The sequence below is a fragment of the Curtobacterium sp. VKM Ac-2865 genome (assembly GCF_015350905.1).
Lineage (GTDB): Bacteria > Actinomycetota > Actinomycetes > Actinomycetales > Microbacteriaceae > Curtobacterium.
This window is the reverse complement of record NZ_JADKRZ010000002.1, coordinates 1-111,498: the sequence shown is the minus strand read 5'-3', so window position 1 is coordinate 111,498 and position 111,498 is coordinate 1. Positions and strand designations below refer to the sequence as shown.

General features: G+C 70.5%; 115 protein-coding genes and 1 pseudogene (1 of these 116 only partly in view). 90 read left to right on the top strand and 26 right to left on the bottom strand.

Annotation, left to right across the window (positions count from 1 at the left end; genetic code table 11):
- From pilM to map, 35 genes are all read left to right on the top strand, one after another.
- On the top strand, nt 1-481 hold the 3' end of the coding sequence (pilM, locus tag ITJ54_RS05570) for a type IV pilus assembly protein PilM (protein WP_194626408.1). 572 nt of this gene lie to the left of the window's left edge; only the last 481 of its 1,053 coding nucleotides appear in the window; its start codon lies beyond the left edge, outside the window; the stop codon is at nt 479-481.
- Nucleotides 478-1,257, top strand: a complete 780-nt coding sequence (locus ITJ54_RS05565) for a hypothetical protein (RefSeq protein WP_194626406.1) — start codon at nt 478-480, stop codon at nt 1,255-1,257. The genes pilM and ITJ54_RS05565 overlap by 4 nt, the downstream gene beginning before the upstream one ends.
- A gap of 3 nt (nt 1,258-1,260) precedes the next feature.
- A complete protein-coding gene (locus ITJ54_RS05560) occupies nt 1,261-1,977 on the top strand; it encodes a hypothetical protein (protein ID WP_194626404.1) in 717 nt (238 codons plus the stop codon).
- Between the two features lie 187 nt (nt 1,978-2,164).
- Complete coding sequence (locus ITJ54_RS05555) at nt 2,165-2,713, top strand: CBU_0592 family membrane protein (RefSeq protein ID WP_194626402.1); 549 nt, start codon at nt 2,165-2,167, stop codon at nt 2,711-2,713.
- A gap of 23 nt (nt 2,714-2,736) precedes the next feature.
- Nucleotides 2,737-3,159 carry a DUF6121 family protein gene (locus ITJ54_RS05550; RefSeq protein WP_194626400.1) on the top strand — a complete coding sequence of 141 codons (423 nt, stop codon included), beginning with the start codon at nt 2,737-2,739 and terminating at the stop codon, nt 3,157-3,159.
- Between the two features lie 63 nt (nt 3,160-3,222).
- Nucleotides 3,223-4,494 carry a hypothetical protein gene (locus ITJ54_RS05545; RefSeq protein WP_194626398.1) on the top strand — a complete coding sequence of 424 codons (1,272 nt, stop codon included), beginning with the start codon at nt 3,223-3,225 and terminating at the stop codon, nt 4,492-4,494.
- Between the two features lie 412 nt (nt 4,495-4,906).
- Nucleotides 4,907-5,275, top strand: coding sequence for a 30S ribosomal protein S12 (gene rpsL, locus ITJ54_RS05540; RefSeq protein ID WP_058728453.1), 369 nt, complete (start codon nt 4,907-4,909; stop codon nt 5,273-5,275).
- Nucleotides 5,276-5,279: 4 nt separating this feature from the next.
- Nucleotides 5,280-5,750 carry a 30S ribosomal protein S7 gene (gene rpsG / locus ITJ54_RS05535; protein ID WP_071276774.1) on the top strand — a complete coding sequence of 157 codons (471 nt, stop codon included), beginning with the start codon at nt 5,280-5,282 and terminating at the stop codon, nt 5,748-5,750.
- 87 nt (nt 5,751-5,837) lie between these two features.
- Nucleotides 5,838-7,955, top strand: coding sequence for an elongation factor G (gene fusA, locus ITJ54_RS05530; protein ID WP_194626396.1), 2,118 nt, complete (start codon nt 5,838-5,840; stop codon nt 7,953-7,955).
- Between the two features lie 157 nt (nt 7,956-8,112).
- Nucleotides 8,113-9,300, top strand: coding sequence for an elongation factor Tu (gene tuf, locus ITJ54_RS05525; RefSeq protein WP_071276770.1), 1,188 nt, complete (start codon nt 8,113-8,115; stop codon nt 9,298-9,300).
- A gap of 120 nt (nt 9,301-9,420) precedes the next feature.
- Nucleotides 9,421-10,398 (top strand): DNA topoisomerase IB, encoded by a 978-nt coding sequence (locus ITJ54_RS05520; RefSeq protein WP_194626394.1) that lies wholly within the window; start codon nt 9,421-9,423, stop codon nt 10,396-10,398.
- A 202-nt stretch (nt 10,399-10,600) separates the two neighbouring features.
- The gene (locus tag ITJ54_RS05515; protein WP_194626392.1) at nt 10,601-11,317 is read left to right on the top strand and encodes a DarT ssDNA thymidine ADP-ribosyltransferase family protein; all 717 of its coding nucleotides are present in this window, start codon (nt 10,601-10,603) and stop codon (nt 11,315-11,317) included.
- A gap of 554 nt (nt 11,318-11,871) precedes the next feature.
- A complete protein-coding gene (gene rpsJ / locus ITJ54_RS05510) occupies nt 11,872-12,180 on the top strand; it encodes a 30S ribosomal protein S10 (protein ID WP_017885534.1) in 309 nt (102 codons plus the stop codon).
- Nucleotides 12,181-12,193: 13 nt separating this feature from the next.
- Nucleotides 12,194-12,850, top strand: coding sequence for a 50S ribosomal protein L3 (rplC, locus tag ITJ54_RS05505; protein WP_194626390.1), 657 nt, complete (start codon nt 12,194-12,196; stop codon nt 12,848-12,850).
- Between the two features lie 2 nt (nt 12,851-12,852).
- The gene (gene rplD / locus ITJ54_RS05500) at nt 12,853-13,500 is read left to right on the top strand and encodes a 50S ribosomal protein L4 (protein WP_194626388.1); all 648 of its coding nucleotides are present in this window, start codon (nt 12,853-12,855) and stop codon (nt 13,498-13,500) included.
- Nucleotides 13,497-13,796: a 50S ribosomal protein L23 gene (gene rplW / locus ITJ54_RS05495; protein WP_056121415.1), complete on the top strand. Its 300-nt coding sequence runs from the start codon at nt 13,497-13,499 to the stop codon at nt 13,794-13,796. Before rplD ends, rplW begins: the two co-directional genes overlap by 4 nt.
- Nucleotides 13,797-13,814: 18 nt before the next feature.
- Nucleotides 13,815-14,654, top strand: coding sequence for a 50S ribosomal protein L2 (gene rplB, locus ITJ54_RS05490; RefSeq protein ID WP_071276763.1), 840 nt, complete (start codon nt 13,815-13,817; stop codon nt 14,652-14,654).
- Nucleotides 14,655-14,665: 11 nt separating this feature from the next.
- The gene (rpsS, locus tag ITJ54_RS05485) at nt 14,666-14,947 is read left to right on the top strand and encodes a 30S ribosomal protein S19 (protein WP_071276761.1); all 282 of its coding nucleotides are present in this window, start codon (nt 14,666-14,668) and stop codon (nt 14,945-14,947) included.
- Between the two features lie 25 nt (nt 14,948-14,972).
- Nucleotides 14,973-15,368, top strand: coding sequence for a 50S ribosomal protein L22 (gene rplV, locus ITJ54_RS05480; protein ID WP_071276759.1), 396 nt, complete (start codon nt 14,973-14,975; stop codon nt 15,366-15,368).
- On the top strand, nt 15,368-16,183 hold the full coding sequence (gene rpsC, locus ITJ54_RS05475; RefSeq protein WP_194626386.1) for a 30S ribosomal protein S3: 816 nt from the start codon (nt 15,368-15,370) through the stop codon (nt 16,181-16,183). The genes rplV and rpsC overlap by 1 nt, the downstream gene beginning before the upstream one ends.
- A 2-nt stretch (nt 16,184-16,185) precedes the next feature.
- Nucleotides 16,186-16,605 (top strand): 50S ribosomal protein L16, encoded by a 420-nt coding sequence (gene rplP / locus ITJ54_RS05470; protein ID WP_071276757.1) that lies wholly within the window; start codon nt 16,186-16,188, stop codon nt 16,603-16,605.
- Nucleotides 16,605-16,925, top strand: coding sequence for a 50S ribosomal protein L29 (rpmC, locus tag ITJ54_RS05465; protein WP_071276756.1), 321 nt, complete (start codon nt 16,605-16,607; stop codon nt 16,923-16,925). The genes rplP and rpmC overlap by 1 nt, the downstream gene beginning before the upstream one ends.
- Nucleotides 16,925-17,209, top strand: a complete 285-nt coding sequence (gene rpsQ / locus ITJ54_RS05460) for a 30S ribosomal protein S17 (protein ID WP_071276754.1) — start codon at nt 16,925-16,927, stop codon at nt 17,207-17,209. Before rpmC ends, rpsQ begins: the two co-directional genes overlap by 1 nt.
- A gap of 35 nt (nt 17,210-17,244) precedes the next feature.
- Nucleotides 17,245-17,613, top strand: a complete 369-nt coding sequence (gene rplN, locus ITJ54_RS05455; protein WP_017885523.1) for a 50S ribosomal protein L14 — start codon at nt 17,245-17,247, stop codon at nt 17,611-17,613.
- A 3-nt stretch (nt 17,614-17,616) separates the two neighbouring features.
- A complete protein-coding gene (rplX, locus tag ITJ54_RS05450) occupies nt 17,617-17,976 on the top strand; it encodes a 50S ribosomal protein L24 (protein ID WP_194626384.1) in 360 nt (119 codons plus the stop codon).
- Nucleotides 17,976-18,566, top strand: a complete 591-nt coding sequence (gene rplE / locus ITJ54_RS05445; protein WP_194626382.1) for a 50S ribosomal protein L5 — start codon at nt 17,976-17,978, stop codon at nt 18,564-18,566. Before rplX ends, rplE begins: the two co-directional genes overlap by 1 nt.
- A gap of 153 nt (nt 18,567-18,719) precedes the next feature.
- Complete coding sequence (gene rpsH, locus ITJ54_RS05440; RefSeq protein WP_071276748.1) at nt 18,720-19,118, top strand: 30S ribosomal protein S8; 399 nt, start codon at nt 18,720-18,722, stop codon at nt 19,116-19,118.
- A gap of 6 nt (nt 19,119-19,124) precedes the next feature.
- Nucleotides 19,125-19,661, top strand: coding sequence for a 50S ribosomal protein L6 (rplF, locus tag ITJ54_RS05435; protein ID WP_071276743.1), 537 nt, complete (start codon nt 19,125-19,127; stop codon nt 19,659-19,661).
- 2 nt (nt 19,662-19,663) lie between these two features.
- Complete coding sequence (gene rplR / locus ITJ54_RS05430; RefSeq protein WP_071276741.1) at nt 19,664-20,041, top strand: 50S ribosomal protein L18; 378 nt, start codon at nt 19,664-19,666, stop codon at nt 20,039-20,041.
- Nucleotides 20,042-20,121: 80 nt separating this feature from the next.
- Nucleotides 20,122-20,949, top strand: coding sequence for a 30S ribosomal protein S5 (gene rpsE, locus ITJ54_RS18235; protein WP_323741647.1), 828 nt, complete (start codon nt 20,122-20,124; stop codon nt 20,947-20,949).
- Complete coding sequence (gene rpmD / locus ITJ54_RS05420; protein WP_083393236.1) at nt 20,949-21,134, top strand: 50S ribosomal protein L30; 186 nt, start codon at nt 20,949-20,951, stop codon at nt 21,132-21,134. Before rpsE ends, rpmD begins: the two co-directional genes overlap by 1 nt.
- Entirely contained in the window at nt 21,131-21,595 is a 465-nt protein-coding gene (gene rplO, locus ITJ54_RS05415) for a 50S ribosomal protein L15 (protein WP_228508692.1), read from the top strand. The genes rpmD and rplO overlap by 4 nt, the downstream gene beginning before the upstream one ends.
- Nucleotides 21,596-21,776: 181 nt before the next feature.
- The gene (gene secY / locus ITJ54_RS05410; protein ID WP_194626380.1) at nt 21,777-23,099 is read left to right on the top strand and encodes a preprotein translocase subunit SecY; all 1,323 of its coding nucleotides are present in this window, start codon (nt 21,777-21,779) and stop codon (nt 23,097-23,099) included.
- Nucleotides 23,096-23,686, top strand: coding sequence for an adenylate kinase (locus tag ITJ54_RS05405; protein WP_194626379.1), 591 nt, complete (start codon nt 23,096-23,098; stop codon nt 23,684-23,686). The genes secY and ITJ54_RS05405 overlap by 4 nt, the downstream gene beginning before the upstream one ends.
- A 5-nt stretch (nt 23,687-23,691) precedes the next feature.
- Complete coding sequence (map, locus tag ITJ54_RS05400) at nt 23,692-24,525, top strand: type I methionyl aminopeptidase (protein WP_194626377.1); 834 nt, start codon at nt 23,692-23,694, stop codon at nt 24,523-24,525.
- Nucleotides 24,526-24,623: 98 nt separating this feature from the next.
- On the opposite strand, the gene ITJ54_RS05395 is transcribed toward map, so the two are convergent.
- Entirely contained in the window at nt 24,624-25,892 is a 1,269-nt protein-coding gene (locus tag ITJ54_RS05395) for an LCP family protein (RefSeq protein WP_194626375.1), read from the bottom strand.
- Nucleotides 25,893-26,158: 266 nt separating this feature from the next.
- On the opposite strand from ITJ54_RS05395, the gene infA reads away from it, so the two are divergent.
- The 7 genes from infA (at nt 26,159) to ITJ54_RS05360 (ending at nt 30,639) form a co-directional block, all read left to right on the top strand.
- Entirely contained in the window at nt 26,159-26,380 is a 222-nt protein-coding gene (gene infA, locus ITJ54_RS05390) for a translation initiation factor IF-1 (protein WP_017885509.1), read from the top strand.
- Nucleotides 26,381-26,450: 70 nt separating this feature from the next.
- Nucleotides 26,451-26,567, top strand: coding sequence for a 50S ribosomal protein L36 (gene rpmJ / locus ITJ54_RS05385; protein ID WP_071276701.1), 117 nt, complete (start codon nt 26,451-26,453; stop codon nt 26,565-26,567).
- Between the two features lie 162 nt (nt 26,568-26,729).
- The gene (rpsM, locus tag ITJ54_RS05380; protein ID WP_071276699.1) at nt 26,730-27,104 is read left to right on the top strand and encodes a 30S ribosomal protein S13; all 375 of its coding nucleotides are present in this window, start codon (nt 26,730-26,732) and stop codon (nt 27,102-27,104) included.
- A 9-nt stretch (nt 27,105-27,113) separates the two neighbouring features.
- Nucleotides 27,114-27,512 (top strand): 30S ribosomal protein S11, encoded by a 399-nt coding sequence (gene rpsK / locus ITJ54_RS05375; RefSeq protein WP_017885507.1) that lies wholly within the window; start codon nt 27,114-27,116, stop codon nt 27,510-27,512.
- Between the two features lie 187 nt (nt 27,513-27,699).
- Nucleotides 27,700-28,695 carry a DNA-directed RNA polymerase subunit alpha gene (locus tag ITJ54_RS05370; protein WP_071276697.1) on the top strand — a complete coding sequence of 332 codons (996 nt, stop codon included), beginning with the start codon at nt 27,700-27,702 and terminating at the stop codon, nt 28,693-28,695.
- A gap of 65 nt (nt 28,696-28,760) precedes the next feature.
- Nucleotides 28,761-29,366, top strand: coding sequence for a 50S ribosomal protein L17 (rplQ, locus tag ITJ54_RS05365; protein WP_194626373.1), 606 nt, complete (start codon nt 28,761-28,763; stop codon nt 29,364-29,366).
- A gap of 148 nt (nt 29,367-29,514) precedes the next feature.
- Complete coding sequence (locus tag ITJ54_RS05360; protein ID WP_194626371.1) at nt 29,515-30,639, top strand: FUSC family protein; 1,125 nt, start codon at nt 29,515-29,517, stop codon at nt 30,637-30,639.
- Here the strand turns inward: ITJ54_RS05360 and ITJ54_RS05355 are convergent.
- Nucleotides 30,620-31,774 (bottom strand): hypothetical protein, encoded by a 1,155-nt coding sequence (locus ITJ54_RS05355; protein ID WP_194626369.1) that lies wholly within the window; start codon nt 31,772-31,774, stop codon nt 30,620-30,622. The two genes, ITJ54_RS05360 and ITJ54_RS05355, sit on opposite strands and share 20 nt — an antisense overlap.
- Nucleotides 31,775-31,854: 80 nt before the next feature.
- Between ITJ54_RS05355 and ITJ54_RS05350 the strand changes: the two genes are divergently transcribed.
- Nucleotides 31,855-35,064, top strand: a complete 3,210-nt coding sequence (locus ITJ54_RS05350) for a BTAD domain-containing putative transcriptional regulator (protein ID WP_194626367.1) — start codon at nt 31,855-31,857, stop codon at nt 35,062-35,064.
- Between the two features lie 11 nt (nt 35,065-35,075).
- Here the strand turns inward: ITJ54_RS05350 and ITJ54_RS05345 are convergent, their stop codons facing one another.
- Together ITJ54_RS05345 and ITJ54_RS05340 are read right to left on the bottom strand one after the other, a co-directional pair.
- Nucleotides 35,076-35,921, bottom strand: a complete 846-nt coding sequence (locus ITJ54_RS05345; RefSeq protein WP_194626365.1) for an ABC transporter permease — start codon at nt 35,919-35,921, stop codon at nt 35,076-35,078.
- Entirely contained in the window at nt 35,918-36,919 is a 1,002-nt protein-coding gene (locus ITJ54_RS05340) for an ATP-binding cassette domain-containing protein (protein WP_194626364.1), read from the bottom strand. The genes ITJ54_RS05345 and ITJ54_RS05340 overlap by 4 nt, the downstream gene beginning before the upstream one ends.
- Nucleotides 36,920-37,033: 114 nt before the next feature.
- Between ITJ54_RS05340 and ITJ54_RS05335 the strand changes: the two genes are divergently transcribed.
- The 7 genes from ITJ54_RS05335 (at nt 37,034) to glmM (ending at nt 45,005) form a co-directional block, all read left to right on the top strand.
- Entirely contained in the window at nt 37,034-38,065 is a 1,032-nt protein-coding gene (locus ITJ54_RS05335) for a tRNA pseudouridine synthase A (protein WP_416354894.1), read from the top strand.
- Nucleotides 38,062-38,808: an MBL fold metallo-hydrolase gene (locus tag ITJ54_RS05330; protein ID WP_194626362.1), complete on the top strand. Its 747-nt coding sequence runs from the start codon at nt 38,062-38,064 to the stop codon at nt 38,806-38,808. Before ITJ54_RS05335 ends, ITJ54_RS05330 begins: the two co-directional genes overlap by 4 nt.
- A gap of 37 nt (nt 38,809-38,845) precedes the next feature.
- On the top strand, nt 38,846-39,103 hold the full coding sequence (locus tag ITJ54_RS05325) for a hypothetical protein (RefSeq protein WP_194626360.1): 258 nt from the start codon (nt 38,846-38,848) through the stop codon (nt 39,101-39,103).
- 95 nt (nt 39,104-39,198) lie between these two features.
- Nucleotides 39,199-42,237 (top strand): ExeM/NucH family extracellular endonuclease, encoded by a 3,039-nt coding sequence (locus ITJ54_RS05320; protein WP_228508690.1) that lies wholly within the window; start codon nt 39,199-39,201, stop codon nt 42,235-42,237.
- A 400-nt stretch (nt 42,238-42,637) separates the two neighbouring features.
- Nucleotides 42,638-43,084 (top strand): 50S ribosomal protein L13, encoded by a 447-nt coding sequence (gene rplM / locus ITJ54_RS05315; protein ID WP_056121470.1) that lies wholly within the window; start codon nt 42,638-42,640, stop codon nt 43,082-43,084.
- A 39-nt stretch (nt 43,085-43,123) separates the two neighbouring features.
- Complete coding sequence (rpsI, locus tag ITJ54_RS05310) at nt 43,124-43,609, top strand: 30S ribosomal protein S9 (protein ID WP_071276677.1); 486 nt, start codon at nt 43,124-43,126, stop codon at nt 43,607-43,609.
- Nucleotides 43,610-43,631: 22 nt separating this feature from the next.
- Nucleotides 43,632-45,005 (top strand): phosphoglucosamine mutase, encoded by a 1,374-nt coding sequence (gene glmM, locus ITJ54_RS05305; protein ID WP_194626358.1) that lies wholly within the window; start codon nt 43,632-43,634, stop codon nt 45,003-45,005.
- A gap of 110 nt (nt 45,006-45,115) precedes the next feature.
- On the opposite strand, the gene coaA is transcribed toward glmM, so the two are convergent.
- From coaA to ITJ54_RS05290, 3 genes are all read right to left on the bottom strand, one after another.
- Complete coding sequence (coaA, locus tag ITJ54_RS05300; protein ID WP_194626356.1) at nt 45,116-46,060, bottom strand: type I pantothenate kinase; 945 nt, start codon at nt 46,058-46,060, stop codon at nt 45,116-45,118.
- 102 nt (nt 46,061-46,162) lie between these two features.
- Nucleotides 46,163-46,648, bottom strand: a complete 486-nt coding sequence (locus tag ITJ54_RS05295; RefSeq protein ID WP_194626353.1) for a glutathione peroxidase — start codon at nt 46,646-46,648, stop codon at nt 46,163-46,165.
- Nucleotides 46,649-46,658: 10 nt separating this feature from the next.
- On the bottom strand, nt 46,659-47,846 hold the full coding sequence (locus tag ITJ54_RS05290; RefSeq protein WP_194626351.1) for an ATP-binding protein: 1,188 nt from the start codon (nt 47,844-47,846) through the stop codon (nt 46,659-46,661).
- A 125-nt stretch (nt 47,847-47,971) separates the two neighbouring features.
- Here ITJ54_RS05290 and glmS point away from each other — a divergent pair, with 125 nt between their 5' ends.
- The 5 genes from glmS (at nt 47,972) to tsaE (ending at nt 53,037) form a co-directional block, all read left to right on the top strand.
- On the top strand, nt 47,972-49,819 hold the full coding sequence (glmS, locus tag ITJ54_RS05285) for a glutamine--fructose-6-phosphate transaminase (isomerizing) (RefSeq protein ID WP_194626349.1): 1,848 nt from the start codon (nt 47,972-47,974) through the stop codon (nt 49,817-49,819).
- Nucleotides 49,820-49,825: 6 nt separating this feature from the next.
- Nucleotides 49,826-50,206 (top strand): holo-ACP synthase, encoded by a 381-nt coding sequence (locus ITJ54_RS05280; protein WP_194626347.1) that lies wholly within the window; start codon nt 49,826-49,828, stop codon nt 50,204-50,206.
- A gap of 70 nt (nt 50,207-50,276) precedes the next feature.
- Nucleotides 50,277-51,380 (top strand): alanine racemase, encoded by a 1,104-nt coding sequence (gene alr / locus ITJ54_RS05275; RefSeq protein ID WP_194626346.1) that lies wholly within the window; start codon nt 50,277-50,279, stop codon nt 51,378-51,380.
- Nucleotides 51,377-52,540: an alanine racemase gene (gene alr / locus ITJ54_RS05270; RefSeq protein ID WP_194626344.1), complete on the top strand. Its 1,164-nt coding sequence runs from the start codon at nt 51,377-51,379 to the stop codon at nt 52,538-52,540. Before alr (ITJ54_RS05275) ends, alr (ITJ54_RS05270) begins: the two co-directional genes overlap by 4 nt.
- On the top strand, nt 52,537-53,037 hold the full coding sequence (gene tsaE, locus ITJ54_RS05265; RefSeq protein WP_416354893.1) for a tRNA (adenosine(37)-N6)-threonylcarbamoyltransferase complex ATPase subunit type 1 TsaE: 501 nt from the start codon (nt 52,537-52,539) through the stop codon (nt 53,035-53,037). The genes alr (ITJ54_RS05270) and tsaE overlap by 4 nt, the downstream gene beginning before the upstream one ends.
- Here tsaE and ITJ54_RS05260 read toward each other — a convergent pair.
- From ITJ54_RS05260 to ITJ54_RS05250, 3 genes are read right to left on the bottom strand one after another with little or no spacing between them, the layout of a single operon-like run.
- Nucleotides 53,034-53,702 carry a response regulator gene (locus ITJ54_RS05260; RefSeq protein ID WP_194626342.1) on the bottom strand — a complete coding sequence of 223 codons (669 nt, stop codon included), beginning with the start codon at nt 53,700-53,702 and terminating at the stop codon, nt 53,034-53,036. The two genes, tsaE and ITJ54_RS05260, sit on opposite strands and share 4 nt — an antisense overlap.
- Nucleotides 53,699-54,973 carry a sensor histidine kinase gene (locus tag ITJ54_RS05255; RefSeq protein WP_194626340.1) on the bottom strand — a complete coding sequence of 425 codons (1,275 nt, stop codon included), beginning with the start codon at nt 54,971-54,973 and terminating at the stop codon, nt 53,699-53,701. The genes ITJ54_RS05260 and ITJ54_RS05255 overlap by 4 nt, the downstream gene beginning before the upstream one ends.
- On the bottom strand, nt 54,960-55,910 hold the full coding sequence (locus ITJ54_RS05250) for a CPBP family intramembrane glutamic endopeptidase (RefSeq protein WP_194626338.1): 951 nt from the start codon (nt 55,908-55,910) through the stop codon (nt 54,960-54,962). The genes ITJ54_RS05255 and ITJ54_RS05250 overlap by 14 nt, the downstream gene beginning before the upstream one ends.
- 139 nt (nt 55,911-56,049) lie before the next feature.
- Between ITJ54_RS05250 and ITJ54_RS05245 the strand changes: the two genes are divergently transcribed.
- The 5 genes from ITJ54_RS05245 (at nt 56,050) to ITJ54_RS05225 (ending at nt 59,466) form a co-directional block, all read left to right on the top strand.
- Nucleotides 56,050-56,355, top strand: a complete 306-nt coding sequence (locus ITJ54_RS05245; protein WP_323741605.1) for a hypothetical protein — start codon at nt 56,050-56,052, stop codon at nt 56,353-56,355.
- A gap of 37 nt (nt 56,356-56,392) precedes the next feature.
- A complete protein-coding gene (gene tsaB / locus ITJ54_RS05240; protein ID WP_194626336.1) occupies nt 56,393-57,022 on the top strand; it encodes a tRNA (adenosine(37)-N6)-threonylcarbamoyltransferase complex dimerization subunit type 1 TsaB in 630 nt (209 codons plus the stop codon).
- Entirely contained in the window at nt 57,019-57,558 is a 540-nt protein-coding gene (rimI, locus tag ITJ54_RS05235; RefSeq protein ID WP_194626334.1) for a ribosomal protein S18-alanine N-acetyltransferase, read from the top strand. Before tsaB ends, rimI begins: the two co-directional genes overlap by 4 nt.
- Entirely contained in the window at nt 57,551-58,600 is a 1,050-nt protein-coding gene (gene tsaD, locus ITJ54_RS05230) for a tRNA (adenosine(37)-N6)-threonylcarbamoyltransferase complex transferase subunit TsaD (RefSeq protein WP_194626332.1), read from the top strand. The genes rimI and tsaD overlap by 8 nt, the downstream gene beginning before the upstream one ends.
- Before the next feature lie 119 nt (nt 58,601-58,719).
- The gene (locus ITJ54_RS05225; RefSeq protein WP_194626330.1) at nt 58,720-59,466 is read left to right on the top strand and encodes a DUF4190 domain-containing protein; all 747 of its coding nucleotides are present in this window, start codon (nt 58,720-58,722) and stop codon (nt 59,464-59,466) included.
- Nucleotides 59,467-59,489: 23 nt separating this feature from the next.
- On the opposite strand, the gene ITJ54_RS05220 is transcribed toward ITJ54_RS05225, so the two are convergent.
- On the bottom strand, nt 59,490-60,680 hold the full coding sequence (locus ITJ54_RS05220; RefSeq protein WP_194626328.1) for a THUMP-like domain-containing protein: 1,191 nt from the start codon (nt 60,678-60,680) through the stop codon (nt 59,490-59,492).
- A 146-nt stretch (nt 60,681-60,826) separates the two neighbouring features.
- On the opposite strand from ITJ54_RS05220, the gene groES reads away from it, so the two are divergent.
- Nucleotides 60,827-61,123 carry a co-chaperone GroES gene (gene groES / locus ITJ54_RS05215; RefSeq protein ID WP_056121496.1) on the top strand — a complete coding sequence of 99 codons (297 nt, stop codon included), beginning with the start codon at nt 60,827-60,829 and terminating at the stop codon, nt 61,121-61,123.
- A 132-nt stretch (nt 61,124-61,255) separates the two neighbouring features.
- Nucleotides 61,256-62,197, top strand: a complete 942-nt coding sequence (rarD, locus tag ITJ54_RS05210) for an EamA family transporter RarD (protein WP_194626326.1) — start codon at nt 61,256-61,258, stop codon at nt 62,195-62,197.
- Nucleotides 62,198-62,321: 124 nt separating this feature from the next.
- Here rarD and ITJ54_RS05205 read toward each other — a convergent pair whose 3' ends face one another.
- Entirely contained in the window at nt 62,322-63,650 is a 1,329-nt protein-coding gene (locus ITJ54_RS05205) for an ABC transporter substrate-binding protein (RefSeq protein ID WP_194626324.1), read from the bottom strand.
- A 255-nt stretch (nt 63,651-63,905) separates the two neighbouring features.
- On the opposite strand from ITJ54_RS05205, the gene ITJ54_RS05200 reads away from it, so the two are divergent.
- On the top strand, nt 63,906-64,706 hold the full coding sequence (locus tag ITJ54_RS05200; protein ID WP_194626322.1) for an SDR family oxidoreductase: 801 nt from the start codon (nt 63,906-63,908) through the stop codon (nt 64,704-64,706).
- A gap of 167 nt (nt 64,707-64,873) precedes the next feature.
- Here ITJ54_RS05200 and guaB read toward each other — a convergent pair whose 3' ends face one another.
- Entirely contained in the window at nt 64,874-66,376 is a 1,503-nt protein-coding gene (gene guaB / locus ITJ54_RS05195) for an IMP dehydrogenase (protein WP_071276618.1), read from the bottom strand.
- A 230-nt stretch (nt 66,377-66,606) separates the two neighbouring features.
- Between guaB and ITJ54_RS05190 the strand changes: the two genes are divergently transcribed.
- The 7 genes from ITJ54_RS05190 to ITJ54_RS05160 all read left to right on the top strand — a co-directional run bounded on the left by ITJ54_RS05190 (nt 66,607) and on the right by ITJ54_RS05160 (nt 74,680).
- Nucleotides 66,607-68,028 (top strand): branched-chain amino acid ABC transporter permease, encoded by a 1,422-nt coding sequence (locus ITJ54_RS05190; RefSeq protein ID WP_323741603.1) that lies wholly within the window; start codon nt 66,607-66,609, stop codon nt 68,026-68,028.
- Nucleotides 68,029-68,040: 12 nt separating this feature from the next.
- Nucleotides 68,041-69,027, top strand: a complete 987-nt coding sequence (locus ITJ54_RS05185) for a branched-chain amino acid ABC transporter permease (protein ID WP_194626320.1) — start codon at nt 68,041-68,043, stop codon at nt 69,025-69,027.
- Entirely contained in the window at nt 69,020-70,012 is a 993-nt protein-coding gene (locus tag ITJ54_RS05180; protein ID WP_323741602.1) for an ABC transporter ATP-binding protein, read from the top strand. The genes ITJ54_RS05185 and ITJ54_RS05180 overlap by 8 nt, the downstream gene beginning before the upstream one ends.
- Complete coding sequence (locus ITJ54_RS05175) at nt 70,009-70,836, top strand: ABC transporter ATP-binding protein (RefSeq protein WP_194626318.1); 828 nt, start codon at nt 70,009-70,011, stop codon at nt 70,834-70,836. The genes ITJ54_RS05180 and ITJ54_RS05175 overlap by 4 nt, the downstream gene beginning before the upstream one ends.
- Before the next feature lie 361 nt (nt 70,837-71,197).
- Complete coding sequence (locus ITJ54_RS05170; protein WP_194626316.1) at nt 71,198-71,380, top strand: hypothetical protein; 183 nt, start codon at nt 71,198-71,200, stop codon at nt 71,378-71,380.
- Between the two features lie 194 nt (nt 71,381-71,574).
- Entirely contained in the window at nt 71,575-72,693 is a 1,119-nt protein-coding gene (locus ITJ54_RS05165; RefSeq protein WP_071276610.1) for a GuaB3 family IMP dehydrogenase-related protein, read from the top strand.
- A 115-nt stretch (nt 72,694-72,808) separates the two neighbouring features.
- Nucleotides 72,809-74,680, top strand: a complete 1,872-nt coding sequence (locus ITJ54_RS05160; protein WP_194626314.1) for a glycerol-3-phosphate dehydrogenase/oxidase — start codon at nt 72,809-72,811, stop codon at nt 74,678-74,680.
- 90 nt (nt 74,681-74,770) lie between these two features.
- On the opposite strand, the gene ITJ54_RS05155 is transcribed toward ITJ54_RS05160, so the two are convergent.
- On the bottom strand, nt 74,771-75,274 hold the full coding sequence (locus tag ITJ54_RS05155) for a hypothetical protein (RefSeq protein WP_194626312.1): 504 nt from the start codon (nt 75,272-75,274) through the stop codon (nt 74,771-74,773).
- Nucleotides 75,275-75,370: 96 nt separating this feature from the next.
- Here ITJ54_RS05155 and ITJ54_RS05150 point away from each other — a divergent pair, with 96 nt between their 5' ends.
- From ITJ54_RS05150 to guaA, 5 genes are read left to right on the top strand one after another with little or no spacing between them, the layout of a single operon-like run.
- On the top strand, nt 75,371-75,904 hold the full coding sequence (locus tag ITJ54_RS05150) for a cation:proton antiporter regulatory subunit (RefSeq protein WP_071276606.1): 534 nt from the start codon (nt 75,371-75,373) through the stop codon (nt 75,902-75,904).
- A 5-nt stretch (nt 75,905-75,909) separates the two neighbouring features.
- Nucleotides 75,910-77,319 (top strand): cation:proton antiporter, encoded by a 1,410-nt coding sequence (locus ITJ54_RS05145; RefSeq protein ID WP_194626310.1) that lies wholly within the window; start codon nt 75,910-75,912, stop codon nt 77,317-77,319.
- A gap of 47 nt (nt 77,320-77,366) precedes the next feature.
- Nucleotides 77,367-78,104 carry an SURF1 family cytochrome oxidase biogenesis protein gene (locus ITJ54_RS05140; protein ID WP_194626308.1) on the top strand — a complete coding sequence of 246 codons (738 nt, stop codon included), beginning with the start codon at nt 77,367-77,369 and terminating at the stop codon, nt 78,102-78,104.
- 9 nt (nt 78,105-78,113) lie between these two features.
- The gene (locus ITJ54_RS05135; RefSeq protein WP_194626306.1) at nt 78,114-78,560 is read left to right on the top strand and encodes a DUF3817 domain-containing protein; all 447 of its coding nucleotides are present in this window, start codon (nt 78,114-78,116) and stop codon (nt 78,558-78,560) included.
- Complete coding sequence (gene guaA / locus ITJ54_RS05130; RefSeq protein WP_194626304.1) at nt 78,557-80,146, top strand: glutamine-hydrolyzing GMP synthase; 1,590 nt, start codon at nt 78,557-78,559, stop codon at nt 80,144-80,146. The genes ITJ54_RS05135 and guaA overlap by 4 nt, the downstream gene beginning before the upstream one ends.
- Before the next feature lie 253 nt (nt 80,147-80,399).
- Here the strand turns inward: guaA and ITJ54_RS05125 are convergent, their stop codons facing one another.
- Nucleotides 80,400-81,260: a Bax inhibitor-1/YccA family membrane protein gene (locus ITJ54_RS05125; protein ID WP_194626302.1), complete on the bottom strand. Its 861-nt coding sequence runs from the start codon at nt 81,258-81,260 to the stop codon at nt 80,400-80,402.
- A 296-nt stretch (nt 81,261-81,556) separates the two neighbouring features.
- Between ITJ54_RS05125 and ITJ54_RS05120 the strand changes: the two genes are divergently transcribed.
- From ITJ54_RS05120 to ITJ54_RS05095, 6 genes are all read left to right on the top strand, one after another.
- The gene (locus ITJ54_RS05120; RefSeq protein WP_194626300.1) at nt 81,557-82,801 is read left to right on the top strand and encodes a Gfo/Idh/MocA family protein; all 1,245 of its coding nucleotides are present in this window, start codon (nt 81,557-81,559) and stop codon (nt 82,799-82,801) included.
- A gap of 7 nt (nt 82,802-82,808) precedes the next feature.
- Complete coding sequence (locus ITJ54_RS05115; protein ID WP_194626298.1) at nt 82,809-83,819, top strand: LacI family DNA-binding transcriptional regulator; 1,011 nt, start codon at nt 82,809-82,811, stop codon at nt 83,817-83,819.
- Between the two features lie 257 nt (nt 83,820-84,076).
- Nucleotides 84,077-84,427 carry a hypothetical protein gene (locus ITJ54_RS05110; protein ID WP_194626297.1) on the top strand — a complete coding sequence of 117 codons (351 nt, stop codon included), beginning with the start codon at nt 84,077-84,079 and terminating at the stop codon, nt 84,425-84,427.
- Nucleotides 84,428-84,478: 51 nt separating this feature from the next.
- Entirely contained in the window at nt 84,479-84,799 is a 321-nt protein-coding gene (locus tag ITJ54_RS05105) for a hypothetical protein (protein ID WP_194626295.1), read from the top strand.
- Nucleotides 84,800-84,907: 108 nt separating this feature from the next.
- Nucleotides 84,908-85,921 (top strand): glycerophosphodiester phosphodiesterase family protein, encoded by a 1,014-nt coding sequence (locus tag ITJ54_RS05100; RefSeq protein WP_194626293.1) that lies wholly within the window; start codon nt 84,908-84,910, stop codon nt 85,919-85,921.
- A 12-nt stretch (nt 85,922-85,933) separates the two neighbouring features.
- Nucleotides 85,934-88,387: an ATP-dependent helicase gene (locus ITJ54_RS05095; RefSeq protein ID WP_194626292.1), complete on the top strand. Its 2,454-nt coding sequence runs from the start codon at nt 85,934-85,936 to the stop codon at nt 88,385-88,387.
- Here ITJ54_RS05095 and ITJ54_RS05090 read toward each other — a convergent pair.
- From ITJ54_RS05090 to ITJ54_RS05045, 10 genes are all read right to left on the bottom strand, one after another.
- Nucleotides 88,384-88,881 carry a GNAT family N-acetyltransferase gene (locus tag ITJ54_RS05090; RefSeq protein WP_194626290.1) on the bottom strand — a complete coding sequence of 166 codons (498 nt, stop codon included), beginning with the start codon at nt 88,879-88,881 and terminating at the stop codon, nt 88,384-88,386. The two genes, ITJ54_RS05095 and ITJ54_RS05090, sit on opposite strands and share 4 nt — an antisense overlap.
- A 165-nt stretch (nt 88,882-89,046) precedes the next feature.
- A complete protein-coding gene (gene aqpZ / locus ITJ54_RS05085; protein WP_194626288.1) occupies nt 89,047-89,832 on the bottom strand; it encodes an aquaporin Z in 786 nt (261 codons plus the stop codon).
- Nucleotides 89,833-89,966: 134 nt separating this feature from the next.
- Complete coding sequence (locus tag ITJ54_RS05080; RefSeq protein ID WP_194626286.1) at nt 89,967-90,599, bottom strand: pyridoxal 5'-phosphate synthase; 633 nt, start codon at nt 90,597-90,599, stop codon at nt 89,967-89,969.
- Between the two features lie 18 nt (nt 90,600-90,617).
- Nucleotides 90,618-91,289 (bottom strand): NUDIX domain-containing protein, encoded by a 672-nt coding sequence (locus ITJ54_RS05075; protein WP_194626283.1) that lies wholly within the window; start codon nt 91,287-91,289, stop codon nt 90,618-90,620.
- On the bottom strand, nt 91,286-92,869 hold the full coding sequence (locus tag ITJ54_RS05070; RefSeq protein ID WP_194626281.1) for a nicotinate phosphoribosyltransferase: 1,584 nt from the start codon (nt 92,867-92,869) through the stop codon (nt 91,286-91,288). Before ITJ54_RS05070 ends, ITJ54_RS05075 begins: the two co-directional genes overlap by 4 nt.
- Nucleotides 92,866-93,711 carry a ribose-phosphate pyrophosphokinase-like domain-containing protein gene (locus ITJ54_RS05065; RefSeq protein WP_194626279.1) on the bottom strand — a complete coding sequence of 282 codons (846 nt, stop codon included), beginning with the start codon at nt 93,709-93,711 and terminating at the stop codon, nt 92,866-92,868. Before ITJ54_RS05065 ends, ITJ54_RS05070 begins: the two co-directional genes overlap by 4 nt.
- 44 nt (nt 93,712-93,755) lie before the next feature.
- A complete protein-coding gene (locus ITJ54_RS05060; protein WP_194626277.1) occupies nt 93,756-94,577 on the bottom strand; it encodes an oxygenase MpaB family protein in 822 nt (273 codons plus the stop codon).
- 37 nt (nt 94,578-94,614) lie between these two features.
- Complete coding sequence (locus tag ITJ54_RS05055; protein ID WP_194626274.1) at nt 94,615-94,908, bottom strand: hypothetical protein; 294 nt, start codon at nt 94,906-94,908, stop codon at nt 94,615-94,617.
- 37 nt (nt 94,909-94,945) lie between these two features.
- Nucleotides 94,946-95,362, bottom strand: a complete 417-nt coding sequence (locus tag ITJ54_RS05050; RefSeq protein ID WP_194626271.1) for an ester cyclase — start codon at nt 95,360-95,362, stop codon at nt 94,946-94,948.
- Between the two features lie 184 nt (nt 95,363-95,546).
- Nucleotides 95,547-97,172: a RecQ family ATP-dependent DNA helicase gene (locus ITJ54_RS05045; RefSeq protein WP_194626269.1), complete on the bottom strand. Its 1,626-nt coding sequence runs from the start codon at nt 97,170-97,172 to the stop codon at nt 95,547-95,549.
- A 272-nt stretch (nt 97,173-97,444) separates the two neighbouring features.
- Between ITJ54_RS05045 and sucC the strand changes: the two genes are divergently transcribed.
- The 9 genes from sucC (at nt 97,445) to ITJ54_RS05000 (ending at nt 110,775) form a co-directional block, all read left to right on the top strand.
- Nucleotides 97,445-98,614: an ADP-forming succinate--CoA ligase subunit beta gene (gene sucC, locus ITJ54_RS05040; protein WP_194626267.1), complete on the top strand. Its 1,170-nt coding sequence runs from the start codon at nt 97,445-97,447 to the stop codon at nt 98,612-98,614.
- Nucleotides 98,615-98,625: 11 nt separating this feature from the next.
- Nucleotides 98,626-99,513, top strand: coding sequence for a succinate--CoA ligase subunit alpha (gene sucD, locus ITJ54_RS05035; RefSeq protein ID WP_194626265.1), 888 nt, complete (start codon nt 98,626-98,628; stop codon nt 99,511-99,513).
- Between the two features lie 119 nt (nt 99,514-99,632).
- The gene (locus tag ITJ54_RS05030; protein ID WP_194626263.1) at nt 99,633-101,657 is read left to right on the top strand and encodes a CshA/CshB family fibrillar adhesin-related protein; all 2,025 of its coding nucleotides are present in this window, start codon (nt 99,633-99,635) and stop codon (nt 101,655-101,657) included.
- 113 nt (nt 101,658-101,770) lie between these two features.
- Nucleotides 101,771-103,732, top strand: a complete 1,962-nt coding sequence (locus ITJ54_RS05025) for a DUF6350 family protein (protein ID WP_194626261.1) — start codon at nt 101,771-101,773, stop codon at nt 103,730-103,732.
- Between the two features lie 39 nt (nt 103,733-103,771).
- A complete protein-coding gene (purN, locus tag ITJ54_RS05020) occupies nt 103,772-104,365 on the top strand; it encodes a phosphoribosylglycinamide formyltransferase (protein ID WP_194626259.1) in 594 nt (197 codons plus the stop codon).
- The gene (gene purH / locus ITJ54_RS05015) at nt 104,362-105,987 is read left to right on the top strand and encodes a bifunctional phosphoribosylaminoimidazolecarboxamide formyltransferase/IMP cyclohydrolase (RefSeq protein WP_194626257.1); all 1,626 of its coding nucleotides are present in this window, start codon (nt 104,362-104,364) and stop codon (nt 105,985-105,987) included. The genes purN and purH overlap by 4 nt, the downstream gene beginning before the upstream one ends.
- Nucleotides 105,988-106,520: 533 nt before the next feature.
- Nucleotides 106,521-108,329 (top strand): ABC transporter ATP-binding protein, encoded by a 1,809-nt coding sequence (locus tag ITJ54_RS05010; protein ID WP_194626255.1) that lies wholly within the window; start codon nt 106,521-106,523, stop codon nt 108,327-108,329.
- Nucleotides 108,330-108,421: 92 nt separating this feature from the next.
- On the top strand, nt 108,422-110,230 hold the full coding sequence (locus ITJ54_RS05005; RefSeq protein WP_194627332.1) for an ABC transporter ATP-binding protein: 1,809 nt from the start codon (nt 108,422-108,424) through the stop codon (nt 110,228-110,230).
- A gap of 119 nt (nt 110,231-110,349) precedes the next feature.
- Complete coding sequence (locus ITJ54_RS05000) at nt 110,350-110,775, top strand: DUF805 domain-containing protein (protein ID WP_194626253.1); 426 nt, start codon at nt 110,350-110,352, stop codon at nt 110,773-110,775.
- Between the two features lie 426 nt (nt 110,776-111,201).
- Here the strand turns inward: ITJ54_RS05000 and ITJ54_RS04995 are convergent.
- Nucleotides 111,202-111,498, bottom strand: a pseudogene (locus ITJ54_RS04995) (hypothetical protein); the annotation flags it as partial.

Sequence of the window (111,498 nt, the reverse complement as noted above, 5' to 3'; positions counted from 1 at the left end):
CACCACCTCCGTCGTCATCGCGACCGACGGCATCCCCAAGTTCGTCCGCATCATCCCGACCGGTGGCGCCGACGTGACCAGGTCCATCGCCGCCCGTCTGGAGATCGGCGTGCCCGAGGCCGAAGCGGTCAAGCGACACTTCGGCCTGTCCGGCGTGACCCGCACCACGGACGACGTCCGTGCGGTCGCCGTCACGCGAGAGGCCGTCGGCGAACTCCTCCAGAGCATCCGCAACACGGTGAACTACTTCGCGAACACCCGCCCGGAGGAACCCGTCCGCGGGATCCTGCTGGTCGGTGGCGGTGCGGCGCTGCCGGGGCTCCGCGAGGGCCTCGGCGACTCCTCTGGGCTCCCGGTCGCGCTCGGTGACCCGTTCATCTCCGCGCGAGCCGCCCGGGGCATCGGGCAGGACGTGCTCCGAGAGCGCGGTGGCGCCATCGCCGTCGCGTGGAGCCTCGCCGTCGGGAGCCGAGCAGCATGACCGAGATCATCGACGCACCGTCGACCGAGAACCAGAAGCCGGCCCGATGGGGTCGTCCGGCCAAGGGCGCGGCACCCGCCGTCGCCCAGCCCGGCGCGGGTTCAGGCCGGCGCCGTGACCGGCAGCAGGTCGTCATCGGCGGGGCTCCTCGCGCAGACCTGCTCCCGGGCGAGGTCCACGTCCACCGACGCCAGCGCGCGAACGTCCGGCGGGCATGGGCCGGTGTCGTGATCGTGGCGCTCGCCGTGGGGCTCGCCGCCGCCGGAGCGAGCGTGACGAAGAGCGCCGCCGACAGCCAGCTCGCGGCCGCGCAGAACGAGACGGTGAGCCTGCTCCAGCAGCAGCGACAGTTCACCGACGTTCGGTCGACGGAGCGCGCCACGGGTCTCCTCGAGGCTGCTCAGCAGGTCGGCGGTTCGACCGAGATCGACTGGTCTCCCGTGCTCGGCTCGGTGCAGGCCAAGCTGCCCGCCGGAGTCCGGATCAGTGGCGTGACGGTGGACTCCGCCTCGGCCACCGAGGCCTACGCACAGTCGGTCGACCCGCTGCAGGGGCAGCGTGTGGCGACGCTGACGATCGACGCGAAGACCTCGACGCTGCCGTCGGTGCCGGAGTGGCTCGACTCAGTGGCGACGGTGACCGGGTACGTGGACGCCACGGCCAACTCGGTGACCCGTGACGACGCCTCCGGGGAGTACACGGTGAACCTCACCATCCACCTCGACGAGAAGACGTTCGACGGCCGGTTCGCCGCGGACTCCGCGAAGAAGGGCTGACCGATGTCACGCAACCGTCTCAGCCTGCTGCTCGCGTTCGTCGCCATGGCGGTGGTCGCCGTGGGTGGCTTCTTCCTCGCCGTCCAGCCGCAGCTCGCCCAGGCGTCGGCGGCGCAGACGCAGGAGACGAACGTCGAGAAGACGAACCACGCGAGTCGGCTGGAGCTGACCCGACTGCGTGAGCAGGCGGCCAAGCTGCCGGCGATGCGTCAGGAGCTGGCGCAGCTGTCGGCGTCCGTCCCCGACGGTGCCGACCTGTCCTCGTTCATCGCGGACCTCGACGGGATCGCCTCGGCGTCCGGCATGGAGGTGTCGTCGTACACCACGAGCGACGCCGTCGCGTACGCCCCGGTCGCTCCCGCTGCGCCCGCGGCCGCGGCTCCGAGCGCGTCCCCGTCGGCTGCCTCGACCGCCGCTCCCGCTGCCGCGGTGCCGACCGCGCCGGCCGCACCGGCCGTCGTGACCAACGGGGCGATCACCGGGGAGAACTTCTCGGTGATCCCCGTCACGATCGCGGTCGACGGGACCTTCGAACAGGCGCTCGCGTTCCTCAACGGGGTCCAGCACGGCAAGCGGCTGTTCCTCGTCACGAGCATCTCCTCAGCGGAGAAGGGCGGTGAGGACGGAACGGCGTCCGACCAGTCGACCTGGACGTTCGGCGGCTCCATCTACGTCCTCGACGGCTCGTCCCGGACCGCCGCCGCGCCCGCCAACGGCTGACCCACCCCTCCACAGGACGCCCTCCAACTGGGGCCCTCCACACCACGCGAGGCCTCTTCCGCGACGGTCGTCGTTCTGCCTACGATGATCCGGTCGCCGTGTCCTCGGCGCATCCCACCCTCTCGAACGGCCGGCACGGATCGGTCGTTCCTCGTCGTGCCCGGAGTCGCGCGTGTTGTCTGCTGTCGTGGAGTTCCTCGGATGGTTCGGAGCCATCACCGTCCTGTCCGGCTACGTCCTGTTCTCGACCGGCAAGCTGCCGAACGGCCCGGTCTACCAGCTGTTCAACCTGGTCGGCGGCCTCGCCGTGGCGGTCAACGTCGCCGCGCACCACGCCGTGCCCTCGACCATCGTCAACGGCATCTGGGCGATCGTCGCCGTCGTCGTCCTGGTCCGGATGGGGCGGGCACGACGTACTGCCCGCCGTTCCGGGTCGCAGCCGCCCCGAGCACTGACGGCGGAACCGCCGGCCACCACGGCCGTGCTGCCCGTGATCGGGCCAGCGGTCCGTGACCACGAGGCGGCAGTGACCGAGGACGAGCACGCGGCCCCGAGCCTCCAGGCCGTGACGATGACAGCGGCGGCGACGCCCACCACCTCGGCCCGACCGAACGCACCGATGACCGAGAGCGTCCCCGTCATCACCGCGACCATCGCGCTCGCCCTCGTGAGCGCTGCGCAGCAGCAACGAGCCGCGCAGGACGGACGCGCCCGCACCGAGCAGCACACCTCCTGAGCGCTCGACGCTACGATCGCTGCATGTCCCGATGGCTCGTGGCGACGATGACGTCCGTCCTGTTCGTCGCCCTCGTGATCGCCGTGACCGGTTTCGAGTCCCTGCTCGCGAACGTCGAGGTGATCGCCCAGTCCGACGCGACCCCGTACCTCGGCCCGGCCATGGTCGTCGGGGGAGCTGTCGTCGTCCTGTTCGCGACCGCGCTCGGCATCCGCGACGGCAACCCGGGTGTCACCGGACTCGTCGCCGCCGCCACCGCCTACCTGGTGATGCTCGGCATCGGGGCGGTCGGCTACGCGCTGATCCGGCACGACGTCACGCAGCTCCTCGTGTTCCCCGCGGGGTACGCGCTCGGCCCGTTCGTCGTGAGCTCGGTCGTCGTCGCACTCCTCTGTGTCGTCGGTGGCATCACCCTCGCGCGGCACCAGGCCAAGCAGTCGCAGTGACGTGGGTCGCCGGTAGGCTCGTTGCTGCCGGAGGACCGAACCGGCAGTGACGACGGGGGATCCATGACCGACCAGCCGACCGCGCCCGGCCAGCCTGAGGACGGCCAGCTCACCACACCAGGCCAGCGCGACGCCGGCCAGCCTGAGGCCGCCCAGCACGACGCGGGCCAGCCCGACGCGGGCCAGCCCGACGCGGGCCAGCACGACACCAGCTGGACCTCCGTCCCCCGGATCGCCGACATCAGCGGCACGCACGACGCCCCCCTCGTGGCATCCGGCCCCAGCGGCCCGCACGGCTCCAGCCGCCCACGCCGCCGCCTCCGCCGCGGCCAGCTCGTCGGGATCATCGCCGGGTCCACCGCCGTCGTGCTGCTCGCGATCGCCGGCCTGGTCGGGTACTCGGTCGGCAGCACCTCCCACGCTCCCGAGCGCCAGGTCGAGGCCTTCCTCGACGACCTCAGCGCCGGCCACGTCGACGACGCCCTCGCGGCCGCCGGCGTCCGCCACACGAAGTCCGACGTGCTGCTCACCGACGCCGCCTACGCGAAGGCGACGGACCGCGTGACCGGCTACCGCATCGCGGGCGTCGAGCGCAGTGGCGACACCGCGACGGTCGGCGCCTACCTGACGCAGTCCGGCCGCCGGGTCCCCGCGACGTTCACGCTCGAGCAGGTCGGAACCGACTGGGGCGTCTTCCCACGCTGGGAGCTCCGTGCCCCGACCCTCGGCTCCGTCGCCGTCGCCGTCAAGGGACCGCCGAGGACGACAGTCGCGATCGCCGGGCAGCGGACCCGCACGGACTCCTCGGGGTCGGTCACGATGCGCGCGCTCCCCGGCACGTACGACGTCGCGGTGGACGGCGGCAAGTGGTTCTCCGCCACGGCCACGACGTCCCGGGTGCTCGGGTTCGGCGCCACGGCCTCGAGCCCGGTCTCGATGACCGCCACGCTCACGGCCGCCGGCGAGCAGGCCGCCACCGCAGCGGTCGACGCGTGGGTGGACGGCTGCATCGCCTCGACCGAGACGGCTCCGAGCGGCTGCAGCTTCTACGCCTACGGCGAGAACCCGGCGAACACGTACACGAACCAGAAGTGGACGCTCGACACCCGTCCCACCGTGCAGGTGGACGGCTGGCTGTCCAAGGGGTGGATGGTCACGACGTCGTCCTTCGGGTCCGCGACCTTCACCGCCGCCTTCACCGGCCCGGCGGGCACGGGCACCGCGACCGCCGGTCCGATCAACGTGAACGCCAGCGGCTACGTCACCGGCTTCACGGACGCCGGCGCGACGTTCGTCTCGGCGATCGGCAACGGCGCCTCGGACACCGGTTCCTGACGCCGGCCCGCCTCGTCGGCACCCCGGTCACCTGCGGCCGGGAGGCCGTGGTCCGGTCACCTGCGGCCGGGAGGCCGTGGTCACCACACCGGGTCGTGCCCGCTCGTCGACGTGGCCGGCTCCGGGGAGCGCCCCGCGCCCAGCGGGAGTGCCCGGCGATCGCGGCGTTCGCCGACGGCCGACACCACGGGCCTCCAGGGCGACGTGCCCGGATTGATTTCGCCCGGTGACGCAGGTAGTCTCATCTGGGTGTGCGCCCTCGGGCGCGCCCTGAAAGTCCGGCTGGTCCATGACCACGACCGGACAGTCCGCCCCCGGACCACGATCTGCCACTTCGGCGGTCGTCTGCGTGGGCGAGGATGCCGACGGACCGCGTCGGCCAGAGAACCACGAGCGAGAACCAGGAGAACAGTTGCCTACTATTCAGCAGCTGGTTCGCAAGGGTCGTACGCCCAAGGTCGTCAAGACCAAGGCGCCGGCACTCAAGGCGAACCCCCAGCAGCGTGGTGTGTGCACCCGCGTCTACACCACCACCCCCAAGAAGCCCAACTCGGCACTGCGCAAGGTCGCTCGTGTGAAGCTCTCGAACGGCACCGAGGTCACGGCCTACATCCCGGGTGAGGGCCACAACCTGCAGGAGCACTCGATGGTGCTCGTCCGCGGCGGTCGTGTGAAGGACCTCCCCGGCGTGCGCTACAAGATCATCCGAGGCGCCCTCGACACGCAGGCCGTCAAGAACCGTAAGCAGGCTCGTAGCCGCTACGGCGCGAAGAAGGGTTAGTCCGATGCCTCGTAAGGGTCCAGCCCCCAAGCGCCCCGTCGTCGCAGACCCCGTCTACGGCGCACCGATCGTCAGCCAGCTCGTCAACAAGATCCTCCTCGACGGCAAGAAGGGCCTCGCCGAGCGCATCGTCTACGACGCGCTCGAAGGTGTCTCGTCGAAGAACAGCCAGGACGCCGTCGTCACGCTGAAGAAGGCGCTCGACAACGTCCGACCGACCCTCGAGGTCCGCAGCCGCCGCGTCGGTGGCTCGACCTACCAGGTCCCGGTCGAGGTCAAGCCGCACCGTGCGAACACGCTGGCGCTCCGCTGGCTGACCTCGTACGCCAAGGCTCGCCGCGAGAAGACGATGACCGAGCGTCTCATGAACGAGATCCTCGACGCCTCCAACGGCCTCGGCGCCGCTGTCAAGCGTCGCGAGGACACCCACAAGATGGCCGAGTCGAACAAGGCCTTCGCGCACTACCGCTGGTAGTCACCGGCATCGTCAGGGTGCCGGTGGTCAAGAACCCCGGCGCCCTGACGGACGCCATCTCTCCTACAACTCTTCCGGAGGAACCCTGTGGCACAGGACGTGCTCACCGACCTGAACAAGGTCCGCAACATCGGCATCATGGCGCACATCGATGCCGGCAAGACCACGACCACCGAGCGCATCCTGTTCTACACGGGCATCACGCACAAGATCGGTGAAGTCCACGACGGCGCTGCCACGATGGACTGGATGGCGCAGGAGCAGGAACGCGGCATCACGATCACGTCGGCCGCGACGACCTGCTTCTGGGACAACAACCAGATCAACATCATCGACACCCCCGGTCACGTCGACTTCACGGTCGAGGTGGAGCGCTCGCTCCGCGTCCTCGACGGGGCCGTCGCGGTGTTCGACGGGAAAGAGGGCGTCGAGCCCCAGTCGGAGACCGTCTGGCGTCAGGCCGACAAGTACAACGTCCCGCGCATCTGCTTCGTCAACAAGATGGACAAGCTCGGCGCGGACTTCTACTTCACCGTCGACACCATCGTGAACCGCCTCGGCGCAGAGCCCCTGGTGCTGCAGCTCCCGATCGGTGCGGAGTCGTCCTTCGAGGGCGTTGTCGACCTGGTCGAGATGCGTGCACTCACCTGGCGCGGCGACGCGAAGGGTGACGTCCAGATGGGCGCGAAGTACGAGATCGAGGAGATCCCCGCGGACCTCGCCGACCGTGCTGCGGAGTACCGCGAGAAGCTCATCGAGCGCGTGGCCGAGGCCAACGACGAGCTCATGGAGCGCTACCTCGAGGGCGACACGGACTTCTCGGTCGCCGAGATCAAGTCCGCGATCCGCACGCTGACCGTCAACAGCGAGATCTACCCGGTCCTCTGCGGTTCCGCGTTCAAGAACCGTGGCGTCCAGCCGATGCTCGACGCGGTCATCGACTACCTGCCGTCGCCGCTCGACGTCCCGCCGATGATCGGTCACGACGTCAAGGACGAAGAGAAGGAGATCATCCGCAAGCCGGAGGCCTCCGAGCCCTTCTCCGCGCTGGCCTTCAAGGTCGCCGTGCACCCGTTCTTCGGTCGTCTGACCTACGTCCGCGTGTACTCCGGCCACATCGAGTCCGGTGCCCAGGTCATCAACTCGACCAAGGGCAAGAAGGAGCGCATCGGCAAGATCTTCCAGATGCACTCCAACAAGGAGAACCCGGTCGACAACGTCACCGCCGGTCACATCTACGCGGTCATCGGCCTCAAGGACACGACCACGGGCGACACGCTCTGCGACCCGCAGGACCAGGTCGTCCTCGAGTCGATGACGTTCCCCGAGCCCGTCATCGAGGTCGCGATCGAGCCGAAGACGAAGGCTGACCAGGAGAAGCTCTCCACGGCCATCCAGAAGCTCGCCGAAGAGGACCCGACGTTCCGCGTCGAGCTCAACCCGGAGACCGGTCAGACCACGATCAAGGGCATGGGCGAGCTCCACCTCGACATCCTGGTCGACCGCATGAAGCGTGAGTTCCACGTCGAGGCGAACGTCGGCAAGCCCCAGGTGGCCTACCGCGAGACCCTCACGAAGGTCGTCGAGCGCTACGACTACACCCACAAGAAGCAGACCGGTGGCTCCGGTCAGTTCGCGAAGGTGCAGATCGCGCTCGAGCCCATGGAGGTCACCTCCGAGAAGGTCTACGAGTTCGTGAACGCCGTCACCGGTGGTCGCATCCCGCGTGAGTACATCCCCTCGGTCGACGCCGGCATCCAGGACGCCATGCAGGTCGGCATCCTCGCCGGGTACCCGACGGTCGGCGTGAAGGCCATCCTCAAGGACGGCGCGGCGCACGACGTCGACTCGTCCGAGATGGCGTTCAAGATCGCCGGCTCGATCGCGTACAAGGAAGCGGCTCGCAAGGCCGGTCCCGTCATCCTCGAGCCGATCATGGCCGTCGAGGTCCGTACGCCCGAGGAGTACATGGGCGACGTCATCGGTGACCTGAGCTCCCGTCGTGGCAACATCGCCGCGATGGAGGACGCCTCGGGCGTCAAGGTGGTCCGCGCGAGCGTGCCGCTGTCCGAGATGTTCGGCTACGTCGGGGACCTTCGTTCGAAGACCTCCGGTCGTGCCGTCTACTCGATGACCTTCGAGACCTACAACCAGGTCCCGTCGAACGTCGCCGAGGAGATCGTCGCGAAGGCCAAGGGAGAGTAACGCTCACTCGAGCGTGTTCTCCACAGGCGGGGGCGCCCGGCGACGGGCCCCTCGCCACCAAGTAAAGTACAGACACACACACCGCGGACCAACGGAGCAGCACCCCGACAGGGATGCCTCCGGGGGTGTCGCATCCGAGTCCTGAGGAGGACCCACAGTGGCCAAGGCCAAGTTCGAGCGCACCAAGCCGCACGTCAACATCGGAACCATCGGTCACGTCGACCACGGCAAGACGACGCTCACGGCGGCGATCACCAAGGTTCTGCACGACCAGTACCCGGACCTCAACGAGGCCCGTGACTTCGCACAGATCGACAACGCTCCCGAAGAGCGCCAGCGCGGCATCACGATCAACATCTCGCACGTCGAGTACCAGACGGAGAAGCGCCACTACGCGCACGTCGACGCTCCTGGTCACGCTGACTACGTGAAGAACATGATCACCGGTGCGGCCCAGATGGACGGCGCGATCCTCGTGGTCGCCGCCACCGACGGTCCCATGCCCCAGACGCGTGAGCACGTGCTGCTCGCCCGCCAGGTCGGCGTGCCCTACATCGTCGTCGCGCTGAACAAGTCCGACATGGTGGACGACGAGGAGATCCTGGAGCTCGTCGAGCTCGAGGTCCGTGAGCTCCTCGGCTCGCAGGAGTTCGACGAGGACGCCCCCGTCGTGCAGGTGTCGGCGCTCAAGGCGCTCGACGGCGACGAGAAGTGGGTCAAGTCCGTCCAGGACCTCATGGCCGCTGTCGACGAGAGCGTGCCGGACCCCATCCGCGCCACCGACCAGCCCTTCCTGATGCCGATCGAGGACGTCTTCACGATCACCGGTCGTGGCACCGTCGTCACCGGTCGCGTCGAGCGCGGCGAGCTGGACCTCAACTCCGAGGTCGAGATCGTCGGCATCAAGGCGACCCAGAAGACCACGGTCACGGGCATCGAGATGTTCCGCAAGCTGCTGGACAAGGCAGTCGCCGGTGACAACACCGGTCTGCTCATCCGTGGCCTCAAGCGCGAGGACGTCGAGCGCGGCCAGGTCGTCGTGAAGCCGGGTTCGGTCACGCCGCACACCGAGTTCAAGGCGAACGCGTACATCCTGAACAAGGAAGAGGGCGGTCGTCACAACCCGTTCTACGCGAACTACCGCCCGCAGTTCTACTTCCGCACCACGGACGTCACCGGCGTCATCACGCTGCCCGAGGGCACCGAGATGGTCATGCCCGGCGACACCGTCTCGATGACGGTCGAGCTGATCCAGCCGATCGCCATGGAGGAGGGCCTCCGTTTCGCCATCCGTGAGGGTGGCCGCACGGTCGGTGCCGGTACGGTCGAGACGATCATCAAGTAACTCCGGTTCCTTGCGTCAGCGGGGTCGAGCCTTCGGGCTCGGCCCCGCTTTCGTCGTCTGTGGTGCGCTCTGCGACGTTTCCTGCTCCGGTGAGCAGGCAGGACGTGTTTGCTCGGTCGAGTGACACGTCTCCGCAGATCCAAGACCAACGGTCGTGGCTACCACCGGGTCCGAAGCGGACAGGGCTACTCGTACCGCGACCCGGACGGCAACACCGTCACGGACCCCGAAGTGCGACAACGCCTCGAGGAGTTCGTCATCCCACCCGCGTGGAACGACGTCTGGATCTCACCGTACGAGAACGGCCACATCATCGCCACCGGCTTCGACGGAGCTGGTCGGCGGCAGTACATGTACCACCCGTCCTGGCGTGACCGGATGGACAAGATCAAGTACGACCGGGCCCTCGCCCTCGCGGAGTCCCTGCCCGCGGCTCGTCGGATGGTCACGCAGGACCTCCGCCGGCCGGAACCGGACCAGCGTCGGTCCCTCGCGGCCGCGTTCCGGATGCTCGACCAGGGCTCGCTCCGGGTCGGGTCCGAACGGTACGCGACCGAACACGGCAGCCGCGGGCTCTCGACACTGCTCTGTGCGCACGCCAAGGTCTCCGGCGACGACATCGAGCTGTCGTTCCCGGGCAAGAGCCACCAGGAGTGGTCGTCGTCGATCCACGACGCCGACCTCGCCCGGGTGATCGCCGGCATGAAGCGACGCGGGGCGAACGCGCGCCTGCTGTCGTACCGCGAGGCCCGCGGCGCCGAGTGGGAACCACTGTCGGCGGAGGACATCAACGCCTACGTCAAGGAGCGGGCGGGGGAGGAGTTCACCGCCAAGGACTTCCGCACGCTGCACGGCACCGTGGCCGCAGCCGTCGACCTCGCCAAGACCGGCCCGCAGACGGGCGTGGGGAAGCGGAAGAGCGCCGTGTCGCACGCGGTGAAGGCCGCGAGCGAGGTCCTCGGCAACACCCCGACGGTCGCACGAGCAAGCTACATCGACCCCAGACTGCTCGACGCGTACGAGCACGGCGAGACGATCGACCCGGCACGACTGCACGCCGCAGAGGCCGAGGTCCGCGCGCTGCTCTACCGGCAATGAGCGGGATCGGTCCCGCTTCGGGGCTGGATGACGTACCGTAGATCCTTGTGCCGTTCCACCCCCACGCGGCACGGAAGGACCCACACCAGTCGTGACCGACGAGTGCATCCACGGATTCCCCACCGAACTCTGCGACATCTGCGCCCCGCGCCAGCGTGACGTGCCGGAAGTCCCCAAGGCCCCAGCTCCGCGGCGAACCCGCGTGAGCACCTCCCTGCGCTCCACCCCCGGCGGCTCGCCGGCCCGTGCGAAGGCCACCGCGCTGCGCGCCGCCGAGCCCGCGATGCCGGCAGCACGTGTGTTCGGCGCACTGCGCGCACACCACGTCACCCACATCGACAACTTCGACGGCATCGTCGCCGACCAGGCGATCGTCGCTGCCGACCAGGTGACGCCGTCCTACGACATCAGCAGCCCCGAGCTCCGCGAGGCCCGCGCGGCCGCGACCGCTCCCGACGGCTCGAGCGTCGCCGGCCACGTGCCGTTCTCGCTCTCGCCGGACGGCGCCCGCTGGGACGAGGTGCGCCGCGGCGCGCACGACGAGACCCGCTGGTCCGAGGCGGCGCGGAACGCTCGCGGCGTCGACTACGTCGTGCTCGTGGTCCCCACCGCGGCGTTCGGTGACTCGGTGATCCTCGCCGACACCGATGCCGACGCCGAGGGTGTGCGCTTCGCCGTCGGTCCCGAGGCTGCGGCGAACCTGCTGCGCCGCACGGACCTCACCGACCCGGAGATGACCGGGCTCGAGGTCCTCGCGGGCCCGAGCGTGCCGTTCTCCGCCGTCGCCGTCATCGGCGTGCCGAACGACCGGGCGCGCCACGCGGTGAAGGACATCCTCTCCGAGCACGGTGGCCACGCTCCCCGCGTCGCCGTCTTCCCGCCGTGGTTCGTCCCGCCGGTGGTCCCGGACGAGGACTGACCGCAGCAACCCGGAACGGACACAGCACCGCGCGAGAGCGTGGTGCTGTGTCCGTTCCGGCGTCCGGCAGCGGTGGTCGGGAGTGGTCCGCGAGGCGACGAGCGAGGCGGACGCGAGCCGGGCCTCCAGGCCGGGAGAACCGCGGCAGGACGGCGGACGCAAGCCGGCAGAGCAGCCCGACACGCCCGGGTTGCACCGATGGCGGGGACATGCGAGACTTGTCCGGTTCCGAAATTCCGCGGGCGTTCGCGCCCGCCGGATCACTGCTCTGGCAGTGCACAACCCCCCTGTCCAGCAGGGCTGGGTTGGGCCGCAGGCAGCAGAACAGCTCGACTCCCATCACCATGCCGGTCCGCCGGCGTGCGGGAGGCGACACGTCCACGCGGGCCGGTGTGAGCACCAGCAGTACGTCCGCCCGCGCGGTTGACAGGAGAACAGCGGTCATCCCACAGCGGATGCGCCCGGTGATTCACGTAAACAGCCAGGTCCGCACAGGGCGGAACCCGGCGGTGTCAGGCGGCCTGAGGGTGCGCGGCGCAGAGAGGACAGAAGACATGGCGGGACAGAAGATCCGCATCCGGCTCAAGTCGTACGACCACGAGGTCATCGACACGTCGGCCCGGAAGATCGTCGACACGGTGACCCGTGCCGGTGCAACTGTGGTCGGCCCGGTGCCGCTCCCCACCGAGAAGAACGTGATCGCAGTGATCCGCTCTCCTCACAAGTACAAGGACTCGCGCGAGCACTTCGAGAAGCGCACGCACAAGCGCGTCATCGACATCGTCGACCCGACGCCGAAGGCCGTCGACTCGCTCATGCGTCTCGACCTGCCGGCCGACGTCAACATCGAGATCAAGCTGTAAGGGGGCTGCACTGATGGCGAACTCAACCAAGACCGTCAAGGGCCTCCTCGGCAAGAAGCTCGGGATGACCCAGGTGTGGGACGAGAACAACAAGTTCATCCCCGTCACCGTGATCGAGGTCGGCCCCAACGTGGTCACCCAAATCCGCAACGTGGAGCGCGACGGCTACGAGGCGATCCAGATCGCCGCGGGCCAGATCGACCCCCGCAAGGTGAACAAGCCGGCCGCTGGCCACTTCGAGGCCGCCGGGGTCACCCCGCGCCGCACCCTCACCGAGATCCGCACGTCGGACGCGGGCGAGTACACGCTGGGCCAGGAGCTCACCGTGGACGCCACGTTCGAGGCCGGCGCGAAGGTCGACGTCGTCGGCACGAGCAAGGGCAAGGGCTTCGCGGGTGTCATGAAGCGCCACGGCTTCCACGGCGTCTCCGCCTCGCACGGTTCGCACCGCAACCACCGCAAGCCCGGCTCGATCGGTGCTTCCTCGACCCCGTCGCGTGTCTTCAAGGGCATGCGCATGGCCGGTCGCATGGGTGGCGAGCGTGTCACCGTCCTCAACCTCACGGTGCACGCCGTCGACGCCGAGAAGGGTCTGCTGCTCGTCAAGGGCGCCGTCCCCGGTGCTCGTGGCCGCTCCGTCTTCATCCGCACCGCCGTGAAGGGTAAGTGATCATGGCCACCACGATCGACATCCTCGACGCCTCGGGTGCCGTCTCCGGCACCGTCGAGCTCCCCGGAGCTCTCTTCGACGTCGAGACCAACGTCCCGCTGATCCACCAGGTCGTCACCGCGCAGCGCGCCGCGTCGCGTCAGGGCACCCACAAGACCAAGAACCGCGGCGAAGTCCGCGGTGCCGGTCGCAAGCCGTTCAAGCAGAAGGGCACCGGCCGCGCCCGTCAGGGTTCCGTCCGTGCTCCCGAGCACACCGGTGGTGGCGTCGTCCACGGACCGACCCCCCGCGACTACTCGCAGCGCACCCCGAAGAAGATGATCGCCGCAGCACTGCTCGGCTCGCTCTCGGACCGTGCCCGCGGCGGCCGCATCTCCGCGGTGGAGGGCTTCGTCTCGGCTGAACTGCCGTCGACCAAGACCGCCCGCTCGCTCCTCGAGAAGGTCGCGCCCGTCAAGCACGTGCTCGTCGTCCTCGAGTCGGATGACGAGCTGACGCTCAAGAGCATCCGCAACCTGCCGAACGTCCACGCGCTCTCGTACGGCCAGCTGAACGCCTACGACGTCCTCGTGTCGGACGCCATCGTCTTCAGCAAGAGCGCCCTCGACGCCTTCATCGCGTCGAAGACCGCGAAGGAGATCACCGCATGAGCGGCTTCAACAAGGACCCGCGCGACATCATCATCTCGCCGGTCGTGTCGGAGAAGAGCTACGGCCTCATCGACCAGGGCAAGTACACGTTCATCGTGGACCCCCGTGCGAACAAGACCGAGATCAAGCTCGCGATCGAGAAGATCTTCAACGTCAAGGTCGCCGGCATCAACACGCTGAACCGTCCGGGCAAGACCCGCCGCACCAAGTTCGGTCTGGGCAAGCGCAAGGACACCAAGCGTGCCATCGTGACGCTCAAGTCCGGTTCGATCGACATCTTCACGGCTGTCGGCTGAGGACCAGAGGGATAAATCATGGCTATTCGCAACTACAAGCCCACGACCCCCGGTCGTCGCGGCTCCTCGGTCTCCGACTTCGCTGAGATCACCCGCTCGACCCCGGAGAAGTCCCTCCTGCGTCCGCTGCCCAAGACCGGTGGCCGGAACAGCTCGGGGCGGATCACCACCCGTCACATCGGTGGTGGCCACAAGCGCCAGTACCGCGTGATCGACTTCCGTCGTCACGACAAGGACGGCGTGGACGCCAAGGTCGCGCACATCGAGTACGACCCGAACCGCACGGCGCGCATCGCGCTCCTGCACTTCGTGGACGGCACCAAGCGCTACATCCTCGCGCCGAACAAGCTCAAGCAGGGCGACGTCATCGAGCAGGGCGCCGGCGCCGACATCAAGCCCGGCAACAACCTGCCGCTGCGCAACATCCCCGTGGGTACGGTCATCCACGCGATCGAGCTCCGCCCCGGTGGCGGCGCCAAGCTCGCGCGTTCGGCTGGTGCCTCGGTGCGTCTCGTCGCCAAGGACGGCCCCTACGCGCAGCTCCGTCTGCCGTCGGGCGAGGTCCGCAACGTCGACGCCCGCTGCCGCGCCACGATCGGCGAGGTCGGCAACGCCGAGCAGTCGAACATCAACTGGGGCAAGGCCGGCCGCATGCGCTGGAAGGGCGTCCGCCCGACGGTGCGTGGTGTCGCGATGAACCCGGTCGACCACCCGCACGGTGGTGGTGAGGGCAAGACCTCCGGTGGACGTCACCCGGTCAGCCCCTGGGGCCAGTCCGAGGGTCGCACGCGCAAGGCCAACAAGCCGAGCGACAAGCTCATCGTCCGCCGCCGTAACGCCGGCAAGAAGCGCAAGTAGGAGTTCAGAAGATGCCACGCAGTCTGAAGAAGGGCCCCTTCGTCGACGAGCACCTGCTTCGCAAGGTCGTCACGCAGAACGAGGCCAGCACGAAGAACGTGATCCGTACGTGGTCGCGCCGCTCGATGATCGTCCCGAACATGCTCGGTCACACCATCGCGGTGCACGACGGGCGCAAGCACATCCCGGTGTTCGTCACCGAATCCATGGTCGGCCACAAGCTCGGCGAGTTCGCGCCGACTCGTACCTTCCGCGGTCACGTGAAGGACGACAAGAAGGGCCGTCGCCGCTGACGCGGCGACGAAGAGGAGGAACGAAATGGTGGAGTCGATCGCACGCGTGCGACACATCCGCGTCACTGCTCAGAAGGCCCGTCGCGTCATCGAGCTGATCCGCGGCAAGCAGGCCCACGAGGCCCTCGCCATCCTGAAGTTCGCCCCCCAGGGCGCTTCGGAGCCCGTGTACAAGCTGGTCGCCTCGGCGATCGCCAACGCACGTGTCAAGGCGGACTCGACGAACAGCTTCCTGGACGAGCGCGACCTCTACGTGAGCCGCGTCTTCGTCGACGAAGGAACGACCCTCAAGCGGTTCCAGCCGCGTGCCCAGGGCCGTGCCTTCCGGATCAACAAGCGCACCAGCCACATCACGGTGGTCCTCGCGACCCCTGACGAGGCCGAGGCCGCTGCCGCGACGAGCAAGAAGGCGAGCAACTAATGGGCCAGAAGGTCAACCCGTACGGCTTCCGCCTCGGGATCACGACGGACCACGTCTCGCACTGGTTCACCGACAGCACGAAGGTCGGGCAGCGCTACTCCGACTACGTCGCCGAGGACATCAAGGTGCGTCAGTACCTGAAGAAGACCCTCGACCGTGCCGGCGTCGCCCGCATCGAGCTCGAGCGCACCCGTGACCGTGTCCGTGTGGACATCCACACGGCGCGTCCGGGCATCGTCATCGGTCGCCGCGGCGCCGAGGCCGAGCGCATCCGCGGTGAGCTCGAGAAGCTCACCAAGAAGCAGATCCAGCTCAACATCCTCGAGGTCAAGAACCCCGAGACCGAGGCCCAGCTCGTCGCGCAGGGCATCGCGGAGCAGCTCAGTGCTCGTGTCGCGTTCCGTCGCGCCATGCGCAAGGGCCTCCAGGGTGCACAGCGCGCCGGTGCCAAGGGTGTCCGCATCCAGGTCGCCGGCCGTCTCGGCGGCGCCGAGATGTCCCGCTCGGAGTTCTACCGCGAGGGCCGCGTGCCCCTGCACACGCTCCGCGCCAACATCGACTACGGCTTCTACGAGGCCCGGACGACGTTCGGTCGCATCGGCGTGAAGGTGTGGATCTACAAGGGCGACATCACGAACAAGGAGCTCGCTCGCGAGCAGGCGAACCAGCGTTCGTCGCGCCCGGAGCGTCGCGGAGGCCCGCGTGGCGAGCGCAACGACCGTGGTGACCGCGGCGACCGCCGTGGCGGCGACCGCGGCGGCCGTGAGCAGCAGGCTCCTCAGGACGCGCCGGCCGGCGCAGGAGTTGAGGCGTAACCATGCTTATCCCCCGTCGAGTCAAGCACCGCAAGCAGCACCACCCGAAGCGTTCGGGCCAGGCCACCGGTGGCACCAAGGTCTCCTTCGGTGACTACGGCATCCAGGCCCTGACCCCCGCCTACGTGACCAACCGTCAGATCGAGTCCGCTCGTATCGCCATGACGCGTCACATCAAGCGTGGCGGCAAGGTGTGGATCAACATCTACCCGGACCGTCCGCTCACCAAGAAGCCTGCTGAGACCCGCATGGGTTCCGGTAAGGGTTCGCCCGAGTGGTGGGTCGCCAACGTCAAGCCGGGTCGTGTGCTCTTCGAGCTCTCCGGCGTGAGCGACGAGGTCGCTCGCGAGGCACTCACCCGTGCAATTCACAAGCTGCCCCTCAAGGCACGCATCATCAAGCGCGAGGAGGGCGACGCATAATGGCGATCGGTTCCAAGGAGCTCCGTCCGACGGAGCTCGACACGTTCGAGAACGAGCGTCTCGCTGACGAGCTGAAGAAGGCCAAGGAGGAGCTCTTCAACCTCCGCTTCCAGTCGGCCACCGGCCAGCTGGAGAGCCACGGCCGTCTCCGTGCCGTCAAGCGCGACATCGCCCGGATCTACACCGTCCTCCGCGAGCGCGAGCTCGGCATCCGTGCCACCCCTGCGCCCGTCGAGACCGCAACCAAGGCCAAGAAGACGACCAAGAAGGCTGAGAAGCCCGCTGCGTCGACCGAGGCCGAGACCGCCGAGGAGAACTGATGGCGAACGAAGAGAAGGACTCCGCCGCCCTCACCCGCGGCTACCGCAAGACGCGCCGCGGTTACGTGACCAGCGACAAGATGGACAAGACCATCGTCGTCGAGGTCGAGGACCGCGTGAAGCACGCCCTCTACGGCAAGGTCATCCGCCGCACCTCCAAGGTGAAGGCACACGACGAGGCCGGCTCCGCCGGTGTCGGCGACCTCGTCGTGATCAGCGAGACCCGTCCCCTCAGCGCGTCCAAGCGCTGGCGCCTGGTCGAGATCCTCGAGAAGGCCAAGTAGGCCTCGCGGCCCGCTTGCGGAAATAGGAGACAGCAGTGATTCAGCAGGAATCCCGCCTGAAGGTCGCCGACAACACGGGTGCCAAGGAGATCTTGACCATCCGCGTTCTCGGTGGCTCGGGTCGTCGCTACGCCGGACTCGGTGACGTCATCGTCGCCACGGTGAAGGACGCGATCCCCGGCGGCAACGTGAAGAAGGGTGACGTCGTGAAGGCGGTCATCGTTCGCACCAAGAAGGAGACCCGTCGTCAAGACGGCTCCTACATCAAGTTCGACGAGAACGCGGCAGTGATCCTCAAGGCCGACGGCGACCCGCGCGGAACGCGCATCTTCGGTCCGGTCGGTCGCGAACTTCGTGACAAGAAGTTCATGAAGATCATCTCGCTCGCGCCGGAGGTGCTGTAAGCCATGGCGAACATCAAGAAGGGTGACCTCGTCCAGGTCATCACGGGCGCGACGCAGGCGCGTGGCGGTGACCGCGGCAAGCAGGGCAAGGTCATCGAGGTCCTCAAGGACAAGAACCGGGTCGTCGTCGAGGGCGTGAACTTCGTCACGAAGCACGTCCGCGTCGGCCAGACGCAGCGCGGCTCCAAGACCGGTGGCATCGAGCAGCACGAAGCCTCGATCCACGTGTCGAACGTCGCGATCGTCGACCCCACCACGAAGAAGCCGACCCGCGTCGGCTTCCGAAACGAAGAGGTGGAGAAGGACGGCGTCAAGAAGACCGTCCGCGTCCGCTACTCCAAGAAGTCTGGTGAGAAGCTCTGATGACTGACACGACTGCCGCGACGGCTGACAAAGTCCAGCCGCGCCTGAAGCAGAAGTACAAGGACGAGATCAAGGCGGCGCTGACCGAGCAGTTCGGCTACGCGAACGTCAACCAGGTCCCCGGCCTGGTCAAGGTCGTCGTCAACACCGGTGTCGGCGAGGCAGCTCGCGACTCGAAGATCATGGACGGGGCCATCAAGGACCTGACCGCGATCACGGGTCAGAAGCCGCAGGTCACGATGGCCCGCAAGTCCATCGCGCAGTTCAAGCTGCGTGAGGGCCAGGCCATCGGCGCGCACGTCACCCTCCGTGGTGACCGCGCGTGGGAGTTCCTGGACCGCCTGGTCTCGCTCGCACTGCCCCGTATCCGCGACTTCCGTGGTCTCAGCGACCGCCAGTTCGACGGCAACGGCAACTACACGTTCGGTCTCTCGGAGCAGAGCATGTTCCACGAGATCGACCAGGACCGCATCGACCGTGTCCGCGGGTTCGACATCACCGTCGTGACCTCCGCGAAGACGGACGACGAGGGACGCGCACTGCTCCGGCAGCTGGGCTTCCCGTTCCGCGCGGCCGAGCAGACGGTCTAAGCTACTCCGGGTGATGCGGGCCGGAGGATCAACGTCCTCCGGCCCGCACGCACGAACACACAGACTCCGGGGAATCGCCCTGGAGTCACTCGATCGCTCAGGTCGGCATTCGTGGAACGGGTGTCGAAACCAGGCGAAGAACGGAATCACATCATGACGATGACCGATCCGGTCGCAGACATGCTGACCAGATTGCGGAACGCGAACTCGGCGCACCACGACGCCGTCTCGCTTCCGAGCTCCAAGCTCAAGACGACCATCGCTGACATCCTCAAGCGCGAGGGCTACATCAGCGAGTGGAAGGTGGAGGACGCCCGCGTGGGCAAGACCCTCACCATCGAGCTGAAGTACGGCCCCGAGCGCGAGCGCTCCATCGCCGGCATCAAGCGCGTGTCGAAGCCCGGCCTCCGGGTCTACGCGAAGTCGACGGAGATCCCCCAGGTCCTCGGTGGCCTCGGTGTGGCGATCCTGTCGACCTCCTCGGGTCTCCTGACCGACCGCGAAGCCGAGCAGAAGGGCGTGGGTGGGGAAGTCCTCGCCTACGTTTGGTGATCGAACATGTCTCGAATCGGACGTCTTCCCATTGACATCCCCGCAGGCGTGACCGTCTCCGTCGACGGTCAGAACGTCGCGGTCAAGGGCCCGAAGGGCGAGCTCGCGCTCGTCATCGCGGAGCCCATCCAGGCCAGCGTCGACGAGAACCAGGTCCTCGTCACGCGTCCGGACGACGAGCGCACGTCGCGCTCGCTGCACGGCCTGACCCGCACCCTGATCGCGAACCAGATCATCGGCGTCACCCAGGGCTACTCCAAGGGCCTCGAGGTCGTCGGTACCGGGTACCGCGTCGCAGCCAAGGGCTCGAACCTCGAGTTCGCCCTGGGCTACTCCCACTCGATCACCGTCGAGCCGCCGGCAGGCATCAGCTTCACGGTGGAGGGCAACAACAGGGTCACCGTCAACGGCATCGACAAGCAGGCCGTCGGCGAAGTGGCGGCCAACATCCGCAAGCTGCGGAAGCCGGAGCCCTACAAGGGCAAGGGTGTCCGTTACGCCGGCGAGAACGTGCGCCGCAAGGCCGGAAAGTCAGGTAAGTGATCATGGCCATCGGAACTCGTACTCGAGGCAAGAGCAAGGCGGCTGCCAAGGCCCGCCGCCACAACCGTCTCCGGAAGAAGATCACCGGGACCGAGACCCGTCCCCGTCTCGCCGTCACCCGTTCGTCACGTCACGTGTTCGTGCAGGTCATCGACGACACCAAGGGTCACACCCTCGCCAGCGCATCGACGATGGAGGCCGACCTCCGCTCGTTCGACGGCGACAAGACCGCCAAGGCGCGTCGCGTCGGCGAGCTCCTCGCCGAGCGTGCGAAGACCGCCGGTGTGGACGCCGTCGTGTTCGACCGCGGTGGTAGCAAGTACGCCGGTCGCGTCGCCGCGATCGCCGATGGTGCCCGTGAAGGAGGGCTGAACCTGTGAGCGACATCGCGAACAACAGCAACGCCGAAGAGACCCCGGCCGAAGAGACGACCAGCGTCGAGGAGACCGCGACCACCTCGGTGGACGAGTCGACGACCGTCGAGGAGTCCGCGAGCTCGGACGACGCCGCGACCACGGACGAGGCCCCGGCCACGGACGAGACCGCGGCCACCGACGAGGCCGCTCCTGCGGACGGCGAAGCCGCTCCGAAGGGCAAGGAGGCGGAGGCTGCTGCCCCCGTCGCCGAGCGTCCCGTCGAGACCGCTGCCGGTTCCGCGTCCAACAACCGCGACTCGGCTGACAACCGCGGCCGTCGTGGTGGCGGACGTGACCGTCAGCAGGGCCGTGACCGTGACAAGCGAGGCGGCGACAGCCAGTTCCTCGAGCGCGTCGTCACGATCAACCGCGTCTCCAAGGTCGTCAAGGGTGGTCGTCGCTTCAGCTTCACCGCACTCGTCGTCGTCGGTGACGGCAACGGGCTCGTGGGTGTCGGCTACGGCAAGGCCAAGGAAGTCCCCACGGCGATCTCCAAGGGCGTCGAAGAAGCCAAGAAGAACTTCTTCCGCGTCCCGCGCGTCGGCAACACGATCCCGCACCCGGTGCAGGGTGAAGCCGCCGCTGGCGTCGTCCTCCTGCGTCCGGCCGGCCCCGGTACCGGTGTCATCGCCGGTGGTCCGGTCCGCGCCGTGCTCGAGTGCGCCGGCATCCACGACGTCCTGAGCAAGTCGCTCGGTTCGTCGAACACCATCAACATCGTGCACGCCACGGTCGAGGCCCTCAAGCAGCTCGAGGAGCCCCGCGCCGTCGCAGCACGTCGTGGCCTCGACATCGACCACGTCGTGCCGGCTCGCCTGCTCCGCGCCGAGGCCGCTGCGCGTCACGCCGCGAACGAGAAGGCAGGTGCCTGATGGCCATGCTGAAGATCACGCAGACGAAGTCCGTCATCAGCGAGAAGCAGTACCAGCGCGACACGCTCCGCAGCCTGGGTCTCAAGCGCATCGGCCGTACGGTCCTGCGTGAGGACAACTCCCAGAACCGCGGGTACGTCGCCACGGTGGCGCATCTCGTGAAGGTCGAGGAGGTCGACGCATGAGCGACGAGAAGAACGAGCGCGTCCAGATCCTGAAGGTGCACCACCTTCGTCCGGCCGCTGGCTCGAAGAAGGACCGCACCCGTGTGGGTCGCGGTGAGGGCTCGAAGGGCAAGACCGCAGGCCGCGGTACCAAGGGCACGAAGGCCCGGTACCAGGTCCGTGTCGGCTTCGAGGGTGGGCAGATGCCGCTGCACATGCGCACCCCGAAGCTCCGCGGGTTCAAGAACCCGTTCCGCGTCGAGTACCAGGTCGTGAACCTGGACAAGCTCGCGGAGCTCTACCCGAACGGCGGCGACGTCACCATCGCGGACCTGGTCGCCAAGGGCGCCGTCCGCAAGAACGAGAAGGTCAAGGTTCTCGGTCAGGGTGACATCGACGTGAAGCTCACCGTCACGGTCGACAAGGTCTCGGGCTCTGCCCAGACCAAGATCGTGGCAGCGGGCGGCACCGTCACCGAGTAGTTCCCCGTCCGGCGGCCCGTGTGCATTGCGCACGGGCCGCCGTTACGGTTTCCTTGATGGAGGCCCGGAACGCTCCGCCAGACAGGCTGGCGGTCACCGGGCCACGCGGTCGGCGCTTCCGGCCACGGGCGACCACGCCCGGCACGACTGGCCAGTCCGGTCCCAGAAGTTCGGAGTTCTCGTGTTCAGAGCGGTCGCGCGCATCATGCGCACCCCCGATCTTCGGAAGAAGATCGGCTTCACCCTCGCGATCATCGCGCTGTTCCGGCTGGGGTCGTACATCCCGGCACCGTACGTCGACTACGCGGCGGTGCAGACCTGCCTCGCAAGTGCCTCGTCCTCGGGCGGTCTCTACGACCTGATCAACCTGTTCTCCGGCGGCGCGCTGCTGAAGCTCTCGGTCTTCGCGCTCGGCATCATGCCGTACATCACGTCGTCGATCATCGTGCAGCTGCTGCGCGTGGTGATCCCGCACTTCGACGCCCTCTACAAGGAGGGTCAGACCGGTCAGGCGAAGCTGACCCAGTACACGCGCTACCTCACCATCGCGCTCGGTGTGCTGCAGTCCACGACGCTGATCACGGTCGCACGCTCCGGTCAGCTCTTCGGCACGAACGCCAGCGCCTCCTGCTCGTCGATCATCTCGAACGACAGCTGGTACGCGATCATGCTCATGGTCGTCACCCTGACCGCCGGCACCGGCCTCATCATGTGGATGGGCGAGCTCGTCACCGAGCGCGGCATCGGCAACGGCATGTCACTCCTGATCTTCACGTCCATCGCAGCGCAGTTCCCCTCCGCGCTCTGGGCGATCGAGCAGTCGCAGTCGTTCGAGCTGTTCCTGTTCGTCATCCTGGTCGGCCTGGTGATCATGATGGCCGTCGTGTTCGTCGAGCAGTCGCAGCGGCGGATCCCGGTGCAGTACGCCAAGCGCATGGTCGGGCGTCGCACCTACGGCGGCAACAACACGTACATCCCGATCAAGGTGAACATGGCCGGCGTCGTGCCCGTCATCTTCGCCTCGTCCCTGCTGTACCTGCCGGCCCTGGTCGCCCAGTTCAACAAGCCCTCCGACGGCACCGAGCCCGCGGCCTGGGTCACCTGGATCGAGAGCAACCTCGTCTCCGGTGACAACTGGTTCTACATGGTGCTGTACTTCCTGCTCATCGTCGGCTTCACGTACTTCTACGTCGCGATCACCTTCAACCCCGAAGAGGTCGCCGACAACATGAAGAAGTACGGCGGGTTCATCCCCGGCATCCGTGCCGGTCGTCCCACCGCCGAGTACCTCGACTACGTCCTCACCCGGGTGACGCTGCCCGGTGCGCTCTACCTCGGTCTCATCGCGCTCATCCCACTGGCAGCACTGGCGCTGTTCGGTGCGAACCAGAACTTCCCGTTCGGTGGCGCGAGCATCCTCATCATCGTGGGTGTCGGTCTCGAGACCGTGAAGCAGATCGACTCGCAGCTGCAGCAACGTCACTACGAAGGGCTTCTCCGTTGAGCGCACGTCTCATCATCGTCGGACCTCCCGGAGCGGGGAAGGGCACCCAGGCCGGCCGGATCGCCGAGTCGTTCGGGATCCCCGCCGTCTCCACGGGTGACATCTTCCGGAAGAACGTTGCCGAGGGCACGCCCCTCGGCATCCAGGCGAAGGCGATCATGGACGCGGGCGACTACGTCCCGGACTCCCTGACGAACGAGCTCGTGAAGTCCCGCCTGCAGGAGTCCGACGCCGAGCGCGGCTTCCTGCTCGACGGCTACCCCCGCACGGTCGGGCAGGTCGAGTACCTCGATGCACTCCTCGCCGAGCACGGCACCGGGATCGACGCCGTCATCCGGCTCGTCGCCGACCAGGACGCCCTCGTCGAGCGCCTGCTGAAGCGTTCCCACGAGCAGGGGCGCAGCGACGACAACGAGGAGACGATTCGTCGTCGCCAGCAGGTCTACGTCGAGCAGACCGCGCCGATCGTCGACGCCTACCAGCAGCGCGGTCTCGTGGTCGAGGTCGACGGACTCGGTGCCATCGACGAGGTCGGCGACCGCATCCAGGCCGCACTCGCCTCGCGCGGGCTCGTCGCCGCGGTCTGACCCGCGTGGTCCGGTTCCGCAAGCCGTCGATCTACAAGACCCCGGACGAACTCCGGGCCATGGTGCGCCCTGGGCTCCTGACCGCGGCAGCACTCGACGCCGTCCGGTCGGCCATCCGGCCCGGCATCACGACGGGTGAGCTCGACGCGATCGCCGAGCTCACCATCCGCGACGGTGGGGGCGTGCCGAACTTCCAGCTCGTCCCCGGGTACCGGCACACCCTGTGCGTCTCCGTGAACGACGAGATCGTGCACGGGATCCCCGGTGAGCGGGTGCTGCAGCCCGGTGACCTGGTGTCAGTGGACGCCGGCGCCGAGGTGGACGGCTGGAACGGCGACAGCGCCTTCACGACCGTCGTCGCCGGTGGCGACGCGACGCTCACGAAGGCGCGGCAGCAGCTCTCCGACACCACCGAGCGGTCGCTGTGGCACGGCATCGCAGCGCTCGCCAGCGCGAAGCACCTGCACGAGGTCGGTGACGCGGTCGAGGACGCCGTCGACGAGACGGGCACCTGGGGGATCGTCGAGGACTTCACCGGCCACGGCATCGGCCGCTCGATGCACGAGGACCCGCCGGTCTTCAACCACCGCGTCCGCGGCGGGGGCCCGGCAGTCCGGCCCGGCCTGGTCGTCGCCATCGAGCCGATGGTCACCGCCGGCACGATCGAGAACACCACCGACGCCGACGACTGGACCGTGCGCACGCGCGACGGGTCGGACGCGGCCCACTGGGAGCACAGCGTCGCGGTGCACGCGGACGGCGTCTGGGTCCTGACGGCAGCCGACGGCGGTGCCGCCGGGCTCGCGCCGCTGGGTGTCACGCCCGTCCCGATCGCCTAGCCACGGCCTCCAGGCCGCCGACCACGCGACGGACGGCCCGGACGTGACCCGGGGGACGGGCCGGCCGGGAGGCCCGGTGCCGGCCCGCCCCGCTCGCGTCAGTTGCCGACGGAGCAGGTCTGCTCTGCCGCGCTCTGCCCGGTGATGGTCGAGGGCAGGGCCGTCGGGGTGGAGGCCGTCCCCGCGCTCGTCCCCGCACCCGTCCCGGACCCGGCGGACGGTGCGGTGGTGGCCGGAGCCGCTGCCGGCGCTGACGGTGCAGCGCCCCCCGTGGACGCCGACTGGTCCTCGGACGCCCGACCGGTGGAGGAGTCGCCGAGCGAGGTCTTCTCGTCCGTCTGCAACGCCACGTTCAGGGCATGGGCGGTGGTCTGGTCGACGACGACCCGCGCGCTGTCGGCTGGGTCGTCGACGACCGGGTACTGCACGAAGAGCATGTTCGACGTGCTCATGCCGCGGAGCATCCCCGCCAGCCCGACGAGGGTCTGGGCGCGGTTGAGACCGTCGGAGAGCACGACGTTGTGGAGCGCGGCCCCGGCGAGCTTGTAGAGCGTGACCGGGTTCGACAGCGTGCCGTCGGAGGTCACCTTGCGCAGGAGCGAGGACAGGAACACCTGTTGCGAGCTGATCCGCGCCAGGTCGCTGCCGTCGCCGACGCCGTGGCGGCTCCGGAGGAACGCGAGCGCGTCTGAGCCCTGCAGCGCGTGCGAGCCCGCGCTGAGGTGCAGGCCGGTGTACGTGTCGTCGATCGGCTTCGCCACGCAGACGTCGACGCCGCCCAGCGCGTTCGACATCTCGATGACCCCGTCGAACGTGATCAGGCCCGCGTACGGGATGCTCAGACCGGTGAGGTTCTCGACGGTGTCGACGACGCACGAGACCCCGCCGTTGCCGAGTGCCGTGTTGAACTGCGCGGACGCGGCTGCGGGGTAGCTCGTGCCGGTCTCGGGGTTGCTGCAGGCCGGGATCGGCACCATCAGGTCGCGGGGGAAGCTGACGGCGGTGAGCTGTTGGTGGTCCTGCGAGACGTGGACGAGCATCGTGACGTCGTTGCGCGCGCCCTCGACGTCCTCGTCGGAGTCGAATTGCCCGACGCGGGTGTCGCTGCCGATGAGCAGGATGTTCGCGCCGCCCTTGATCGCGGTGATGTCGGCGGTCTTGGCGGTGCTCTGGTCGTCCGTGCTCAGCTGGACCGACGTCGGGGCACTCGCGAGCTGGGCGCCGGCGATGGCCGCGACGCTCGTGCCGCTGACCAGGACGACCGCGACGGCGGACGCGACGACGCCCACGAGCGTCGACCACCCGCGGCGGCGGGGGAGACGGCCGTGTCGGGCGAAGGGGCGGGGGCCGCTGGGGGCGTCTGGCACGGGTTCTCCGTTCGTGGGGCTCGGGTGTCACCGTAGGGGCGCAGGCCCCTCGTCATCCAGGAGCATGCCGGGGATCGACTGTGGAAGCAGACCCATGCACACAGGAACACCCTCGGACTGGGGTCTGCGACGCGCCCGGGCTTGGCAATCAGGCGGCAGTCCCATAAGATCGATCTTTGGTGTGCCATGCCCTCTCGGGTGTGGCGCCCGACCCGCAGACCGGCTCGGGGATCACACCGGTAATCCAACCAAGCGACAGTGAGGCTATGGCCAAGAAAGACGGCGTCATCGAGATCGAAGGCTCGGTGCTCGAAGCTCTGCCCAACGCGATGTTCCGCGTTGAGCTGACGAACGGGCACAAGGTCCTCGCGCACATCTCCGGGAAGATGCGCCAGCACTACATCCGCATCCTCCCCGAGGACCGCGTGATCGTGGAGCTGAGCCCGTACGACCTGACCCGCGGCCGGATCGTCTACCGCTACAAGTGATCCGCGAGCTGGAAAGGAACGACTCGGCGAACCCGCCGAGCACGAAGCCAGCGAGCACGAGGAATCAGCAATGAAGGTCAACCCCAGCGTCAAGCCCATGTGCGAGCACTGCCGTGTCATCCGCCGCAAGGGCCGCGTCATGGTGATCTGCAAGAGCAACCCGCGTCACAAGCAGCGCCAGGGCTAGTCCCGGTGCTCCGACGCGGATCGCCCTCGGGCGGCCTGCGCAGGAACCACAACTGAACATCGAACGCAGTACCAAGAACCGCGCGAGCGGGGACACCTCGGGTCGGAGGCCCGAGCACCGGTACTGCTCCACACCTCCATCGACAACAGGAGCAGCCAGCACATGGCACGTCTAGCAGGCGTCGACATCCCGCGCGAGAAGCGCGTGGAGATCGCACTCACGTACATCTACGGCGTCGGCCGCACTCGCGCGGTCAAGACGCTCGCGGACACCGGCATCTCCGGTGACATCCGCGTCAAGGACCTCACCGACGACCAGCTGGTCGCCCTCCGTGACTACATCGAGGGCAACTACAAGGTCGAGGGTGACCTCCGCCGCGAAGTGGCAGCCGACATCCGCCGCAAGGTCGAGATCGGCAGCTACGAGGGCATCCGGCACCGCCGTGGTCTCCCCGTGCGCGGTCAGCGCACGAAGACCAACGCGCGTACCCGCAAGGGCCCGAAGCGCACCGTGGCAGGCAAGAAGAAGGCCCGATAGGAGATCACCATGGCTACTCCCAAGACCGCCGCGCGCAAGCCGCGCCGCAAAGAGAAGAAGAACGTCGCAGTGGGCCAGGCCCACATCAAGAGCACGTTCAACAACACGATCGTCAGCATCACCGACCCGTCGGGTGCCGTCCTGAGCTGGGCGTCCTCCGGGGCCGTCGGCTTCAAGGGCTCGCGCAAGTCGACGCCGTTCGCGGCGCAGCTCGCCGCCGAGTCCGCTGCGCGTCAGGCGCAGGAGCACGGCGTCAAGAAGGTCGACGTCTTCGTGAAGGGCCCGGGTTCGGGTCGTGAGACCGCGATCCGCTCCCTCCAGGCCGCAGGCCTCGAGGTCGGTTCGATCAACGACGTCACGCCGCAGGCGCACAACGGGTGCCGTCCGCCCAAGCGCCGCCGCGTCTGACGCGAGGAGCAACCGGCCGTCCCCTGCTCGTTCCCTAGCGGGTCCGAGCAGGGACGGCCATTCCTGGTCGTTCGATCGCGCACATCGGTGCGCGTGATCACAACTCAACAGACCCGTCGGGGCCCGGCTGGCCCCGTCGTACCGCCAGGTGTCATATAGCGGACACTTCGCCGAAAGGAATCCCACAGTGCTCATTGCACAGCGCCCCACCCTCACCGAGGAGCCGATCTCCGAGCACCGCTCGCGATTCGTCATCGAGCCGCTCGAGCCCGGCTTCGGCTACACCCTCGGGAACTCGCTGCGCCGCACGCTCCTCTCGTCGATCCCCGGTGCTGCCGTCACGAGCATCCGCATCGACGGCGTCCTCCACGAGTTCAGCACCGTCGCCGGTGTCAAGGAAGACGTCACGGAGATCATCCTCAACATCAAGAGCCTGGTCGTCTCCAGCGAGCACGACGAGCCCATCACGGCGTACCTGCGCAAGCAGGGTGCCGGTCAGGTCACCGCAGCGGACATCTCCGCTCCGGCCGGCGTCGAGATCCACAACCCGGACCTCGTCATCGCGACCCTGAACGACACCGCGCGCTTCGAGCTCGAGCTCACGATCGAGCGTGGCCGTGGCTACGTCTCGGCGACGCAGAACCGTTCGGAGTTCAGCGAAGCCGGACAGATCCCGATCGACTCGATCTACTCCCCGGTCCTCAAGGTCACCTACCGCGTCGAGGCGACGCGCGCCGGTGAGCGCACGGACTTCGACCGTCTGGTCGTCGACGTCGAGTCGAAGCCGGCGATCACGCCGCGCGACGCCATCGCGTCTGCCGGTCGGACGCTCGTCGAGCTGTTCGGTCTCGCCCGCGAGCTGAACACCGCGGCCGAGGGCATCGAGATCGGCCCCGCGCCGGTCGACGCCGTGCTCTCGAACGAGCTGCAGACCCCGATCGAGGACCTCGACCTGTCGGTGCGCAGCTACAACTGCCTGAAGCGCGAGGGCATCAACACGGTGTCCGAGCTCGTCGCCCTGTCGGAGACGCAGCTCATGAACATCCGCAACTTCGGTCAGAAGTCGGTGGACGAGGTCAAGGACAAGCTCACCGAGCTCGGCCTGTCCCTCAAGGACACCGTCCCCGGATTCGACGGCGCCCACTTCTACAGCGGGTACGACGAAGAAGAGTCCAGCAACTGACCTCGCGCTGATGCGCACGCGCGTCGTCACGGCGCGCACCACTCTTTCACCACTGGAGAACTGACATGCCGAAGCCCACCAAGGGCCCCCGCCTCGGTGGCGGTCCCGCTCACGAGCGCCTGCTCCTGAGCAACCTCGCCAACGCCCTCTTCACGCACGGTCGGATCACGACCACCGAGACGAAGGCCAAGCGCCTCCGCCCGGTGGCCGAGCGTCTGATCACGTTCGCGAAGCGCGGCGACCTGCACGCTCGTCGTCGGGTCATCGCGGCCCTCCGCGACAAGACCGTCGTGCACACGCTGTTCACGGAGATCGCGCCGCAGGTGTCCGACCGCCAGGGCGGCTACACCCGCATCACGAAGCTCGGCTTCCGCAAGGGCGACAACGCGCCCCTCGCGTCGATCGAGCTCGTGCTCGAGCCGCTCTCGAGCAGCCCGGCTCCCGTGACCCGCAACGCGGCTCCGGCCGCCGCTGCCCCGGTCGCCGAGACCACCGAGCCCGAGACCACCGAGGAGGCCCCGGTCGAGACGACCGAGACCACCGAGGAGTCGGCTCCGGTCGAGCCCGAGAACGAGGACGCTGCTGCGGCCGAGGTCGAGGCCGACGCCGCTGCGAAGTCGGACGACGCCTCGAAGCCGGACGACGCCACGAAGTCGGACGACACCAAGTAGTCACCGCACCACCACGAGACGGCCCCCGCAGCGCACGCTGCGGGGGCCGTCTCGTGTTCCGAGAAGGACGCACAGACGGACAGGAGGCTCGTGGCGGCGCCGCCACGAGCCTCCTGTCCGAGAACAGCACCGGCACCACGGAGGACCCATGGGATTCGAGCACGTCGCTGGCGTGGGGACCAGGATCTGGCGGTGGAGCCGGACGTCCGGCACCCAGCCGCGCCTGCTGCACGCGGGCAAGGCGGCCGGCGCCGCCGCGCTTGCGTGGTTCGTCGCACGGCACGTGCCCGGCGTCGCCTCCGACTACCCCTACTACGCGCCGCTCGGTGCCGTCATCGCGATGCAGACCACGGTCTTCGCGGGCCTGAGGAGCGGCATCCAGACGCTCGTCGGGATCGCGCTCGGCATCGGCGTCGCGGGCTTCACGATGTGGGTCGGTGACCCCGGGGTCCTCGCGGTCGCGCTGGCGGTCGGCATCGGCGTGCTGGTCGGAGGCTTCCGGATCCTCGGGGAGGGCAGCTCGTGGGTGTCCACTGCAGCGCTGTTCGTGCTGCTCGTCGGGGGTGCGCACGCCGAGGGGTACTCGCTCGGCTACCTCGTGCAGATGGCCGTCGGCGTCGTCGTCGGCCTGCTGGTGAACTTCCTCGTGTTCCCGCCGCTGCACTTCTGGGACGCCGAGCACCGCATCGACGCCGTCAACGAGGTCCTCGCCGACCACCTCGACGGCCTGGCAGCGGTGCTCCGCGAGGGCAAGCGCGACGTTGCTGCGTGGGACAAGCAGCAGGACCGGCTGGATCGGGCGATCGCGGACGTCCGCTCGCGGGTGTCGATCGCGCACGAGAGCCGCCGGATCAACCCCCGAGGTGCTCTACGGGGATCGCGGGCCCGCCTGCAGGAGGACGGGGCGCGCTTCCGTGCCCTGGAGCGGGTGGCCTGGTACGCGACCGACCTCACCGAGCTCGTGGCGCGGTCCGGACCGGTGTCGGAGGGCATCGGCCGACCGGACCCGGCGTTCGCGGACCCCCTCGCCAGGGCGCTCGACCAGATCGCGGCCGTGATCCGCGGCACGAGTCCGGAGCGCGACGCCGACACGGCCATCGCCGCGGTGGAGCAGGCCCTCGACGCCTCGCGGGAGAACCCCTCGCACGTCGCCGTCACGTCCGCCGCGCTCGTGGCGCTCCGAGGCATCGTCGAGTCGGAGCGCCGGGCCACCGCGGACATCGACACGAAGACCGGGCCGTTCGGCTCCGGGGTCAGCCAGCCGCGGAGCTGAAGGACGACTCCGCCCACCGCTCGACCGCTGCGCTGGTGTCCGGCGCGACCCGCTTCGTGAGGAAGTACTGCGTCCACGTGCCGTCGTGGACGACGTCGACCGTGCAGGCCGTGTCGTCGCACGTGCGCCAGGCGGCGTCCCGCGCGCCGAGCCCGGTCAGCTCGATGCGTCCGCCCCGGTCGATGAGCCCGGCAGCGAGGCGCTGCTCGACGATCCAGGCGGCATCCGGCGTCGACGAGAAGACCGCCTCCGCCGAGGACGTGCCGTCGTCGTCCACGAACCGGCACACGTCCGAGCCGATCCGCCCCTGGGCGTACTCACCGATGCCGGGCGCGGTGTCGGTCCCGGACACCGAGTCGCGGAGCGTGACGGACGTCACGGCGTTGAGGCGGTCCGGACTGCACGGCGTGAACGCCCACCCGCTGGCGTCGTCGCCGGTGGCGGTGCCGGCAGGGGAGGCTGCGACGGCAGTGCGCGCCCCGTCGAGCAGCGCGCGGAAGGTCGGCAGCATCGCCTCGGGGGTGGCATCCGTGGACGTCTGGAGCCGGACGACGTCGACGTCCACCCACGCCGTGCCGGCGAGCACCCCGCCGTGGCAGAACACGCGCGCGCTGTCACTGGCGTCGCATCGGACCACGGTGGCGGTCTCCTGCGGCGTCGTCGCCTGTGTACCGGCATCACGGAAGGCGGCGGCTGCGTCGGGGAGCACCGAGAGGGCGACGCCCTCGTAGGCGGTGTCCTCCCGGGTGGTCGGCACCACGTCGTCGATCTGCGCGACACCGTTGGTCGCCGAGCAGACGGTGCCCCCGGCGACACGGACCGTCGCCAGGGAACCGATGGCATGGCGGACGGTCGCGACGACGTCCCGCGGCTCGACGCCGGGCACCAGGGAGTCGACCAGGTCGCTCGGCAGGAGCGTGCTGCACGACGGCGCGTCCGGACCGTCGGGTGCCTGCCCGAAGTCGACCGTCGCAGCGGCGGGCGTCTTCGTCGCAGGAGTCGTGGCCGAACGGGACGGCCCGGTGGTGGTGGACGCGGAGCGCGGGTCCTGGTCGGTCGTGGCGCAACCGGACAGCAGGACCGTCGCCGTGGTCAGGAGCGCGAGGCCCACGACCCCCCTCGTGAACGTGTACATGCGCTCAGGATAGAGGTACCCGACCCGCTCCGATCCGCGCGCTGATCACGATCGCGCATCGACCGACCTAGACTCGCACCGTGGCAGCGCACCCCCGCATCGCCGTCCTCGGACCGGTCCTGGTCGAGGACCCGACGGGCGTCCCGGCACCCGTGCCCGGAGCGCTCGCGCGGGCCTTCGTGACGGCCCTGGTCCTCGCCCGCGGGCACGCCATGACGACGGACGCGCTCATCGACGAGCTCTGGGGCGACGCCCCACCGAAGGGCGCGCGGGCAGCGCTCCAGACCCTCGTCTCACGGCTCCGGCGGACCACCACCGACGGGCTGGTCGTCTCGACGGCGACCGGGTACGCACTCGGGGTCCGTCCCGAGGACGTCGACCTGGCCTGCGCCGAACAGCTCGCCGCCGCGGGAACCCGGGCGGACGGTGCACTCCGGACGACGCTGGCGACCTGGCGCGGCGAGCCGGGCGACGACGTCGAGGGCGACCTCGGACAGGCGCTCGCCCACCGCGCGGACGTGGCTCGCCGCGCACTCCGTCGCGCGCTCGGCTCGGCGCTGCTCGACGCCGGGGACGCGGACGGCGCCGTCGCCGTCTGGCGCGAACAGGCCGACGCCGACCCGTTCGACGAGGTCGCCGTCGCCGGCTCCATGCGTGCGCTCGACGCCGCCGGGCGCACCGCCGAGGCGCTCGCGGCCTTCGCCGCCCACCGGGAACGCCTTGCCGACGGCCTCGGTGCCGACCCGTCCGCTGAGCTGGTCCGGCTGAACGCCGACATGCTCCGCCGGGTGCCGTCCGGCCCCGGGTCGCTCCGCCGCGTCGGCCTGCGGGCAGCGCCCAACACGCTGGTCGGACGGGAGGCCGACCTCGCCGCCGTCACGGACCTGCTGTCCCACGGGCGGCTGGTGACGATCCTCGGTGCGGGTGGGCTCGGCAAGACCCGGCTGGCGCAGGCGGTCGCCGCCACGGTCGCCGAGGACCGCGGCGTCGTGGTGCTCGAGCTCGCGCCGCTCACCGCCGGCGAGGACATCGTGCCCGCGCTCGGAGCGCTGCTCGGGATCGCGGAGGTCCGGGGTGCGCGGTCGCTCCGGGAAGCGGTGGTCTCCGACCTGTGGGGACGGGTCGTCCGGGCCCTCGCCGAGGAACCGACCGTGCTCGTGCTCGACAACTGCGAGCACCTGGTCGAGGCCGCCGCCGCGCTGACCGCCGACCTGCTCGCCGTGCTGCCGTCGCTCCGCGTGCTGACGACCTCCAGGGCACCCCTCGCCATCGCCGGCGAGGTCGTCGCAGCCCTCGCACCACTGCCCGTCGAGGCCGACGGGTCCGCGGTCCGGCTGTTCACCGAGCGCGCACGGGCCGCACGCCCCGGTGCCGTGCTCCCCGTCGACACGGTCCGGAGCATCTGCACGCGGCTCGACGGGTCACCGCTCGCGATCGAGCTGGCGGCAGCACGCATCCGGGGCATGAGCGCCGAGGAGATCGAACGGCGGCTCGACGACCGCTTCGCCCTGCTCCGTGGTGGCGACCGCAGTGCGCCCGAGCGGCACCGGACGCTCCTGGCCGTGATCGAGTGGAGCTGGCGGCTGCTCGAGGACGGGGCCCGCGACCTGCTCACCCGGCTCGCGCTCTTCCCGGACGGCCTCGCGGTAGACGCGGTCGAGGCGGTCGCCGACCCGGCCCGGCACGACGACGCCCTCGACGACCTGGCCGAGCTCGTCGAGCAGTCCCTCGTGCAGCTCGTCGAGCACGAGGGCGAGCCGGTGCGGTACCGCCTGCTCGAGACCGTGCGGGAGTTCGGCGCCGAACGGCTCGCCGAGCGCGGCGCCACGGGGGCCGTCCGCGCGGCGATGCTGGGCTGGGGACGGGACTTCTCGGCGGCACGGAACATGTTCACGGTGACGGGGGAGCGGCAACGCCGGTGGTTCCGCGAAGTCGGACACGAGGCCGACAACCTCGTCACGCTGCTCCGCTGGGGGCTCCACGACGAGGACCACCGGACGGTCGCCCAGGTGTTCGCGGCGCTCGGCGGGTACTGGACGCTCCGCGGTGCGCACGGTGAGGTGGTCACGATCGCCCCGGACCTGCTGCCGCTGCTCCGCCGGACCCCGCCGCTGCCGGAGGACCGCGCCGCCGTGACGCTCGGGCTGGTCCTGATCGGGGCGTCCTCCGTCTTCACCGACCGTCGGACCGCCGCGTGGGCCATCTCCGCACTCCGACGGGTGGTCCGGCTCGGCCCCACCGGCGCGGCGACGCTCGACGCCCAGGCGGCCCTGCTGCTCACCCTCGGGCGTCCCGACGAGGGCACGGCCCTGCTCGCGCGCTTCCGGGACGGCGACGACGAGGGCGTGGCCTGTCTCGCGTTCCTGCTCAGCGCGCCGCTGGCCGAGAACGACGGGGCGTTCGCGGACGCGCTCCGGTACGCCCGCCGCGCCGGGGCGCTCGCCGAACGGGTCGACGACGCGTGGGCGCTGGGCTCCGTCGCCGTCACGCTGGCACAGCTCCTCGCGCAGGACGGGCAGCACCCCGAAGCGCTCGCCGCCGCGGCCGTCGCGCGGGACCGGCTCGAGGTGTTCGGCGCCGAGGACGACCTGTACGAGATCGGGTGGACCATCGGACTCTGTGCCGCGGCCACCGGGGACGTCGCCCTCGCCAGGTCGATCGCCGCTGACCTCGGCAACCAGCCGGTGGCGAACCGCGGCGGCTTCGAGGACGACGCCGTACAGGTCGGGGTGATCGCGATCGCGATCGACGCCGAGTGCAGCCGGGCGGACGGCGACCTCGACGGCGCCGCCGAGCACTGGCGCCGCGCGTGGGACTTCGTCGTGCCCCGACGCAAGCACACGCAGAACTGGTGGCTGATGGCCGGGGCCGCGCGCATCGTGGCGGAGGACGAGGCGGCGGCGAGCCAGTCCGACGGGGCTGAGCCGAGCCTCCAGGTCGAACTGCAGTCGATCGCGCGCCGTCTGCGGATCGGGACCCTGGTGATGCTGCGCCTGCACCCGTGGTGGCTCGACCTGCCGGTGATGGGCACCGCGCTCGTCGGGATCGGGCTCGTCGCGCTCCGCCGGGGCATGCACGCCGACGCTGCCAGGTGTTGGGGCCTGGCGACACGGTTCGGCTCGCGGCAGGACTTCGCGGTGCTCGCCCGCCGACGCCTGCGTCCGCTGCTGGTCGACGTGCTCGGCGCTGACGCGGTCGCGGACGCCGAGACGGCCTCGGCCGGATGGGACCGGGCCGAGGCCGTGACGGCGATGCGGACACTGCTCGAGGAGCTGCGCACCGTCGCGTGAAGCGCGCTGCGTCAGGCCTTCCGCATGTAGGCGCGCACCGTGAGCGGGGCGAACACCGCGACGACGACCGCGGCGCCGAGGAGCGAGAGCCAGAGGTCCCCGCCCACCTGGCCGTGGTTCACGAGCTCGCGGACCGCGGTGATCAGGTGCGAGACCGGGTTGACCTCGGAGAACCAGCGCAGCCAGTCCGGCAGGGTGTCCGCCGGGACGAAGGCGTTCGAGAGGAACGTCAGCGGGAACAGCACGAGGTTCGAGATGCCCGAGACGCTCGACGCGGTGCGGGCCACGACGCCGAAGTACGCGAAGATCCAACTGATCGCCCAGGCGACCACGATGACGAGCAGGCCGGCCAGGACGACGGCGCCGAAGCCGCCCGCGGGACGGAGCCCCATCGCGAAGCCCGTGACGAAGGTGATCGTCGTCGCGATGGCGTACCGCACGGTGTCGGCGAGCAGCGCTCCGGCGAGCGGGGCGATGCGGGCGATCGGCAGGGACTTGAAGCGGTCGAAGACGCCCTTGTCCATGTCCTCGCGGAGCTGGACGCCGGTGACGATCGAGGACGTGATGTTCGTCTGCACGAGGATGCCCGGGATGATGATCGGCAGGTAGGCAGCCACGTTGCCGGAGATCGCACCACCAAAGATGTAGGTGAACATCACGGTGAAGACGATCGGCATCAGCGTGACGTCGAACAGCTGCTCGGGTGTCCTGCGGACCTTGATCAGGCCGCGGTACGCCATCGTGAAGGACTGCCGGATCGTCGCAGCGAGCCCGGTGCCGCCCACGCCGGGGCGCGGGGTGCTCCTGGCACCGGTCGTGCCGGTGGACGCCAGGTCTGGGGTGGTGAGCGTGGTCATGCGTTGCTCCCTTCGAGCGCGTGCTCGTGCTGGTCGGCGGTGTCGTCGACGACCGGGTTGCCGGTGATGGTCAGGAAGACCTCGTCGAGCGTCGGCTTCTGCACGCTCATCTCGGCGAGGGAGATGCCGGCGTCGCGGAACGACACGAGCAGGTCGGTGACGCGGTCGGGGTCCGTCATCGGGGCGGTCAGGCGCGAGCCCTCGGGGCTGACGACCGCCGGGGTGCCGAGGACTCGGGCGACGAGGTCGGACGCCGTCGCGAGGGTCTCGGTGGAGGCGTCGGCGAGCCGGAGCTGCAGCGACGCGGTGCCGATCGACGCCTTGAGCTCGTCGCCGGTGCCCTCCGCGACGACCCGGCCGTGGTCGATCACGGCGATGCGGTCGGCGAGCTGGTCCGCCTCGTCGAGGTACTGCGTGGTGAGCAGCACGGTGGAGCCCGTCGCGACGAGCTCGCGGATCGTGTCCCACATCTGTGCCCGGGTGCGCGGGTCGAGGCCCGTGGTCGGTTCGTCGAGGAAGATCAGCGGCGGCTGCGCGATGAGGCTCGCCGCCAGGTCGAGGCGTCGGCGCATCCCGCCGGAGAAGTTCTTGAGCGGGCGGGTGGCGGCCTCGGTCAGGCCGAAGCGCTCGAGGAGCTCCGCGGACTTCCGCTTCGACTCCGCCCGGCCCAGCCCGAGCAGGCGGGAGAAGACCACCAGGTTCTCGGTCGCGCTGAGCGTCTCGTCGACGCTGGCGTACTGCCCGGTCACGCCGATGAGCCGGCGGACCTCCTGCGCCTCGCGGCGGACGTCGTGGCCGAAGATCCTGGCCTCGCCGGCGTCTGCCTTGAGCAGGGTCGCGAGCATGCTGATCGTCGTGGTCTTGCCGGCACCGTTGGGGCCCAGCACGCCGTACACGGTGCCGGCCTCGACGCGGAGGTCGACACCGTCCACGGCGCGGTTCTGCCCGAAGGTCTTCACGAGGCCGACGGCCTCGACCGCGAGGGGTGTCGTGGTCATCGTCGGTTCCCTTTCTCCGATGGGACGTCGGCAGTCGTGTCGACGTCGAGGACGATGGTGTCGGCCGGCGCTCACGCGGCACTGACGCGGCGCTGACATCGGTACCGTGGTGGTGTGAGCGAGACGGACGAGGCCCAGGCGCAGGCGTCGGCCGACAGTGGTGCCGACGGCGGCGTGCGGCTCAGGCTCGACGTCGCCTACGACGGTGCCGCGTTCTCCGGGTGGGCCAGGCAGCCGGGGCTCCGGACCGTGCAGGGCGCGCTCGAGACCGCGCTCGCGACCGTCTTCACGCGCTGGGGCTCGCCGCCGCTGCTGACCGTCGCCGGGCGCACCGACGCCGGGGTGCACGCCACCGGGCAGGTCGCCCACCTGGACCTCGACGCCGCGCAGTGGGCAGCGCTGGCACGGCCCCGACGGACCACGGCGGACGGCGGCGGGCGGAACGGCGGCGGAGGCAACGGCAGCGGGCGCGACGGGCGCGGGGGGGACGGGACCGGGCGGGACCCGCTCGACGGGCTCGTGAAGCGCGTCAACGGCATCGCCGGGGTCGAGGGCGACGTGCTCGTCACGCGGGCGTCGATCGCGCCGGACGGGTTCGACGCCCGGTTCTCCCCGCTCTGGCGGCGCTACCAGTACCGCGTCGCGGACGTCGACGCCCCCCGCGATCCACGACGTCGTGGGCACACGCTCTGGTACCCGGGGCGTCTCGACCCGGCAGCGATGGAGCGCGGTGCGCTGACGCTGTTGGGGCTGCACGACTTCGCGGCGTTCTGCAAGCCGCGCGAGGGGGCGACCACCATCAGGACGCTGCAGGAGTTCCGCTGGGACCGCGAGCCGGACGGCGTGCTGGTGGCGAGCCTCCAGGCCGATGCGTTCTGTCACTCCATGGTGCGCGCGATGGTGGGGGCGACCATCGCGGTCGGCGAGGGCCGCTTCGGGCCGGAGCGCCTCGAGGAGCTGCGCGTGGCGGGGGAGCGGACCAGCGCGTTCAAGGTGGCGCCGGCGAAGGGGCTCACGCTGACCGAGGTGGGCTACCCGGCGGACGCGGAGCTCGCGGCGCGGGCGGAGCAGACGCGCGCCCGGCGGTCCGTGGACGGGACGTCCGGCACCGGCGCGGTCTCCGGCTCGGCTACCGTCGAGGGATGAGCTCCCGCGAACCCCGGTCCGTCGTCTCCGTCGCCCCCGGTGTCGTCTTCGTCGAGGGGCCCGTCTCCAACTGGGTCGTGCTGGCGGAGGAGGACGGCGTCGCCCTGATCGACGCCGGCTACCCGGCCGACAGCGACCTGGTGCTCGACACGGTGCGCTACGCCGGACACGACCTCGGCGACCTCCGCCGCATCTACGTCACGCACGGCCACGTCGACCACGTCGGTGGCATCCCCGGGATCCTGGAGCGCCACCCGCACGTCGAGGTGCTCGCGCACGCCGCCGAGCTCGACAACGTGCGCGGGCCCGACCGGCAGCAGGTCACTCCCGCGGAGATCGGCGGACGGCTGGCGTCGGCGCGGGTGCTCCGCTGGCTCGGCCGGGCGATCCGCTCCGATGCCCTGCGGCCCGTCTCTGTGGCCACCGCCAGGGCCTTCACCGGCGCGGACTTCGAGGGGCGGGCCGTCACGCCGTTCCCCGCCGAGGGGCACACGGCCGGGTCCACCGCGTACCTGCTGCCGGCCGCCTCCGCGATCGTCACCGGGGACGCTGTCGTCTCCCACCACGACACGCAGCCGGCGTCGTGGACCCCTCGGCCCCGCATGATCACGCCGTTCTTCACGGCGGACCAGGCGACGGCGCTCGAGTCGGCGCGGGCGCTGCCGATCCCCGAGATCGTGCTGCCGGGGCACGGGCCGGCGGTGCACCGGGTGGGGCGGGAGTGGGTGCCGGTCGGGTCGTGAAGCGCGTGTCATCACTGAACGGCAATATGCTGGTCGCATGACTGACGACGTCCAGACTGAGTCCGATGCGATGCGGACGGTGATCGTCGCGGTGCTCGTGGTGGTGGCGACGCTCGCGCTCCTGACGGTGGGTGTCGCAACCCCGACGCGGCCGCCCGTGGCCCTGATCGCGGGCGGCGTCGCGGTCGTCACCGGAGGGCTGTCCCTGGTCGGCGCGCGCAAGCGGGGCAACCTCCTCGGTTGGTACGCGATGACGCTCGGTGTCATGGGGCTGCGGGCACTCACCGGGTCGTGAAGCGCAGTAGACCGAAGGGTTCACCTCGTCGAAACCTGAACGCCTCTGCAGATCGGTAGCGTGCGAGGGTCCACGACCCCGCACCGAAGGTCAGCATGCCCCAGCACATCCGACGCACCCTGCTGTGCGCCACGGTCGCCGCGACACTCCTCGCCGCACCACTCGTCTCCGCCACCACCGCCTCGGCGGACCCCGCGGGGACGGGCCTCGTCATCCGCGAGGCCTACCTCAAGGGCGGCAGCGCCGGCGCCCCCTACAACCACAAGTTCGTCGAGATCGGCAACCCCACGGCTGCCCCGGTCTCGGTCACGGGGTGGTCGCTGCAGTACCGCGCAGCGACGAGCGCCGGTGCGTTCAGCACGAGCGCGCTGGAGGGCACCGTCCCCGCCGGCGGCACGTTCCTGGTGTCGATGGCGGGCAACGGTGCAACTCCTGCCGGCGCCGACCTCCCCACGCCCGACGATGAGGCGAGCCTCAACCCGTCCGGCACGACGGGGACGCTCGTCCTCGCCGACCGCACGACGGCGCTGACCCTGCCCGCCGGAGCGGTCGCGGCCGGCACGCCCGGCGTGGTCGACCTGCTCGGCTACGGCGCGTCGAACACCTTCGAGGGCGCGGTGCGCTCCGTCGACGGTGCGAACAGCGTGCCGAACGGACTGGTGCGTGCGGGCACGACCGACACCGACGTCAACGCCACGGACTTCTCGAACACCACGACGCCGACCCCGACGAACGCGGCCGGCCAGACGGCGGGCGGCGGAACGACCCCCACGCCGCCGCCGACGGACCCGACCCCGCCAGCCGACCCCACCCCGGCCGAGGCCGTCACGATCGCGCAGCTCCAGGGCACGACGGACACCTCGCCGTACGCGGGCAGGAACGTCGTCACGTCGGGCGTCGTCACCGCGGTGTACGCCACCGGCGGCTTCAGCGGCTACACGATCCAGACCCCGGGCACCGGCGGCGCGGTCGACCTGACCACGCACACCGCGTCGGACGCCGTCTTCGTCTACTCGGCCGCGACGGCGTCGTCCGTCACCGCCGGACAGCACGTGGAGGTCACCGGCGCCGTCTCCGAGTTCAACGGCCTGACCGAGCTCACGGTGTCCAGCGCTGCCGGTCTGCGCACGCTGTCCGACACGGTGCCCGCTCCGCAGGCCGCGGCCGTCGCCTTCCCCCGGACGGACGCGCAGCGCGAGTCGCTCGAGAGCATGCTCATCGCTCCGCAGGGCCGGTACACCGTCGCGGACAACTACACGACGAACCAGTACGGCGAGGTCGTCCTGGCCTCCGGCTCCGAGCGGCTCCTCCAGCCGACCGAGGTCGCGCGCCCCGGGACCCCGGCGGCAGCGGCGGTCACCGCGGACAACGCGGCGCGCAGGATCACGCTCGACGACGGCGCCAGCACCAACTTCCTGACGAAGGCGAACCAGGGCATCCCGGTGTCGTGGCTGACGCAGGGCCCCGTCACCGTCGGTGCCGCCGCCACGTTCGACGCCCCGGTCGTCCTCGACTACCGCAACAACGCGTGGAAGTTCCAGCCGACCACGCCCGTCACCGGCGCGACGCCGGCGGCCGACCTGCCCGTCGCGTTCTCGGACGTGCGCACCGCGAAGCCCGAGGACGTCGGCGGCGACCTCAAGCTCGCCGGCTTCAACGTGCTGAACTACTTCCCCACGACGGGTGACGAGCTCACCGGCTGCACGTACTACACCGACCGCGTCGGTGACCCCGTCACGGTGAACTCCGGCTGCGATGCCCGTGGTGCCGCCGAGCAGGAGGACCTCGACCGCCAGCAGGTCAAGATCGTCAAGGCGATCAACGGCCTCGGCGCCGACGTCGTCTCGCTCGAGGAGATCGAGAACTCGGCGCGCTTCGGCCAGCCGCGTGACACCGCGGTCGCGACCCTGGTCGGGGCGCTCAACGCCGCGACCGGCTCCGACACGTGGGCGTACGTCCCGTCCCCGGCCGTCGTCCCAGCGAGCGAGGACGTCATCCGCCTCGCCCTGATCTACAAGAAGGACCGCGTCGCCCCCACCGGAGCGTCGACGATCCTGCAGGACCCGGCCTTCACGAACGCCCGACAGCCCGTCGCCGACGCCTTCCGCCCGCTCGGCGGCACGGCGGACGACGAGTTCCTGGTGATCGCCAACCACTTCAAGTCCAAGGGCTCCGGCACCGGTGCGAACGCCGACCAGGGCGACGGCCAGGGTGCGTCGAACGCGGACCGGGTCGCGCAGGCGACGGCCCTGGTGACGTTCTCCACCGCCATGCAGACGCAGTACGGCACGGACAAGGTCTTCATGCTCGGCGACTTCAACGCCTACAGCAAGGAGGACCCGATGGTGGTCCTCGACGACGCCGGGTACACCGACCTCGGGCCGACGCAGGACGCCGACGAGTGGTCGTACGTCTTCAGCGGCCTGAGCGGCTCGCTCGACCACGTGCTCGCCTCGCCCGCTGCGCTCGCCGACGTCACCGGCGTGGACATCTGGAACATCAACTCGGTCGAGTCGGTGGGTCTGGAGTACAGCCGCTACAACTACAACGCGACGAACCTCTACACGGACGACGTGTACCGGGCGAGCGACCACGACCCGATCCTGGTCGGCATCGACCTGCCGGGCATCGGCGGGACGACGCCTCCGGGTGACGGTGGGACGACGCCTCCCGGTGACGGTGGCACGCCGACGCCGACGCCGACGCCGACCCCTGGTCCGCAGCCCGGCGGCTCGGACACCGCCGCCGCGCTGTCCGTCGACGGCCACCTCCGCGTCGGAGCGTCGTTCCGACTGACGGGGACCGGCTTCGCTGCCGACGAGCGGACCACGGTGGAGCTGCACTCCGAGCCCGTGCGACTGGGCACGCTGACCGCTGACGCGTCCGGTCGCCTGTCCGGCACGTTCACGGTGCCGTCGTCGGTCACCGCCGGCACCCACACCCTGGTGGTGACCGGACCCACGACGGGCACCGTGACGCTGGTCGTCACGGTGGACCCTGCAGCGGGGACCGTCCCGGCGCTCGCGTTCACCGGCGCCGAGCTCACCGGTGGCATCGTCGCAGCGCTGCTGCTCCTGGCAGCGGGCGCCGGCCTGCTCGTGGTGCGGCGTCGTCGCGCGGCGCACGCCGCGTAGTCTCCGCGACCACCACCGGACGGGAGGCTCGGTGCCAGCTGGCACCGAGCCTCCCGTCCGTTCTTCCCACACCGCCCGCGATGGAAGGCGAGAGCGCGCGTTGCAGGTCGGAACATCCGACCTGCAACGCGCGATTCCGCTCGCTGGGCGGGAATCCGCTTGCTACGCGCGATTCCGCTCGCAGGGCGAGAGGTGAGGGCGGGAGAGGGCGCGGGGGAATCCGGGGCGGTTGACCCGCGTGCGGGGCGTCCGGTAGGCTCTCACATTGGTCTGCGCACCGTTGTGTGCCAGACAGTCAGATGAGCCCTCCACCGGGGCGTTCAGCGGGTGTCTCCCGCCAGAACACCTCACCGGAGCGGGATTCACGGACTCCTCACCTCGACACGAAAGCAGCACTCCTGTGACTCGCACGTTCTCACCGAAGCCGGCAGACGTCCAGCACGACTGGATCGTCATCGACGCCACCGACGTCGTCCTCGGCCGTCTCGCCTCGCACGTCGCCGCCCTCCTCCGCGGCAAGCACAAGGCCACCTTCGCCCAGCACATGGACATGGGTGACTTCGTCATCATCGTGAACGCGGACAAGGTCGCACTGACCGGTTCCAAGCTCGCGAAGAAGGTCTACTACCGGCACTCGGGCTACCCGGGCGGCCTCACCGCGACCTCCTACCCGGAGATGCTCGAGAAGCACCCGACCCGCGCCGTCGAGAAGGCGATCCGCGGCATGCTCCCGAAGAACACGCTGGGCCGCGAGCAGCTCAAGAAGCTCAAGGTGTACGCGGGTCCCGAGCACCCCCACGCCGCGCAGCAGCCCAAGACGTACATCTTCGACCAGGTCTCGCAGTAACCAGCGGCCACGACGACTTCCAAGGAACAGAGAAAACTCATGGCTCAGATCGCTGACTCCCTCGACCAGACCCCGGAAAGCTTCACCACGGAGAGCGCACCCGCCGCTGCCGAGGCCGCTCCCCGTCAGATCCTCAACGTCTCCGGCGGTGCCGTCGGGCGCCGCAAGGAGGCCATCGCCCGCGTGCGCCTCGTCCCCGGCTCCGGCACCTTCGTGGTGAACGGCCGTACGCTCGAGGACTACTTCCCGAACAAGCTGCACCAGCAGCTCATCAACGACCCGTTCAAGATCCTCGAGCTCCTCGGGTCCTACGATGTCGTGGCCCGTGTCACCGGTGGTGGCCCCTCCGGCCAGGCCGGCGCCGTCCGCCTCGCCATCGCCCGCACGCTGAACGAGATCGACCGCGAGAACAACCGTGCGGCCCTCAAGAAGGCCGGCTTCCTCACCCGTGACGCCCGCGTCATCGAGCGCAAGAAGGCCGGTCTCAAGAAGGCCCGCAAGGCGTCGCAGTTCTCGAAGCGCTAGTCGCTCGACGAACCCGATCGCAATGCCGCGTCTGTTCGGTACCGACGGCGTTCGTGGTCTCGCCAACGGCGAGTTGACGGCCGCGCTGGCTCTGGGTCTTGCCCAGGCCAGCGCGGCCGTGCTCACGCACGGACACCATGCGGACGCCCGACGGGCGTCCGGCCGACCGCGTCCCCGCGCGGTCCTGGCGCGCGACCCGCGCGTCTCCGGTGAGTTCCTGGGTTCCGCTGTCGCGGCCGGGCTCGCCTCCGCCGGCGTCGACGTGCTCGACGCCGGGGTCATCCCCACCCCGGCGGCCGCCTTCCTGGTGGCCGACATCGACGCCGACTTCGGCGTGATGATCTCCGCGTCGCACAACCCGGCGCCGGACAACGGCATCAAGTTCTTCGCCGCGGGCGGGCGCAAGCTCCCCGACGAGGTCGAGGACCGCATCGAAGCCGCCATGCACGACCAGTCCGCGCCGACCCCCACCGGCATCGACGTCGGGCGGATCACCCGCTTCGCCGACGCCGAGGACCGCTACGTCGTCCACCTGCTCGGCACGCTCCCGCACCGGCTCGACGGCATCCACGTGGTGCTCGACTGTGCCAACGGGGCTGCCGCGGGCGTCTCGCCCGAGGTCTTCGTGAACGCGGGAGCCAAGGTCACGCTCATCGGGGCAGACCCCGACGGCTGGAACATCAACGACGGCGTGGGCTCGACCCACATCGACAACCTCGCTCGTGCGGTGCTCGAAGCCGGTGCCGACGTCGGGATCGCCCACGACGGCGACGCCGACCGGTGCCTGGCCGTCGACGCCGCCGGCAACGCCATCGACGGCGACCAGATCATGGCGATCCTCGCCCTGTCGCTGCAGGAGCGCGGCCGGCTGAAGGACGACACCCTCGTCGCGACGATCATGTCGAACCTCGGCCTCAAGCGGGCCATGGCCGACGCGGGCATCACGATGATCGAGGCCGGCGTGGGCGACCGCTACGTGCTCGAGAAGATGAACGAGGGTGGCTACTCGCTCGGCGGCGAGCAGTCCGGCCACATCATCTTCCAGGAGTACGCCACCACGGGCGACGGCATCCTCACCGGGCTGCACCTCGTCGCCGAGATGGCGCGCACGGGCAGGTCGCTGCAGGAGCTCGCGTCGTGCATGACCGTGTTCCCGCAGGTGCTGCTCAACGTGCGCGGGGTCGACCGCCACGGGCTCGCCGACCAGGGCGTGCAGGACGCCGTCGCCGCGGCCACCGCGTCGCTCGGTGACACCGGCCGCGTGCTGCTGCGTCCGTCGGGCACGGAGCCCGTCGTGCGCGTCATGGTCGAGGCGGCTTCGCAGGAGACCGCCCAGCGCGTCGCCGAGGAGCTGGCCGCGGTCGTCGAGGAGCGCCTGGCGCTCGACGCCGCGTAGGGCTCCGCACAGAGCACCACGAAACGGACACAGCACCACGGGACCCCGTGGTGCTGTGTCCGTTTCGCGGTTCGGTGCGGAGACACCGCGCCCACGACCGCGCCCGCCCGTCAGATCTTGCGGAGCAGGACCGAGCTCACCTTGTGGTTCGGGCCCTTCTTCAGCACGAGGGTCGCCCGGGATCGCGTCGGCAGGACGTTCTCGACCAGGTTCGGCTCGTTGATCGCGTGCCAGACCTCGGTCGCGGTGCGCACGGCGTCCTCGCGGGACAGGCTCGCGAACCGGTGGAAGAACGAGTCCGGGCTCGAGAACGCCTCTTCCTGCAGGGCCAGGAACCGGTCGACGTACCAGGACTCGATGTCGCGGGTCTTCGCGTCGACGTAGATGGTGAAGTCGAAGAGGTCGGACAGCGCCAGCCGCCCGTGCAGCGGCGGAGCGAGCACGTTGAGCCCCTCGACGATGAGGATGTCCGGCTGGCGGACGACGATTTCGGCGTCCTCGACGATGTCGTAGACGAGGTGCGAGTAGTACGGCGCCCGGACCTCGGCCGCGCCGCTCTTCACCTGGCTGACGAAACGCAGCAGGGAGCGGCGGTCGTAGGACTCCGGGAAGCCCTTGCGGTCCATGATCCCGCGTCGCTCGAGCTCGGCGTTCGGGTACAGGAACCCGTCCGTCGTGACGAGCTCGACGCGAGGGGTGTCCGGCCAGCGCTTCGTGAGCTCGCGGAGCAGTCGGGCGACGGTGGACTTGCCGACCGCCACGGACCCGGCCACACCGATGACGAACGGGGTGCGCCGGGCACGCTCGCCGAGGAAGCGACTGGTCTCGGCGTGCAGGTCCTTCGCCCCGGCGGCGTACAGCGTCAGCAGGCGGGACAGGGGCAGGTAGACCTCCTGCACCTCCTGCATGTCGAGGCGGTCACCCAGCCCTCGGAGCTGGACGATCTCCGTCTCGGTCAGGGACAGGTGCTCCTTGGGAGCGAGCTGCGACCACTCCGCGCGCGGGATCTCCACGAAGGGGGAGGGGTGCGCGACGGTGGTCTCCGTGATCGGCATGCGTCCGAGCGTACAGACGGGAGGCCCGCATCACGTGAGCCGACCGGCGCACGTGATCCGGGCCTCCCGTCCGGATCCCCGGCTCGCGCCGGGCGCGACCGCTCAGGCGGGCAGGGCCGCTTCGATGGCCGCGATGACCTCGGGGGCATCCGGCTTCGTCGTCGGACGGAAGCGCGAGACGGTGCCGTCCGGCGCCACGAGGAACTTCTCGAAGTTCCAGATGACGCGACCGGCCTTGCCGCCGGCGTCCGGCGTCTGCTTCAGCTCCTTGTAGAGCGGGTGCGCGCCCATGCCGTTGACCTTGACCTTCTCCGACATCGGGAAGGTGACGCCCCACGTGGCGGAGCAGTACTCGTCGATGGCCTCGGCGGAACCGAGCTCCTGCAGGAACTGGTTGCTGGGGAAGCCGAGGACCGTGAAGCCGCGCGGGCCGTAGGTCTTCTGGAGCTCCTCGAGCTGTTCGTACTGGGGCGCGAGGCCGCAGCGCGACGCCACGTTCACGACGAGCACCGCCTTGGCCCCGAACGCCCCGAAGGTGGTCTGCTCGCCGCGCAGGGTGGTGATGGCGATCTCGTCGAAACGTCCCATGCTCCGAAAGCTAGTCGTCCAGGTCGAGATCGGCCTGACGACGGACGAATGCACGCATGTGCGGCACGGTGAACGCGATGCGCCCTCGTTGTGGAGCGAACACGATGCCCTTGCTGATGAGAGCGTGGCGGGCCTGGCTCGCTGCGTTCGCCGCGACGCCGAGGCGCGACGCGACCGCACCGGTCGAGGATTCTCCGTCCGGGTCATCGGACATGGCCACGAGGTACTGCCGTTCTGCTGGCGTCGCGCTCGCCCACCGGCCAGGGAAGAACCCACTGTCGAGTTCGGCGTTGCCGCGATCGATGGCGCCGATGGCGTCGGCTTCGGTGATCCGCTTGTCCTCCGCCAGGTCCCACGCGGCGGCTCCGAAGGTCTGGAGGAAGTAGGGGTACCCGCCAGAGGCGTCCACCAGGACATCGAGGGCACTCGTGTCGAACGTCACGCCCGCGCGTCTGGCAGGCACCACGAGGGCGTCGCCAGCGGCACCGGAGGGCAACGAGCCGATCTCGCGGTAGTCGAACAGCCGCTCCGCGTACGACTTGGCTGCGGTGAGGGCCCCGGGCACGCTCGGCAGGCCGGCGCCGACGACGACGAACGGCCACCCACGCTGTCCCGCGCGGTGCTGGACCGACAGGAGTGCCCCGAGGAGTTCGGGTTCCAGGTCCTGGAGTTCGTCGATGAACAACGCGATCACGCGCTGTTGCTCGCGGAGCGCCGGAGCGAGGTCTTCGACCAGTTCTTCGAGATCGATCTCGATCACGCCGGTGTCCGCTCGCCCGACGGCAGCCTCGAGCTCGATCGAGAAGCCCAGCCCCCCGAACTGCATCCCGAACGACTTCACTGTGGCCAGCGCGCTGCGGACCGATGCCGACATGGCGCGCCCGCGACTCAGCCGGCGGGCAGCGAGCGCGATCTCACGGGCGAGTCGCCGTCGAGTCGTCTGGCGACCCGAGTCCGACGTCTGCCCCTCGACGTCGACGACGAGCCACCCGGCACCGTCTGCCTGCACGCGGAACTGGTTCAACAGGACCGTCTTGCCGACGCCCCGCAGACCATGCAGGACGAGGCTCCGAGCGGTCTGACCTCGTCGTGAGCGCGCGACGAGCAGGTCGAAAGCGTCCACCTCTGCCTGCCGACCGACGAGTTCCGGTGGGCGAAGGCCGGCCCCGGGTGCGTATGGGTTCAGTTCGGCGTGCATCTGATGCATTCTAGCGGTGTCTCAAACTGACGACAGAATCATGGAGAAAGCGGCAGACCGCAAGCTCGGTCTCGATCCGGTGTCCACGCAGGAAGGTCGCCAGAGGAGCCCATAGGATCGTCGCCATGTGTGGAATCGTCGGCTACGTCGGCAGCAACAGCAGCACGGACGTGCTCCTCGGTGGTCTCCGTCGGCTCGAGTACCGCGGGTACGACTCCGCCGGGATCGCGGTCATCGACCCCTCTGGTGACATGACCTCGGCGAAGAAGGCGGGCAAGCTCCAGGCCCTCGTCGACGAGCTCGACGCCCGACCGATCCCCGACGGCGGCACCGGCATCGGCCACACCCGGTGGGCGACGCACGGCGGCCCGACCGACGAGAACGCGCACCCGCACCTGGCGGACGGCGGCAAGCTCGCGCTCATCCACAACGGCATCATCGAGAACTTCTCCGCGCTGCGTGCCGAGCTGACCGCCGAGGGCGTCGAGTTCCTCAGCGAGACCGACTCCGAGGTCGCCGCGCACCTCGTCGCCCGCGCGTTCCGGGAGACCGGCGACCTGACCACCGCCATGCAGCAGGCCGTGCAGCGACTCGACGGCGCGTTCACGCTCCTCGTCGTGCACGCCGACCAGCCCGGCGTCGTCGTCGGTGCCCGGCGCAACTCGCCGCTCGTGGTCGGCCTCGGCGACGGCGAGAACTTCATGGGCTCGGACGTCGCCGCCTTCGTCGCGTACACGCAGCGCGCGCTGTCGATCGGCCAGGACGAGATCGCCACGATCCGCCCCGACGGCGTCGACGTCATCCACTTCGACGGCACCCCCGCGACCCCGAGCGAGTTCGAGGTGAACTGGGACGCCTCGGCCGCGGACAAGGGTGGCTGGTCCTCGTTCATGGCGAAGGAGATCAGCGAGGAGCCCGAGGCGGTCGCGAAGACCATCCTCGGCCGCGTGCACGAGGGTGCGGTCACGCTGACCGACCTCGACCCGATCGCCGACCGTCTGCAGCAGGTCGACCGTGTCGTCGTCATCGCCTGCGGCACCGCGGCCTACGCCGGCATGCTCGGCAAGTACGCCATCGAGCAGTGGGCGCGCGTGCCCGTCGAGGTCGAGCTCGCCCACGAGTTCCGGTACCGCGACCCGGTGCTGAACGACCGCACGCTCGTCGTCTCGATCAGTCAGTCCGGCGAGACGATGGACACGCTCATGGCCGTGAAGTACGCCAGGGAGCAGGGCGCGCAGGTCCTCTCGATCTGCAACACCCAGGGCGCCACGATCCCGCGCGAGTCCGACGCGGTGATCTACACCCACGCCGGGCCCGAGGTCGCGGTGGCGTCGACGAAGGCGTTCCTCGCGCAGGGCGTCGCGCTGTACCTGCTCGGGCTGCACCTCGCCACGCTCCGCGGCACGCTGACGACCGAGCAGGTGGCCGAGCAGGTCGCCGAGCTCGAGGGCCTGCCCGCCAAGCTGCAGCAGACGATCGAGGACGCCTCCGGGGTCGCCGAGCTGGCGAAGTGGATGGCGGACACCCGCAGCGTCCTCTTCCTCGGCCGCCACGTCGGGTACCCGATCGCGCTCGAGGGCGCGCTCAAGCTCAAGGAGCTCGCGTACATCCACGCGGAGGGCTTCGCCGCCGGTGAGCTCAAGCACGGCCCGATCGCGCTCATCGAGCCGGGGCAGATCGTCTTCGTGATCGTGCCCTCGCCGCGTGACGCCCGGTCGCTGCACCCGAAGGTCGTGTCGAACATCCAGGAGATCCGCGCTCGCGGCGCCCGGGTGATCGCCATCGCCGAAGAGGGCGACGCCGCCGTGCTGCCCTTCGCCGACGAGGTCCTCCGGATCCCGCTGGCGACGCCGCTGTTCGAGCCGCTGCTGGCCGTCGCGCCGCTCCACATGTTCGGCATGGAGCTCGCGGCCGCGAAGGGGCTCGACGTGGACCAGCCGCGTAACCTCGCGAAGTCGGTCACCGTCGAGTAGTCGGCGATGATCATCGGGATCGGGGTCGACGTCGTCGACCTGGAGCGGTTCGAGCGCACCCTCACCAGGACGCCCGCCATGCGATCGCGCCTGTTCACGCCGTCGGAACTCGTTCGTGACGGGGAGCCCCGTGCGATCGCGTCGCTCGCGGCGCGGTTCGCGGCGAAGGAGTCACTGATCAAGGCGTTCGGGTCGAGCGCCGGGCTGAGCTGGCAGGACCTCGAGGTCGTCTCCGACGACCAGCGGAACCCGTCGCTCACGCTGCACCGGCAGGCGCGCCAGGTCGCAGACGCGCGTGGCGTCGTCTCCGTGCACCTGTCGCTCTCGCATGATGGGGGCATCGCCACGGCGTTCGTGGTGCTGGAAGGAACAGGGGAACCGGCTTGAGTGCGTTCACGGGGATCACGGTCGGCCGCCGGTCGGCGGTTCTGTCGCTCATCGCCGGAGGGGGAGCCAAGTGAGTGCGTTCACGGGGATCACGGTCGACCGGGAGGCGCTCATCGCCAACTACGCGACCGTCGCCGACCAGGTGGCACCGTCCGGCGTCATCCCGGTCGTCAAGGCGAACGGGTACGGCCACGGCGCGGCTGACGCCGCGCAGGCGTTCGTGGACGCGGGCGCGGAGTGGCTCGGGGTCGCGGACATCGACGAGGGCATCGCGCTGCGGCAGGCGGGCATCGACGAGGGCGTCCGGATCCTCGCCTGGCTGCACGCCCCCGACGAGGACTTCCGTCGTGCGGCCCAGCACGGCATCACCCCGGCGGTGTCCAGCGTCGAGCAGCTCTCCAGCGCTGCCGACGCCGAGGTGCCCGCCGTGCACATCTGCATCGACACCGGGCTCAGCCGGAACGGTGCCGTCGAGTCCGAGTGGCCCGAGCTCTTCGACCGTGCGGCGTCGCTCGCCCGCGGTGGCGCGCGCACGCGGATCGAGGGCGTGATGTCGCACCTGTCGAACGCCTCGCGCACCGACGACCTCGACCAGGACGCCTCCCTGCAGCGGGCACTCGACGGCCTGCGCGCGCGGGGGATCGTGCCGGACATGGTGCACCTCGCCGCCAGCGCCGCGAGCCTCGCCGTCCCCGAGACCCGGCGTGACCTGGCCCGCGTCGGCATCGCGCTCTACGGGCTCAGCCCCTTCCCCGACCGGACGTCGGCCGACCTCGGCCTGCGCCCTGCGATGCGTCTGACCGCCTCGGTCCTGCGCACCGTGGTCGTGCCGGCGGGCGACGGCGTCAGCTACGGCTACACCTGGCGTGCCGACACGGACACGCGCCTGGCGGTCATCGGCCTGGGGTACGCGGACGGCTTCGACCGCGGGTTCGGCAACCACGTCTCCGTGCGGATCGGCGACCGGTTGTTCCCGGTCGTTGGACGGGTGGCCATGAACGCGATGCACATCGCCATCGGGGACGCGGACGTCGCCGTCGGGGACGAGGTCGTGCTCTGGGGCGACCCGGCGAACGGCGACCCCGCCGTCGAGGACTGGGCGTCGGCCGTCGGCACGATCAACTACGAGGTGGTGGCCCGGCTCGGCCGGAGCATCGAACGGAGGACGACGTGAGCGCGCCCCTGCGTCAGGCCGAGATCGACCTCGACGCCTACCGCGCCAACCTCGAGCGGGTCCGCGGGTGGATGCACCCGGTCGAGGTGATGGCGATCATGAAGGCCGACGCGTACGGGCACGGCCTCGAACCGATCGCGCTCGCCGCGGTCGACGCCGGCATCCGCTGGATCGGGGTGCTGACGGTCCCAGCGGCCCTGCGGCTCCGGGCGATCGGCGTCGGCGAGGACGTGCACCTCTTCACGTGGCAGCACGACCCGGCGCTGGACTTCCGCGACGCGATCGACTCCGCGGTGGACCTCGGCGTCTCGAACCTCGCCGAACTGCAGCGGATCGTCGAGGCCGTCGACCAGCGTCCAGCACGTGTGCACCTCGGCGTCGACACGGGGCTGCACCGCGACGGGTCCTCGATCGACGACTGGCCCGCGCTGGTCGAGGCGGCCAGGGACGCCCAGCGCGCCGGTCGCATCGAGGTCGTCGCCGCGTACACGCACCTGGCGGAGTCCTCGGACGACGACGACGCTGCGTCGGTGTCCCTGTTCGAGGCCGCGATCGAGCGTGCCGAGGACCTCGGCGTCGACGTCCCGATGGAGCACGTCGCCGCGTCGCTCGCCGGGCTCGAACGCAAGGAGTTCCGCAAGGACATGGTCCGCATGGGGGCGAACCTCTACGGCATCCCCGGCGCCGACGGCGTCTCCGCGGCGGACCTCGGGCTCGAACCCGTGATGACGGTGACGGCCTCGGTCGCGAAGACGAAGCGTGTGCCCGTGGGCACCGGCGTCTCGTACGACTACACGTACCGCACGGACGACGAGACGACCCTGGCGCTCGTGCCGTTCGGCTACGCGGACGGCGTGCCGCGCTCGGCGCAGGGCCGCGTCGAGGTCGCGATCAACGGCAAGCGGTACCCGATCGCCGGTCGGGTCGCCATGGACCAGTTCCTGGTGGACGTGGGCGACGACGACGTCCAGGTCGGTGACACCGTCGTGCTGTTCGGCACGGGGGAGCGCGACGAGATGACCGTGCTGGAGTGGGGCGCCGCGCTCGACACCATAGGCGAGGAGATCGTCTGCCGGATCGGCGCCCGGGTGAACCGCGTCTACTCGGGCCACTCGGTCGAGGGCCGCGTCGGCGAGTACCTGCGCGGAGAGCACGCGTGAGGACGCTCCTGGACACCAGCGTCCTGAGCACGGCGGAGATGGGCGCACTCGGGGCCCGACTCGCCGCCGTGCTGCGCGCCGGGGACCTCGTCGTGCTGACCGGGCCGCTCGGTGCCGGCAAGACCACGCTGACGCGGGGCCTCGGGGCGGCGCTCGGCGCCCGGGGTCAGGTGGCGAGCCCGACGTTCGTGCTCGCCAGGACCCACCCCACGACGGCCGGGCCGGACCTGGTGCACGTCGACGCCTACCGCCTGAGCGACCCGGTCGAGCTCGACGACCTCGACCTCGACTGGGACGGTGCGATCGTCGTCGTCGAGTGGGGTCGCGGCATGGTCGACGGGATCAGCGACGCCGTGCTCGACGTCGAGATCACCCGCGCGACCGGGGCCGATGCCGACGTCTCCGCGGACGACCTCGACCCGGACGACGTCCCCGACGAGCCCCGTCGCGTCGTCGTGACGGCGACCGGTCCCCGCTGGGACGGCGTCACCCTCTAGGCGCCAGGCGGCAGGACGACGCGGTTCTGGTACGCCCACACCACGGCCTGCAGGCGCGACCGGACGCCGAGCTTCGGCAGGATCCGCGCGACGTGCGACTTCACGGTGGACAGCTCGACGACGAGCTCCGCCGCGATGTCCTCGTTCGACAGCCCCTGCGCCAGCAGCAGCAGCACGTCGTGCTCGCGGACGGTGAGCAGGTCGTCCGCCCGCGCGCCGGTCACCGGCTGCAGCTGCCGGCGCTCGACGAACTCGCGGAGCACGCGCTTGGTCAGCTGGTGGTCGAGCGTGCCGTTGCCCGCGGCGACCTGGCGGACGGCGCCGATGATCGTGTCCGGGTCGGCGTCCTTGAGGAGGAACCCGGACGCCCCGGCCTCGAGGGCGCCGAACACGTAGTCGTCGAGGTCGAACGTGGTGAGCATCAGCGCGGGCACGGCGGGGTCGGCATCGGGGCCGCACAGCGCGCGTGCGACCTCGATGCCGTCCAGGCCGGGCATCCGGATGTCGAGGCACGCCACGTCCGGGCGCGTGCTCCTCGCCAGGGCCAGTGCCTCGATGCCGTCCGACGCGACACCGACGACCTCGATGTCCTCCTCGGCGCCGAGCAGCGCCGAGATGCCGGCACGGACGAGGGCCTGGTCGTCGGCGACGAGCACGCGGATCACCGGGAGGACCCCTCGCGCGGGAGCACCAGGCGGACGTCCCAGCCGCCGTCCGCAGCGGGTCCGGCACTCACGGTGGCTCCCACGAGTTCCGCACGCTCGCGCATGCCGAGCAACCCGAAGCCGCCCGCCGAGGACCCCGCGACCGGAGCCGCCGACGGTGGGTCGTTGTGGACGGCGACCGTGACCTGCTCTGCTGACCGGTCGTCGACCTGGACGGAGCACGCGGTGCCCGGAGCATGCATGGCGGCGTTGGCCAGGGCCTCCTGGACGGTGCGGTACGCAGCCAGCTGCGCGAGCGGGCCGATCCCGGCACCGAACGGTCCGTCGTCGTCGGAGCCCAGCGGGCGGAGGACCGAGAAGCGGACGTCGCCCGGTGTCCGCGCGACCAGTTCGGGCAGTGTGGCGAACGTCTCGACGGAGCGTTCGGCGGCAGCGGACTCGTCACGGAGCAGTCCGACGAGTCGGCGGAGGTCGTCGAGCACCGCGCTGCTCTGGTCGCGCACCTGGCGGACGCCGGCGTGCGCCTGCTCCGGGTCGGTGTCGATCTGTCGGTCGACGACGCCGGCCATCAGGGCGATGCCGGACAGGTGGTGCGCGGCGATGTCGTGGAGCTCACGGGCCATCGCGGCACGTTCGCGGGCGAGGGTGGCGTCGACCATGGCCTCGCGTTCGCCGACCAGGGCGCGCTGTTCGTCGCGGCGGGCGACGCCGACCTCGCGGCGGGACCGCACGACGAGGGCGGCGAGCAGGGGGAGGGCGACGACGCCGACCGCCTGCAGGAGCCCCTGACCGAGTGCCGCGGCGATCGGTGCGCCGAACGCGACGAGCATGTTGACCGTCACACCGGTCGCCACCAGCGCTGCCGCGGCCACCAGGGCCGGCCAGCGCCGGAGGGGCGGGATGGTCAGCACGAGCAGGACGACGGCGACGCCGACGGGGAGGGCGCTCATGCCGTAGAGGGCACCAGCGACCGCCGCGGGGACGACGGCGAGTGCCGCCGTGGCGACGAGGACGGACCCCGGCAGGCGACGGACCGGCAGGAGCGCGGCGGACTGCACGAGGAGCACGACCAGCAGCAGCCACCAGCCGCCGGAACCCGCCCCGGTCCCGAGCGGGGGGACACCGAGTGAGGAGCCGTCGGGATCGGCGGCGTCGATCGCGGGGAGCGAGAGCAGCAGCCCGATCGAGACCAGGGCGGTGACGGCGGCGACGACGACGTCACGGCGACGGATGGACACGTCGGCGCTCGTCCGGGCGTCAGCGGTGGCCATGAGCCGAGTCTACGAAGCGCTGGTCGGTGCCGTGCACGACGGCGTCGTCACGGTCGCCGGTGTAGCCGAGTCGTCCGCGGGTGCCGATGATGATCGCCAGGGCAGCGACCGTGGCCCCGATGAAGAGCACGAGCACCCCGCGGTCACCGTCGATGCCCGGGTACATGTCGATCCAGAGCACGGACACGGTGTTGTTCACGCCGACGTGCAGGAGCATCGACAGCGGCAGGCTCTGCCCCGTGCGGTTGAACACCCACGCCATCACCACGTTGAAGGTGATCGTGAAGCCGGCGAACACCAGCGGTGCGGTCCAGTGCGCGTCGGGCCACCCGCCCCAGTCGCTGAGGAAGAGCGGCATGTGCCACAGCGCCCAGAGCGGACCGAGGACGGCGGCGGCACCGAGCGGGCCGAAGCGGCGCTGGAGGCGGGGGAGCGCGAAGTCACGCCAGCCCGGCTCCTCGGACAGCCCGGTCGTCACCATCTGCAGCGCGAGCGCCGGGACGATGGTGGCGAGCGCCAGCAGGGACGGCGGGTTGACGACCCCGCCGGACGCGATCGCACCGGCGGCCACCACCACGAGCGGCACCGCGACGAGCGCGAGCACGTACCACTGCCACGCGACCCGCCACTTCCAGAGCCGACCGACCCAGGTGCGGAGGCCGGCGCGGCCGTCGGTGACCGCGGTGACCAGGAACGCGGCACCGAGCGGGCCGAGGAGCGCGCCCGGCAGGACCCCGGCGAGCTGTGCCGAGCCGAGCATCTCCGGCACGTGGACGTCCCACACGCCGAGCCCGTGCGGGGACAGGATGTACGGCAGCCAGGCGAGCCAGCTCAGGCCGCACGCGAGGACCGCGAACGCGACGAGCGGGTGGCGCCGGATGAGGTTCGGTGCACCTCCCGTGTCGGGCGTCGCCCTGGTCGGGGTGATGGTGGTCATGGTGTCCTCCGTGTCGTTCCGCAACCGCCGATCGGTCACACCACGACGCTAGGAAGCGCCGTCGCCTGGGACGACCGGAGGAAGGACGAGGTCTCGGACGTCGTCCGGAAGGAGGAGGCGTGGCCCGTATGCTTCGGCGGTGGACTCGACACTGCCCTCGGGGACGACACGACGCCGTGTCGAACTCCGGATCACCCGCCCGCTGCTGACGTGGTTCGCCCGTCCGACCGTCACGATCAACGGGGTCGGACAGCCCGCCCAGTGGGGCGTCGGCACCTGGGCGGTACCGGACGGCGACACCGAGATCGGGGTCTACTGCTACAACCGCGTGTGGCGGTTCGGCGCCGCGAACGTCACCGTCGCCCCCGCGGACCAGGGCTACGAGTACCGCGCTGGCGTCCTGCCCGTGGGACCCGGAACGCTCCGTCCACAGCCTGCGGCGTAGCGGCCGACGGGGCGCTCGCGACGCCTACGATGGACGGGTGCTGCTCGCGATCGACACCTCCGCCGGGACCTCCGTCGCCGTCGTCGACCCTGCGAGCCGCCGGGTCCTCGCCGAGCGCTCGACGGAGGACACCCGCCGGCACGCCGAGGTCATCGGCCCCTTCCTCGCCGAGGTCCTCACGTCCGCCGGCATCACGCCCGCCGACGTCACAGGCGTCGTCGCCGGCATGGGCCCCGGCCCCTTCACCGGACTCCGTGTCGGCATCGCCGCCGCCCGCACCTTCGCGGCCGCGCGAGCCGTCCCGTTCCTGCCGCTCGTCAGCCACGACGCGGTCGCAGCGGACGTCGTCGCCAGCGACCCCGCAGACGCCGGCCCGTTCGTCGTCCTGACGGACGCCCGCCGACGCGAGGTCCACTGGAGCGTCCACGACCAGGCCGGCACGCGCACCGCGGGGCCCGGACTCGCCAAGCCGGCGGACCTGGACGACGTGCTGGGAGCCTCCAGGGTCCTCCGGCGGATCACCGCAGCCACCGTCCCCGCCGGGAGGCTCGGGGTGCTCGCCGCGGACCGGCTCACCTCCGGCGCGCCCTTCGCCGAGGACACCCCCCTCTACCTCCGCGAGCCCGACGTGACCGTCCCGGGCGCCCCGAAGCGGGTCGCACGGTGACGCTGCCCGACGGGCTGCGCCTGCGGCGCGCCCACCCCCAGGACCTCGACGACGTGATGTGGCTCGAGCACGCCTCGTTCCCGACGGACGCCTGGTCGGCCTCGCAGATGTCCGGCGAGCTGTACTCCCCGCACGGGTACTACGTCGTCGTCGAGACCACCGGCGAGGGCGCACCGACGGTCGTGGGGTACGCGGGGCTGTCCTCGTTGCCCGGCAACCCGGTGGCCGACGTGCAGACCATCGCGGTGTCGGCGGAGCACCGCGGGCAGGGCATCGGCCGGACGCTGTTCACCGAGCTCCTCGACGAGGCCCGGCGTCGTGGCGTGCACGAGGTCTTCCTCGAGGTCCGCGCGGACAACCCCGTCGCCCAGACCATGTACACCGGGTTCGGGTTCGAGCAGATCGCCGTCCGACCCCGCTACTACCAGCCGGACGGGGTCGACGCGTGGGTGATGCGGGCGGAGCTGCCGCCGGTGTCGACCGCACCGCCGCGGACCGGGCCCGGCCCGATCGGACAGGAGACCTTCGATGCGTGAACCGCTCGTGCTCGGCATCGAGACCTCGTGCGACGAGACGGGCGTCGGCATCGTCCGCGGGACCACGCTGCTCGCGAACGTCATCGCGTCGAGCATGGACGAGCACGCGCGCTACGGCGGCGTCGTGCCCGAGGTCGCCGCACGCGCGCACCTCGAGGCGATGACGCCCACGCTCACCCAGGCGCTCGCCGAGGCCGGCGTCACCCTCGACGAGCTCGACGCCGTCGCGGTGACCGCGGGCCCGGGGCTCGCTGGCGCGCTCATGGTCGGGGTCGGGGCGGCGAAGGCGCTCGCCGTGGCCACCGGCAAGCCGCTCTACGGCGTGAACCACCTGGTGGGCCACGTCGGCGCGGACGTCCTGCGCGCGGACGGCAGCGCGATCGAGCTCCCGACCGTGGCGCTGCTGGTGTCCGGCGGGCACACGTCGTTGCTCCTCGTTCGGGACCTGGTCGGCGACGTCGAGCTCCTCGGCGAGACCATCGACGACGCCGCGGGCGAAGCGTTCGACAAGGTCGCACGACTCCTGGGGCTGCCGTACCCGGGCGGCCCGCAGATCGACCGCGCCGCTGCCGACGGCGACCCGACCGCCATCCGGTTCCCCCGCGGGCTGACGCTGCCGAAGGACATGGCCGCGCACCGGTACGACTTCTCGTTCTCCGGGCTGAAGACCGCCGTCGCGCGCTGGGTGGAACGCTGCCGCGACGAGGGCCGCGAGGTCCCCGTGGCCGACGTCGCCGCCAGCTTCCGGGAGGCCGTCGTCGACGTGCTGCTGACCAAGGCACTGAACGCCTGCCGGGACACCGGCGTGGACCGGCTCCTGCTCGGAGGCGGCGTCGTGGCGAACGCCCGACTGCGTGCGGTGGCGGAGGCCCGTTGCGCCGAGGCCGGCGTCGCGCTCCGCATCCCCCCGCTCGACCTCTGCACCGACAACGGTGCGATGATCGCGGCCGTCGGGGCGCGGCTCGTCGCCGAGGGCCATGCGCCGAGCGACCTCGACATCGCCGCGGACTCCACGTTGCCGGTGACGACCGTCCAGGTCTGAGCGCCGGCCGCAGCTGCTGGTCCGCCCCCGCGCCGCCCCGAACAGGGCTGGGTCGGCGGGTCCGCGCCTGTGGCAGGCTTGCAGGCGACGGCCGCACGGGTCGTCGGGAGGGGTGCATCGTGTCCGATCAGAACCAGTGGCCGAAGCCGGGCGAGCAGCGGCCGGACGGACAGCAGCCGGACGCGTCGGCACCAGCACTCGGATCCGCGGCCGAGCCCGGTGGGTACGGGCAGGACGCCCCGAAGCAGCAGAACCCGTACCAGCAGCCGGGGCAGTACGGGCAGGGCCAGAGCGGGCAGCAGCCGTACGGGCAGCAGCAGCCGGGTCAGGCGGGACAGGGCGAGCAGCAGTACGGCCAGCAGCCGGGTCAAGCGGGACAGGGCCAGCAGCAGTACGGCCAGGGCCAGTACGGCCAGGGCCAGTCCGGCCAGCAGGGCCAGTACGGCCAGCAGCCCCAGTACGGCGCCCCGCAGAACCCCTACGCGGCGTCGAACCCGTACTCGCAGCAGTACGCCCAGCCCGGGGCCTACGCCACCACCGGCTACCAGCCCTACGGACAGCGGGCGAAGACGAACGTGCTCGCGATCCTGTCGATCGTCTTCGGCATCGGCTCGCTGCTGTTCGTCTTCATCTTCGTGGGTCTCGCCACGGGCGTCGCCGGTGCGATCATGGGGCACATCGCGCTCGGCAAGATCAAGCAGACCGGGGAGAACGGCCGCGGTCTCGCACTCACCGGCATCATCACCGGCTGGGCCGCCGCGCTCTTCACCATCCTGTGGATCGTGTTCATCGTGCTGCTCGGCGCTCACGCCGGCGGTGGCTACACCGACTACGGCAGCTACGATTCGGGCGCCTTCATCCGTTGACGTCCTGACGCGCTGCCGACCTGTCAGAGCCGCTCGCAGAGGACCGCCGTGTGGCGACCCTCGAGCCGGGTGAGCACGAGCGTCACCCGACCGCTCCCGCCGCGCAACCGAAGGCGCTTCCGGAACTCGGCCGGGTCGACGTCGACGCCCCGCTTCTTGATCTCGACGGTGCCCACGCCGTCGGCGGCCAGGCGTGCGGCGAGCTTCTTCACGTCGAGCGGCATCGTGTCGAGCACGCGGAACCCCTGCGCGAACGGCGTCGTCACGGCACGGTCGGCGCTGACGTAGGCGATGCCCTCGGAGAGCATCCGCCCGTCGAGCTGCCGTGCGAGGTCGCCGATCAACCGGGCGCGGATCACGGCGCCGTCGGGCTCGTAGAGGTACTCGCCGACCGGCCCCGTGTCGACGTCCTCGGTGTCGCCGTCGGCGGTCAGCTCCGCGATGCCGTGCGCGCCGATGACGGTCGCCGCGCGCCGGATGCCTGGTCGTGCGAGCGGGCCGAACCACAGGGCGAGCTCGACGACCTCCCGGTCGACGGACGTCCACTGCGCCTCGGCGGTGTCAGGGATCAGGTCGCGGTCGATGCCCGGCCCGAGCTTCACGCCCGTCGGGGTGGTCGTCGCGGCGGCGAACACGGTGTCGAGCGACGGTGACCAGTCGTCCGGGTCCGCCAGACGACGGGTGTTCGTGTGCCCGGTGGTGCGCCGTGCGGGGTCCATCCACACGCCGTCCACGCGGGTCAGGTCGAACGCGGCCGCGTCCCCGAGCTCGACGCGGGCGTCCGGCCAGAGCGCGAGGTTGTGCGTCGCCACCGCTGCCGTGACCTCGTCGCGGTCGACTGCCGTGACGTCCAGGTCGAGCGCCGCCATCGCCATCGCGTCCCCACCGATGCCGCACCCCAGGTCCGCGACCCGGCGCAGGCCTGCGGCGGCGAACCGTCCGGCGTGCTGTGCGGCGACGGACAGCCGGGTGGCCTGCTCGAGCCCCGCCTCGGTGAAGAGCATCCGGCTCGCGAAGTCGCCGAACTTGCCCCGCGCCTTCTGGCGGAGCTTCGCCTGCGTGAGCACCGCTGCGACGAGTCCGGGGTCGTGGCCCTCGGCACGCAGCCGGGACACCACGCGGACGATCTCACCGCCGTCGGAGACCGCCGGGGTGCGGTCGAGCAGCGCCATGCCGTCCGGGGTCAGCAGCTGAGCGAGTTCGGCAGCGTCCATGAGACGATCCTGTCATCACCAGGAGACCTGGCACTCGGATTGACCGAGTGCCAGCCGCCCCCTACAGTTGGACCTGGCACTCTCGTGCGCGTAGTGCCAACCGGTTTTCATCTGTACCAGTCAGTACCGAGAAAGAAGAGGTCACCGTGGCCGTCACCATCAAGCCGCTCGAAGATCGCATCGTCATCCGTCAGGTCGAGGCGGAGCAGACCACTGCATCCGGTCTCGTCATCCCGGACACCGCGAAGGAGAAGCCGCAGGAGGGCGAGGTCGTGGCCGTGGGTCCGGGTCGCATCGACGACAACGGCAACCGCGTCCCCCTCGACGTCGCCGTCGGCGACAAGGTCATCTACTCGAAGTACGGCGGAACCGAGGTCAAGTACTCGGGCGAGGACCTGCTGGTCCTCTCCGCCCGCGACGTCCTCGCGGTCATCGAGCACTGAGACAGCTCCACTCCTCGAACGCCCCGTCAGCCCCGCGCTGACGGGGCGTTCGTGCGTTCCGGGGACGGTCCGGGCCAGCCGGGAGGCTCACCCTGCGTCCGCTGCGTCGACGCGCATCCGTAGCATTGGTGCGTGACAGAGCGCGTGGTGCGGAGCGAGGCGTCGGTCGGGGTCCTGCAGGCGGTCATCGCGTACGGGCTCTGGGGGCTGATGCCGCTGCTCTTCGTGGCGATGGCACCCGCCAGCGCGTTCGAGATCGTGGCCTGGCGCATCGTCGTCGGGCTGCTCTTCTGCCTGGTCGGCATCGCGCTCACCCGGTCGTGGCTCCGGACCCGGTCCCTCGTCGGCCAGCGCCGCGTGATGGGCGTGATGGCGATCGCCGCCGTGCTCATCCTCGTGAACTGGACCGTGTACGTCCTCGCGACGACGACGGGTCACACGGTCGAGGCCGCGCTCGGGTACTTCATCAACCCGCTCGTGACGATCGCCCTCGGCGTGGTCCTGCTCCATGAGCGACTGCGCCCGGTGCAGTGGGCAGCGGTCGGGCTCAGCGTCGTGGCCGTCGTGGTGATCGCCGTCGGGTACGGCCAGATGCCGTGGATCTCGCTCGCGCTGGCGTTCTCATTCGGGCTCTACGGCCTGGTGAAGAAGCGCGTCGGCGGGACGGTCGACGCGCTCAGCGGGCTGACGATCGAGACGATGTGGCTGACGCCGCTCGCGGTCGCCGCCCTCGTCGTGCTCGGGGTGACGGGCGTCGCGGGCGGGATCACCTTCGGGTCCGAGGGCTGGGTGCACGTGCTCCTGATGCTCGGCGCGGGCCCGGCGACCGCTGTGCCACTGCTCCTGTTCGCGTCCTCCGCCCGCCGGCTGTCGCTCTCGACGCTCGGGCTGACGCAGTACCTCACGCCCGTGCTGCAGCTCGTCGTCGGCGTCGTGGTCCAGCACGAGGCGATGTCGACCTCGCGCTGGATCGGCTTCGGGATCGTCTGGGTCGCCCTGCTGATCCTGACCGCCGACTCCCTGATGGCTGCGCACCGCGCCCGCCGCACCGTGCTGCCGCGTCCAGCGGCCTGACGGACGCCAGCCGAGCCTCCCGTCCGCCCTCACCGGACGCCGGCCGAGCCTCCCGTCCGCCCTCACCGGACGCGGAACGGCCCCGGGAGCCGAGCTCCCGGGGCCGTTCAGTGGTGGTGCGGTGCTACTTCTTGACGGCGCCCTGGATGGCGCTCTGGTAGACCGGCTTGTTGTCGCCGTCGAACTTGTAGATGCCGATGTAGGCGGTGGACGGGTCGTTGTTCGCATCGAACGGACCGATGCCGGACGGACCCGTGTAGTGGATGTCCTTGCCGCCGTCGAGGAGCGTCTTGCAGTCCTTGAACGTGGCGCACTCGGTGCCGCCGTCGACGCCGGAGACCTTGTCCATGTTGGCCTGGATGGTCCCGGAGTCGGTGCCCTTGCCCTTCACCGCTGCGAGGGCGGCGAGGGTGGTGGCGTCGTAGGACTCCGCCGCGTACGAGTAGTCGGCCAGCTCCTTGCCGGACGACTTCTTGTAGAACTCGGCGAGGCGCTGCTTCAGGTCGTCCTTCGGCGAGGCGCCGGGGATGGTGCCCTGGGCACCCTCGAGCGTGCCCGGGTCGAAGTCCTTCGAGTAGTCAGCCGTGTTGCCGTCCGACATGTAGATCTTCGCCATGTCGGCGTTCTGCGACTTGAGCTCGGGGATGATCGACTTGGTCTCGTCGAACGCCAGCACGACGATCGCGTCCGGCTTGGTCGCGAGCGCGGCCGTCACCTCGGACGAGAACGTGGTCTGTCCGGGCGGGAACTCCTGGCCCTTGCCCTTGCCGCCGTAGACGACCTGGCCGCCGGAGGCCTCGACGGCCGCCTGCACGGAGTTGCGCAGGCCGGTGCCGTACGTGTCGTTGAAGACGAGGAACGCGACCTTGGCGTTGCCGTCACCGGTGACGAGCTGGCCGAGCGCCGAACCCTGCACCGAGTCCGGCGGAGCGGTCCGGTAGTAGTACGACGAGTAGCCCGAGAGGTCGGACGCGGTGTTCGCGGGCGAGATCTCGACGATGCAGTTGCTGGTGAGCTGGTCGATGACGTTGAGCGTCACGGACGAGGACTCGGCGCCGATCGCGACCGGGACCTTCGCGTTGACGAGCTTCGTCGCCGCGGAGCTCGACACGGTCATGTCGGTGCTGTCACCGGAGTCGGTCTGCGGCGAGATGGCGACGTCCTTGTCGAGCACCCCACCAGCGGAGTTGATGTCCTCGACGGCCAGGCCGACACCCGACTCGGCGGGCGGGTTGAGGTAGGCCAGCGATCCGGTGAGGGGCAGGATCGTGCCGATCTTCAGCGCGTCGGTGCCGGGCGACGACGGCGCCTTGCAGCTCGAGGCCGGGTCCTTCTTGGCGGCCGAGGCCGACGAGGACGGGCTGGTGCTGCCGGAGGTGGAGCACGCCGCGAGCAGGACCGCAGCCGCTCCCGCCAGTGCCAGCGCCGTGGTGACGCGGGTGGTTCTGATCATCCGTGGAACCCTTTCTGTGCGCGGAGGCCGTTGCCGCATCGGGTCGAGTGCGGCACCTCCACGTGGGGATGCGAGCAAAAGTAGGGTCTGAGTGTTTCGCCCGTGTGACGGGGTGGTACGGAAAGTGTTTCGTTACGAAGCCGTGACGAAGGCTGTGCGGACGTTCGGGGTCGGGCCGCGGGGCTGAGTGCGCGGTCTGCGCCGGGCGGATGGTCCGGCAGTGCGCCCTGGAGGCTCGGCGTACGTTCCGCAGGCATGAGCGACTACCAGCCCACCAGAGCAATCGTCACCGGTTCCGAATCCGGCATCGGTCGCGCCACCGCCGTCGCGCTCGCCGCAGCGGGGATGGACGTCGGCATCACCTACCTGTCCGAGCCCGACCGTGCGAACGAGACCGCCGAGGAGGTCCGCGCCGCCGGACGGCAGGCCTTCGTCGAGCAGATCGACGTCAGCGACCTCGCCAGTGCCGGAGCCGTGATCGACCGCCTCGTCGAGCAGCTCGGCGGTGTCGACGTGATCGTCGCCGACGCCGGTACCGGCGACAACGCGCCGTTCCTCGAGATGACGCTCGACCAGTGGCGGCACACGGTGTCCACCGACCTGGACGGGGCGTTCGTCACGATCCAGGCGGCCGCTCGTCGGATGGTCGAGCAGGGCACGGGTGGGCGCATCATCGGCATCACGAGCGTGCACGAGCACCAGCCGCGGTACGGGTCGAGCGCGTACGACGCCGCGAAGCACGGACTCGGCGGCCTGCTGAAGACCATCGCGATCGAACTCGCCCAGTACGGGATCACGTCGAACGCAGTGGCCCCCGGCGAGATCGCGACGCGGATGACCGGCGCCGAGGACGAGGACCCGCAGACGATCTCCCGCCCCGGGGTGCCGCTCGGCCGACCGGGGAACGCGTGGGAGATCGCGGCCGCGGTGGCGTTCCTCGCTTCACCCGCGTCGTCGTACATCACGGGGGTGTCGCTGCCCGTGGACGGCGGCATGCTGCAGATGGGGCCGCACGGAGGATCGCACATCACGTCGGACGACTGGCGCTCCGCCTGAGCCCTCGGGGCGTCGGTCTCCTCGGGACGTCTGTCTCCTCGGGGCGCCGGTCTCCGTGGGGCGTCGGTCTCCTCGGGTGGACGGCGAGACGCCCCCTGGCTGGCGAGACGGTGCCGGATCCGGCGGTGTCTCGCTGACCAGGGGGCGTCAGGCGTGTGGGTGGTGCGTCAGCGGCTGTAGTTCGGGGCCTCGACGACCATCTGCACGTCGTGCGGGTGCGACTCCTTGAGCCCGGCCGCGGTGATGCGGACGAACTTGCCGCGGGCCTTGAGCTCGGGGATCGTGCGGCCGCCGACGTAGAACATCGACTGCCGGAGCCCGCCGGTCAGCTGGTACACGACGTTGCCGACCGAGCCGCGGTAGGGGACCTGGCCCTCGATGCCCTCGGGGATGAGCTTGTCGTCGTTCGGGACGTCCGCCTGGAAGTAGCGGTCCTTCGAGTACGACGTCTTCTTGCCACGGGTCTGCAGTGCTCCGAGGGAGCCCATCCCGCGGTACGCCTTGAACTGCTTGCCGTTGACGAAGACGAGGTCCCCGGGGGACTCGTCCGTACCTGCGAGCAGGGAGCCGAGCATGACGGTGTCGGCACCGGCGACCAGGGCCTTGGCGATGTCGCCCGAGTACTGCAGCCCACCGTCGGCGATGATCGGCACGCCGGCCTCTCGTGCGGCGAGGGAGGCCTCGTACACGGCGGTGACCTGCGGGACGCCGACACCGGCGACGACGCGGGTGGTGCAGATGGAGCCCGGTCCGACGCCGACCTTGACGGCGTCCACACCCGCGTCGATGAGCGCCTGCGCGCCGGCACGGGTCGCGACGTTGCCGCCGATCACGTCGATGGCGTCGAAGGACGGGTCGGCCTTGAGGCGGCGGACCATGTCGAGCACGCCTTCGCTCTCGCCGTTCGCGGTGTCGACCACGAGCACGTCGACACCGGCGTCACGGAGCGCCTCGGCACGCTGCCAGGCGTCGCCGAAGAAGCCGATCGCGGCGCCGACGCGCAGCCGGCCCTCGTCGTCCTTGGTGGCGTCCGGGTACTGCTCGCTCTTGTCGAAGTCCTTGACGGTGATGAGCCCGCGGAGCTTGCCGTCCGCGTCGACGAGCGGCAGCTTCTCGATCTTGTGCTGCGCGAAGATCGCGATCGCCGACTCGGGGTCGATGCCCTCGAGCGCGGTGATCAGCGGAGCCTTCGTCATGACGTCGCGGACGAGCGTGGTCTGCTGCTCGAACGGCGCGACGAAGCGCATGTCGCGGTTGGTGATGATGCCGACGAGGGTGCCGTCGTCCTCGATCACGGGGAGGCCGGAGACGCGGAACTGGCCGCAGAGCGCGTCGACCTCGGCCACGGTGGCGTCCGGGGTCGTGGTCACCGGGTTGGTGATCATGCCCGACTCGGACCGCTTGACCTTGTCGACGTAGGCGGCCTGGTCCTCGATCGACAGGTTGCGGTGCAGGATGCCGATGCCGCCCTGTCGTGCCATGGCGATGGCCATGCGGGACTCGGTGACGGTGTCCATCGCCGCCGAGAGCAGCGGGACGCTGACGGAGATCCGCTTGGTGAGCCGGGACGCGGTCGACGCCTCGCTCGGGATGACGTCGGTGTGCCCCGGCAGGAGCATGACGTCGTCGTACGTGAGTCCGATGAATCCGAACGGATCCGGCTGGTCCATGGGTCCCCTTCGTGGGCGCGTGAAGTGGTCGAGACACCGGACGCAGCGTCGGGTTCCGGATGGAACATGCTAACGCGGGAGCCACGATGCGCATTCCGGCTGTGGAGGACTTGCTGACCGTTCCTCCACAGGATCACAGTTACGGCACGAATCACACAGGGAACACGTTGGAAACACGGGTGTCACAAAAAGCCCATAGGTTCCTCGGCATCCGAACGAGAGGCTCTTCCGTGGGATCCACAACTCCTGCGGGGCCGGTGCTGTTGCGCCGGTTCCGCCCCGGTGCGCCAGGTCGTCGCCGACTGGTGCTCGTCGTCGTGCTCGTCGCGGCCTTCCTGGCGACCTTCCTGATCGACTGGGCGGTGACGATCCCCGCCCAGGGCGCCACCCCCGCAGCGACGGCGAGCGCCAGCTCGGCCCCGTCGTCGAACCAGCCCTGCACCGTGAGCACGTCGAACGGCTGCATCCAGGGCACGATCCTCGACAGCAAGCGGGAGCCCGCCGCGGGTGTGGACGTCGACGTGGCAGGGCCCGCGGGCTTCGCGGCGACGTCCACCACGTCCGCGCAGGGCCGCTGGGCCGTGAGCGTGCCGGCAGCCGGCCAGTACTCGGTCACCGTCGACCAGGACACGCTGCCCAAGGGCCAGTTCCTGACGAACGCCGCCGACGCCAAGCGCACGGTGCAGGCGAACCTCAACGCGAACGCCGGACAGATCTTCCAGCTGTCCGACCAGCAGGGCGCCACCACGTCGGACGCCGGCACGAGCGTCACGGCAGCACGGGCGTGGCAGCAGTTCGTGTCGGGCATCCGGCTCGGGCTGCTCATCGCCCTGGCGTCGATCGGCCTCTCGCTGATCTACGGCACGACCGGCCTGTCGAGCTTCTCCCACGGCGAGCAGGTGACCCTCGGTGGCCTGCTCGCGTACACGTTCGCGAACCAGCTCCACATGAACATCTGGGTCGCGGGGGTGATCGTCGTCATCATCTGCGCGGCGAGCGGGTACCTGCAGGACATGGTGATCTGGAGTCCGCTCCGCCGCCGACGCATCAGCCTCACGCAGCTGATGATCGTCACCATCGGGCTCTCGATCGCGGCGCAGTACGCGTTCCAGTACTTCTTCGGCGCCTCGACCGTCCGCATCCAGCAGAGCAACCCCCAGACGGTGACGTTCGCCGGGGTGACCCTGACCGTGCAGTCGTACGTGGCGATGGGCATCGCGCTCGTGGTGCTCATCCTGACGGGGCTGTTCCTCGCGAAGACCCGCTTCGGCCGGGCCACCCGCGCGGTGTCGGACAACCCGGCCCTGGCCTCGGCCTCCGGGATCGACGTCGACCGGGTGATCCGCTTCGTGTGGACGCTCGCCGCCGGCCTCGCCGGGCTGTCGGGTGTGATGCTCGGCCTCGTGCTCAACGGCGTCAACTGGCAGACCGGCCTGCAGCTGCTCCTGCTCATGTTCGCGGCGGTGACGCTCGGTGGCCTCGGTACCGCCTACGGCGCCCTCGTCGGGTCGATGATCATCGGCGTCGTCGTCGAGCTCACGAACCTCGTGCTGCCCGGTGACTTCAAGTACGCCACCGCCCTCGTCATCCTCATCCTCATCCTGTTGTTCCGGCCGCAGGGCATCTTCGGCCGCGCCGAGCGGATCGGCTAAGGGAGCGCCGCCATGGACTACATCCTCAACCTCCTCAGTTCTCTGACGCAGGAGGCCCTCGCGCCCACGACGGCCGCGTTCGCGCTCGCCGCCATCGGGCTGAACGTGCACTTCGGGCTCACCGGACTCGTCAACATGGGCCAGGCGGCGTTCCTGCTGCTCGGTGCCTACGGGTTCGCCATCTCGATCACGAACGGCCTGCCCCTCGGGATGGCCGTCCTCGTCGCCCTGCTGGTGTCGATCGTCTTCGCGATCATCCTCGGCATCCCGACCCTCCGGCTCCGCGGCGACTACCTGGCGATCGTGACGATCTCCGGTGCGGAGATCATCCGGATGGTCGGACGCTCGAGTCTGCTGACCACGACCACGGGCGGCTCGAACGGCATCACCGGCTCGAGCTACCGCGACCCGTTCAACGCCCTGAGCTTCCTGCCAGACGGCACCACCACGATCCTGTGGTTCACGTACTCCAACAACGGCGTCAACGGCTGGTGGATCCGCATCGTCGGCTGGGGCCTCGTCGCCCTGTTCACGCTGGTGCTGTTCCTGCTCATGCGCAGCCCGTGGGGTCGCGTCGTGAAGGCCATCCGCGAGGACGAGGACGCCGTGCGTTCGCTCGGCAAGAGCGTCTACTCGTACAAGATGCAGGCCCTCGTCTTCGGTGGTGCGCTCGGAGCACTCGCCGGGATCATCTACGTCATCCCGAGTTCGGTGCAGCCGGACGCGATGGGGCGTTCGATGACGTTCTTCATCTGGACGGCACTCATCCTCGGCGGGGCGGCGACGGTCTTCGGCCCGGTGCTCGGCGCCGTGCTGTTCTTCGTCGTCCGGCTCGGCATCCGCACCATCGCCGGGGACTTCATCCCGAACTCGATCATGAACGCGCAGCAAGCGGAGCAGTTCTCCTACGTGCTCGTCGGCGTCGCGCTCATGCTCCTCATCGTGTTCCGCCCACAGGGACTCCTCGGCAACAAGAAGGAGCTGACGTTCAGTGTCTGATCCGCATGCACCCGCGACCACGGTGTCGCACACGCCCGGGGCGTCCAAGCCCGACGCCATCCTGACGGTCGACAACATCAGCCGGAAGTTCGGCGGCATGACCGCGGTCGACGTCGACCACCTCGAGGTCCAGCGCGGCTCCATCACGGCGCTGATCGGCCCGAACGGCGCCGGCAAGACCACGTTCTTCAACCTGCTCACCGGCTTCGACAAACCGACGAGCGGGAAAGAGGCCCGCTGGCAGTTCAACGGCGCGACGCTCGGCAACACCGGCGCCGCGAAGGTCGCCCGCGCCGGCATGGTCCGCACGTTCCAGCTGACCAAGGCGCTGTCCCGCCTCACCGTGATGCAGAACATGCTCCTCGGCGCGAAGGACCAGCCGGGCGAGAACTTCTTCGCCGCGCTCATCCGGCCGCTGTGGTCCAAGCGCGAGAAGGAGATCACGGCGAAGGCCGAGGACCTGCTCGCACGCTTCAAGCTCCTCGAGAAGAAAGATGACTACGCGGGCTCGCTCTCGGGCGGCCAGCGGAAGCTCCTCGAGATGGCACGGGCACTCATGTCCGACCCGATGATGATCATGCTCGACGAGCCGATGGCCGGGGTGAACCCCGCGCTGACCCAGTCGCTCCTCGGGCACATCCAGTCCCTGCGCGACGACGGCATGACCGTGCTGTTCGTCGAGCACGACATGCACATGGTCCGGCACATCTCGGACTGGGTCGTCGTGATGGCCGAGGGCCGCGTCGTCGCCGAGGGCCCTGCCACGACCGTCATGGACGACCAGGCCGTCATCGACGCCTACCTGGGCGCACACCACGACACGGACCTGGGCGACGACTCGCTCCTCACCGAGGAGACCTACGAGGAACTCGCCGGAGAGGTCGCCGAGGAAGCGCACGGTGACCACGGCACCGCCTCCGGCACGACCGACCGCACCACAGCAGACGCGGCCGACGCCGCCGACGACGGGAAGGCCACCCGATGACCGACGCGACCAACGGGTCCCACGCGACGAGCGGGGCGGACGCGGGGCGAGCCTCCAGTCCGGCAGCAGCATCCGGCACCGCGACCCTGGAACCGGTGATGCGTGCCAGCGGGCTCGTCGCCGGGTACCTGCCGGGCGTCAACATCCTCAACGGCTGCGACCTGGAGTGCTACCCGGGCGAGCTGATCGGGATCATCGGCCCGAACGGAGCCGGCAAGTCCACGCTGCTCAAGGCCCTCTTCGGCCTGGTCTCGGTCCGCGACGGTTCGGTGACCCTCGAGGGCGAGGACATCACGAACATGAAGGCCAACAAGCTCGTGCAGGCCGGCGTCGGGTTCGTGCCGCAGTCGAACAATGTGTTCCCCTCGCTCTCTATCGAGGAGAACCTGCAGATGGGGATCTACCTCCGGCCGAAGAAGTTCGCCGAGCGGCTCGAGGTCATCTACGACCTGTTCCCCGTCCTCGGTGAGCGGAAGGGCCAGCGCGCCGGATCGCTGTCCGGTGGTGAGCGGCAGTCGGTCGCCATGGCCAGGGCACTGATGATGGACCCGAAGGTGCTGCTGCTCGACGAGCCGAGCGCCGGACTGTCCCCGGTGCGCCAGGACGAGACCTTCATCCGCACTCGTCGCATCAACAAGGCGGGGGTCTCGATCATCATGGTCGAGCAGAACGCGCGGCGCTGTCTCCAGATCTGCGATCGTGGGTACGTGCTCGACCAGGGTCGGAACGCGTACTCGGGCACCGGGCGGGAGCTCGCCGACGACCCCAAGGTCATCGAGCTCTACCTCGGGACGCTCGCCAAGGACGTCGACGCCGCTCGGTGAGCGGAGTCGACGTCGGCCGCACTCACTGAGCGTGGCCGACATCGCCGGTGCCGCTGTGGGGGCGGTACCGGCACGAGAGGGGTCGTGCGAAGTCGCGTCAGCGCCGCACGGCCCCTTTCCCTCGTTCCGGGCGAGACCCTCTCCCAGGGCGAGGCCCTCGTTCCGGGCGAGGCCCCGACCGGTCACGAATCCCGGCTCACGTCCGCCGAGTGGTCACGATCGGTCGGCTCGGGGGCACGAAGCCGACGGACGGCGACCGGTGGGCGCGAGACCGGCGGGGTGTCGTGACCACGCGGCGCGGCGCAGAACCGCACGGCCTGGAGGCTCGGCTCGCCCCCGCCGAGCAGGTAGCGTTCCGCAGGTGGACCGGGTCTCGAGCATCGCGATGGACATCCTCGTGTGGGTGGTCTTCGCGGTGCTCTTCATTGGGGCGGCACTGCTCGTGAAGGTCGCCGCGGCGCTGCTCGTCGTGCTCGTCGTGCTGGCGCTCGGGCTCGGCCTGACGCTGCGCATGCTCCGTCGGAAGCGCCGCCGCCCGCGCTGAGCCGTCCCGCGGCCGCCCCCTCGCACCGTGCGCCGTCTCCCGGCCGGTGCCTCGTTGCGCAGACGGTGCGAGCCCGTGCCCGCGCACGGAGTGGTCAACCTCGCACCACGCCCGCGCCCGCGCCCGCGCACCGCGCACCGCGCCCGCGACACCCGCCCGGGCACGCCCACCCCTGCGCCCGCTAGGCTTGCCGGGTGAGTGAAGTCGAGATCGGTGCAGGCAAGCGCGGACGTCGGGCGTACGCGTTCGACGACATCGCAGTGGTCCCCTCGCGGCGCACCCGCGACCCGCAGGACGTCAGCGTCCAGTGGTCGATCGACGCCTTCACGTTCGAGGCCCCCATCCTCGCGGCGCCGATGGACTCCGTGTCCTCGCCCGCGACGGTGATCCAGATGGGGCGGCTCGGCATCCTCGGCGTGCTCGACCTCGAGGGCCTCTGGACCCGGTACGAAGACCCCGAGCCCTACTACGCCGAGATCCGCGCACTCACCGACGGCAACGTCACGAAGCGCATGCAGGAGATCTACGCCGAGCCGGTCAAGGCCGAGCTGATCACCGCGCGCCTGGCCGAGATCCGTGCCGCCGGTGTCCCGGTCGCCGGTTCGCTCAGCCCGCAGCGCACGCAGGAGTTCTCGAAGACGGTCGTCGACGCCGGTGTCGACCTGTTCGTCATCCGCGGCACCACGGTCTCCGCCGAGCACGTCTCGCAGAACACCGAGCCGCTCAACCTCAAGAAGTTCATCTACGAGCTCGACGTCCCCGTGATCGTCGGCGGTGCCTCGACCTACACGGCCGCGCTGCACCTGATGCGCACCGGTGCTGCTGGCGTCCTCGTGGGCTTCGGCGGCGGCGCGGCGTCGACCACGCGCGCCGCGCTCGGCATCCACGCGCCGATGGCGACCGCGGTGGCCGACATCGCCGGTGCCCGCCGCGACTACATGGACGAGTCCGGTGGCCGCTACGTGCACGTCATCGCCGACGGCGGCCTCGACACCGCCGGCGACGTCGTCAAGGCGATCGCGATGGGCGCCGACGCCGTCATGCTCGGCACCGTGCTCGCCCGTGCCTCCGAGGCCCCCGGCGGCGGCTTCCACTGGGGCGCCGAAGCTCACCACCCGGAGCTGCCCCGCGGCCGCCGGGTCGAGGTCGGCACGATCGCCCCGCTCGAGGACGTCCTCAACGGCCCCACGCCGACGTGGGACGGCCGCGCGAACATCGTCGGCGCCCTGCGTCGTTCGATGGCGACGACCGGGTACTCCGACGTCAAGGAGTTCCAGCGAGTAGAAGTGGTCGTGGCGCCGTACCACCGCTGACGGCGGTGCGCCCGGTCCTCCGGGTGACGCCCGGCGCCTGAGCAGAGCACATGTGCGCTCCGGAGCGGGGCGGCGGGTGCTCCTGAGCACAGCACGCGAGTGCGCGGAGGCGACCATGGCAGCGACGGTCTCAGGCAAGAAGGCACCGACAGGTGCGTTCGGCACGGCGGGGTTCGACCCGCGTGCGAAGCTCGGCCCGGACGAACGGGCGGCGGCCATCGAGACGCTGAAGACGAAGGAGCTCGACGTCCTGGTCATCGGCGGCGGGATCGTCGGTGGCGGCAGCGCCCTCGACGCCGTGACCCGTGGTCTCAGCGTCGGCATCGTCGAGGCGCGCGACTGGGGCTCTGGCACCTCGAGCCGGTCGTCGAAGCTCGTGCACGGCGGCATCCGCTACCTCGAGCAGCTCAACTTCGCCCTGGTGCGCGAAGCCCTCATCGAACGCGGCCTGCTGCTGCAGCGCATCGCCCCGCACCTGGTGAAGCCCGTCCGCTTCCTCTACCCGCTCAACCACCGCGTGTGGGAGCGCTTCTACATCGGGATCGGCATGGCGATGTACGACGCCTTCAGCTGGTCCGGCGGTCGTCCTCCCGGCGTCCCGCACCACCGGCACCTCAGCCGCACGCAGGTGCTGAAGTCGATGCCGTCCCTCAAGAAGGACGCCTTCGTCGGCGGCATGACCTACTACGACGCGCAGGTCGACGACGCCCGCTACGTGTCCTCGCTCGTCCGGACGGCTGCGGCCTACGGTGCGCACGCCGCAGCGCGGGTCCGGATCGAGGGCTTCATCAAGGTCGGGGAGCGCGTCGTCGGTGCCCACGCGCACGACATCCAGACGGGGGAGAAGTTCGACATCCGGGCCAAGCAGGTCGTCAACGCGACCGGCGTCTGGACTGACGACACCCAGGCGATGGTCGGAACCCGCGGGCAGTTCAAGGTCCGGGCGTCCAAGGGCGTGCACCTCGTCATCCCGCGCGACCGCTTCCAGTCGAACATGGGCATGATCCTGCGCACCGAGAAGAGCGTGCTGTTCGTGATCCCGTGGGGCCGGCACTGGCTGGTCGGCACGACGGACACCGACTGGTACCTCGACAAGGCGCACCCCGCGGCCACCGCGGCGGACATCGACTACATCCTCGAGCACGTCAACACGGTCCTGCGGACCCCGCTGACGCGTGAGGACGTCGAGGGCGTCTACGCCGGCCTCCGCCCGCTGCTCGCCGGTGAGTCCGACCAGACCTCGAAGCTCAGCCGCGAGCACGTCGTCACCCACACCGCGCCCGGCCTGGTCGTCGTCGCCGGTGGCAAGTGGACGACCTACCGCGTGATGGGCAAGGACGCCATCGACGAGGCCGTCGCCGCGATGGACGGCACGATCCCGGCGTCCACCACGCAGGACATCCCGCTGCTCGGCGCCGAGGGCTACCCGGCCGCGTGGAACAAGCGCGGTCGCACCGCTCGCTCGTTCGGCCTGCACAAGGTCCGCATCGAGCACCTGCTGAACCGGTACGGCACGCTGACCACCGAGGTGCTGCAGCTCGTGAAGGAGGACCCGGCGCTCGCCGAGGCCCTGCCAGGAGCCGACGACTACATCGGGGCCGAGGTCGTCTACGCGGCCTCGCACGAGGGCGCCCTGCACCTGGAGGACGTCCTCGCCCGCCGCACCCGCATCTCGATCGAGGCCTGGGACCGCGGTGAGTCCGCTGCCCCCGTCGCCGCACGGCTGATGGCCGGCGTGCTCGGCTGGGACCAGGAGCAGACCGAGGCCGAGGTCGCCAACTACCGCAAGCGCGTCGCGGCCGAGCGCGAGTCGCAGCTCCAGCCCGACGACGAGGCCGCCGACCGCGTGCGCCTCGAGGCGCCGGACATCGCCTTCGGCTTCGACGAGGACGACGTCGTGCCCGGCGGCGGCCGCAGCGACGGCGCCGAGGGCGCCAAGGCGTCCGACGAGCAGGTCATCGGCGAGAAGACGAGCGAACCGCAGTAGACCCGGCCCCGGTCGGACGCGACGCGCGTCGATGAAGGGAGCCGCGCCTCCAGGCTGGTGCCGCCGGTCTGGAGGCGCGACCCGCGTCCGTCAGGCGACCAATGTCGTCGACGTGGCTCGGAGGGCACGGCGCCGCTCGCCGAACACGAGCACCACTGGGATCGCGACCAGCGCGACCCCACTGGTGACGAAGAGGACACCGGCCCAGACGGTGTGGGCGCCGCCGCTGACGCCGTAGCCGTCGGCGACGTCCATGCCGAGCTGGAAGCCGGCGACGAAGAACGGGAACGCGCCCGCGGCGATGATCCCGAGCATCCAGGCGATGACGAAGTGCGGCTCCACGCGCTTGCGCACCGTCACCGTCGCGACCACGATCGCCAGGACGACGCCGATGGACGCGGTGACGAGGACGGCGACGACGTCACCGTGGACGTCGAACCCCTGCCGTTCGAGGTGTGCGTGGATCGCGCCGAGCGAGGTGCCGGGAACCGCCGCGAGCGGATCCAGCACGAGTTGCTGCAGTGCCAGCAGCGCCGCGTACAGCGTCACGACGAGCACCCCGACGACGGCCACGACGATCCGAGTGCTCCCCATCCACAGAACAGTAGACGGCATCCACAGAACGGCAGACGGCGGAATGGACGGACCCCTTCGGTGGTTAGCATGGGAGTCCTGGGAAAGGGAGCCATCATGGTCGACGTTCATCGCGTCAAACTCCCCGGAGTCGGCGTACTGCACAGCTTCTACACCGACGACGGTGGCAAGTGCGGGGTCATCACGCACCGGTCGGGTCACTCCGACCTCATCTCCTTCGCCGACGTCTCGGACGGCGCCGACAAGTCGGAGAAGGTCTCGCTGCGCCTGAGCGACGACGAGGCCCACACGCTCGCCGAGCTCCTCGGCGGCACCCGCATCACGGAGGGCCTCGACAAGCTCGACGAGATCCCCGGCCTGTCCATCGACTGGTTCTCCGTCGACTACGAGGACGCCATCGCCGGCAAGCCGCTCGGTGACCTGCACGACTCTGGCTTCATCGGCCTCACCGTCGTCGCGGTCGTCCGTGGCGACAGCGCGAACCCCGCCCCCTCGGCCGACTTCGTCGTCTTCCCCGGCGACACCATCGTCGTGGCCGGTTCCCCCGAGAAGGTCACCAAGGCCTTCTCCTTCTACCGCAGCGGTGAGCTCGCGGCGGCTGCTGCTGCCGAGGCGCCGCCCGGAAGGTAACCGGCATGCACCTCGGCGGTGAGCTGCTCACCATCGGGACCCTGTTCCTCATCGCCTACGTCCTCGGACGCCTCGGCAAGCTGATCGGCCTGCCGGCGATCCCGATCTACATGGTCGTCGGCCTCATCGCGAGCCCGCACACGCCGTGGATCGGGCTGAGCGTCGAGTCGCACACGATCGAGCTGATCGCGACCTTCGGCCTGATCCTGCTGCTGTTCAACCTCGGGCTCGAGTTCGACCAAGAGGAGTTCTACGGCAACGCCGGCAAGCTCCTGGTCTCCGGCGGCACGTACGTCGCGATCAACATGGCCGTCGGCTTCGCGTTCGGGTTCTCGCTCGGCTGGGGCACCCGCGAAGCCCTGGTGATCGCGGGCATGACGGCGACCTCGTCGAGCGCCATCGTCACGAAGCTCCTCATCGAGCTGCGGCGGCTCGCCAACGACGAGACCCCGATGATCCTCGGTGTCACCGTGATCGAGGACGTCTTCATCGCGATCTACCTCGCGATCGTCTCCGTCGTGCTGTCCGGCGACACGAACATCTGGGGTGTGATCGGCAAGCTCGCGCTGGCGTTCGGCTTCCTCATCGTGATGTTCAGCCTGGCGCGGTGGGGCGGCAAGCAGGTCTCGAAGCTCTTCGCCACCCGTGACGACGAGCTCTTCACCGTGCTGTTCTTCGGCCTCGCCGTGCTGTTCGGCGGCATCGGCGACCTGCTCGGCGTGACCGACGCCATCGGGGCGTTCGTGATCGGCCTGCTCTGCGGTGCGACGCGCTACCGCGACCGCATCGAGCAGCTCGCGCTCCCGATGCGTGACGTCTTCGCGGCGTTCTTCTTCGTCAACTTCGGCCTCGGGCTCGACATCGCGACGTTCGGCGACGTGCTCTGGCCGGTGCTCGCCGCGATCGGCATGACCGTCGTGCTGAACGCCGTCGCAGGTCAGCTCGTCGCCCGGATGAACGGCTTCAACGTCCAGCAGGGCATCAACACGGCCGTCATCCTGGTGAACCGTGGCGAGTTCGCGCTGATCCTCGCGACGCTCTCGGCTGCCGCCGGGCTAGAGGGCCGGATCACCGCGTTCGCGGGCCTGTACGTCCTCATCATGGCCGTCCTGGGTCCGGTGCTCGCCATCAACTCGGACCGGATCGGCCGCCTCGTGATCCGTCCTGCGCGGGTCCGCAAGCTGCGGGGGCGCGAGCGCGCCGCCGCCGAGGCCGCGGCCGTCCGCAAGGCCGAACGGGACCGCCGCTTCGCGGAGGAGATCGCCCTCGTGGAGGCGGCTGGCAGGGACGAGCGGGAGAATGGGCAACCGACGGCGACGCCCGAGCCCGAGACCGTGAGCACTGGGACGTCGTCGATCGAGACCCCCGCCGAGCGCCCCGAACGCTCAGCCCGTCCGCGTGACCCGGAGTACTGATACAGATGTGGGCAGTCGCCCGACGACCGAGGTGGATCGCGCTGCTGGTGCTCGCGCTGGTCCTCGCTGCGGTGTTCGCCTTCCTCGGCAAGTGGCAGCTCGAGCGCAGCATCGAGAACGGCAAGCCGCTGCCGGCCACCACGGAGACCCGGAAGGTGCTCTCCGACGTCTCGAAGCCCGAGCGCGGTGTCGGCGACAGCCTGGCCGGCCAGCGGGTGACCGTCACCGGCCGCTTCGTCGCCGGTGACACGACGGTGTTGACCGGCCGCAGCGGGGGTGGTCGCTACCAGACCGTGGGACACATGGTCGACACGACCACGGGGGCGAGCCTCCCGGTCGTCATCGGGTGGTCCGACCAGCGGTCGGCCGCCGTCGCCGGTGGTGACCGCCTGGCGGACGGCGCGACCGTCACCGTGCAGGGCCGGTACTACCCGTCGGAGTCCCCGGACCAGGACGCCTTCCAACGGGACGAGTACTCCGCGGTCGCTCCTGCCCGGTTCGTGAACACGTGGAAGGCGTTCGACGACCGGATGTACGGCGGGTACGTCGTCGCTGACGGCACCACCGCCTCCGCAGCCGACCTCGGCACCGTCGCCGACCGGGCGCCCACGCGCGAGGTCCAGTTCGACTGGCTCAACCTGTTCTACGCGGTCGAGTGGGTCGTCTTCGCCGGCTTCGCCGTGTTCCTGTGGTGGCGCTTCGTCAAGGACACCTGGGAGCGAGAAGAGGACGAGCGTCAGCAGGCCGACCTCGCCCCATCCGGCCTGACCACCGAGCGACGATAGGCTTCCCACATGGCTCTGACCGTCCGTACCCGCGACGTCCCCAAGATCCCGGGGGCCGTCCGGTTCTACCGCGTCTCCGCGTACGTCACCGGCGTGCTGCTGCTCGCCCTGGTCGTCGAGGTGGTCATCAAGTACACGCCGATCCAGCGCGAGATGCAGCTCGGCGGCGGAGCGTTCTTCGTGCCGAACGGCACCGCGGGCGAAGCCCCTGGCACCTTCAACCTGTCGATCGCGATCCTCATCGCACACGGCTGGCTGTACGTCGTGTACCTGTTCGCCGACTTCCGCCTGTGGAGCATCATGCGCTGGCGGCCGTCGCGCTTCCTGCTCATCGCGCTCGGCGGTGTCATCCCGTTCATGTCCTTCGTGGTCGAGCACCGCATGCAGCAGGCCGCCATGACCACCTACCACGAGCTGACCGCTGCCCAGCAGCGTGAGAAAGAGAGCGCTCGGTGAGCGAGACCGACCAGCGTCCCGTCCTCGTCGTCGACTTCGGTGCGCAGTACGCGCAGCTGATCGCACGACGCGTCCGCGAGGCCAACGTCTACAGCGAGATCGTCCCCCACTCGATGTCGGCGGAGGAGATCCGCGCGAAGGACCCCGCAGCGATCGTGCTGTCCGGTGGTCCGTCGTCCGTGTACGAGGACGGCGCCCCGGCACTCGACGGCGCGATCCTCGAGCTCGGCGTCCCCGTGCTCGGCATCTGCTACGGCTTCCAGGCCATGGCGACCGCCCTGGGTGGCACGGTCGCGAACACCGGGCTCCGCGAGTACGGCGCCACCGCGGTCGACGTGACCGGCACCGACTCGGTGCTGCTCGGTGGCCAGCCTGAGTCCCAGACCACGTGGATGTCGCACGGCGACTCGGTGTCCGAAGCACCCGAGGGCTTCGAGGTCCTCGCGTCGAGTTCCTCGACCCCGGTGGCGGCCTTCGCGTCGGACGAGCGCAAGCTCTACGGCGTGCAGTGGCACCCCGAGGTCAAGCACTCCGCGTTCGGGCAGGCCGTGCTGGAGAACTTCCTGCACCGCGCCGCCGGGCTGCCGGGTGACTGGAACTCCGCGAACGTGATCGACGAGCAGGTCGCCCGGATCCGCGCGCAGGTCGGTTCTGCCCGCGTCATCGCCGGGCTGTCCGGTGGTGTCGACTCCGCCGTGGCCGCAGCCCTGGTGCACAAGGCCGTGGGCGACCAGCTCACGTGCGTGTTCGTCGACCACGGGCTGCTCCGCGCAGACGAGCGCAAGCAGGTGGAAGAGGACTACGTCGCCTCCACCGGTGTCCGACTCATCACGGTCGACGCCGAGCAGCAGTTCCTCGACGCCCTCGCCGGTGTCAGCGACCCCGAGCAGAAGCGCAAGATCATCGGGCGCGAGTTCATCCGCACGTTCGAGGCGGCGGCAGAGGCCCTCGTGCTCGAGGCGAAGGCCGAGTCCTCCGACGACGGTTCCGGCCAGGTCGAGTTCCTCGTGCAGGGCACGCTCTACCCCGACGTGGTCGAGTCCGGCGGCGGTGCCGGCACCGCGAACATCAAGTCGCACCACAACGTCGGCGGTCTGCCCGAGGACATGACGTTCAAGCTCGTCGAGCCGCTGCGCACCCTGTTCAAGGACGAGGTCCGTGCGGTCGGCCGCGAGCTCGGGCTGCCCGAGGTCATCGTCGGCCGCCAGCCGTTCCCCGGGCCCGGGCTCGGCATCCGCATCGTGGGTTCCGTCGACAAGGAGCGCCTGGAGATCCTGCGTGCCGCTGACGCCATCGCGCGTGCGGAGCTCTCCGCTGCGGGCCTGGACGACGAGATCTGGCAGTGCCCGGTCGTGCTGCTCGCTGACGTCCGCTCCGTGGGCGTGCAGGGTGACGGCCGTACCTACGGGCACCCGATCGTGCTCCGTCCCGTGTCGTCCGAGGACGCCATGACCGCCGACTGGACCCGCCTGCCGTACGACGTGCTCGCGAAGATCTCGAACCGCATCACGAACGAGGTGCGCGACGTGAACCGCGTCGTGCTCGACGTCACGTCGAAGCCGCCGGGGACGATCGAGTGGGAGTGAGTCTCCCGTCCTGAGGGGGTCCGGCGCGCAGGCGTCAGGCCCCTTCGTCGTTCGGGGGGTCCTGCGTCCTGGTCTCCCGCGGCCGCGGAGCCCCTCGCTGAGATCGCACTTCGTGTCGGCTCCGCGCATGCGGCGCCGACACCAAGTGCGATCTCACCGGGTGGGGAATAGGGCGGGGCGGGCGCGGGGCGCGCAAGCGGGCCGGGAACGACGAAGGGCCCCGGCGTGTGCCGGGGCCCTTCGCGTGTGCGTGCTAGTTGCGGGAGCTGCTCGCGATGATGGCGAGGATGCGCAGGATCTCGAGGTAGAGCCACACGAGCGTCACGATGAGCCCGAACGCGGCGGTCCACCCGTAGATGCGCGGGGCGCCGCGCTGGACGCCGGTCTTGATCTGGTCGAAGTCGAGGACCAGCGAGTACGCGGCCATCAGGACCACGAAGATCCCGATCAGGACGCCCCACGGGATGCCGAACAGGAAGCTCGGCTGGCCCATGATTCCGAACGGGGTCTGCACGATGCCGGTGGCGCTCAGCACGAGGTTGATGAGCTGGAACACCATGTAGCCGACGATCGCGATCAGGAAGAAGCGCGTCGCCTTCGGGGTGGCGCGGACCTTGCCGGATGCGAACAGCGCCAGCGTGATGCCGAAGACGCCGAGCGTGCCGAAGACGGCCTGCGGGACGATGCCACCGAACGCCTGCTGGTAGTAGCCGGAGATGCCACCGACGAACAGGCCTTCGAAGAACGCGTACGCGAGGACCAGCCCGGCGGACGGCTTCTTCTTGAAGGTGTTCACCAGCGCCAGGACGAACCCGATGATCGCGCCCGCGATCCAGACGATCGGGGGGAGGTTCCACCCGGCCACGGCGCCGACGACGAGCACGCCGAACGCCATGAGCGTCTTGACGATGGTGTCCTCGTACGACATGCGGTCCGTGTCGACGGTGTTCGCCGCCGGACGGTCGTACATGTACTGCAGCTGCTCGGGCGTCATGCCGGCGGACTGCTGCGGCGTCGCGCCCCAGCGGTTCTGCTGCTGCGAGCCGGCGCTCCAAGCGTTCCGGCCCGCGTCGTTGAAGGCGGGGGACTGATCGAAACCGGGCTTGAAAGCCATGGTGTCCTCGTGATTCCTCTGGTCGGATCGTGAGCGGGAACGACGGATGCGTTCCTTCGCGTCCTCTCAGCCTAGGTGTGCGGCGCAACGAAAGGCTGAGGATTCGCGGCAAGCGGACGGCGGTGCTGCTGCCGTCGGGAGCACTCTACGGGCGCGTGCTGCGGGACCCCCTCGCGATCGACGAGAGTTCGCCGAGAGCACTGTAACCACCGCTGACGCGGCAGGGGTTGACACGAGTAAACCCGGGCGCGACGATGGGACCTGCAACGACGCACACCCGCCAGCAAGGAGCCAGCATGACGTTCACCCTCGGCATGGTCGGAGCAGGCCAGTTCTCCAGCCACTTCGCCACCCTCTTCGAGAAGCACCCGGGCATCTCCGCGGTCTACGCCACCGACGTGCTCCCCGAGCGCGCGGAGCAGCTCGTCGAGGAACTCCACCTCGCCGGCACGTTCCCGTCGTTCGAGGACATGCTCGCCAGCCCGGACGTCGACGCCGTCGCGATCTTCACGCAGCGCTGGACGCACGGCCCGCTCGTGCTGCAGGCCCTCCGTGCCGGCAAGCACGTGTACTCGGCCGTCCCGATGGCCACGGCGCTGACGGAGATCGAGTCGATCATCGCGGCGGTCGAGGAAACGGGTCTGACCTACATGATGGGCGAGACCAGTCAGTACAACCCGGCGACGGTGTTCGCGCGCCAGAAGGCCGAGCAGGGCGCCTTCGGCCGGGTCTTCTACGCCGAGGGCGACTACGTCCACGACATGGACCTCGGCTTCTACGACGCCTACAAGTACAGCGGCGGCGACGAGTGGAAGGCCACGGCCAGCTACCCGCCCATGTGGTACCCGACGCACGCGATCGGCGGCGTCCTCGGAGCGTTCCCGCGGTACGCCACGAGCGTCAGCTGCATCGGTGTCCACGACGACCGCGGCGACGGGGTCTTCGACACCGAGGTCAGCATGTTCGACAACGACTTCTCGAACATGACCGCGCTGTTCGAGCTCGACGGCGGCGGGTCCATGCGCATCAACGAGTTCCGTCGCGTGGGCTTCCCCTCGTTCATCCGCGAGAGCCGCTTCCGCTGGTTCGGCACGGACGGCAGCTTCGAGCAGCTCGTGACCAACTCCGTCTGGCAGGACCGCGAGGGCGTGACCGACGTGTCCGATCAGCTCGAGAACCGTCCGACGATGGAGGACGACGACCCGCGCCTGGCCGACGTGTCCCCGGCGCTCCGCAGCTCGTTCGTCTCCGGGCACGCGCCCGTGCACGACGCCCTCACCGACCGCCTCCCCGCCGAGTTCGACTTCGCGCCGAACGGGCACGAGGGCTCCCACCAGCTCCTCGTCGACGACTTCGTCCGCGCCGTGAACGACGGCGTGCTGCCGCCGGTCAACGCCTGGCAGGCCTCGCGGTACACGCTGCCCGGCCTGGTCGCGCTCGAGTCCGCCCGTCGTGACGGCGAGCGGCTCCCCATCCCCGACCAGGGTGACGCGCCCGTGGCCGTCGGGGAAGCCCTCCCGGCGGCGCACCGGGTGTCATGATCAGGGCGTGAGCGAAGCACCGGAGCGGCCGACCCGCAAGCCGACCCGGCGCGACGTCGCCCGGCTCGCCGGGGTCTCGGACGCGGTGGTGAGCTACGCCCTCAACGGTGGAGCACCCGTCGCCCCGGACACCCGGCGCCGGGTGCTCGCCGCGGTGGCCGAGCTCGGCTACCGGCCCAACCAGGCCGCGCGGGCGCTCCGCTCGGGGTCGGCTCGCACCCTGGTGCTCGCGGTCCCCGACCGGGACGACCCCGTCTTCGCCAACCCGTTCTTCGCCGAGTACGCCGCGGCCATCGAGTCGGCAGCACGCGAGCGCGGGTACGCCCTGTACTCCACGGCGACGAGCTTCGAGCCCGACGGCCTCCGAGCCCGGTTCGAGGAGTTCGCCGCGCGGATGGTCGACGGCGTGCTCGTGCTCTCGAGCGGCACGGCCGACCCGGCAGCGATCGACCCGGTCGGCCTGCCGTGGGTGGACCTCAACGCCCCCGGGCCACGCGACGGAGTCGCCAGTGTCGGCACCGACCTCCGCGCCGGCGCTGAACGAGCCACCGAGCACCTGCTCGACCACGGGCGGACGAGGGTGGCCTTCGTCGGTCAGCTCGACGACCGAGAACCCCGCCACCGCGGATGGCGAGCGGCGTGCACGAGCCGGGGCGTGCCTCCAGGCCGGGTGTACGACGGCGGGTACACACGGGACGGTGGCTACGTGTCCGGACTGCGGATCGCCGACGAGGACGACCGACCCGACGCGGTCTTCGCGGCGTCGGACCGGACCGCCGTCGGTGTGCTCCGCGCCTTCCACGAGCGCGGCGTGCGCGTCCCCGAGGACGTCGCCGTCGTCGCGTTCGACGGTTCCTGGGAGGCCGAGTACACCTGGCCGCCGCTGACGACGGTCCGGCAGCCGATCGAGGCGATGGCCGATGCGGCTGTCGCACGCGTGCTCGACCTCGCCGGGCAGCGCCGTCACGGGCTCTACGAGGCAGAACTGATCGTCCGCGCATCGTGCGGACGGCACTGAGCCTTCACGGGCAGTCACCCCCCCCGTTGAGGGGTAGAACGATAGGGTATCGGGTGCTCGATCGCAAGACTGCACCTCGCGTCGATTCCTCGCTACGGTGGGTGTGTTGGTCAGTGCAACAGCACTGAGGGGGGCGACTACGTCGGGGAGTGATCCTCAGCGTGGCGTGAGCGCTACCTCCGTCTCGCGTACCGGCACCGACGTCGGCCCGAGCGGGTACCCAGCACCTCAGCAGCGCGATGAAGGGGATGGGCATCATGAGGACTGCCAATCGAACACGGACCGCCACGAGCCGTCGGGCGACCGGCGCGCGCATCGGAGCCGTCCTGGGGGCCGTCGGGTTGATCCTCAGCGGGGTCGTCATGGGGGCGGCACCGGCCAGCGCGGCGTCGCTCACCTGCGGGAAGATCACGCTCGACCAGGGGAACGACCGACTGCTCCAGGGCTGCAGCGGCAAGGGGACCGTGCAGTACACGGTCGACTGCCCGATCGGCCAGGACTACACGTTCACGTACAAGTGGAACACCGCCGGCGAGAACCACGTCTTCAACTACCACTGCGGGTTCGGGACGAGTCCGTACTCGGCCACCTACAAGATCATCGGCTGAGCGGCACCCGGTGACTGATCCAGCAGCAGGACGATGCACAGGAGGTGCATGGTGAAACGCACAACTCGGCTCGCCGTCGTGGCGATGACAGCGCTCGCGATGCTGACGGCCGGGGTCGCCACAGCGGCGCCGGCCCAGGCGAAGAACAACTGTGGCCCCCTCGGCCTGACCCGGAGCGGACCCATCGGTGGCACCGGTCGGATCACGCAGTCGTGTGACTCCGGCACGCAGGCGTCCTACACGGTGCACTGCGTGATCGGGCAGACGCAGTACACGCGGTACTTCGCCCAGAGCCAGACGGCGATCATCTCGGTGGCGTGCCCCGGGGGTGGCTCGACGCCCATCAAGTCCGTCGAGGTCGAGTACTCCTGACGAACGGCCCCCACCGCATCGCGGTGGGGGCCGTTGCCACGACCCCGGCCGCTTCCTGCTCGCACGACGTCCACGGAGCGGCAACCCCCGGCCAGTAGGGTCGGCCGCATGACCCCGACGGTGATCGCCCACCGAGGTGCCTGCGGGTACCGGCCCGAGCACTCCCGGAGTGCGTACGAACTCGCGATCGAGCTCGGCGCCGATGCCATCGAACCGGACCTCGTGCCCACGAAGGACGGCGTCCTGGTGCTCCGGCACGAGAACGAGATCTCGGGCACCACCGACGTCGCGTCCCACGGCGAGTTCGCCGACCGTCGCACGACCAAGACGGTGGAGGGCACCCGGCTGACCGGCTGGTTCACCGAGGACTTCACCTGGGACGAACTCCGGACCCTCCGGACCCGAGAGCGCCTGCCGGAGCTCCGCCCGGGATCGGCCGCACATGACGGCGAGGACCCCATCCTCCGACTGGAGGACCTGCTCGCCCTGTTGGACGACGCCCCTCGTCCGGTCGGGCTGGTCGCCGAGGTCAAGCACGCCACGTACTTCGACCAGGCCGGGCTGCCGATGGCGTCCCTGGTCGGCGACGCGCTCGCCGCGGCCGGGTGGAGCGGCGACGACCGGCTCACCGTCGAGAGCTTCGAGAAGACCGTGCTCCGCGACCTCGGCTCGCGGGGCGGCGGTGGTCGGCTCGTCTACCTCCAGGAGGCCCGTGGCAGCGCCGCGGACGAGGTCGCCGCCCACGGATCGACGGCCCCCACCTTCGCGGACGAGCGCACGGACACCGCACTCCGGGCGCTGGCCGAGCAGTTCAACGGCATCAGCGTCGACCTGCGGACACTGATGGCCGGGGTGGACGCGGTGGCGCTCGACGACCCGCGGCCCGTCCGGTCGGACGTCGTCGAGCGGGCGCACGCCGCCGGGCTCCAGGTGTTCACGTGGACCCTGCGGCCGGAGAACCGGTTCCTGCCGGCGCCGCTGCGGCGAGGTGGAGAGGTCGCCGGCTTCGGGGACTGGGAGCGGTGGTACACGTCGGTCATCCGCACCGGGGTCGACGGGGTGTTCGCCGACCACACGGACCTCGCCGTGCGGGCGCGGGCGGCTGTCGGGGGGCGCGCCTAGACTGTTCCGGACATGACGATCGTGCTCGACCCATTCGACTCGACGCCCGAGCCGGGCGCCGGGGCCCGCGCCTACGAAGACCCGTTCACCGCCGGTCTGAACCCCCAGCAGAAGGAAGCGGTCGAGTACCGCGGCGAATCGCTGCTCATCGTCGCCGGAGCCGGTTCCGGCAAGACGAGTGTGCTCACGCGGCGCATCGCGCTGCTGCTGGCGAACCGTGAGGCCTGGCCCTCGCAGATCCTCGCGATCACCTTCACGAACAAGGCCGCCGCCGAGATGCGCGAGCGTGTCCGCGCGCTCGTCGGGCAGGCGTCGGAGGGCATGTGGATCTCCACGTTCCACTCCGCCTGCGTCCGGATCCTGCGGCGCGAAGCCGAGCGCTTCGGGTTCCCGCAGTCGTTCACGATCTACGACTCGGCCGACTCGCGGGCCCTGCTCAAGCGGATCATCAAGGACCTCGAAGCGGACACCCTCGGGCTGACCGTCGGGGCTGCGGCGTCGAAGATCTCGAAGCTCAAGAACGAACTGCAGGACGTCGACTCGTACGCGCGCAACATCAACGCGAACGACCCGCAGGAAGTCATGTTCACCGAGGTCTTCCGTCGGTACACGAACGACCTGCGGCGCGCGAACGCCTTCGACTTCGACGACCTCATCGGGCAGACGGTGTTCCTGTTCCGGGCCTTCCCCGAGGTCGCCGCGCTCTACCAGCGCCGCTTCCGCTTCATCCTGGTCGACGAGTACCAGGACACCAACCACGCGCAGTACTCCCTGATCCGCGAGCTCACCCGACCGGTGCCGGTGGAACAGGTCGACCGGCTCGAGGACGAGGGCCAGCACGTCGCCAGGATGCGCGAGACCGACGGCTCGATCGCCGGGGCGTCCCTGACCGTCGTCGGTGACTCGGACCAGTCGATCTACGCGTTCCGCGGGGCCGACATCCGCAACATCGTCGAGTTCGAGCGGGACTTCCCGAACTCGAAGGTCATCCTGCTCGAGCAGAACTACCGCTCGACGCAGAACATCCTCGACGCCGCCAACGCCGTCATCGCCAACAACTTCGACCGCCAGGTGAAGAACCTGTTTACCGAGGTCGGCGCCGGCGACAAGATCGTCGGGTTCACGGGCTACACCGGGCACGACGAGGCCCAGTTCGTCGCCGACGAGATCCAGCGGCTGCACGACGACGGCACGGACTACCGCGACATGGCGGTGTTCTACCGGACGAACTCGCAGACGCGTGCGCTGGAGGAGATCTTCATCCGGTCGGCGATCCCGTACCGGGTGCTGGGCGGCACGAAGTTCTACGAGCGTGCGGAGATCAAGGACGCCATGGCGTACCTGATCACTGTCGCTAACCCCGCCGACCCGCTGGCGCTCCGGCGCGTGCTGAACGTGCCGAAGCGCGGGATCGGGTCGGTCACCGAGACCACCCTGCAGCGCTACGCCGACGACCACGACGTCTCGATGCGCGAGTCGCTCCGGCACGCCGACGAACTCGGGTTCGGCCCGAAGGTGCGGAACGCGATCACGGCGTTCGCGGCGCTGCTCGACGAGGTCTCTGCGAAGGCCACCGAGCAGCCCGTCGTGGACACCCTGACCCAGCTGATGGACGGCTCGGGGCTCCTCGAGCAGCTCCGGAAGTCGCCGGACGCGCAGGACTCCGCCCGTGCCGACAACATCGACGAGCTCGTGGCCGTGACGCGGGAGTTCCAGAAGAACAACCCGGACGGCACCCTGAGCGACTTCCTGACCGAGGTCTCGCTGGTCGCGGCGGCGGACGAGCTCGACGACTCGTCCGGGACGGTGTCCCTCATGACGCTGCACACCGCCAAGGGCCTGGAGTACGACGCCGTCTTCCTGACCGGCATCGAAGAGGACCTGCTGCCGCACCGGATGTCCGCGAACGAGCCCGGCGGGCCCGCCGAGGAACGCCGGCTGTTCTACGTCGGCATCACCCGCGCCAAGAAGTCCCTGTTCCTGTCGCTGGCGATGACCCGCGCGCAGTTCGGCGACGTGAACGTGGCGATGCCCTCCCGCTTCCTGCAGGAGATCCCCGAGGGGCTCATCGAGTGGAAGCAGTCTCCTGGCATGGCGAACAGCCGCGGTGGGACGCAGCCCCGTGCCCTGAACGCCAAGCGCGACGGTGGCTTCAGTGGTGGCGGTGGCACCGGCGGCGGTGGGTACCGCGGTGGCGGCGGCTGGGGCAGCGGTTCCTACGACCGCGCGGCCGCAGCGGCGAAGACCCGACCGAAGACCGAGTGGGCGAACCGGGTGTCCGGGCAGGTCCGCGACAACGGCGACATGGAGCTGGCAGCCGGCGACCGCATCAAGCACGTCGACTTCGGCGAGGGCACCGTCGGAGCGGTGACCGGCCAGGGCGCCAAGCGCATCGCCGAGATCGCGTTCGACGCCGCGGGGCGCAAGAAGCTGCTCATCAAGATCGCCCCGATCGAGAAGCTCTAGCGCACCATCCGCACGGCCGTGATCGAGTGCTGGGCCACGGGCTCGTGCTTGACCGTGCCGTCCCGGCGGAACCCGTTGCGACGGTAGAAGGCCTCGGCGCGCGGGTTGTGCTCGGCCACCCAGAGGAACGCCGGACGGTCGCCGAGCACGGCATCGAGCAGTCCCTGCCCCGCACCCGAACCGTGGGCACCAGCGAGGACGTAGATGCCCTCGAGTTCCAGGGGGCGGACGGCGTCGGCTTCGCGTCCTGGGCCCGCGGTCGCCCATCCGACGACGGCTGCGTCCACCTCGGCGACGCACACGGCGACCGTCGGTTCGTCGATGATCCGGCGCCACCGCTCCAGACGGTCGCGCGGGTCGAGCGCCTCGAGGAACGCCGCCGGGAGCAGGTGCGCGTAGGCCTCCTGCCACGCGCGGACGTGCACGGTGGCGATGGCCTCGGCGTCCTCGGGCACGGCGGCCCGGACGTTCACGGACGACGTGTCTTGCCCCATCCGTCGACACTACGACACGGGGTGGTCACGGGCCGTGGCGCGGGTCGGTGCCGCACAACCGAAGTCGGCTCGCACCACGGACGTCCGCGGCGCGAGCCGATTCCGGTTGTGCGAGTCCGGCCCGAACCACCAGGGACGTGCGGCGACGGTGACGCAGCCGCGGTGCTACCGGACCGCGCGCCCACTGCCGAACCGCACGACGACGCCCGCGATCGCGGCACCCACGAGCGGCGCGACGATGAACAGCCACAGCTGCCCGAGCGGTTCCCCGCCGCCGTACACCGCGGCGGCGATCGACCGCGCCGGGTTCACCGACGTGTTGCTGACAGGGATCGAGACGAGGTGGATCAGCGTCAGCGTCAGGCCGATCGCGATCGGGGCGAGTGCGCGGTACTCCGGCTTCGCGGTCACGGACAGGATGACCCCGAGGAACACCGCCGTGAGCACGACCTCGATGAGCAGGACGGACCACAGCCCGTAGCCGCCGGGCGAGGCCGACCCGAAGCCGTTGGACGCGAAGCCGCTGTCCCGTGCGGCGGAGAAGGCTCCCGGCTTGCCGGCCAGGACCGCCGCCAGGATGCTCGTCGCCACGACGCCGCCGAGGACCTGCGCGACCCAGTACCCCACCAGGTGCCGGGCGTCGGTGCGGCCCGCGACCCACAGCCCGAGCGTCACCGCCGGGTTGAAGTGGCCGCCGGAGATGTGCCCGACGGCGCTGATCCCCGCGACGAGCGTCAGGCCGAACGCGAGCGCGACACCGAGGTACCCGACCCCGAGGGCGTTGCCGGCATCAGGGAACGCCGCGGCGAAGAGTGCGGTGCCGACCCCGCCGAAGACGAGCAGGAACGTGCCGAAGAACTCGGCGCCGTACAGCTGCAGCGTGGGGCGTGCTGGGGCGTCCTCCTCGCGCTGTTCGGAGGTGGAGTCGTCGACGTCGCGGTCGTCACGCATGGTGCTCCTCGGGCCAGGGGCAGACCCACCGGCCCGCCGTGATGCACTCAGCGAACCAGCGCCCTCCCGTCGTGTCCGCCGAGCGCGCCTACCGGCAAGAAGACGACCCGACGACCCGACGACCCGCACCCGCGTCAGGGCTGCAGCACGCTCGACGTCCAACCGTCGTCCGTCGACCGGTACTGCAGCCGCCGGTGCATCCGGTCGCGGCTGCCGTGCCAGAACTCGACCGACACCGGCTCGAGGCGCCACGCCGCCCACGACTCCGGCCGCGGCACGTCGTCGCCGGCGTCCTCGAGCAGGGCGTTCGCGTCGTCGATGAGGTCCTGCACGGTGCCCTCGAGCGGCGCGGACTGCGCGGCAACGGCGGTCGCCGCGCGTGACTTCGGCGACCGGGCGGCGAACAGCTCGTCCGACTCGGCGTCCGACAGGCGCACGACGACCCCCTCGAAGCGGAGCTGCTGCATCGTCTCGCGCCAGTAGACCTGGAGCGCTGCGGCGGGGTTCGCTGCGAGCTGGCGGCCCTTGGGGCTCTCGCTCGAGGTCCCGAACAGCAGGCCGCGGTCGTCGATCGTCTTCACGTCGACGGTCCTGGCGGTGACGATCCCGTCGGCGGCGGTCGCCAGGGTCATCGAGAGCGGTTCGGCGATGTCGTCCTCCTCGGCTCCGGCGAGCCACGCGCGGGCGACGTCGAAGGGCGATGCGGGCGGGTCGTCGAACTCGGGGAACGCGAACGAGGTGTCACCGGAGAGCGGAGCAGAGGCCATGTCCCCAGCCAACCCGCCTCAGTCCGTCCACGTCCAGACGGCCGGGGGACGTCCGCCGCGCGAGCCGGTCGACGACGGTTCCGTCATCCGCTCGAGTGCCGGGTTCGTCCGCAGCGCCCGGTTGAGGTTGCCGGGGTCCGGAGCCGCGCCGACCAGCGCGGCCTGCAGCCGGGACGCGTCCGCCGTCGTGAACCGCGGGCCCAGGAGGGCGCGGGTCAGCGGCAGGTCGCGCCACAGTCGGGTTCGCACGTCGTCGACGGCGGCCTGGATGATCCGGTCGTGGTCGAACGGGAGGCTCGGCTCGGCCCCGGTGGGATCGCGCCAGACCGGGGACGGGTCACCAGCAGGGCCACCGGACGCCTCGTCCGGGACGTCCACCACCGCGACGAACGCGATGCTGATCGCCGCACTGCGGGGGTCACGGTCGGGTCCGTCGAACGCCCCGATCTGCGCGAGGTGCCGGACCGCCGGCCGGCCGATCCCGGTCTTGGTCTCGAGCGCCCGCCGTGCTGCGTCCACCAGGAGTTCCGCAGGATCCAGGAGCACGCCGGGGAGAGCCTCCTGGCCGGCGTACGGGTCGTACTGCCGACGCGCGGTGGCGACCCGCAGCCCGCCGCCCGTCGTGAAGGACATCGGGACGACGTCGATCGCGATGAGCGGCTGGTCGCGGGTCGCCGACGGGTCGGTCACGCCGACGCCGCCGCCCGTCGTGCCGCGCGCTCCGTACGCTCGCGTCGGAGCGTCTCGCGGACGTCCGCGAAGGACTGGTGCACGAGGAACCGACCGTCGACCCAGACCGGCTGCAGCAGGCTCGTCTCCTCGTCCGCGGCGCTCGCCTGGTCGGTCTGGCGGATCTCGCCGGTCGCGTCGCGGTGCAGGGCGATGCGGCCCTTCGCGCTCTTCTTGCCGCTGCCGGTCTTCGGGTCCTTCTGGATGTCGACCGGCTCGCCGTCGACCAGGGCCCAGGTCGCCTTGACCGCGCTGCCGAGGTTATCGCGGGTCATGTACTGGTACGTGTACGACCCGATGCCGAGCACGATGTTGTCGCTCGAGTACCCCTTGGCGGCCAGGCGCTCGTAGATGCGGCGGGCTCGGTCGAGGGTGATGCTGTCGCCGTAGATGACACCGATGTGCTGGTCGAGGACCTTGAAGCCCTGCGCGTTGACGGTGTGGCCGAACAGCTCGTCGAGCAGCTCGACGACGCCCTTCTCCTCGTGGCTGCGCGCCGGGTCGGTCAGGGCGGCCTCGTCGACGTCGTGCACGGTGCCGGTGACGATGTCGACCGGGTCGCCGGAGTCGGGGCGGATGACCAGCTTGCCGTCGCGGGCCGTGATGCGGTCCTTGAGCTGCGGGAGCGTCTCGGTGAGGACCTTGAACAGGTCGAAGCCGTCGCTGACCGCGGACACGATGCCCGTCGGGTAGACGTCGAGGATCTGCTCGAAGGTCGCGAGCTCGCCCTCGGCCCCGCGCACGCACATCACGCTGTGCTCGGTGGCGGGGACGCTCGCGGCGACCATCCCGTTCTCGCCCGGGTAGTAGCGGTCGACGAAGTCGAGCGTCGGCATCGAGTCGGTGCCGAGGAAGGAGAGCAGGTGGCCAGCGCCACCGGCGGCGGCGGACTCGATGCTCGACTGGCCGCGGAACGAGAAGTCGTGCGCTGCGAAGTCGATGCCCTCGGGGACGGCGCCCGTGCGGGCTGCCCAGTCCTCCATCAGGTCGCGGTACTCCAGCGCCTTCGTGGCGACGGTGGACGGGTGCCAGATCGACGCCGACAGTGCGGTCTCGATGTAGTTCGGCAGCCAGAAGAACGCGTCGACGGTGTTCTCGACGGTCAGGGTCGCGACGCCGATCGGGGCGAGGGTGCCCTCGGGGAGCGCCCGGATCGCGAGCGGCAGGTACCCGAGCCGGTGCAGGGCGCGGACGTGGTCGACGCCGATGTGGTTCGGGCCGAAGTAGCCCTGCAGCGCCTGCTCGAACAGGTCGCAGACCAGGTCCTCGTCCGCCGCGAAGAACGGCGCCCAGGACTCGACGAGGGTGCGCTGGATGAAGGCCTGCAGCCCGAAGACCACGGCGTGCGTCGACTCGGGCATGTGCGCGTTCGAGCGGTTCGTCCAGTTGATCAGGATGCGGGTGGTGCCCTCGGGGTAGACCTGCCGGTGCGAGTGCTTGTAGCCGTCGACGGCGAGCAGCGGGGCGATGGGGCTCGGCGCGGTCATGCGGGGCGCGATGCCCGCGGTCGTCGTGCCGGTGGTGGTGGTCTGGTCGGTCATCGGATCTGCTCCGTCAGGAAGGGGGTGAGTGGCACGGTCACGAGGCCGGGGACCCCGGACTGCGCCGGGTAGGAGTCGGTGGTGACGATCTCGCCGAAGTGCTCCGCGAGCGCCGTGGCCCGGCCGGAGAAGACCCCGTGCGAGACCCAGAGGCCGAGGCGGTCCTTGCGGAGACCGGTCGACCCGGCGAGGCCCATGAAGGTGCCGCCGCCGTCGCAGATGTCGTCGACCACCAGGAAGCGGCCGGTGTCGGGCAGCGGCTCGCAGCTGAAGCCGTCGAGCTTGCCGGTGTCCGGGTTGCGGTGCTTCTCGGCCTTGTACACGGGCAGGTCGCACGCCTCGGCGACGGCCGTGGCCCGGGGGACCGCGCCCTTGTCCGGCGCGATGATGCCCTGGTAGCGCTGGTCGGTGCCGGGAGCGCCGACCACGGCGTCACGGACGACCCGCTCGCTGGTGACCACGGTCAGGTGCTCGATGAGCCCGACGATGACCGGCGAGTGCGGGTCGAACGCGATGACCTGGTCGATGCCGAAGCCGTTGAGGACGTCGGCGTAGACCTTCGCCCCGAACGGGATGCCGCGGTCCTGTCGGGCGCCGGGCAGGTAGGGGACGAGTGCGACGGACTTCGATCCGCGCTGCCGCACGGCGTCGGCCCACATGCCGAGCATCATCAGGTCGTCACCGCTCGCGCCGCGGAGGGTCGCGATCTCGGTGAGGTCTGCCGCGTCGGTGTGGTCGTCCGCGACCTTGACGTGGGCTTCACCAGCGGGGAACCGCATCGTGGAGAACGTCGGTGTCGTCTGGGTGCCCCGGTTGTCCCGGGTGCTGAGTTCGACTGCCATGGCTCGACCGTAGCACGGTACTTGTCAGTGTGACAAGAACTTCGTCAGTGTCGGTCCGCCATCCGCCGCATCGATCTGATCAGCAGCGGCCCGGGCAGGCGCAGGAGCGGGCCCGGCACGACCGCACGCACGCGGCGCAGCCCGGTCGTCGTCCGGCGGAAGCGCCGTTCCTCGCGAGGGCCCCAGGCGAAGCCGTACTGCGCGCGCACCGAGTCCGGTAGCAGTCCGACGGTGACGATCCGGACGAGCGGCATCGCGGCGCGCACCCAGAACGGCGCGAACCGTGGATGCAGCAGGTCGCGGACGACCCCGCGGGCGTCGTCGGTCACGTGGAGGGTCGCGAGGGTGCGGTCCCAGTAGGCCTCGAAGGCGGCGACCGAGTCGGGCCAGCGGGCCTCGGGGACCCGCAGCGCGACGCCGAGAGGCGCGTAGGCGTCGAGCATCCGTTGGGCCAGCTCCGCGGAGACCGGCGTGCCGAAGGCGTCGTGCGCTCGGAGTGCGGAGTCGTAGAGCGTCGCCGCCACCCAGAGCTGCCGGTCGACGTCGTCCGCGCCGGACACCGGCACGTGCGCACGGTTGACGAAGGCGGTCGCCATGGCCGCGTCGGACGGTGTGCCGATCACCACCGCGTACACGTACATCAGGGTGTGGGCGAGCCGCTGCTGCGGCCGCCGGGCGAAGTCGGAGTGCCGGCGGACGCCGGCCGCGACCACCGGGTCAGCGATCTGCAGCAGGATGGCGCGGCCACCGGCCACGACCGGCGTGCTGTCCGCGAGGACGTGGGCCAGGACCTGGTCGCGACCACGCACCGGACGGGAGGCTCGGTGCGCGTCCGGCACCGAGCCTCCCGTCCGTCCACTGCTCACGGCACCATCATCGCGCGCGAGCTTGCCGGAGTGCCGCTCAGAGCGGCTTCGTGCCGAGGTCGTTCCCGAGGTCGGGGCGCTCGGTGTCGTCGTCGTGCTCCCACAGGTCGGCCGAGGCCTCGCGCGGCGCACCACCCGTGGGGCCGTCGTCGGTGCCGTCGCCCGGCTGCGGCTCGACGGTCTCGCCGGCCACGGCGTCGTTCGTGACGGTCTCGAGGGACTCCTCGGTCTCGTCGACCTCGTACGGGCCGACGTGCTCGCGGTCGATGTCGTCGTCGCGGCGTGCCTGGGAGTCGAAGTCGTCGACGGGGCTGATGCCGGGGTCGCTCATGGTGGTTCTCCTTCGGTGGATCGGGATCAGGGAGGGGTCAGGCGTGCGCGGCCAGGCCGAGCTGCTCGGCGAGGCCCTTCTCGTCGGTGGCGCCCCAGCGCTCGGCGATCTTTCCGTCGCGGAACTTCGACACCTGGATGCCGCGCACCGTGAACGCCTTGCCGGTGGGCTCGTGGCCCTGGAACGGACCGGTGTGCGTGCCACGGATGGTGAAGACGGCGGTGATGAAGTCGTCGGTGACGACGAGTGGGTCCGGTTCGAGCGACAGGTCCGGGAACGCCGTCGTGAAGTCCTGCCAGAACGCGACGATGCCCTCGAGGCCGGGGGCCTGGTCGGGGCCCGGGTCGTGGTCCACGACGTCCTCGGCCCACACCTCGGAGAACCGCTCGAACGCCCGCGCCTCCAGGATCTCGCCCAGTCGTTCCTGTGCCTGTTGGTTCTGTTCCGCGCTCATCTGCGCTCCTTCCGTGGGGGTTCTTGTGTACGCCGCGTCACTGGTGGGATGCCCAGGATGACCACCGTTCACCGGCACGTCACCAGGCGGACACGATGACCGTGCACACTCGCCTCTGCTCGGGGGAGTGGAGCGCGGTCGCCGCCGTCTGGTGGAGCGACCGCGCGTCCCCCGTGGGCGTCGCTCAGACGCGTTCGAGCAGGCCGCGCTCCTCGACGTCGGCCAGGGCGAGGGTCCGGTAGCCCGCCGACTCGAAGAAGACCGTCAGCCGGTCGTCCTCGGTGCTCATCACCGTGCCGTGGCCCCACTGCGGGTGCTCCACGGGGGCGTCCGGCGGCCACTCGGCGTCGTGGCTGCCGTCGGCCGCGTGCGTCTGCTCGGCCGTGCCGGACGTGCAGGTGTCGCAGTTGCCGCAGGGCTCGGTCAGCTCGTCGCCGAAGTACCCGAGCAGGAACTGGCGACGGCAGCTGTTCGTCTCCGCGAACTGGCGCATCATCGCGATCCGGGACTCCTCGATCTGCTCCCGCTCGCGTGCGCGCTCCTTGGCTGCACTGGCCGCGGCTGCGGCGCTCGCCGGTGCGTCGTCGGCGCGGGCGATGCCGTCGTGACCGTCGACCAGGACGCCCGCGTCGATGAGGGCGTTCGCGGCGCGGCCGGCGGTGCGGGCGGCCGTGCCGGACGCGTCAGCCAGCGCCGAGCGGGCGATCGCGCCGTCCACGGGCACCGCGTCGAAGACCGCTCGCAGCGACTTCGGCGCGGGGCTGCCGGCGGCGAAGAACCGGCGCAGCCCGAGGTCCTCGGCACGGTAGTGCAGGGTCGCGAGGGCGGCGTCGCCGTCACGGCCGGCGCGACCGACCTCCTGGTAGTAGGCGTCGACCGACTCGGGCACGTCGGCGTGCACGACGAAGCGGACGTCGGCCTTGTCGATGCCCATGCCGAACGCGCTCGTGGCGACGACGACCTCGACGGACCCGTCGTGGAACCCGGCGAGCACGCGCTCGCGGTCCTTCACCCGGAGACCGGCGTGGTACGGCTGCGCGACCCGTCCGCTCTCGACGAGCTCGTCGGCGTAGACGAGGGTCTCGGCGCGCGTGGCGACGTAGACGATGCCGACGCCCTCGAGCCCGGCGACCTGCTCGACGACGGCCTCACGCTTGCCGACCTCGTCCTCGTGGCGGCGCACCTCGAGCCGGAGCTCCGGACGGTCGAACCCGGCGGCGAGCACCAGCGGGTCCCGCATGCCGAGGCGGGCGACGACGTCGTCCCGCACGGGGGAGGAGCCCGTCGCTGTGAGCGCGAGGACCGGCGGGCGTCCGAGCCGCTCGATCGCCTCACCGAGCCCGAGGTAGTCCGGGCGGAAGTCGTGTCCCCACGAGGAGACGCAGTGCGCCTCGTCGACGGCGACCAGGGCGACCCCGGCTGCGCGGAGCCGCTTCTGCACGTCCTCCTTCGCCAGCTGTTCGGGCGCCAGGAACACGTAGCGGACCTCGCCCGCCGTGACCGCGTCCCATGCCTCGGCCAGGTCGCGGGAGCGCTTCGTGGCGTTCACCGTGACGGCCCTCGGCGCGTCGGGGTGCTCCGCGAGGCCGACGACCTGGTCCTCCTGCAGGGCGACGAGGGGCGAGACGACGAGCACGAGCCCGTCGAGCGCCAGACCGGCCACCTGGTACGTGGCGGACTTGCCGGAACCGGTCGGCATCACGGCCAGGGCGTCGCGCCCGTCGAGGACGGCGTCGATGACTGTCTGCTGGTCCGGGCGGAGCTGCCACCCGAAGACGCCGGCGGCCTGGGAACGGAGTGCGTCGTGCATCGGTCCACCGTGCCGAGCGGCTGCTTGCGGTCGGCCTCGGCGATGCGCGAGCCGGCCACGGATGCGCGACGTGGCCACGGGTGCGCGTCGTGGCCATCGGCCGCTGGCCGGGGTGCCTCGACCGCCGCCGGAGCCCCGCGCACCCGGCGTTCACCCGCCACCGCTAGGCTCGGTCCCGGCCGTTGTCTCGACATCGAGCGACCCTCGATGCTGAGCGCTGCGACCGGATGACCGATGCCGATCGCACGACACCGTGCGGGAAGAAGAACAGCGTGGATCTTTTCGAGTACCAGGCCAGGGACCTCTTCGAGTCCTACGGCGTCCCTGTGCTGCAGGGCATCATCGCCGACACTCCAGAGCAGGCGAAGGCAGCAGCCGAGCAGATCGGCGGCGTGGTCGTCGTCAAGGCGCAGGTGAAGGTCGGCGGCCGCGGCAAGGCCGGCGGCGTCAAGGTCGCGAAGACCCCGGACGAGGCCTTCGAGCACGCGCAGGCGATCCTCGGCCTCGACATCAAGGGCCACACCGTGCAGCGCGTCATGGTCGCCCAGGGCGCGGACATCGCCGAGGAGTTCTACTTCTCCGTGCTCCTCGACCGCGCCAACCGCTCCTACCTGTCGCTCGTGAGCGTCGAGGGCGGCATGGAGATCGAGCAGCTCGCGGTGGAGAAGCCCGAGGCGCTCGCCCGGGTCGAGGTCAACCCGCTGACCGGCATCAACCAGGAAGCGGGCGAGGCCATCGCGCGCCAGGCCGGCTTCCCCGAGGACCTCGTCATGCAGGTCGCGGGCGTCTTCGTCAAGCTCTACGACGTCTTCGCAGGCGAGGACGCCACCCTCGTCGAGGTCAACCCCCTCGTCCGCACGGGTGACGGCCAGATCGTCGCGCTCGACGGCAAGGTCACCCTCGACGAGAACGCCGACTTCCGGCACGAGAACCACAAGGCCCTCGAGGACACCGCCAGCGAGGACCCGCTCGAGGCCAAGGCGAAGGCCCACGGCCTGAACTACGTCAAGCTCGACGGCCAGGTCGGCGTCATCGGCAACGGTGCGGGGCTCGTCATGTCGACGCTCGACGTCGTCGCCTACGCCGGTGAGCGCCACGGCGGCGTGAAGCCCGCCAACTTCCTCGACATCGGCGGCGGCGCCTCCGCCGAGGTGATGGCCAACGGCCTCGACGTCATCCTCGGCGACCCGCAGGTCAAGAGCGTCTTCGTGAACGTCTTCGGCGGCATCACCGCCTGCGACGCCGTCGCGAACGGCATCGTCGCCGCGCTCGGCATCCTCGGCGACGCGGCCACCAAGCCGCTCGTCGTCCGCCTGGACGGCAACAACGTGGAAGAGGGCCGACGGATCCTGGCGGAGGCAGCGCACCCGCTCGTCACCGTCGCCGCGACCATGGACGACGCGGCCGAGAAGGCCGCCGAACTCGCCGCAGCCGCGGCCTGAAGGGACTGACCATGTCGATCTTCCTCACCAAGGACTCCAAGGTCATCGTCCAGGGCATCACCGGCGGCGAAGGCACCAAGCACACCGCCCTCATGCTCAAGGCCGGCACCCAGGTCGTCGGTGGCGTCAACGCCCGCAAGGCCGGCACGACCGTGACCCACGGCGACGTCGAGCTCCCCGTCTTCGGCTCCGTGCGCGAGGCCGTCGACACCACCGGTGCCGACGTCTCGATCGTCTTCGTCCCGCCGGCGTTCGCGAAGGACGCCGTGATGGAGGCCATCGACGCCGAGGTCCCCCTCGTCGTCGTCATCACCGAGGGCATCCCCGTGCAGGACTCCGCCGAGTTCTGGGCGCACGCCAAGGCCCTCGGGGAGAAGACCCGCATCATCGGGCCGAACTGCCCCGGCATCATCACCCCGGGGGAGTCGCTCGTCGGCATCACCCCGGCGACGATCACCGGCAAGGGCCCGATCGGCCTCGTCTCGAAGTCGGGCACCCTGACCTACCAGATGATGTACGAGCTGCGTGACCTGGGCTTCTCGACCGCCATCGGCATCGGCGGCGACCCGGTCGTCGGGACGACGCACATCGACGCGCTCGCCGCGTTCGAGGCCGACCCCGAGACCGAGGCCATCGTGATGATCGGCGAGATCGGCGGCGACGCCGAGGAGCGTGCGGCCGAGTACATCAAGGCGCACGTCACCAAGCCGGTCGTCGGCTACGTCGCGGGCTTCACCGCGCCGGAGGGCAAGACGATGGGGCACGCCGGCGCGATCGTGTCCGGTTCCGCCGGCACCGCCGAGGCGAAGAAGCAGGCCCTCGAGGCCGCGGGTGTCAAGGTCGGCAAGACGCCGTCCGAGACCGCCGCGCTGCTGCGCGAGGTGGTCGCCGCCAAGTAGCGGTGTGCGTCCCCACGGGGACTGCCGGGAGGCTCGGTGCCAGCTGGCACCGAGCCTCCCGTCGTTCCCGTGGCCGGACGGGCCGGACGGGCCGTCACCGCCCGGGTAGCGTCCTCGCCATGGGGATCAGGGTGCGTCGTCGTTCGTGGTCGTTCGTGGGGGCCCTGGCCGCCGCCGGTCTGGTGGTCGGCGGGGTGTTCGGTCTGGGACCAGGAGCCGACGCGCCTGCCGCCGCGGCACCGGCTGCACCCGGCTGCGACTACGCGGCGAGTGGGAGTGGCCGGTACGCGGACACGCTCTGCTGGCTCGACCTGTCCTCCGTCGACCCCGCGGCCGTGGGGAGCCCGCAGCCGCTGCGCCTCGACCTGCCCGGCGGCTACCGGTTGGCCGCCACGATGACGGTCACCGGGTACCCGGTCGCCGCCCAGGCCTTCCCGACCTGGGGTGGCGCCTACCTCGGCACCCGAGGCCACTACACCGGTGTCGACCCGACCATCCGCCCGGCGCTGTACCAGGCGGACCGCACCGGGACCACCGGCCGTGCGACGACCACCGCGACGCTCGCCGACATCGCCGTGACGGACGCTGCCGGACAGCCGGTGCAGGGGTGGTCCCTCGTCGGAGCGGACGCCGAGTCCACCGCGCGGGGCGAGTCGATCACGTGGACCTCGGACGCGCCGTTCACCTCGCTCACCACCCGGGCGGACGGCGGGGACGACCTCGGCAACGCCTGCGGAGCCGGCTTCACCGGGATCGGCACCACGACGGTGACCTGCACCGGCTCGGTCGACAGCCCCACCGGCACGGCGATCGTCGCGGCCGACACCCCGACGACCTTCACGCAGCGCATGGTCGGCGGTGGGCGCGAGGGGGTCGCGTTCGGCGTCCTCGTGTCCCGCGTGTCCGTCACGAAGCAGCTCGTCGGCGGCTTCGGCGGCGACGCGTTCTCCGTTGCCGTGTCCGACGCCGCCGGGCGACAGGTGGCGACGGCAGCGACCACGGGCAGCACCGACGGCTCCGCGACCACCGGTGACGTGACCGTGCTCGTGTCCGCCGACGGCAACCCGTTGACCTTCTCCGAGCGTCCGGTGGGGACGACCGACCCGAGCCGGTACGCAGCGCCGTCCTGGTCGTGCACGCGCACCGGCGGGAGCGGAGCGTTGCCCGAGGGCGACGCCGTCGGCACGCGTGCGGCGATCCCGGTGGGCGTCGGCGACGCCGTGCGGTGCACGGTGACGAACACGGCGCTGCCGACCGGCCTGACCTTGACGAAGCGGGCCGTCCCCGTCGACGCGGACGGCAACGGGCTGTTCGGTGCGGGTGACGCCGTCGGCTGGACCTTCACGGCCACCAACGCCGGGCAGGTGCCACTGACGTCCGTCGCCGTCGACGACCCCACCGCTGGCGCCGTCGTCTGCGAGTCGGACACGCTCGCCCCCGGGGACAGCACCACCTGCCGCACCACCACGCCCACCCCGGTGTCCGCCGCGGACGTGACCGCTGGTTCGGTCCGGAACACCGCGACGGCCTCCGCGGTCGTCTCCGGCACGACGACCGGCGTGACGTCGGCCGCCGCGACCGCCGAGGTCCCCGTCGAGCAGCCCGCCGTGACGGTGGCGGCCGAGGAGCCGGCGACGCCCGCGGCGGGAGCGACGACCGTGGACGTCCCCGTGACCGTGACGAACCCCGGCGACGTGCCACTCGTCGACGTCCAGGTCGACGTCCCCGGAGTCACTCCGACCCCGGTGCCCGACCTGGCTCCCGGCGAGGACACGACCGTGGTCGTCGCGGTGCCCGTCGACGAGCCACGCACGGTCGAGGTCGCGGTCGAAGCGACGCCCGACGGGGTGTTCGGTGCGTCGGACCCGGTGCAGGCGAGCGTCCAGGTGACCGTCCCTGCTGCCGTGCCGGCGCCCGGTGCCGGCACTCCGACTCCGACCGCCTCGCCGTCTCCGGCTCGACCGTCCCCGACGGCGCAGCCCGGTGCGGTTCCGCCTGCTGGTGGCGGAGCGGTGGGTGGTCCTGACGGCAGCCTGGCGTTCACCGGCGTGTCCGGGCTCCCGCTGGCCGGAGGTGCGGCCCTGCTGTTCCTGCTGACCGGCGGGGGACTGCTGTCCGCGCGACGGCTCCGGGCCCGACGATGACGGGGCACGCACGGCGGCGGCGCCGGTGACTCCCGGGGACTCGCGCTGCTGACTCTCCACAGGAGCCGCGCGGCATCGCCGACCTGCCCGGCGGGGCACGTATCCTCGCTGCGATGAACCGCCTGGGAACCGCTCTGCTCGCCGCCGTCGAGGCGCTCGTGACGGTCGGCGTGGGCGTCGGCATCGCGCTGGTGCCGCTCACGCTGCTCTGGGGGTTCGAGTACGGCCTGCAGGTCGACTGGGACGTCTTCTGGAAGGCCGCTGGCAGCGTGTGGCTCGTCGGGCACGGCGTCGACGTGACGTTCGTGCTGGGGTCGACGGTCGCGAAGGCCTCCGGGGTGAGCGGCGCCGCGGCCCCGATCCCGGTGACGCTCGCGGCGCTCGGCTTCGCGGTCGTGACGGTCTGGCTCGGCGCCCGGGCCGGCCGACGCTTCGCCGAGACGGAGCACCGCGTGACCGGGGTGCTCGTCGGCACGGCCGTGGTCGCCCTGCTCGGACTCGGACTGGCCCTGTCCTCGACCTCCGCCGCGACCCGGCCGAGCGTGTGGCAGGCGATCGTGTTCCCCGCGCTGTGGTTCGGGATCCCGGCGCTCGTCGCGGCCGAGGTCTGCCGCCGGCGCCGCGGGCTCGACCCCGACCCCGTCACGGCCCGCGTGCTCGACCAGCTCGACCGGGTTCCCGTCGTCTGGCGCGCGGTCGTCGGTTTCGGGCTCCGTGCCGGCACCACCGCCACCGCGTGCGTGGTGGCCGCGGCCGGGGTCCTGGTCGGCTTCCTGCTCCTCGGGTCCTTCGCCGAGGTCATCACGCTCTACGAACGCTCGCACGCCGGACTCCTCGGCGGCATCGCGCTGACCGTCGGGCAGCTCGCGTTCCTGCCGGACTTCGTCGGGTGGGCCACCGCGTGGCTCGTCGGTCCGGGCTTCGCCATCGGCACCGGGTCGAGCGTCTCGCCGATCGGCACCGCCCTCGGCCCGATCCCCGGCCTGCCCGTGTTCGGCGCGCTGCCGGCGTCCGGGCACACCTTCGGCCTGCTCTGGGTCCTCGTGCCGGTGCTGGCGGGCTTCGCGGCCGGCGGCCTCATGCGTCCGCGGCTCGTCCGCGCGCTCGGGTCCGCCGACAGCGCCCTGCACCGTGCACTCGCGGGTGTGGCCACCGGCATCGTCGCCGGGGTGCTGACGGGTGCGGTCGCGTGGGTGTCGTCCGGGTCGTTCGGACCCGGTCGTCTCGCCGACGTGGGACCCCACGCCCTGGTCGTCGGGGCCTTCGCCGCGCTCGAGGTCGGCGTGCCAGCGGTCGTCGCCCTCGCCGTCGGGCAGGACCTCGTCCGGCTGCCCGAGCGCTCCTGGACCCGCGAGCGCTGGCACGAGAGCGACGAGCCCGCGGACTCCACAGCAGAGGGCTCGCTCCTCGACGCCCTCGAGCGCGCCGGCGCCGGGCGCATCACCGACGTGCACCGCTTCGTGGTCGAGGAGGCGCACCACGCAGGCAGCGGGGCGGACGCACCACGAGCCTCCCGGCCGGAGCAGGACACGGACCACGACGTCGAGCTGCCGGACTGGGCGCGGACCGGCGGCGTCGCCGACGTCCCCGCGGACACGGCCGATCGCGCCGGGGGCATGCGTGACCGGCTCCGCGGTGCTGCCGACGGTGTGCGCGACCGTGCCGGCGGGCTCAAGCAGCGCGCGGGCGGGCTGCGGCAGCGAGCCGACGGCCTCGTGCAACGGGCCGACGGGCTGAAGAGCCGGGCGAACGGCCTGCGCGAGCGTGCTGGGGGCCTGCGCGACCGCGTGACCGGAGCCGATGCCGAACGCGTCGACAGTGCCCCGGACGACCGCCCGGACCGGCACCGCCCCGAGGCGCCCGAAGCGGCGGGGGCCCGTGACCAGCAGCCCGCGTTCCCCTGGAGCACCGAGGAGTTCGTCGCCGGACGCGACGACGTCGACGAGCAGGCGGCGACCCCGGCGACCCCGACGGCATCATCCGCTCCGACCCGTCCGACGAAGCGCTGGGACCAGACCGACCAGGTGCCGGACGAGGAGCTGCCCTGGTGGCGCCGTCCACAGGGCGACCGCTGACGGCGTCGCACGGCGCACCCCGCCGCTAGGCTGGTGGACGTGCTCGAACTGGTCGTCCTGATCTCCGGTGCCGGCTCGAACCTCCGGGCCCTGCTCGAGGCGACCCGGCACGCCGACTACCCCGCCCGCGTCGTCGCGATCGGTGCCGACCGCGACGCCGACGGACTCGGCCTGGGCGAGGAGTACTCGATCCCCACGTTCTCGGTGCCGTTCGCGCGGTACGACTCCCGCGCCGAGTGGGGCCAGGCGCTCGCCGAGCAGATCCGGCCCTGGTCGCCCGACCTCCTCGTGCTCTCGGGGTTGATGCGCCTGCTGCCCCCGTCCGTCGTGTCCGAGTTCGGCCCCGGGATCATCAACACCCACCCCGCGTACCTGCCCGAGTTCCCCGGGGCGCACGGTGTGCGGGACGCCCTCGCCGCGGGGGTCACCGAGACCGGCGCCAGCGTCATCAAGGTCGACGACGGCGTCGACAGCGGCCCGATCCTGGCCCAGGAGCGCGTCCCGGTGCTGCCGGGCGACTCCGAGTCGACGCTGCACGACCGCATCAAGCCGGTCGAGCGCCGCCTGCTCATCCAGACCATCCTCGACATCGCCACCGGCACCACCGACCTGAAGGGCACCACGAGCGCATGAGCGTGCACGCAGCCGACCCCAGCCTCTACCGCGACCGGGACGTCGTCCCCGTGCGGCGTGCCCTCATCTCCGTGAGCGACAAGTCCGGCCTGCTCGAGCTCGCCGGCGCCCTGGCCGACAGCGGCGTGGAGCTCGTGTCGACCGGGTCCACGGCGCAGACCATCCGCGACGCCGGCTACCCGGTCACCGACGTGGCGAGCGTGACCGGGTTCCCGGAGTCGCTCGACGGCCGTGTGAAGACCCTGCACCCCGCCGTGCACGCCGGGCTCCTCGCCGACCTGCGGCTCGAGTCGCACGAGCAGCAGCTCGCCGACCTCGGCATCGCGGCCTTCGAGCTCGTCGTGGTGAACCTGTACCCGTTCGTCGAGACGGTGGCGTCCGGTGCCGACACCGCGACGGTCGTCGAGAACGTCGACATCGGCGGCCCGGCGATGGTCCGCGCGTCCGCGAAGAACCACCCGAACGTCGCGATCGTCGTGTCGCCGTCGTCCTACGCCGAGGTGGTCGAGGCCGTCCGCGCCGGTGGCACCACGCTCGCGCTGCGCAAGCGCCTCGCCGCGCAGGCCTTCGCGCACACGGCCGCGTACGACACCGCCGTGGCGTCGTACTTCGCGTCCGACGTGGTCGAGGGCGAGTCGATCGGACACGACCTCGAGACGCCCGGGTCGTTCGAGTCGCACCTGTCGTTCGGCGCCGACCTCGCGGCGACGCTCCGCTACGGCGAGAACGCCCACCAGGCCGCTGCGCTCTACACGCAGGCCGGTGGCACAGGCATCGCGCAGGCGACGCAGCTGCACGGCAAGGAGATGTCGTACAACAACTACGTCGACGCCGACGCGGCCGTCCGAGCCGCGTTCGACTTCGCCGAGCCGGCCGTGGCGATCATCAAGCACGCCAACCCCTGCGGCATCGCGGTGGGGGCTGCTGACGCGGTCGACCCGATCGCCTCCGCGCACGCCGCCGCCCACGCCTGCGACCCGCTGTCGGCGTTCGGCGGGGTCATCGCCGCCAACCGTCCCGTCACCGTGGCGATGGCCGAGACCGTGAAGGACATCTTCACCGAGGTCGTCGTCGCCCCGGGCTTCGACCCCGAGGCGCTCGAGATCCTGTCGCGGAAGAAGAACATCCGCCTGCTCACGCTGCCCGCCGACTTCGCCCTGGCTCCGCGCGAGGTCAAGCAGATCTCCGGTGGCTTCCTCGTGCAGGACGCCGACCGCTTCACGGCCTTCGACCAGTCCACGTGGGACCTCGTCGCGGGGGAGCCCGCCGACGATGCCACCCTGGCGGACCTCGCCTTCGCGTGGAAGGCGAGCCGCGCGGTGAAGTCGAACGGCATCCTGCTCGCGAACGCCGGCGCGAGCGTCGGGGTCGGCATGGGCCAGGTCAACCGCGTCGACTCCTGCCACCTCGCGGTGAACCGGGCCGGTGACCGTGCTGCCGGGTCGGTCGCGGCCTCGGACGCGTTCTTCCCGTTCGCGGACGGCCTGCAGGTGCTGCTCGACGCCGGGGTCCGCGCGGTCGCGCAGCCCGGCGGCAGCGTCCGCGACGAAGAAGTGATCGCCGCGGCCTCGGCTGCCGGCGTCACCATGTACTTCACCGGGGAGCGGCACTTCTTCCACTGAAGTGAACAAATCGTGGCACCCCATTGCGCTGCGGAGTCCCTCTGAATATCCTGTAAGGCTCCGCGACAGCACCGCCGACGGCCCCCAGGGGTCGGTGGCACCGCGGACACAACGGTGACGATGACGACGACTGGAGTGACGATGGACGACATGACCCGATCCGAGGCGACGCCCGCCCGTGCAGGTCTGGCGTCCGCCGTGGGGACCACTCCCGCACGTGGGACCACTCCCGCGCCGCGACGACGAGTGGCGGCCGCCGTCTAGTCAGGCCGTTCCCACGGCCGCGCGTCGCTGCAACCACGACGACGCGTACCACCCGCAGGATCCCCGAGGGACGACGAGTCCCCCGGTGCCCTCCGGCCCGACCGACGTCACACGCGTGACGGCGGAGGCGCGACCACGCGCCCGGCCGATGATGACCACGCAACGCACACCGAGCCTCCAGGCCGGTGCCGGACCGGCGACGCCCCCACCAGGGCGGCGCTCGGACGGCCCGACCCGGGGTACCCGGCTGACGCATGAGGACGCAACGCATGTCCAAGTCGCCCACCACGGCGCGCCCGTCCACCTTCCGCGCGATCGCGCGGATCCACCCCTACGTGAAGCCCTACCAGGGCCGCATCATCGCCGGCATGGCCGCCGCGATGGGTGCCTCCCTGGTGGCGCTCGCCATCCCCTACGTGCTGCAGTGGCTCGTCGACGGCCCGATGTCGTCGAAGGACTCGTCGCAGATCTGGCCCGCCGGGCTCGGTGTGCTCGCCCTCGGTGTGCTCGAGGCCTTCTTCATCGCCTCGCGCCGCCGGCTGGTGATGCGTCCGTCGACCCGCATCGAGACCAGCATGCGGAACTCGCTGTACGCCAAGCTGCAGGACCTGCCGGTCGCGTTCCACGACCGGTGGGAGTCCGGGCAGCTGCTGTCCCGGTCCGTGTCCGACCTGTCCCTGATCCGGCGGTGGCTGGCGTTCGGCGTCGTGCTGCTCGTCGTGAACCTCGTGACGATCGTCGTCGGGTTCGTCGTGCTGTTCACCTTCGGGTGGCTGCTCGGCCTGATCTTCCTGATCGCGTCGATCCCGCTGTGGATCAACGGGCTGCTGTTCGAACGTCGGTACTCCGTCGTCGCGCGCCGCAGCCAGGACCAGGTCGGTGACCTCGCGACGAGCGTCGAGCAGTCGGTGCACGGCATCCGCGTGCTCAAGGCGTTCGGTCGTGGCGGCTACAAGCTCGAGGAGTTCAGCGAGCAGGCCGAGGCCCTCCGCGGCACCGAGATCAAGAAGGCGAAGGCCGTCGCGAGCATCTGGCTGTGGCTGCTGCTCGTGCCGGACGTCGCGTTCGCGCTCTGCCTGCTCGCCGGCATCTGGCTGGCGTCGCAGGGCGAGATGACCGTCGGCCAGCTGTTCGCGTTCTTCGCCACCGCGACGGTGCTCCGCTTCCCGATCGAGTCGATCGGCTTCCTGCTCTCGATGACGTTCGACACGCGCACCGCGGTCGACCGCTTCTTCGAGGTCATGGACTCCGAGAACACGATCACGGACCCCGAGCACCCGAAGACGATCGCCGAGCCGCACGGGGCACTCGCCTTCAACGGCGTGCACTTCCGCTACCAGGACTCCGCCGCGCAGTACCCGGACCTGATCAACGGGGTCGAACTGCGGCTCGAGCCCGGCGAGACGATGGCACTGGTCGGTCTGACCGGCTGCGGCAAGACCACGCTGCTCTCGCTCGTGCCCCGGCTGTACGACGTGACCGGCGGCTCGGTCACGATCGACGGCGTCGACATCCGCGACCTCACCCGCGAGGAACTGCGGCGCCACGTCGGCGTCGCCTTCGAGGACGCCACGCTGTTCTCGACGACCGTGCGGCAGAACGTGCTGCTCGGTCGCCCGGACGTGACGGGTGACGAGGCCGAGGCGCTGATGCGCGAGGCGCTCGACATCGCGCAGGCGTCCTTCGTGGACGACCTGCCCGACGGCGTCGACACCCGCGTCGGGGAAGAGGGCCTGTCCCTCTCCGGCGGGCAGCGGCAGCGGCTGGCGCTCGCCCGTGCGATCGCCGCGCGGCCCTCGGTGCTCGTCCTCGACGACCCGCTGTCGGCGCTCGACGTCGACACCGAGGCCCGGGTCGAGGCCGGCCTGCGCCGGGTCCTCGCCGAGACGACGTCGCTCATCGTGGCGCACCGTCCGTCGACGGTCACGCTCGCGGACCGCGTCGCGCTCATGGAGAACGGCGTCATCACGGCCGTCGGCACCCACTCGGAGCTGATGGCCACGAACGACCACTACCGCTACGTCATCTCGTCGCTCGACGACGACGACGCGACCGCACGAGAGGAGGCGATGGCATGAGCCAGCAGACTGATCAGAACCTGCCTGGAGGCACGGCTGCCGTCGACGACACCACGGAGGCCTCGCAGACTTCCGCACCGGTGACCGCATCCATCACCACGCTCGGGGTGCGCGGCGAGGAGCGCGAGGACTTCACCAAGGCGGAGAGCAAGCGCCTGCGGCGCCGGTCCCTCGCCCTGCTCGGGTCCCTCGCCGCACCGCTGAAGGCGCGCCTGGTCCTGCTTGGGGTCGTCGTGGTCGTCTCGACCGCCGGCACCGTCGCCGGTCCGGCGCTCATCGCGTGGGGCATCGACAACGCCCTGCCGGCGGTCCTGGACCAGAACGACTGGGTGCCGGCGTTCGCGGTCGTGGCGACGTACATCGTCGTCGCGGTCCTCGGTGCCGTCCTGACCGCGTGGTACACCGTGCTCGCGGCCCGGATCAGCCAGGCGATCCTGTTCGACCTGCGCAAGCGGGTGTTCCTGCACACGCAGCGGCTGTCGCTCGAGTTCCACGAGACCTACACGTCCGGTCGGATCATCTCGCGCCAGACGAGTGACCTGGACTCCATCCGCGAGCTCCTCGACTCCGGGCTGAACCAGCTCATCCAGGGCGTGCTCTACATGGCATTCACCGCGGTGGCGCTCGTGGTACTCGACCCGACCTCGGGCCTGGTGCTCGCGGTGTCACTCGTGCCGCTGTGGTTCCTGATCCGCTGGTTCCAGACGAACTCGCAGACGCTGTTCCGTGCCACCCGGGTGGCCTCGGCGCGCGTCATCGTGCACTTCGTCGAGACCATGACGGGCATCCGCGCGGTGCAGGCCTTCCGCAAGGAGTCCCGCAACCGGGACGAGTACGGCGGGTTCGTCGAGGACTACCGGGTCTCGAACACGAAGGTGTTCAACCTGTTCGGGACCTTCGACCCGGTGCTCGTGCTCATCGGCAACGCCACGCTCGCCGCGGTCGTCATCGTCGGTGGCTTCCGGGTCGTCGGCGGGACGCTCGAGGTCGGTGCGCTGCTCGCGGTCGCGCTGTACGCCAAGCGCTTCTTCGACCCGGCGCAGGAACTCGCGATGTTCTACAACGGGTACCAGTCGGCCTCGGCCGCGATGGAGAAGATCTCCGGCGTGCTCGAGGAACGTCCGAGCGTGCCGGACCCCGCGAAGCCGACCAAGCTGGCCGACGCCCGCGGCAAGATGGACTTCGACGACGTCGTGTTCGCCTACAACAAGGGCAAGGTCGTGCTGCCGGCGTTCGACCTGCACATCCCGTCCGGGCAGACGATCGCGCTGGTCGGGTCGACGGGTGCGGGCAAGTCGACGCTCGCCAAGCTCATGGCGCGCTTCTACGACCCGACCCAGGGCTCGGTGCAGCTCGACGGCGTGGACCTGCGTGACCTCGACACGAACGACATGCGCCGCGCGATCGTCATGGTCACACAAGAGGCCTACTTGTTCTCCGGCACCGTCGCGGACAACATCGCGCTCGGCAAGCCCGGGGCGTCGCGGGCCGAGATCGAGTCCTCTGCCAAGGCGGTCGGCGCACACGAGTTCATCATGGCGCTGCCCGACGGGTACGACACCGACGTGAACAAGCGCGGCGGTCGTGTGTCCGCGGGCCAGCGCCAGCTGCTCTCGTTCGCGCGGGCGTTCATCGCGGACCCGAAGGTGCTCATCCTCGACGAGGCCACAGCGTCGCTCGACATCCCGTCGGAGCGGCTGGTGCAGGAGGGCCTCGAGACCCTGCTCGCCGACCGCACCGCCGTGATCATCGCGCACCGGCTGTCCACCGTCGCGATCGCCCACCGGGTGCTCGTGATGGAGCACGGGATGATCGTCGAGGACGGCACGCCGGCCGACCTCATCGCGGGCACGGGGCGCTTCGCCCAGCTGCACGCGGCCTGGCGCGACTCGCTCGTGTAGGGCCCGACGGTGATCCCTCGTGGATCGCGCCCCGCTCCGCACATCGCGCCCCGTCCTGACGGGGCGCGATGTGCGTGCGGGGGCGCGAACCCCTCATCCGCACGTGGTTGGGTTGGCGCATGAGTGACGACAGCCCGCAGCCCGGCGGTGTGGCCCTCCGGGACCCCTTCGTCGGTGCGCCCTTCACCGAGGCGCTCCGGCGCTTCTGGCGGAAGTACACCGTGTTCACCGGACGGGCCTCGCGCTCGGAGTTCTGGTGGTGGTGGATCACGTCGCTGGGGATCGGCCTGGTGCTGCAGCTCGTGCCGCAGGCGTTCACGCCCGACAGCCCGCTGCTGGAGAACCCGGTCGGGTCCTACCTGTTCGTGCTGTGGGTCGTCGTGACGCTGGTCGGGTCCCTCGCGCTCGGCGCCCGTCGGCTGCACGACACGAACCGCTCCGGCTTCTGGCAGTTCCTCCACGTCGTGCCCGGCATCGGGTCGCTCGTGCTGTTCGTGATGTTCCTGCTGCCGTCGAACCCGACGGGCACCCGCTTCGACGCCTGACACCTGTGCGCGGCTCGTCGCCGGCAGCTCCCGTGGAGTCGGTCGTTCCGCGCGTCTCAAGTCCTTTCGCGCGTGGCGGGTCCTTTCGCGCGTCGGGGGTCGTTCGTTCCGACCTCCGACGCGCGATTCCACTTCCCATCGCGGGTGACGTGGGTCGGTCCGCGCGTGGTGGGTCGTTCGTCCGGTGCCCCGGTCGGCGGCTGGGGTGGTCTGTCGCGAGCGGGGTGACGGATCTGGTTCGGGAATCTCGGGCGGAGAGAACCGGATCCGTCATCGACGTGGAGGGAAACCGTCGTCCGGGGGACCGCGGTGCGCCGGACCCGTGGCGTCGGGACGCTGTGGGGTGGGGGGACGCAGAGAACGCCGCCCCCGGGGAGGGGACGGCGTTCTCGGTGGTGGTGCTGTGCGGGTGATCCCGCGGGGGTGTTACTTGATCTGGGCGGTGATCGTGGCGGTGCCGACGAGGAGGCCTACCTTGACGGCGTCGGTCTTGAAGGTGCTGTTGAGCAGCTTCGCGGCGTCGGCGGAGACGTGGACGGTGGTGCCGGTCAGGATCGCGTTGTCACCCTCGAGCTGCAGGGCCTTCAGCGAACCACCGTGGAGGGAGAACAGGTACGCGTTCGGCGCGGCGACTTCACCGTTGACCAGGACGTCGCCGTAGAGCTTGGAGGAGCCGGGGTTCACGACGAAGTTCTCCAGCGTGACGGTGGTGTCGCCGGCCTT

Excerpts from the sequence above, each read along its gene's own strand:
- ITJ54_RS05565 (WP_194626406.1), top strand. The coding sequence starts at position 478 with ATGACCGAGATCATCGACGCACCGTCGACCGAGAACCAGAAGCCGGCC.
- ITJ54_RS05560 (WP_194626404.1), top strand. The coding sequence starts at position 1,261 with ATGTCACGCAACCGTCTCAGCCTGCTGCTCGCGTTCGTCGCCATGGCG.
- ITJ54_RS05550 (WP_194626400.1), top strand. The coding sequence starts at position 2,737 with ATGTCCCGATGGCTCGTGGCGACGATGACGTCCGTCCTGTTCGTCGCC.
- ITJ54_RS05545 (WP_194626398.1), top strand. The coding sequence starts at position 3,223 with ATGACCGACCAGCCGACCGCGCCCGGCCAGCCTGAGGACGGCCAGCTC.
- rpsG (WP_071276774.1), top strand. The coding sequence starts at position 5,280 with ATGCCTCGTAAGGGTCCAGCCCCCAAGCGCCCCGTCGTCGCAGACCCC.
- rpsJ (WP_017885534.1), top strand. The coding sequence starts at position 11,872 with ATGGCGGGACAGAAGATCCGCATCCGGCTCAAGTCGTACGACCACGAG.
- rplC (WP_194626390.1), top strand. The coding sequence starts at position 12,194 with ATGGCGAACTCAACCAAGACCGTCAAGGGCCTCCTCGGCAAGAAGCTC.
- rplD (WP_194626388.1), top strand. The coding sequence starts at position 12,853 with ATGGCCACCACGATCGACATCCTCGACGCCTCGGGTGCCGTCTCCGGC.
- rplW (WP_056121415.1), top strand. The coding sequence starts at position 13,497 with ATGAGCGGCTTCAACAAGGACCCGCGCGACATCATCATCTCGCCGGTC.
- rplB (WP_071276763.1), top strand. The coding sequence starts at position 13,815 with ATGGCTATTCGCAACTACAAGCCCACGACCCCCGGTCGTCGCGGCTCC.
- rpsS (WP_071276761.1), top strand. The coding sequence starts at position 14,666 with ATGCCACGCAGTCTGAAGAAGGGCCCCTTCGTCGACGAGCACCTGCTT.
- rplV (WP_071276759.1), top strand. The coding sequence starts at position 14,973 with ATGGTGGAGTCGATCGCACGCGTGCGACACATCCGCGTCACTGCTCAG.
- rpsC (WP_194626386.1), top strand. The coding sequence starts at position 15,368 with ATGGGCCAGAAGGTCAACCCGTACGGCTTCCGCCTCGGGATCACGACG.
- rplP (WP_071276757.1), top strand. The coding sequence starts at position 16,186 with ATGCTTATCCCCCGTCGAGTCAAGCACCGCAAGCAGCACCACCCGAAG.
- rpmC (WP_071276756.1), top strand. The coding sequence starts at position 16,605 with ATGGCGATCGGTTCCAAGGAGCTCCGTCCGACGGAGCTCGACACGTTC.
- rpsQ (WP_071276754.1), top strand. The coding sequence starts at position 16,925 with ATGGCGAACGAAGAGAAGGACTCCGCCGCCCTCACCCGCGGCTACCGC.
- rplX (WP_194626384.1), top strand. The coding sequence starts at position 17,617 with ATGGCGAACATCAAGAAGGGTGACCTCGTCCAGGTCATCACGGGCGCG.
- rplE (WP_194626382.1), top strand. The coding sequence starts at position 17,976 with ATGACTGACACGACTGCCGCGACGGCTGACAAAGTCCAGCCGCGCCTG.
- rpsH (WP_071276748.1), top strand. The coding sequence starts at position 18,720 with ATGACGATGACCGATCCGGTCGCAGACATGCTGACCAGATTGCGGAAC.
- rplF (WP_071276743.1), top strand. The coding sequence starts at position 19,125 with ATGTCTCGAATCGGACGTCTTCCCATTGACATCCCCGCAGGCGTGACC.
- rplR (WP_071276741.1), top strand. The coding sequence starts at position 19,664 with ATGGCCATCGGAACTCGTACTCGAGGCAAGAGCAAGGCGGCTGCCAAG.
- rpmD (WP_083393236.1), top strand. The coding sequence starts at position 20,949 with ATGGCCATGCTGAAGATCACGCAGACGAAGTCCGTCATCAGCGAGAAG.
- rplO (WP_228508692.1), top strand. The coding sequence starts at position 21,131 with ATGAGCGACGAGAAGAACGAGCGCGTCCAGATCCTGAAGGTGCACCAC.
- infA (WP_017885509.1), top strand. The coding sequence starts at position 26,159 with ATGGCCAAGAAAGACGGCGTCATCGAGATCGAAGGCTCGGTGCTCGAA.
- rpmJ (WP_071276701.1), top strand. The coding sequence starts at position 26,451 with ATGAAGGTCAACCCCAGCGTCAAGCCCATGTGCGAGCACTGCCGTGTC.
- rpsM (WP_071276699.1), top strand. The coding sequence starts at position 26,730 with ATGGCACGTCTAGCAGGCGTCGACATCCCGCGCGAGAAGCGCGTGGAG.
- rpsK (WP_017885507.1), top strand. The coding sequence starts at position 27,114 with ATGGCTACTCCCAAGACCGCCGCGCGCAAGCCGCGCCGCAAAGAGAAG.
- rplQ (WP_194626373.1), top strand. The coding sequence starts at position 28,761 with ATGCCGAAGCCCACCAAGGGCCCCCGCCTCGGTGGCGGTCCCGCTCAC.
- ITJ54_RS05360 (WP_194626371.1), top strand. The coding sequence starts at position 29,515 with ATGGGATTCGAGCACGTCGCTGGCGTGGGGACCAGGATCTGGCGGTGG.
- ITJ54_RS05355 (WP_194626369.1), bottom strand. The coding sequence starts at position 31,774 with ATGTACACGTTCACGAGGGGGGTCGTGGGCCTCGCGCTCCTGACCACG.
- ITJ54_RS05345 (WP_194626365.1), bottom strand. The coding sequence starts at position 35,921 with ATGACCACGCTCACCACCCCAGACCTGGCGTCCACCGGCACGACCGGT.
- ITJ54_RS05340 (WP_194626364.1), bottom strand. The coding sequence starts at position 36,919 with ATGACCACGACACCCCTCGCGGTCGAGGCCGTCGGCCTCGTGAAGACC.
- ITJ54_RS05330 (WP_194626362.1), top strand. The coding sequence starts at position 38,062 with ATGAGCTCCCGCGAACCCCGGTCCGTCGTCTCCGTCGCCCCCGGTGTC.
- ITJ54_RS05325 (WP_194626360.1), top strand. The coding sequence starts at position 38,846 with ATGACTGACGACGTCCAGACTGAGTCCGATGCGATGCGGACGGTGATC.
- ITJ54_RS05320 (WP_228508690.1), top strand. The coding sequence starts at position 39,199 with ATGCCCCAGCACATCCGACGCACCCTGCTGTGCGCCACGGTCGCCGCG.
- rpsI (WP_071276677.1), top strand. The coding sequence starts at position 43,124 with ATGGCTCAGATCGCTGACTCCCTCGACCAGACCCCGGAAAGCTTCACC.
- glmM (WP_194626358.1), top strand. The coding sequence starts at position 43,632 with ATGCCGCGTCTGTTCGGTACCGACGGCGTTCGTGGTCTCGCCAACGGC.
- coaA (WP_194626356.1), bottom strand. The coding sequence starts at position 46,060 with ATGCCGATCACGGAGACCACCGTCGCGCACCCCTCCCCCTTCGTGGAG.
- ITJ54_RS05295 (WP_194626353.1), bottom strand. The coding sequence starts at position 46,648 with ATGGGACGTTTCGACGAGATCGCCATCACCACCCTGCGCGGCGAGCAG.
- ITJ54_RS05290 (WP_194626351.1), bottom strand. The coding sequence starts at position 47,846 with ATGCACGCCGAACTGAACCCATACGCACCCGGGGCCGGCCTTCGCCCA.
- glmS (WP_194626349.1), top strand. The coding sequence starts at position 47,972 with ATGTGTGGAATCGTCGGCTACGTCGGCAGCAACAGCAGCACGGACGTG.
- ITJ54_RS05280 (WP_194626347.1), top strand. The coding sequence starts at position 49,826 with ATGATCATCGGGATCGGGGTCGACGTCGTCGACCTGGAGCGGTTCGAG.
- ITJ54_RS05255 (WP_194626340.1), bottom strand. The coding sequence starts at position 54,973 with ATGGCCACCGCTGACGCCCGGACGAGCGCCGACGTGTCCATCCGTCGC.
- ITJ54_RS05250 (WP_194626338.1), bottom strand. The coding sequence starts at position 55,910 with ATGACCACCATCACCCCGACCAGGGCGACGCCCGACACGGGAGGTGCA.
- tsaD (WP_194626332.1), top strand. The coding sequence starts at position 57,551 with ATGCGTGAACCGCTCGTGCTCGGCATCGAGACCTCGTGCGACGAGACG.
- ITJ54_RS05220 (WP_194626328.1), bottom strand. The coding sequence starts at position 60,680 with ATGGACGCTGCCGAACTCGCTCAGCTGCTGACCCCGGACGGCATGGCG.
- ITJ54_RS05205 (WP_194626324.1), bottom strand. The coding sequence starts at position 63,650 with ATGATCAGAACCACCCGCGTCACCACGGCGCTGGCACTGGCGGGAGCG.
- ITJ54_RS05200 (WP_194626322.1), top strand. The coding sequence starts at position 63,906 with ATGAGCGACTACCAGCCCACCAGAGCAATCGTCACCGGTTCCGAATCC.
- guaB (WP_071276618.1), bottom strand. The coding sequence starts at position 66,376 with ATGGACCAGCCGGATCCGTTCGGATTCATCGGACTCACGTACGACGAC.
- ITJ54_RS05185 (WP_194626320.1), top strand. The coding sequence starts at position 68,041 with ATGGACTACATCCTCAACCTCCTCAGTTCTCTGACGCAGGAGGCCCTC.
- ITJ54_RS05175 (WP_194626318.1), top strand. The coding sequence starts at position 70,009 with ATGACCGACGCGACCAACGGGTCCCACGCGACGAGCGGGGCGGACGCG.
- ITJ54_RS05160 (WP_194626314.1), top strand. The coding sequence starts at position 72,809 with ATGGCAGCGACGGTCTCAGGCAAGAAGGCACCGACAGGTGCGTTCGGC.
- ITJ54_RS05155 (WP_194626312.1), bottom strand. The coding sequence starts at position 75,274 with ATGGGGAGCACTCGGATCGTCGTGGCCGTCGTCGGGGTGCTCGTCGTG.
- ITJ54_RS05150 (WP_071276606.1), top strand. The coding sequence starts at position 75,371 with ATGGTCGACGTTCATCGCGTCAAACTCCCCGGAGTCGGCGTACTGCAC.
- ITJ54_RS05145 (WP_194626310.1), top strand. The coding sequence starts at position 75,910 with ATGCACCTCGGCGGTGAGCTGCTCACCATCGGGACCCTGTTCCTCATC.
- ITJ54_RS05135 (WP_194626306.1), top strand. The coding sequence starts at position 78,114 with ATGGCTCTGACCGTCCGTACCCGCGACGTCCCCAAGATCCCGGGGGCC.
- ITJ54_RS05125 (WP_194626302.1), bottom strand. The coding sequence starts at position 81,260 with ATGGCTTTCAAGCCCGGTTTCGATCAGTCCCCCGCCTTCAACGACGCG.
- ITJ54_RS05120 (WP_194626300.1), top strand. The coding sequence starts at position 81,557 with ATGACGTTCACCCTCGGCATGGTCGGAGCAGGCCAGTTCTCCAGCCAC.
- ITJ54_RS05110 (WP_194626297.1), top strand. The coding sequence starts at position 84,077 with ATGAGGACTGCCAATCGAACACGGACCGCCACGAGCCGTCGGGCGACC.
- ITJ54_RS05100 (WP_194626293.1), top strand. The coding sequence starts at position 84,908 with ATGACCCCGACGGTGATCGCCCACCGAGGTGCCTGCGGGTACCGGCCC.
- ITJ54_RS05095 (WP_194626292.1), top strand. The coding sequence starts at position 85,934 with ATGACGATCGTGCTCGACCCATTCGACTCGACGCCCGAGCCGGGCGCC.
- ITJ54_RS05090 (WP_194626290.1), bottom strand. The coding sequence starts at position 88,881 with ATGGGGCAAGACACGTCGTCCGTGAACGTCCGGGCCGCCGTGCCCGAG.
- aqpZ (WP_194626288.1), bottom strand. The coding sequence starts at position 89,832 with ATGCGTGACGACCGCGACGTCGACGACTCCACCTCCGAACAGCGCGAG.
- ITJ54_RS05080 (WP_194626286.1), bottom strand. The coding sequence starts at position 90,599 with ATGGCCTCTGCTCCGCTCTCCGGTGACACCTCGTTCGCGTTCCCCGAG.
- ITJ54_RS05070 (WP_194626281.1), bottom strand. The coding sequence starts at position 92,869 with ATGACCGACCAGACCACCACCACCGGCACGACGACCGCGGGCATCGCG.
- ITJ54_RS05065 (WP_194626279.1), bottom strand. The coding sequence starts at position 93,711 with ATGGCAGTCGAACTCAGCACCCGGGACAACCGGGGCACCCAGACGACA.
- ITJ54_RS05055 (WP_194626274.1), bottom strand. The coding sequence starts at position 94,908 with ATGAGCGACCCCGGCATCAGCCCCGTCGACGACTTCGACTCCCAGGCA.
- ITJ54_RS05050 (WP_194626271.1), bottom strand. The coding sequence starts at position 95,362 with ATGAGCGCGGAACAGAACCAACAGGCACAGGAACGACTGGGCGAGATC.
- ITJ54_RS05045 (WP_194626269.1), bottom strand. The coding sequence starts at position 97,172 with ATGCACGACGCACTCCGTTCCCAGGCCGCCGGCGTCTTCGGGTGGCAG.
- sucD (WP_194626265.1), top strand. The coding sequence starts at position 98,626 with ATGTCGATCTTCCTCACCAAGGACTCCAAGGTCATCGTCCAGGGCATC.
- ITJ54_RS05030 (WP_194626263.1), top strand. The coding sequence starts at position 99,633 with ATGGGGATCAGGGTGCGTCGTCGTTCGTGGTCGTTCGTGGGGGCCCTG.
- ITJ54_RS05025 (WP_194626261.1), top strand. The coding sequence starts at position 101,771 with ATGAACCGCCTGGGAACCGCTCTGCTCGCCGCCGTCGAGGCGCTCGTG.
- purH (WP_194626257.1), top strand. The coding sequence starts at position 104,362 with ATGAGCGTGCACGCAGCCGACCCCAGCCTCTACCGCGACCGGGACGTC.
- ITJ54_RS05010 (WP_194626255.1), top strand. The coding sequence starts at position 106,521 with ATGTCCAAGTCGCCCACCACGGCGCGCCCGTCCACCTTCCGCGCGATC.
- ITJ54_RS05000 (WP_194626253.1), top strand. The coding sequence starts at position 110,350 with ATGAGTGACGACAGCCCGCAGCCCGGCGGTGTGGCCCTCCGGGACCCC.